Origin of the sequence: Nocardia sp. NPDC051750 (genome assembly GCF_044453135.1) — a bacterium.
Lineage (GTDB): Bacteria > Actinomycetota > Actinomycetes > Mycobacteriales > Mycobacteriaceae > Nocardia.
The window spans coordinates 1-114,934 of record NZ_JBITCK010000008.1 but is presented as its reverse complement, the minus strand read 5'-3'; the positions used below and the strand labels follow the sequence as shown (position 1 = coordinate 114,934).

Annotated in this window: 111 protein-coding genes, 1 rRNA gene and 1 pseudogene (1 of these 113 cut by a window edge); 38 read left to right on the top strand and 75 right to left on the bottom strand. The window is 67.3% G+C overall.

Annotated features, from left to right (window positions below; all coding sequences use genetic code 11):
• The 6 genes from ACIA75_RS31525 to ACIA75_RS31500 form a co-directional block, all read right to left on the bottom strand.
• A protein-coding gene (locus ACIA75_RS31525; RefSeq protein ID WP_397110582.1) for an SCO2523 family variant P-loop protein crosses the window boundary here: on the bottom strand, positions 1–929 show its 5' portion. 22 nt of this gene lie to the left of the window's left edge; the window shows 929 of its 951 coding nt (coding positions 1–929); it begins with the start codon at positions 927–929; the stop codon falls past the left edge of the window.
• A gap of 4 nt (positions 930–933) precedes the next feature.
• Positions 934–2,778, bottom strand: coding sequence for an SCO2524 family protein (locus ACIA75_RS31520; protein WP_397110580.1), 1,845 nt, complete (start codon positions 2,776–2,778; stop codon positions 934–936).
• 161 nt (positions 2,779–2,939) lie between these two features.
• Positions 2,940–3,986 carry a CaiB/BaiF CoA transferase family protein gene (locus ACIA75_RS31515; protein ID WP_397110578.1) on the bottom strand — a complete coding sequence of 349 codons (1,047 nt, stop codon included), beginning with the start codon at positions 3,984–3,986 and terminating at the stop codon, positions 2,940–2,942.
• A gap of 46 nt (positions 3,987–4,032) precedes the next feature.
• The gene (locus ACIA75_RS31510) at positions 4,033–4,989 is read right to left on the bottom strand and encodes a TIGR03564 family F420-dependent LLM class oxidoreductase (RefSeq protein ID WP_397110576.1); all 957 of its coding nucleotides are present in this window, start codon (positions 4,987–4,989) and stop codon (positions 4,033–4,035) included.
• 90 nt (positions 4,990–5,079) lie between these two features.
• Positions 5,080–5,481: a cobalamin B12-binding domain-containing protein gene (locus ACIA75_RS31505; RefSeq protein WP_397110574.1), complete on the bottom strand. Its 402-nt coding sequence runs from the start codon at positions 5,479–5,481 to the stop codon at positions 5,080–5,082.
• Positions 5,481–7,058 carry a methylmalonyl-CoA mutase family protein gene (locus ACIA75_RS31500; protein ID WP_397110572.1) on the bottom strand — a complete coding sequence of 526 codons (1,578 nt, stop codon included), beginning with the start codon at positions 7,056–7,058 and terminating at the stop codon, positions 5,481–5,483. The genes ACIA75_RS31505 and ACIA75_RS31500 overlap by 1 nt, the downstream gene beginning before the upstream one ends.
• Before the next feature lie 75 nt (positions 7,059–7,133).
• Here ACIA75_RS31500 and ACIA75_RS31495 point away from each other — a divergent pair, with 75 nt between their 5' ends.
• Entirely contained in the window at positions 7,134–7,964 is an 831-nt protein-coding gene (locus ACIA75_RS31495; RefSeq protein WP_397110570.1) for an SDR family oxidoreductase, read from the top strand.
• 28 nt (positions 7,965–7,992) lie between these two features.
• Here ACIA75_RS31495 and ACIA75_RS31490 read toward each other — a convergent pair whose 3' ends face one another.
• The gene (locus ACIA75_RS31490) at positions 7,993–8,826 is read right to left on the bottom strand and encodes a class I SAM-dependent methyltransferase (RefSeq protein WP_397110568.1); all 834 of its coding nucleotides are present in this window, start codon (positions 8,824–8,826) and stop codon (positions 7,993–7,995) included.
• A gap of 87 nt (positions 8,827–8,913) precedes the next feature.
• Here ACIA75_RS31490 and ACIA75_RS31485 point away from each other — a divergent pair, with 87 nt between their 5' ends.
• A complete protein-coding gene (locus ACIA75_RS31485) occupies positions 8,914–9,492 on the top strand; it encodes a TetR/AcrR family transcriptional regulator (protein ID WP_397110566.1) in 579 nt (192 codons plus the stop codon).
• 14 nt (positions 9,493–9,506) lie between these two features.
• Here ACIA75_RS31485 and ACIA75_RS31480 read toward each other — a convergent pair whose 3' ends face one another.
• Complete coding sequence (locus ACIA75_RS31480; protein ID WP_397111099.1) at positions 9,507–9,713, bottom strand: zinc-ribbon domain-containing protein; 207 nt, start codon at positions 9,711–9,713, stop codon at positions 9,507–9,509.
• A gap of 67 nt (positions 9,714–9,780) precedes the next feature.
• Between ACIA75_RS31480 and ACIA75_RS31475 the strand changes: the two genes are divergently transcribed.
• Both ACIA75_RS31475 and ACIA75_RS31470 read left to right on the top strand, forming a co-directional pair.
• Positions 9,781–10,248: a hypothetical protein gene (locus ACIA75_RS31475; protein ID WP_397110564.1), complete on the top strand. Its 468-nt coding sequence runs from the start codon at positions 9,781–9,783 to the stop codon at positions 10,246–10,248.
• Positions 10,245–10,622, top strand: coding sequence for a hypothetical protein (locus ACIA75_RS31470; RefSeq protein WP_397110562.1), 378 nt, complete (start codon positions 10,245–10,247; stop codon positions 10,620–10,622). Before ACIA75_RS31475 ends, ACIA75_RS31470 begins: the two co-directional genes overlap by 4 nt.
• Before the next feature lie 91 nt (positions 10,623–10,713).
• Here ACIA75_RS31470 and ACIA75_RS31465 read toward each other — a convergent pair whose 3' ends face one another.
• The 14 genes from ACIA75_RS31465 to ACIA75_RS31400 all read right to left on the bottom strand — a co-directional run bounded on the left by ACIA75_RS31465 (position 10,714) and on the right by ACIA75_RS31400 (position 26,179).
• Positions 10,714–11,913 (bottom strand): cytochrome P450, encoded by a 1,200-nt coding sequence (locus ACIA75_RS31465; protein WP_397110560.1) that lies wholly within the window; start codon positions 11,911–11,913, stop codon positions 10,714–10,716.
• A 37-nt stretch (positions 11,914–11,950) separates the two neighbouring features.
• A complete protein-coding gene (locus ACIA75_RS31460; RefSeq protein ID WP_397111098.1) occupies positions 11,951–13,132 on the bottom strand; it encodes a cytochrome P450 in 1,182 nt (393 codons plus the stop codon).
• A 68-nt stretch (positions 13,133–13,200) separates the two neighbouring features.
• Positions 13,201–13,398: a ferredoxin gene (locus ACIA75_RS31455; protein WP_397110558.1), complete on the bottom strand. Its 198-nt coding sequence runs from the start codon at positions 13,396–13,398 to the stop codon at positions 13,201–13,203.
• 43 nt (positions 13,399–13,441) lie between these two features.
• Positions 13,442–14,281 (bottom strand): SDR family NAD(P)-dependent oxidoreductase, encoded by an 840-nt coding sequence (locus tag ACIA75_RS31450; RefSeq protein ID WP_397110556.1) that lies wholly within the window; start codon positions 14,279–14,281, stop codon positions 13,442–13,444.
• Between the two features lie 57 nt (positions 14,282–14,338).
• Complete coding sequence (locus ACIA75_RS31445) at positions 14,339–15,217, bottom strand: alpha/beta fold hydrolase (protein ID WP_397110554.1); 879 nt, start codon at positions 15,215–15,217, stop codon at positions 14,339–14,341.
• A 128-nt stretch (positions 15,218–15,345) separates the two neighbouring features.
• Positions 15,346–15,939, bottom strand: a complete 594-nt coding sequence (locus ACIA75_RS31440; RefSeq protein WP_397110552.1) for an NADPH-dependent FMN reductase — start codon at positions 15,937–15,939, stop codon at positions 15,346–15,348.
• Between the two features lie 28 nt (positions 15,940–15,967).
• Positions 15,968–16,957: a cyclase family protein gene (locus ACIA75_RS31435; protein WP_397110550.1), complete on the bottom strand. Its 990-nt coding sequence runs from the start codon at positions 16,955–16,957 to the stop codon at positions 15,968–15,970.
• 22 nt (positions 16,958–16,979) lie between these two features.
• Complete coding sequence (locus ACIA75_RS31430) at positions 16,980–17,858, bottom strand: coniferyl-alcohol dehydrogenase (RefSeq protein ID WP_397111097.1); 879 nt, start codon at positions 17,856–17,858, stop codon at positions 16,980–16,982.
• A gap of 36 nt (positions 17,859–17,894) precedes the next feature.
• A complete protein-coding gene (locus ACIA75_RS31425) occupies positions 17,895–19,196 on the bottom strand; it encodes an LLM class flavin-dependent oxidoreductase (protein WP_397110548.1) in 1,302 nt (433 codons plus the stop codon).
• On the bottom strand, positions 19,193–20,971 hold the full coding sequence (locus ACIA75_RS31420) for an FAD-binding protein (RefSeq protein WP_397110546.1): 1,779 nt from the start codon (positions 20,969–20,971) through the stop codon (positions 19,193–19,195). Before ACIA75_RS31420 ends, ACIA75_RS31425 begins: the two co-directional genes overlap by 4 nt.
• Positions 20,972–21,937, bottom strand: coding sequence for a 3-carboxyethylcatechol 2,3-dioxygenase (locus tag ACIA75_RS31415; protein ID WP_397110544.1), 966 nt, complete (start codon positions 21,935–21,937; stop codon positions 20,972–20,974).
• The gene (locus ACIA75_RS31410; RefSeq protein ID WP_397110542.1) at positions 21,894–23,564 is read right to left on the bottom strand and encodes a bifunctional 3-(3-hydroxy-phenyl)propionate/3-hydroxycinnamic acid hydroxylase; all 1,671 of its coding nucleotides are present in this window, start codon (positions 23,562–23,564) and stop codon (positions 21,894–21,896) included. The genes ACIA75_RS31415 and ACIA75_RS31410 overlap by 44 nt, the downstream gene beginning before the upstream one ends.
• Before the next feature lies 1 nt (position 23,565).
• Positions 23,566–24,429: an alpha/beta fold hydrolase gene (locus tag ACIA75_RS31405; RefSeq protein WP_397110540.1), complete on the bottom strand. Its 864-nt coding sequence runs from the start codon at positions 24,427–24,429 to the stop codon at positions 23,566–23,568.
• Positions 24,430–24,526: 97 nt separating this feature from the next.
• On the bottom strand, positions 24,527–26,179 hold the full coding sequence (locus ACIA75_RS31400) for an FAD-dependent oxidoreductase (protein ID WP_397110538.1): 1,653 nt from the start codon (positions 26,177–26,179) through the stop codon (positions 24,527–24,529).
• Positions 26,180–27,061: 882 nt separating this feature from the next.
• Between ACIA75_RS31400 and ACIA75_RS31395 the strand changes: the two genes are divergently transcribed.
• The 6 genes from ACIA75_RS31395 to ACIA75_RS31370 all read left to right on the top strand — a co-directional run bounded on the left by ACIA75_RS31395 (position 27,062) and on the right by ACIA75_RS31370 (position 33,521).
• A complete protein-coding gene (locus tag ACIA75_RS31395; RefSeq protein WP_397110536.1) occupies positions 27,062–27,922 on the top strand; it encodes a mycofactocin-coupled SDR family oxidoreductase in 861 nt (286 codons plus the stop codon).
• 172 nt (positions 27,923–28,094) lie between these two features.
• Positions 28,095–29,459 (top strand): cytochrome P450, encoded by a 1,365-nt coding sequence (locus ACIA75_RS31390; RefSeq protein ID WP_397110534.1) that lies wholly within the window; start codon positions 28,095–28,097, stop codon positions 29,457–29,459.
• Between the two features lie 63 nt (positions 29,460–29,522).
• Complete coding sequence (locus ACIA75_RS31385) at positions 29,523–30,614, top strand: amidohydrolase family protein (protein WP_397110532.1); 1,092 nt, start codon at positions 29,523–29,525, stop codon at positions 30,612–30,614.
• A 165-nt stretch (positions 30,615–30,779) separates the two neighbouring features.
• Positions 30,780–31,925, top strand: coding sequence for an amidohydrolase family protein (locus ACIA75_RS31380; protein ID WP_397110530.1), 1,146 nt, complete (start codon positions 30,780–30,782; stop codon positions 31,923–31,925).
• A 266-nt stretch (positions 31,926–32,191) separates the two neighbouring features.
• The gene (locus tag ACIA75_RS31375) at positions 32,192–32,557 is read left to right on the top strand and encodes a Rieske 2Fe-2S domain-containing protein (protein ID WP_280426292.1); all 366 of its coding nucleotides are present in this window, start codon (positions 32,192–32,194) and stop codon (positions 32,555–32,557) included.
• A gap of 94 nt (positions 32,558–32,651) precedes the next feature.
• Positions 32,652–33,521, top strand: a complete 870-nt coding sequence (locus ACIA75_RS31370; RefSeq protein ID WP_397110528.1) for an alpha/beta fold hydrolase — start codon at positions 32,652–32,654, stop codon at positions 33,519–33,521.
• Between the two features lie 17 nt (positions 33,522–33,538).
• Here the strand turns inward: ACIA75_RS31370 and ACIA75_RS31365 are convergent, their stop codons facing one another.
• On the bottom strand, positions 33,539–34,012 hold the full coding sequence (locus ACIA75_RS31365; RefSeq protein WP_397110526.1) for a hypothetical protein: 474 nt from the start codon (positions 34,010–34,012) through the stop codon (positions 33,539–33,541).
• Positions 34,013–34,268: 256 nt separating this feature from the next.
• On the opposite strand from ACIA75_RS31365, the gene ACIA75_RS31360 reads away from it, so the two are divergent.
• The 7 genes and pseudogenes from ACIA75_RS31360 to ACIA75_RS31330 all read left to right on the top strand — a co-directional run bounded on the left by ACIA75_RS31360 (position 34,269) and on the right by ACIA75_RS31330 (position 42,054).
• On the top strand, positions 34,269–35,597 hold the full coding sequence (locus ACIA75_RS31360; protein ID WP_397110524.1) for an NADH-ubiquinone oxidoreductase-F iron-sulfur binding region domain-containing protein: 1,329 nt from the start codon (positions 34,269–34,271) through the stop codon (positions 35,595–35,597).
• Positions 35,594–35,848 carry a ferredoxin gene (locus tag ACIA75_RS31355; RefSeq protein WP_397110522.1) on the top strand — a complete coding sequence of 85 codons (255 nt, stop codon included), beginning with the start codon at positions 35,594–35,596 and terminating at the stop codon, positions 35,846–35,848. Before ACIA75_RS31360 ends, ACIA75_RS31355 begins: the two co-directional genes overlap by 4 nt.
• Before the next feature lie 356 nt (positions 35,849–36,204).
• The gene (locus ACIA75_RS31350) at positions 36,205–37,023 is read left to right on the top strand and encodes an FHA domain-containing protein (protein WP_397110520.1); all 819 of its coding nucleotides are present in this window, start codon (positions 36,205–36,207) and stop codon (positions 37,021–37,023) included.
• The gene (locus ACIA75_RS31345) at positions 37,020–38,504 is read left to right on the top strand and encodes a protein kinase (protein WP_397110518.1); all 1,485 of its coding nucleotides are present in this window, start codon (positions 37,020–37,022) and stop codon (positions 38,502–38,504) included. The genes ACIA75_RS31350 and ACIA75_RS31345 overlap by 4 nt, the downstream gene beginning before the upstream one ends.
• A gap of 236 nt (positions 38,505–38,740) precedes the next feature.
• The gene (locus tag ACIA75_RS31340; protein WP_397110516.1) at positions 38,741–40,306 is read left to right on the top strand and encodes a serine/threonine-protein kinase; all 1,566 of its coding nucleotides are present in this window, start codon (positions 38,741–38,743) and stop codon (positions 40,304–40,306) included.
• Between the two features lie 9 nt (positions 40,307–40,315).
• On the top strand, positions 40,316–41,008 hold the full coding sequence (locus tag ACIA75_RS31335) for a hypothetical protein (RefSeq protein WP_397110515.1): 693 nt from the start codon (positions 40,316–40,318) through the stop codon (positions 41,006–41,008).
• Between the two features lie 462 nt (positions 41,009–41,470).
• Positions 41,471–42,054 (top strand): annotated as a pseudogene (locus tag ACIA75_RS31330) (serine/threonine-protein kinase).
• Between the two features lie 401 nt (positions 42,055–42,455).
• On the opposite strand, the gene ACIA75_RS31325 reads toward ACIA75_RS31330, so the two are convergent.
• Positions 42,456–42,620: a hypothetical protein gene (locus ACIA75_RS31325; protein ID WP_397110513.1), complete on the bottom strand. Its 165-nt coding sequence runs from the start codon at positions 42,618–42,620 to the stop codon at positions 42,456–42,458.
• A gap of 298 nt (positions 42,621–42,918) precedes the next feature.
• Here ACIA75_RS31325 and ACIA75_RS31320 point away from each other — a divergent pair, with 298 nt between their 5' ends.
• The gene (locus tag ACIA75_RS31320; RefSeq protein ID WP_397110511.1) at positions 42,919–44,193 is read left to right on the top strand and encodes a helix-turn-helix domain-containing protein; all 1,275 of its coding nucleotides are present in this window, start codon (positions 42,919–42,921) and stop codon (positions 44,191–44,193) included.
• On the opposite strand, the gene ACIA75_RS31315 is transcribed toward ACIA75_RS31320, so the two are convergent.
• From ACIA75_RS31315 to ACIA75_RS31285, 7 genes are all read right to left on the bottom strand, one after another.
• Positions 44,131–44,856: a GNAT family N-acetyltransferase gene (locus ACIA75_RS31315; RefSeq protein WP_397111096.1), complete on the bottom strand. Its 726-nt coding sequence runs from the start codon at positions 44,854–44,856 to the stop codon at positions 44,131–44,133. The two genes, ACIA75_RS31320 and ACIA75_RS31315, sit on opposite strands and share 63 nt — an antisense overlap.
• Positions 44,857–45,033: 177 nt before the next feature.
• Entirely contained in the window at positions 45,034–45,285 is a 252-nt protein-coding gene (locus tag ACIA75_RS31310) for a hypothetical protein (protein ID WP_397110509.1), read from the bottom strand.
• Positions 45,255–45,764 (bottom strand): twin-arginine translocation pathway signal, encoded by a 510-nt coding sequence (locus tag ACIA75_RS31305; protein ID WP_397110507.1) that lies wholly within the window; start codon positions 45,762–45,764, stop codon positions 45,255–45,257. The genes ACIA75_RS31310 and ACIA75_RS31305 overlap by 31 nt, the downstream gene beginning before the upstream one ends.
• Positions 45,761–46,753, bottom strand: coding sequence for a hypothetical protein (locus ACIA75_RS31300; protein ID WP_397110505.1), 993 nt, complete (start codon positions 46,751–46,753; stop codon positions 45,761–45,763). The genes ACIA75_RS31305 and ACIA75_RS31300 overlap by 4 nt, the downstream gene beginning before the upstream one ends.
• 22 nt (positions 46,754–46,775) lie before the next feature.
• The gene (locus ACIA75_RS31295; protein WP_397110503.1) at positions 46,776–47,081 is read right to left on the bottom strand and encodes a hypothetical protein; all 306 of its coding nucleotides are present in this window, start codon (positions 47,079–47,081) and stop codon (positions 46,776–46,778) included.
• A 27-nt stretch (positions 47,082–47,108) separates the two neighbouring features.
• The gene (locus tag ACIA75_RS31290) at positions 47,109–48,611 is read right to left on the bottom strand and encodes a class I adenylate-forming enzyme family protein (protein WP_397110501.1); all 1,503 of its coding nucleotides are present in this window, start codon (positions 48,609–48,611) and stop codon (positions 47,109–47,111) included.
• A 135-nt stretch (positions 48,612–48,746) separates the two neighbouring features.
• A complete protein-coding gene (locus tag ACIA75_RS31285; RefSeq protein ID WP_397110499.1) occupies positions 48,747–49,406 on the bottom strand; it encodes a TetR/AcrR family transcriptional regulator in 660 nt (219 codons plus the stop codon).
• Between the two features lie 129 nt (positions 49,407–49,535).
• Here ACIA75_RS31285 and ACIA75_RS31280 point away from each other — a divergent pair, with 129 nt between their 5' ends.
• Positions 49,536–50,711, top strand: a complete 1,176-nt coding sequence (locus ACIA75_RS31280; RefSeq protein WP_397110494.1) for an acyl-CoA dehydrogenase family protein — start codon at positions 49,536–49,538, stop codon at positions 50,709–50,711.
• A 106-nt stretch (positions 50,712–50,817) separates the two neighbouring features.
• Here ACIA75_RS31280 and ACIA75_RS31275 read toward each other — a convergent pair whose 3' ends face one another.
• From ACIA75_RS31275 to ACIA75_RS31230, 10 genes are all read right to left on the bottom strand, one after another.
• Complete coding sequence (locus ACIA75_RS31275) at positions 50,818–52,266, bottom strand: MCE family protein (RefSeq protein ID WP_397111095.1); 1,449 nt, start codon at positions 52,264–52,266, stop codon at positions 50,818–50,820.
• A gap of 2 nt (positions 52,267–52,268) precedes the next feature.
• Positions 52,269–53,540, bottom strand: coding sequence for an MCE family protein (locus ACIA75_RS31270; protein WP_397110492.1), 1,272 nt, complete (start codon positions 53,538–53,540; stop codon positions 52,269–52,271).
• A gap of 4 nt (positions 53,541–53,544) precedes the next feature.
• Positions 53,545–54,795: an MCE family protein gene (locus tag ACIA75_RS31265; protein WP_397110490.1), complete on the bottom strand. Its 1,251-nt coding sequence runs from the start codon at positions 54,793–54,795 to the stop codon at positions 53,545–53,547.
• Complete coding sequence (locus tag ACIA75_RS31260) at positions 54,792–55,823, bottom strand: MCE family protein (protein ID WP_397110488.1); 1,032 nt, start codon at positions 55,821–55,823, stop codon at positions 54,792–54,794. The genes ACIA75_RS31265 and ACIA75_RS31260 overlap by 4 nt, the downstream gene beginning before the upstream one ends.
• 1 nt (position 55,824) lies before the next feature.
• On the bottom strand, positions 55,825–56,841 hold the full coding sequence (locus tag ACIA75_RS31255; RefSeq protein WP_397110486.1) for an MCE family protein: 1,017 nt from the start codon (positions 56,839–56,841) through the stop codon (positions 55,825–55,827).
• A complete protein-coding gene (locus tag ACIA75_RS31250; protein WP_397110484.1) occupies positions 56,838–58,112 on the bottom strand; it encodes an MCE family protein in 1,275 nt (424 codons plus the stop codon). The genes ACIA75_RS31255 and ACIA75_RS31250 overlap by 4 nt, the downstream gene beginning before the upstream one ends.
• Before the next feature lie 11 nt (positions 58,113–58,123).
• Positions 58,124–58,981 (bottom strand): MlaE family ABC transporter permease, encoded by an 858-nt coding sequence (locus ACIA75_RS31245; protein WP_397110482.1) that lies wholly within the window; start codon positions 58,979–58,981, stop codon positions 58,124–58,126.
• Between the two features lie 13 nt (positions 58,982–58,994).
• Entirely contained in the window at positions 58,995–59,789 is a 795-nt protein-coding gene (locus ACIA75_RS31240) for an MlaE family ABC transporter permease (protein WP_397110480.1), read from the bottom strand.
• A gap of 768 nt (positions 59,790–60,557) precedes the next feature.
• Entirely contained in the window at positions 60,558–61,064 is a 507-nt protein-coding gene (locus ACIA75_RS31235; RefSeq protein ID WP_397110478.1) for a hypothetical protein, read from the bottom strand.
• Positions 61,064–61,666, bottom strand: coding sequence for a TetR/AcrR family transcriptional regulator (locus ACIA75_RS31230; protein ID WP_397110476.1), 603 nt, complete (start codon positions 61,664–61,666; stop codon positions 61,064–61,066). The genes ACIA75_RS31235 and ACIA75_RS31230 overlap by 1 nt, the downstream gene beginning before the upstream one ends.
• A gap of 433 nt (positions 61,667–62,099) precedes the next feature.
• On the opposite strand from ACIA75_RS31230, the gene ACIA75_RS31225 reads away from it, so the two are divergent.
• The 7 genes from ACIA75_RS31225 (at position 62,100) to ACIA75_RS31195 (ending at position 70,715) form a co-directional block, all read left to right on the top strand.
• A complete protein-coding gene (locus ACIA75_RS31225) occupies positions 62,100–63,269 on the top strand; it encodes an amidohydrolase family protein (RefSeq protein WP_397110474.1) in 1,170 nt (389 codons plus the stop codon).
• A gap of 31 nt (positions 63,270–63,300) precedes the next feature.
• Positions 63,301–64,536 carry a M24 family metallopeptidase gene (locus tag ACIA75_RS31220; RefSeq protein WP_397110472.1) on the top strand — a complete coding sequence of 412 codons (1,236 nt, stop codon included), beginning with the start codon at positions 63,301–63,303 and terminating at the stop codon, positions 64,534–64,536.
• Positions 64,526–65,650, top strand: a complete 1,125-nt coding sequence (locus tag ACIA75_RS31215) for a M24 family metallopeptidase (protein WP_397110470.1) — start codon at positions 64,526–64,528, stop codon at positions 65,648–65,650. The genes ACIA75_RS31220 and ACIA75_RS31215 overlap by 11 nt, the downstream gene beginning before the upstream one ends.
• Before the next feature lie 36 nt (positions 65,651–65,686).
• On the top strand, positions 65,687–66,676 hold the full coding sequence (locus ACIA75_RS31210; protein ID WP_397110468.1) for an enoyl-CoA hydratase/isomerase family protein: 990 nt from the start codon (positions 65,687–65,689) through the stop codon (positions 66,674–66,676).
• A gap of 264 nt (positions 66,677–66,940) precedes the next feature.
• Positions 66,941–69,562, top strand: coding sequence for a CoA transferase (locus tag ACIA75_RS31205; RefSeq protein ID WP_397110466.1), 2,622 nt, complete (start codon positions 66,941–66,943; stop codon positions 69,560–69,562).
• Positions 69,563–69,609: 47 nt separating this feature from the next.
• Positions 69,610–70,245, top strand: coding sequence for a DJ-1/PfpI family protein (locus tag ACIA75_RS31200; RefSeq protein WP_397110464.1), 636 nt, complete (start codon positions 69,610–69,612; stop codon positions 70,243–70,245).
• 14 nt (positions 70,246–70,259) lie between these two features.
• Positions 70,260–70,715 (top strand): MarR family winged helix-turn-helix transcriptional regulator, encoded by a 456-nt coding sequence (locus ACIA75_RS31195; protein WP_397110462.1) that lies wholly within the window; start codon positions 70,260–70,262, stop codon positions 70,713–70,715.
• Between the two features lie 17 nt (positions 70,716–70,732).
• On the opposite strand, the gene ACIA75_RS31190 is transcribed toward ACIA75_RS31195, so the two are convergent.
• Positions 70,733–71,488, bottom strand: a complete 756-nt coding sequence (locus ACIA75_RS31190) for an SDR family oxidoreductase (RefSeq protein ID WP_397110460.1) — start codon at positions 71,486–71,488, stop codon at positions 70,733–70,735.
• Positions 71,489–71,901: 413 nt separating this feature from the next.
• Positions 71,902–72,501, bottom strand: coding sequence for a hypothetical protein (locus ACIA75_RS31185; protein ID WP_397110458.1), 600 nt, complete (start codon positions 72,499–72,501; stop codon positions 71,902–71,904).
• Positions 72,502–74,873: 2,372 nt separating this feature from the next.
• On the opposite strand from ACIA75_RS31185, the gene ACIA75_RS31180 reads away from it, so the two are divergent.
• Together ACIA75_RS31180 and ACIA75_RS31175 are read left to right on the top strand one after the other, a co-directional pair.
• Positions 74,874–76,604, top strand: a complete 1,731-nt coding sequence (locus ACIA75_RS31180) for a sodium:solute symporter family protein (RefSeq protein ID WP_397110456.1) — start codon at positions 74,874–74,876, stop codon at positions 76,602–76,604.
• Between the two features lie 10 nt (positions 76,605–76,614).
• Entirely contained in the window at positions 76,615–76,866 is a 252-nt protein-coding gene (locus tag ACIA75_RS31175) for a hypothetical protein (protein ID WP_397110454.1), read from the top strand.
• A 234-nt stretch (positions 76,867–77,100) separates the two neighbouring features.
• Here ACIA75_RS31175 and ACIA75_RS31170 read toward each other — a convergent pair whose 3' ends face one another.
• The 6 genes from ACIA75_RS31170 to ACIA75_RS31145 all read right to left on the bottom strand — a co-directional run bounded on the left by ACIA75_RS31170 (position 77,101) and on the right by ACIA75_RS31145 (position 82,507).
• Positions 77,101–77,601, bottom strand: coding sequence for a L,D-transpeptidase (locus tag ACIA75_RS31170; RefSeq protein ID WP_397110452.1), 501 nt, complete (start codon positions 77,599–77,601; stop codon positions 77,101–77,103).
• A gap of 177 nt (positions 77,602–77,778) precedes the next feature.
• Positions 77,779–79,077, bottom strand: coding sequence for a hypothetical protein (locus tag ACIA75_RS31165; RefSeq protein ID WP_397110450.1), 1,299 nt, complete (start codon positions 79,075–79,077; stop codon positions 77,779–77,781).
• Positions 79,074–79,298, bottom strand: a complete 225-nt coding sequence (locus tag ACIA75_RS31160; RefSeq protein WP_397110448.1) for a hypothetical protein — start codon at positions 79,296–79,298, stop codon at positions 79,074–79,076. Before ACIA75_RS31160 ends, ACIA75_RS31165 begins: the two co-directional genes overlap by 4 nt.
• 239 nt (positions 79,299–79,537) lie before the next feature.
• Positions 79,538–80,509: an alpha/beta hydrolase gene (locus tag ACIA75_RS31155; protein WP_397110446.1), complete on the bottom strand. Its 972-nt coding sequence runs from the start codon at positions 80,507–80,509 to the stop codon at positions 79,538–79,540.
• Positions 80,487–81,167 (bottom strand): TetR/AcrR family transcriptional regulator, encoded by a 681-nt coding sequence (locus ACIA75_RS31150; RefSeq protein ID WP_397110444.1) that lies wholly within the window; start codon positions 81,165–81,167, stop codon positions 80,487–80,489. Before ACIA75_RS31150 ends, ACIA75_RS31155 begins: the two co-directional genes overlap by 23 nt.
• Positions 81,164–82,507: a flavin-containing monooxygenase gene (locus ACIA75_RS31145; protein ID WP_397110442.1), complete on the bottom strand. Its 1,344-nt coding sequence runs from the start codon at positions 82,505–82,507 to the stop codon at positions 81,164–81,166. The genes ACIA75_RS31150 and ACIA75_RS31145 overlap by 4 nt, the downstream gene beginning before the upstream one ends.
• A 172-nt stretch (positions 82,508–82,679) precedes the next feature.
• Between ACIA75_RS31145 and ACIA75_RS31140 the strand changes: the two genes are divergently transcribed.
• Complete coding sequence (locus ACIA75_RS31140; protein ID WP_397110440.1) at positions 82,680–83,720, top strand: NAD(P)-dependent alcohol dehydrogenase; 1,041 nt, start codon at positions 82,680–82,682, stop codon at positions 83,718–83,720.
• A 6-nt stretch (positions 83,721–83,726) separates the two neighbouring features.
• On the opposite strand, the gene ACIA75_RS31135 is transcribed toward ACIA75_RS31140, so the two are convergent.
• Complete coding sequence (locus ACIA75_RS31135; RefSeq protein ID WP_397110438.1) at positions 83,727–84,209, bottom strand: nuclear transport factor 2 family protein; 483 nt, start codon at positions 84,207–84,209, stop codon at positions 83,727–83,729.
• A 210-nt stretch (positions 84,210–84,419) separates the two neighbouring features.
• Between ACIA75_RS31135 and ACIA75_RS31130 the strand changes: the two genes are divergently transcribed.
• Entirely contained in the window at positions 84,420–84,959 is a 540-nt protein-coding gene (locus ACIA75_RS31130; RefSeq protein WP_397110436.1) for a DUF664 domain-containing protein, read from the top strand.
• A 5-nt stretch (positions 84,960–84,964) separates the two neighbouring features.
• Here ACIA75_RS31130 and ACIA75_RS31125 read toward each other — a convergent pair whose 3' ends face one another.
• The 3 genes from ACIA75_RS31125 to ACIA75_RS31115 form a co-directional block, all read right to left on the bottom strand.
• Complete coding sequence (locus ACIA75_RS31125; RefSeq protein WP_397110434.1) at positions 84,965–85,780, bottom strand: RNA polymerase sigma factor SigF; 816 nt, start codon at positions 85,778–85,780, stop codon at positions 84,965–84,967.
• On the bottom strand, positions 85,770–86,213 hold the full coding sequence (locus ACIA75_RS31120; RefSeq protein WP_397110432.1) for an anti-sigma factor: 444 nt from the start codon (positions 86,211–86,213) through the stop codon (positions 85,770–85,772). The genes ACIA75_RS31125 and ACIA75_RS31120 overlap by 11 nt, the downstream gene beginning before the upstream one ends.
• Positions 86,214–86,562: 349 nt before the next feature.
• Positions 86,563–86,970, bottom strand: coding sequence for an STAS domain-containing protein (locus ACIA75_RS31115; protein WP_397110430.1), 408 nt, complete (start codon positions 86,968–86,970; stop codon positions 86,563–86,565).
• Positions 86,971–87,303: 333 nt separating this feature from the next.
• On the opposite strand from ACIA75_RS31115, the gene ACIA75_RS31110 reads away from it, so the two are divergent.
• The 6 genes from ACIA75_RS31110 (at position 87,304) to ACIA75_RS31085 (ending at position 90,901) form a co-directional block, all read left to right on the top strand.
• Positions 87,304–88,314 carry an iron-containing redox enzyme family protein gene (locus ACIA75_RS31110; RefSeq protein ID WP_397110428.1) on the top strand — a complete coding sequence of 337 codons (1,011 nt, stop codon included), beginning with the start codon at positions 87,304–87,306 and terminating at the stop codon, positions 88,312–88,314.
• A 5-nt stretch (positions 88,315–88,319) separates the two neighbouring features.
• The gene (locus ACIA75_RS31105; RefSeq protein WP_397111094.1) at positions 88,320–88,970 is read left to right on the top strand and encodes a HemK2/MTQ2 family protein methyltransferase; all 651 of its coding nucleotides are present in this window, start codon (positions 88,320–88,322) and stop codon (positions 88,968–88,970) included.
• Positions 88,951–89,184 carry a CDGSH iron-sulfur domain-containing protein gene (locus ACIA75_RS31100; RefSeq protein WP_397110426.1) on the top strand — a complete coding sequence of 78 codons (234 nt, stop codon included), beginning with the start codon at positions 88,951–88,953 and terminating at the stop codon, positions 89,182–89,184. Before ACIA75_RS31105 ends, ACIA75_RS31100 begins: the two co-directional genes overlap by 20 nt.
• Before the next feature lie 73 nt (positions 89,185–89,257).
• Positions 89,258–89,842, top strand: coding sequence for a nucleotidyltransferase family protein (locus ACIA75_RS31095; protein ID WP_397110424.1), 585 nt, complete (start codon positions 89,258–89,260; stop codon positions 89,840–89,842).
• Complete coding sequence (locus ACIA75_RS31090; RefSeq protein ID WP_397110422.1) at positions 89,843–90,121, top strand: BON domain-containing protein; 279 nt, start codon at positions 89,843–89,845, stop codon at positions 90,119–90,121.
• A 24-nt stretch (positions 90,122–90,145) separates the two neighbouring features.
• Positions 90,146–90,901, top strand: coding sequence for a metallophosphoesterase (locus ACIA75_RS31085; RefSeq protein WP_397110420.1), 756 nt, complete (start codon positions 90,146–90,148; stop codon positions 90,899–90,901).
• 102 nt (positions 90,902–91,003) lie between these two features.
• Here the strand turns inward: ACIA75_RS31085 and ACIA75_RS31080 are convergent, their stop codons facing one another.
• From ACIA75_RS31080 to steA, 15 genes are all read right to left on the bottom strand, one after another.
• On the bottom strand, positions 91,004–91,282 hold the full coding sequence (locus ACIA75_RS31080; protein WP_397110418.1) for a CsbD family protein: 279 nt from the start codon (positions 91,280–91,282) through the stop codon (positions 91,004–91,006).
• A gap of 119 nt (positions 91,283–91,401) precedes the next feature.
• On the bottom strand, positions 91,402–91,827 hold the full coding sequence (locus ACIA75_RS31075) for a nuclear transport factor 2 family protein (protein WP_397110416.1): 426 nt from the start codon (positions 91,825–91,827) through the stop codon (positions 91,402–91,404).
• Between the two features lie 80 nt (positions 91,828–91,907).
• Positions 91,908–92,426 carry a DUF1992 domain-containing protein gene (locus tag ACIA75_RS31070; protein ID WP_397110414.1) on the bottom strand — a complete coding sequence of 173 codons (519 nt, stop codon included), beginning with the start codon at positions 92,424–92,426 and terminating at the stop codon, positions 91,908–91,910.
• Between the two features lie 107 nt (positions 92,427–92,533).
• The gene (locus ACIA75_RS31065) at positions 92,534–93,919 is read right to left on the bottom strand and encodes a hypothetical protein (protein WP_397110412.1); all 1,386 of its coding nucleotides are present in this window, start codon (positions 93,917–93,919) and stop codon (positions 92,534–92,536) included.
• A 123-nt stretch (positions 93,920–94,042) separates the two neighbouring features.
• A complete protein-coding gene (locus ACIA75_RS31060; RefSeq protein ID WP_397110410.1) occupies positions 94,043–95,185 on the bottom strand; it encodes an RNA-guided endonuclease InsQ/TnpB family protein in 1,143 nt (380 codons plus the stop codon).
• Positions 95,186–95,694: 509 nt separating this feature from the next.
• Entirely contained in the window at positions 95,695–97,122 is a 1,428-nt protein-coding gene (gene der, locus ACIA75_RS31055; protein ID WP_397110408.1) for a ribosome biogenesis GTPase Der, read from the bottom strand.
• A complete protein-coding gene (gene cmk, locus ACIA75_RS31050; protein ID WP_397111093.1) occupies positions 97,119–97,817 on the bottom strand; it encodes a (d)CMP kinase in 699 nt (232 codons plus the stop codon). The genes der and cmk overlap by 4 nt, the downstream gene beginning before the upstream one ends.
• An 80-nt stretch (positions 97,818–97,897) precedes the next feature.
• Entirely contained in the window at positions 97,898–99,100 is a 1,203-nt protein-coding gene (locus tag ACIA75_RS31045) for a pseudouridine synthase (RefSeq protein ID WP_397110406.1), read from the bottom strand.
• A 228-nt stretch (positions 99,101–99,328) separates the two neighbouring features.
• On the bottom strand, positions 99,329–100,009 hold the full coding sequence (gene scpB, locus ACIA75_RS31040) for an SMC-Scp complex subunit ScpB (RefSeq protein WP_397111092.1): 681 nt from the start codon (positions 100,007–100,009) through the stop codon (positions 99,329–99,331).
• A 71-nt stretch (positions 100,010–100,080) separates the two neighbouring features.
• The gene (locus tag ACIA75_RS31035) at positions 100,081–100,971 is read right to left on the bottom strand and encodes a segregation and condensation protein A (RefSeq protein WP_397110404.1); all 891 of its coding nucleotides are present in this window, start codon (positions 100,969–100,971) and stop codon (positions 100,081–100,083) included.
• A complete protein-coding gene (locus ACIA75_RS31030; protein WP_397110402.1) occupies positions 100,968–101,906 on the bottom strand; it encodes a ParA family protein in 939 nt (312 codons plus the stop codon). Before ACIA75_RS31030 ends, ACIA75_RS31035 begins: the two co-directional genes overlap by 4 nt.
• A 173-nt stretch (positions 101,907–102,079) precedes the next feature.
• Complete coding sequence (locus ACIA75_RS31025) at positions 102,080–103,027, bottom strand: site-specific tyrosine recombinase XerD (RefSeq protein ID WP_397110400.1); 948 nt, start codon at positions 103,025–103,027, stop codon at positions 102,080–102,082.
• Positions 103,028–103,040: 13 nt separating this feature from the next.
• Positions 103,041–103,697 carry an NUDIX domain-containing protein gene (locus ACIA75_RS31020; protein WP_397110398.1) on the bottom strand — a complete coding sequence of 219 codons (657 nt, stop codon included), beginning with the start codon at positions 103,695–103,697 and terminating at the stop codon, positions 103,041–103,043.
• Positions 103,694–105,421: a CTP synthase gene (locus tag ACIA75_RS31015; protein WP_397110396.1), complete on the bottom strand. Its 1,728-nt coding sequence runs from the start codon at positions 105,419–105,421 to the stop codon at positions 103,694–103,696. The genes ACIA75_RS31020 and ACIA75_RS31015 overlap by 4 nt, the downstream gene beginning before the upstream one ends.
• A gap of 305 nt (positions 105,422–105,726) precedes the next feature.
• Entirely contained in the window at positions 105,727–106,938 is a 1,212-nt protein-coding gene (steA, locus tag ACIA75_RS31010) for a putative cytokinetic ring protein SteA (protein WP_397110394.1), read from the bottom strand.
• A gap of 172 nt (positions 106,939–107,110) precedes the next feature.
• On the opposite strand from steA, the gene ACIA75_RS31005 reads away from it, so the two are divergent.
• The gene (locus tag ACIA75_RS31005; protein WP_397110392.1) at positions 107,111–107,530 is read left to right on the top strand and encodes an SRPBCC family protein; all 420 of its coding nucleotides are present in this window, start codon (positions 107,111–107,113) and stop codon (positions 107,528–107,530) included.
• A gap of 218 nt (positions 107,531–107,748) precedes the next feature.
• On the opposite strand, the gene recN is transcribed toward ACIA75_RS31005, so the two are convergent.
• The 5 genes from recN to ACIA75_RS30980 are packed head-to-tail and all read right to left on the bottom strand — an operon-like array spanning position 107,749 to position 112,493.
• Complete coding sequence (gene recN / locus ACIA75_RS31000) at positions 107,749–109,521, bottom strand: DNA repair protein RecN (RefSeq protein WP_397110390.1); 1,773 nt, start codon at positions 109,519–109,521, stop codon at positions 107,749–107,751.
• A complete protein-coding gene (locus ACIA75_RS30995; protein WP_397110388.1) occupies positions 109,499–110,473 on the bottom strand; it encodes an NAD kinase in 975 nt (324 codons plus the stop codon). The genes recN and ACIA75_RS30995 overlap by 23 nt, the downstream gene beginning before the upstream one ends.
• Positions 110,470–111,291: a TlyA family RNA methyltransferase gene (locus ACIA75_RS30990; protein ID WP_397110386.1), complete on the bottom strand. Its 822-nt coding sequence runs from the start codon at positions 111,289–111,291 to the stop codon at positions 110,470–110,472. The genes ACIA75_RS30995 and ACIA75_RS30990 overlap by 4 nt, the downstream gene beginning before the upstream one ends.
• Before the next feature lies 1 nt (position 111,292).
• Positions 111,293–111,577, bottom strand: a complete 285-nt coding sequence (locus ACIA75_RS30985) for a hypothetical protein (protein ID WP_397110384.1) — start codon at positions 111,575–111,577, stop codon at positions 111,293–111,295.
• Positions 111,578–111,590: 13 nt separating this feature from the next.
• Complete coding sequence (locus ACIA75_RS30980; protein WP_397110382.1) at positions 111,591–112,493, bottom strand: HAD-IIA family hydrolase; 903 nt, start codon at positions 112,491–112,493, stop codon at positions 111,591–111,593.
• 240 nt (positions 112,494–112,733) lie between these two features.
• On the opposite strand from ACIA75_RS30980, the gene ACIA75_RS30975 reads away from it, so the two are divergent.
• Entirely contained in the window at positions 112,734–113,222 is a 489-nt protein-coding gene (locus tag ACIA75_RS30975; protein ID WP_397110380.1) for a GyrI-like domain-containing protein, read from the top strand.
• A 55-nt stretch (positions 113,223–113,277) separates the two neighbouring features.
• Here the strand turns inward: ACIA75_RS30975 and ACIA75_RS30970 are convergent, their stop codons facing one another.
• Both ACIA75_RS30970 and rrf read right to left on the bottom strand, forming a co-directional pair.
• Positions 113,278–114,711 carry a hypothetical protein gene (locus ACIA75_RS30970; protein ID WP_397110378.1) on the bottom strand — a complete coding sequence of 478 codons (1,434 nt, stop codon included), beginning with the start codon at positions 114,709–114,711 and terminating at the stop codon, positions 113,278–113,280.
• 137 nt (positions 114,712–114,848) lie between these two features.
• A 5S ribosomal RNA gene (rrf, locus tag ACIA75_RS30965) occupies positions 114,849–114,934 on the bottom strand; the annotation flags it as partial.

The window sequence follows — 114,934 nt, the reverse complement described above, 5'->3', positions numbered from 1 at the left end:
CGCGGGTCGAGCAACCGATCACCGAGATGGTCGAAAGCCTCGACGGTCGAGCGATTGGCGATCTGCTTCTGCACGTCGACGTCGAGGATCAATTGCTCCCGCCACTGCAGCATCGGCTCGACCGGAATCGTACCGAGCAGGGAACTCGCACCGATCTGCAACTCACCGGCGAGTTCGTTCAGGATCCGATCCTGCCGGTGTAACCATGCGGCCTGCGGGGCCGCTCCCCCGCGGATTCGATCGACCTGGGGCACCGCGGTCCGCACGAAGCGGATATTGCTCAGCAGTTCGTCGCGATCGTGCCCGGCACGTTCCCCGCATTCGAGTAGTCCGTGGGGACCGTAGACGAGACCGCTCGCGGCATAGATGTGCTGGCGTGTCCACCGATGGAATACCAGCCAGCGCGCGGTCCGCGCGGCCAGCACCCCCTGCGCGGTGGCGTTCAACACGATGTCCAGGGCGATGGATCGACCCGCACTGAGATCGACGATCGACAGATCGAATTCCTTGTCCACCGTATGCAGCAGCCGGACGCATCGTTCGACCAGCTCCGGGTCCCAGCGCCGATCGAACTCACCCCCGCCCTGATCGCCGGGAAACAGCACCAGCTGCCCGCCTCGGCCACGCCTGCGACGAACATCCTCACGGTCGGTCCGATCGCGGACGTTGATGCGGGCCGGTGCGCCTCCCGTTCCCAGCAGGTACGCGTGCAGCCCGACGCCCTGGCCGGCACCGGTGCTCCGATCGACTTCGGGCGCGACTCCGCGCTCGTAGCCGCCGAGCTCGAACAGGGCACCCGCGGTGGGTGACCCGAAATCGAAGTCGAGATAGGCAACCCGCTTGCCCCGGGAAGACAACCGATACCCGAGATTGCAGCTCGTCACCGAGCGCCCGGTGCCCCCCTTGTCGGATGTCGCGAAGACGATCATGGGATCACATATTCCTCGTGGCGTCTCGACGTCCCGCGGCGAGCTCGTCGAGTTCGCGCAGTGCGTCGAGCGTGTGCACGAAGGCGGTCGCCGCGTCCTCCCGGATCAGCCGCCGGGCCTCGTCGATATGGCGTTCGACGCCATACAGCGCCTCCCGGTTGTCGGAGTAGTCGTCGATCCTGACTCCGAGCATCTCCTGGTCGAAACGGTGTTCGGCGGTATTGAGCATGATCCGCGCCATCGACTGCAGATCGGGCCAGTTCGGTGGCGGCTCGCGGTAGGTGCGGTCCGCGGCGACGAAACACTCGATCATGCGCTCGGTCATGTACCACGACGGCCGTGTCTCGGCACTCTCCTGATGGCCGGCGAACGCCCCGGCGGGATCGTCCCACAGGCCGACCGCACCTTCGCGCAGAATACGAGCACTGAGATGGTCCATGGTTGCCTTCGACAGCTCCATGAGCTTGTCCCGCGCAGCGACGTTGTTCGACAGGCGGGCCGCCTGCATCGTCCGCTTGAGCAGTACCGCCGCGAAGTCCGATACCTGCCACTGCAGCGGCGGGCCGCTGTCCACTTCCTCGGTGCCTCGCAGGGCGAGCAGGACACCGGGCTGATGCAACTGCACCGCCGGATCGCCGCGCATCGGACGCCGGATGATCCGGCCCCGGCCCGCCAGCTCGTCGAAAATCGCGACGGCCCTTGTCAAATCGTCATCGGACGCGGTCCGGGCGACGAGATCCTGGATCAGCACGGCGGAAACGATGAGACTGTAGTAGTCGGACTGCTCACCGTCGGAGGTCTCCCACGGAATGTCCTCCAGCGGCCAGCGACCGTCACCGAACCGGGCCACGTTCGACCAGTAGCGCTGGGTCAACTCCCAGCGGGTGCGCAGCGCCTGCGCCAGCCGGTGCTGGGTTTCGTCGAGCAGGCCCAATTCACCGGCACGCGGGGAGACCAGGTCGTTGATGCCGTCGAGTGCCACCACGGTGAAATAAAGATAAGGCCGTGACTCGGCCACCCCGGGAGCATCCGCGATCGGCGCGGTCACGAAATCGACGGGTGAGGCGTCGTCCGCGATTCCCCACGTCCAGCCGCACTCGAAGAGCAGGGAATCGTCTTCGAGTTCTTCGACCGCCTTGTCCTGCCCGAGCGCGATATCGCTGCGCAGGCGGGCCCGGACCCGCGCGAGGCCGGTCCGGATACCGGCGAGCACTGTCCGCTCGGTGTCTCCGGACTGGTTCAGCATGCGCAGGACGGCCTGCCCCTCGGGCGAGGCCGGGCGGAAGGTGTTGACGACGAAGCTACGGACGAGACCGGTCATGGCGGCGGTGAGCCTGTCACTGAGACGGGCCGACAACTCTTCGATCTGCACGGTGGAAGCCCCCGGCCGGACCCGGGCCCGGTAGTCGCGCAGGAACCGCAGGCCGGCCATACACAGGGTCAGCGACATCGAATAGGAGTCGACGATATCGAGCCGCTGCTGCACCTCGGTCGGTGGCCGGTCCTCGCTCGAGCGCAGATAGCTGCCCCCGGCGAAGATCGGCTGCCCGTCCGCCGCCGAATTGTTATCGAGATAGGACGCCAGCAGCGATACCACGAAAGCACCGATACGTGTTGTGCCGCCGATGGGTTCGAGGACGGCTTGCACATCCTTCTCGATACGGTCCGGATCGTGCAGGGCGAACACGTCGATTTCGGTCGCGGGGTACAGCAGGCAGAGCAACTGCTCGGAGTCGCTGATCGAGTTGACCGAGCGAATCCCGCCCCACTGCCACTGCTCGCCGTCCCAGCAGGCGTCGATCATCGCCTTCCAGATTCCCAGAATCTGTTCTCTCGGTTGGATCCTCATCCGCCGGCGTCCTCACACCCCTCGTAGCGGTCCACCGGGCTCCCGGTCGCGTGATGCCGACCCGGCCGGCGATTGTGGGCAAAAGATAGCACGCCGAATTCCATCGTATGCCTTGACATCAGCGGATGGTCCGGCTTTCCCGCCTGACGGGTCCGGCTGGGCTATTCCCCGAAGCGGCCGTGTTCGCCGAGGCGGGGTGGCGGGCGATAGTCGGGGGTCCAGCCGGATACCCGTATCGGTGAGGCGACGAGGCGGTGCTCACCCGCCCGGACAACCATTTCGGGGGTCGCGTCGAGAGCTTCGGGCAGGGTACGGACCGCGGCAGCGGGGACCCCGAGGGCCCGGAGGCGCGCCTCCCAGGATGCGGCGGTGTCGCCGGCCAGGGCCGCGGTCACCAGGGCCAGGACTTCGTCACGGTGGGCGGCCCGGTCGGCCATGGCTTCGAAACCGTTGAGACCCGCCTCCTTTGCGAAGGATTTCCAGAAACCGTCGTGGGTGACGAAAAGGGCCAGGTAGCCCTCGGCGGTCGGGAACAGCTGGGCGGGAACGTAAAACGAGTGGGCGCCGTGCGGGCGGCGTTGTGGCTCGATGCCGTTGTCGAGGTAGGCGGCGGCGTGGTAATTCAGCTGAGAGAGCATGACGTCGCGCAGGGATACGTCGATCTGGCCGCCCTTGCCGGAGACGATCTGGGCGAGCAGGCCGAGGGCGGCGGTGAGGCCGGTGGAATTGTCGGCCGAGGAGTAGCCGGGCAGCGTGGGCGGACCGGCCGGATCGCCGGTGAGGGCGGCAATGCCGGTGGATGCCTGGACCACGTAGTCGAACGCGGGGTCATCACCGTTGTCCAGGCCGAAGCCGGTGAGGGCGACGCAGACGATGCGCTCGTTGTGGTGACGCAGCGCCTCGTACGTAAGGCCCAGTTTCCGGATCGCCGAGGGTTTCAGGTTCACCAGCAGGGCATGGGATTCGGCGGCCAGCTCCCCCAGCTGCCGCTGTCCGGCCGCCGAGGCCAGGTCCAGGCAGATACTGCGCTTTCCGCGGTTGAGGCTCGCGAAATAGGAGTCGCTGACATTGCGGGAGATATCCCCGGCCGCCGGTTCGAGTTTGGTGACCTCGGCGCCGAGGTCGGCGAGCATCATGGTGGCGTAGGGGCCGGCCAGCATGGTGCCCACCTCGAGCACCCGGATACCCGCCAACGGCCCCCTATTCATAGACGCTCCTTCGGCGCCGGTTCCTGCGGTCCGCGGCGGTATTGCCTCATCGGAGATCCTTGGCGATCTGCGCGATCATCTCGCGAGTACGCCGCTTCGAGGCGATCAGTTCGTCGCGGTTGTCGCCGATCGGGAGCAGGCGGATGGAGAGGTCGGTGGCGCCCGCCTCCGCGTAGCGGCGCAGCCCGGCGGCGATCGCTTCCTCGTCGCCGGCGATGCAGATATCGCCGATATCCTTGGCATCGCCCTTTTCCAGGAGCCGCTTGTAGTTCGGCGAGACCTCGGCTTCGGCGAGGATGCGGTTGGCGCGCTCCCGGGCGGTGTCGACCTCGCCGGCGGCACACAGGCAGATGGGCAGCCCGGCCACGATGCGCGGGGCGGCGCGACCCGCATCCGCGGCGGCCTTGGCGATCCGGGGAACCACATGATCGGCGATGGCGCGTTCGTCGGCCATCCACAGAATGGTGCCGTCGGTGTGCTCACCGGCGATGCGCAGCATGACCGGGCCGAGTGCCGCGATCAGCACCGGCAGCGGAGCCACCGGACCGAGGTCCAGCTGGTTGTTCACGGTGAAGCTGCCGTTCGAAACCTGCACCGTCCCCGGGCCGTTCAACGCCGGGTTCAGCACCTCGAGATAGTCGCGGGAGTAGGCGGCGGGCTTCTCGTAGGGAAGTCCGAGCATGTCCTGCACGATCCAGTGATGCGACGGCCCCACCCCCAGAGCGAGCCGCCCGCCGGCCACCGCATGCGCCGAGAGCGCCTGCCGGGCGAGGGCGATCGGATGCTGCGCCTGCAGCGGCACCACCGCGGTCCCGAGTTCGATCCGTTCCGTCACCGAACCGAGCAGCGCGATCGTCACCAGCGCGTCGAAATCCGTCGGGATCTGCGGAATCCACGCGGTGTCCATACCGGCCGATTCGGCCCATTTGATGTCGTCGACCATCCGGGCGGCTTTGCGCGCGGTATCGCCGCGCTCGGGCCCGATCATCACACCGATACGCACGATTCCTCCACTCTCACAAACGATTCAGAGGGAGCCGCCGCCCACCGTTTCGGCGGCGGCTCCGGACCCGGGCGCGGGGCGCCCGGGAGATCAGGACGGGGCCGGGGTCCCGGTGAGTTCCCGCATCGCGGTGACCAGCACATCGAGCGCGGTACCGGTCGGGAAAACGGCGGCCGCGCCCACCGACTGCAATTTCTCGATATCGCCCTGCGGGATGGTGCCGCCGACCACAACCGCGATATCGCCGGCGTCGGCCGCACGCAGAGCGTCGACCACCCGTTTCGTCAACGCGACGTGCGCACCGGACAGGATGCTCAACCCGACCACGGCCACATCCTCCTGCACCGCGATCGAGACGATATCCTCGATACGCTGCCGGATTCCGGTGTAGACGACCTCGAATCCGGCGTCGCGCAAGGTGCGGGCGACGATCTTCGCACCCCGGTCATGGCCGTCCAGACCGGGTTTCGCGACCAATACGCGCGCGGTCATCAGAACACCACCGGCTGCTGGAATTCGCCCCAGACCGATTTGAGGGCGGCGGTCATCTCGCCCACCGTGCAGTAGGCGTTGGCACAGTCGATCAGACGATGCATGAGGTTGTCGTCTCCTTCCGCACCCCGCGACAATGCGGCCAGGGTGTCGCGTACAGCGGCGGAATCCCGTTCGGCTTTCACCTTGGCCAGCCGTTTCAGCTGGGTTTCCCGGCCCTCGGCGTCCAGTTCGTAGGTGGAGATCTCCGGTGCGGGTTCGTCGGAGACGAACTTGTTCACCCCGACGACCGGTTTGACGCCGGATTCGATCTCCTGGTGCAACTTGTAGGCTTCGTCGGCGATCAGGCCCTGCAGATATCCGTCTTCGATCGCCCGGACCATCCCGCCCCGGTTCTCCAGGTCGGTCATGATCTCCTTGATGGCCTCTTCGGTCTTGTCCGTGAGCGCCTCGACGAAATACGAACCGCCCAGTGGATCGGCCACCCGGGTGACCCCGGTTTCGTAGGCGAGGATCTGCTGGGTGCGCAGCGCCATGGTCGCCGATTCCTCGCTGGGCAGCGCGAACGGTTCGTCCCAGGCCGCGGTGAACATCGACTGCACCCCGCCGAGCACCGCCGCCATCGCCTCGTAGGCGATGCGGACGAGATTGTTCTGCGCCTGCGGGGCGTAGAGCGAGGCACCACCGGCCACACAGCCGAACCGGAACATCGACGCCTTGTCGGTGGTCGCGCCGTAACGTTCGCGCACGATAGTCGCCCAGCGGCGGCGACCGGCCCGGTATTTGGCGATCTCCTCGAAGAAATCGCCGTGGGTGTAGAAGAAGAACGAGATCTGCGGCGCGAACTGCTCGATACTCATCCGGCCGCGTTCGACGACGGTATCGCAGTAGGTGACACCGTCGGCGAGGGTGAAGGCCATCTCCTGGACCGCGGTCGCCCCGGCATCACGGAAATGCGCGCCCGCCACCGATATCGCGTTGAACCGCGGCACCTCGGCGGCGCAGAACTCGATGGTGTCGGCGATCAAGCGCAGGGAGGGCTGCGGCGGCCAGATCCAGGTGCCGCGGGAGGCGTACTCCTTGAGGATGTCGTTCTGGATGGTGCCGGTGAGCTTCTCCCGGGGCACGCCCTTCTTCTCCGCCGCCGCCACATAGAACGCGAGCAGGATCGCGGCCGTGCCGTTGATGGTGAAGCTCGTGCTGATCTTGTCCAGCGGGATGCCGTCGAAGAGGATCTCGGCGTCGGCGAGGGTGTCGACCGCGACACCGACCCGACCGACCTCCTCCCCCACTTCGGGGTCATCGGAGTCGTAGCCGCATTGGGTCGGCAGGTCCAGGGCGACCGATAAGCCGGTGCCCCCCTGGTCCAGTAGGTAGCGGTAGCGCCGGTTGGACTCTTCGGCGGTGCCGAAGCCGGAATACTGCCGGAAGGTCCACAGCCGTCCCCGGTAACCGGTGGCGTAGTTGCCCCGGGTGAACGGAAACGCGCCGGGCGCGGGCGGTTCGGTAGCCCGGTCGGCCGGCCCGTAGACCGGTTCGAGCGGGATACCCGAGGAGGTATGGACTGCATCGTTCATCGTTGAATACGATACTTGCAGAAAATGAGAATGCCAATACCGGTTCGCGCGAACGCATAATCGACCAGGAGTGACATGACCACCGACCAGCAGAACTTCACCGACCGAACCCTGGTGGTATCCGGTGCCAGCCGCGGCATCGGCCTGGCCATCGCCCTGTCCGCCGCCCGCCGCGGCGCGAATGTGGTGGTCCTGGCCAAGACGGCGGAACCGCATCCGAAGCTGCCGGGCACGGTGCACACCGCGGTCGCGGAGATCGAGGCGGCCGGCGGCAAGGCCGCGGCGGTCGTCGGCGATGTCCGGGAGGAAGCCGACGTGGCACGGGTCGTGGAGACCGCGCTGGAGCGCTTCGGCCGCATCGACTACTGCGTGAACAACGCCAGCGCCATCGCCACCGACCCCACCGAGAAACTCTCCGCGAAGAAGTTCGACCTGATGCAGCAGATCAATTTGCGCGGCACTTTCCTGCTGACCCGAGCCTGCCTACCGCACCTGCGCCAGGCGCCGAACCCGCACATTCTCACGATCGCCCCACCCCTGAACACCAGTCCCCGCTGGCTGGGCGCCCACCCCTCCTACACGCTCTCGAAATATGGGATGACCCTGCTGACCCTCGGCTGGGCAGCCGAATACGCCGACGCCGGAATCGCCGCGAACTGCCTGTGGCCGCAGACCTACATCGCCACCTCCGCCGTCGCGAATCTGCCCGACGGCACGGAACTCCTGGAGTCCTCCCGCAGCCCGCGGATCATGGGCGACGCCGCGGCGGACATCTTGTCGCGCGAAGCCAAGTACAACACCGGCAACACCTATATCGACGCCACGGCGCTCATCGAATCAGGCCGCACCGACCTGTCGGAATACGGCGGCGGCGCCAACCCGATCCCGGATATGTTCTTGGATTAGTCCACCGGACGGGCCGGCGGGTACATCGCTATACCTTCCGGGCAGCAACGGCGAAATTCAACGGGATCCGCGGCGCCGTGTCCGGAAGTGTCCATCCCTCGCGGCATTCGACGAGGTCGGGGAAGGCGCGCCAATCCATGTAGGGCAATTCGTGGACTGCTTCGATCCGCAGGCCGGCGCGCAGCAGCGAACCGATGATTTCTCCCAGGTCGTGCCGCCACTCGTGCACCGTGGCCTGGGTGATCTGCCCGGCCGAATCCTCGGTGTAGCTACCCGAATCGGTGTAGGTCCGGCTGCCGCTGCCACTGAGATAGTCGTCGGTGATCTCCCACGGCTCGAAGTCCATCGCGCCCAGGATCGGATGGTCGTCGCGGATCATGAACACACCGCCGGGCGCGAGAAGGTCGTGGATCGACCGAGCCCAGTCGGCGAGTTCGGGCAGCCACACGATGGTGCCGGCGCTCGTGACGACGAGGTCGAACTGCCGGTCGATCAGTGCGGACGCGAACCGCGCGTCACCCTCGACCCAGGTGATCTCGCGGCCGTCGGCCCGGGCGATCCGGTCGGCATGACGCAGGGAGTTGGGTGACAAGTCGAGACCGTGCACATCGACCGCGCCGAGACGAGCCCAGGACAGGGTGTCGGTGCCGATATGACATTGCAGATGCAGCAGCGATCGGCCGGCTACCCCGGTTTCCGGCAGGTGCGCAGACAACTCCGCGAGGTCGTTGCGCACCACCGACGAGACGGCCTCGGGGTCGGCCAGGAAGGTGTCTACGTCGTACATCAGGGACCGCCGGTGCACATCGGCCCGTTCGTCCCAGTTCGCACGGTTGGCGGCAATGGCGTCGGCCTCGTTCACAACGGGTCCTCCTCGGTCGGATCTCGTGCGCCAGCTTTTGTATCACGCATGTGATGTAAAAACGAAGCGGTTTTCTAGACTGTGCCCGTGCCGATCCGGGTAGATGCCGATGCGCGACGACGCCATATCGTCGATTCAGCCCTGCGACTCGTCGTGGCCGGCGGCGTCGCTGCCGCGACTTTCCGCAGGGTGGCCGCCGAGGCGCGATTGAACATCGGGTCGGTGCGCCACTATTTCACCGACCACGAAGCTCTGGTCGTCGCCGTGGCGACCGAGGTCGGCGACCGGATGGGCCGGCGTCTCACCCGCCATCCGGCACCGGCCGCGGGAAACCGCCCCGCGGCGAAACGTCACTTGCTGCGCGTACTCGAAGAATTGGTCCCCTTGGACGATGAGCGGCATCGAGAAGCGGTGATCCTCGTGGAGGTCATCGCGGCCGCGCGGATCAATCCCGCGTTCGAACCGGTCGTCCGGCAGATGGGTGCGGACCTGCGCCGGGTCCTCGTCGACACGCTGACCGCCACCGGAACTCCCGCCCCCGAACACCAAGCCGCACACCTGGCCGCGCTCATCTCGGGCCTCTCACTCGATGCCGTCACCCCACACGGTGCAATCGACGGGGCCACGATTCGCGCGGTACTGGAACAGCACGTGGCGACGCTCTGACCCACCGGCACTGCTCAGAATTCGACCGCCGCGCCGCAGATACCGCAGATCTCGAGCTGCCGGCGCTTCCAGCGTGCGACCGGAACGAAGAACAGCGTGAACTGCTTGAACTCCCGCACCCGCAGCCACTGCGTCGTGTTGTGACAGCGCGCGCAGGTCCGGGTTGCCCCGGGGCCGAGGTTCTGCCGCTTGGTTCCGAAACCGAAGATGAAGAACACCAGCCCAGCGTAGAGCGCGGGGATAGCTCAGCAGTACTGAACTAATTCAGCACAGTGCTACACTAGATCGATGAGCGCGATGAAGAGCCTGCCGTTCAGCGAGTTGGTGCGGAAGCAGACATCGGTTTTCCCGCTGCTCGCCGACGCCGATGTGCTCCTGGAGCGCAGAGATGCCGAGAATGTCGTCCTGATGCGCGATGAGCGGTATCGCGCTATGGACGGTGCGCTGCAACTTGCCGCCCGGTCGCTCGGCTTGGTAGCGAAAGCGAACCGCCAGTTGGCCGAGGACGTACTCGCCGAAGAACTACCTTGGCTACGTTGGCTACCGTCCGAGCACCGACCCGAAGCGATCGGAGAACTGCTGGATGATCTGCTCGCCGGAGCGGATACCGGGCATTACCTTCCGTTCCTGAGGGACCTGATCGCGTGGAAGCACACCGCCGAGATCTATACAGACCCGGCGCTGGTAGCGCAGCTGAGCGGTCCATTCGACACCACTGATTTCGTGGAGGTCGATCGCCCGGGCAGACGCAAATGATCCGGCACAAGCGAGGCGACGAAATTCCTCGCCCCAAACCGTGGCGGGTGCTCCTGCACAACACAGAGTCCGCGCGTGGGTGGTCCGAACTGGAGCGGCAGGCGGTCGATGCCCTGGATCGCGCATGGGTCGCCATTACGTCAGAACCGCGAAGCGTCCAGAACCCGGGCCGTCAGCACCGGCTCAAAGCCACCCTGAGCGCGGTGAAGATCGGCGGTACCGAACTGGAGCAGTGGCAGTACGAAGTCACGAGCGGAGCACGGATCTGGTACGCGATCGACGACCAGCGCCGAACATTATGGGTGACCAAGGCCGAAACCGGCCATCCCGGGATAACAGATCGTGGTAAAGGCGGCGGCCGCCGAATGCGATAACGCCACTCCCCGCTTCGACAAATAAATGCTCCGTGGTCGGAACGGAGGCGGGGCGCAGTGGTCGGCCACAGCGCTCCGCCTTCGCTTCCGCTCAGAAGGATGCCGGCATGCTTTCCCAGCCGCGGACTGTCGAGGTCGGGGAGAGTTTGGCCTGCGACAGGTCGACCTCCCATTCGGGGAAGCGTTTCAGGATTTCTTCCAGGGCGACCCGGCCCTCCAGCCTGGCCAGGGCCGAACCCATGCAGAAGTGGGTGCCGACACTGAACGCCAGGTGGGGTTTGCTTTCGCGGTGGATATCGAAAACGTCGCCGTCGGGGGCGAATTGGCGGTGGTCGCGGTTGGCGGCGCCGATGAGCAGCATCATGGCGCTGCCCTCGGGGACTGTCTGGCCGTGGTATTCGATATCGCGGGTGACGTAGCGGGCCACGTGCGGGGCCGGGGGTTCGAAACGCAACAACTCTTCGATGGCCGCGGGGATCAGGGACGGGTTCTCGGCCAGTTCTCGGCGCTGGTCGGGGTGTTCGGCGAGGACCTTTCCGGCCCAGCCGATCAGCCGGGTGGTGGTCTCGTTGCCGGCACCGGAGACGACGTTGATATAGGTGAGGATTTCGTCGCGGGAAAGATGGCGCAGGGTGCCGGTCTCGTCTTCGAATTCGACATTCAGCAGCTCGGAGATGATGTCGTCGGAGGGGTGTTCGGTGCGCCAGTCGACGTACTTTTCGAAAAGTTCGCCGCTGACCATGCCCTCCGTGGACGCCTTCATCGGCTTGCCCTCTTCGGTACGCATCTGCTCATTGGCGAAATCGCGGACCGCTTCCTGATCCTCTTCCGGAATACCGAGCAGCATGCCGATGGTGCGCATGGGCATCTGGGCGCCGAGGTCGGCGATGAAATCGATGCGACCGGTGCCGATCAGCGGGTCCAGGCTCTGGCAGCAGAATTCGCGGATCTTGTCCTCGAGCGCCTTGATCTTGCGCGGGGTGAACATCCGGGACAGCAGTTTGCGGTGCATGGTGTGGATCGGCGGATCCTCGAAAATGAGGACGCCCGGCGGGATCTCGATATTCGCCTTGATCAGTTCGATGATCGCGCCGCGGGCCGAGCTGAAGGTGTCCTTGTCGATCAGCGCGGCATTGACGTCGGCGAACCGGCTCAGCGCATAGAAATCGTGGGTTTCGTTGTAGTACAGCGGTTTTTCCTCGCGGATCCGCTTGAACATGGGGTACGGGCCGGCATTCAGCTCGACATCGTAGGGGTCGTAGTAGACATCAGCGGGCGCAGTGGTGGTCACGGCTGGTGTTTCCTCTCGGCGCAGTTGTTTCGGCGGATCACCACGTCACCGGCAGGCGGTACAGACCGTAAGCCAGTTTGTCGTGTTTGAATTCGACCTCGTCCAGCGGAATAGCGAGCCGCATGGTCGGGATACGCTGCAGCAGGGTCTTGAAAACGATCTGCAGTTCCACCCGGGCGAGCTGCTGGCCCACGCATTGATGCGGGCCGAAACCGAAACCGACATGCAGCCGGGCGGGACGGGTGAGATCCAGTGTGTCCCCGCCCGGGAACTGGTTCGGGTCCCAATTCGCGGGTGCGAGGTCGATGATCACGCCCTCGCCGGCCTTGATGGTGTGTCCGCCGATCTCGATATCGTCGAGGGCGACCCGGCGCTGCCCGTTCTGAATGATGCTCAGAAACCGCAGCAGTTCCTCGACCGCGTTCGCGACCACCTTCGGGTCGTCGGTATCGCGCAGCAGGGCCAGCTGGTCCGGGTTCTCCAGGAGCGCGAGGGTGCCGAGCGAGATCATATTGGCGCTGGTCTCGTGGCCGGCGATGAGCACGCCGGTGCCGATCTGCGCGGCTTCCTTCATGGAGATCTCACCGGCGGTGACCCGTTCGGCGAGTTCGGTGACCATATCCTCGGCCGGATTCTCCATTTTGGATTTGATCAGGTCGATCAGATATCGCGCCAGACCCACTCGCCCCTTCGCCGATTCCTCTGCGGTCGCAAACCGGGACACACCGGTCGTGGCATGCTGCTGGAAGAACTCGTGGTCTTCATAGGGCACGCCCAGCATTTCGCTGATCACCAGCGAGGGCACCGGCAGGGCGAGCGCTTCGACGAGATCCGCGGGCTGCGGGCCGGCGAGGATGGCGTCGATATGGTCGTCGGTGATCTGCTGGATCGCCGGTCGCAGTGCGTCGACCCGTTTCACCGTGAACGGTTTGGTCATCATCCGGCGGAAGCGGCTGTGTTCCTCGCCGTCGGTATTGAACACCGAGCGGGCCCGGTGATTCACCATCTCGAGCATGCCCTCGTTCCAGTGCGGGAAACCGGGCTGGTGATCGTCGGTGCTGATCCGCGGGTCGGACATGAGCGATTTGAGTTCGGCGTACCCGGTGACCAGCCACGGGGTACTCCCGTCCCAGATCCGGACGCGGGCCAGCGGGCGTTCGGTCACCAGCCCGAGCACCTCGGGCGGCGGCGCGAACGGGCAGCCGGCGGCCCGCTCCATCGGATACTCCAGGATCTCTCCGGCGTCGGATGCGGCGTGGGTATCGGACCCAGACGTATTCGTCACTGTCACTCCTCGTGGACGTGAATGGCCATGGCGGGGCATACGGCGGCTGCTTCGCGGACGTCGTCGGCGAGATCGTCCGGGGGGTTCTCGTCCAGCAGGATGACGATGCCGTCCTCCTCACGCTGGTCGAACACCGCGTCGGCCGCCATCACGCAGTGCCCGGCGGCAATGCATTTCCCTTGTTCGACAGTCACTTTCATGACATTCTCTCTCTTGGGTGAAGGGGTCGGGGGTCGGGGCCGCTCATGATTTTGCGGCGGCGGAACCGTCGGCCGCCTCGGTGCTGCGTCGCATAAGCGGTTTGCCGGCGGTTGTGCCGCCGTCCACGGCCAGTACGGTGCCGGTCAGATAGCGGGACCGCTCACCGGCGAAGTACACGGCGGCTTCGGCGACATCCTCGGGCGTGCCCTCGCGCGGAAGCGGGCGATCGCGGTTCATCATCTCGCGCATGGCCCGGGTCATCCGCTCGGCTTTCTCCGGCGACATGGTGCTGGAGGCCTTGGCGAGCAGGTCGGTGGGGATATTGCCGGGGGCGATACAGTTCACCCGGATGTCGTGCTGGGCCAGTTCGATCGCCGCGGATTTGGTGAAATGGATGACGGCGGCCTTGGAGGCACGGTAGGTCATCACCCCGCCGCCGGCCTGCACACCGCCCACCGACGACAGGTTGATGATCGAACCGCCGCCGTTCTCGGTCATATGCCGCGCGGCGAGCCTGGTTCCGGTCATGACACCGAGGACGTTCACCGACATCACCCGGTGGAAGTCGGCGAAATCGTCGTCCAGGATGCTTTTGTGCATGGTCCCGGAGATACCGGCGTTGTTGCATATGATGTGCAGTCCGCCGAACCGCTCCACGGCAAGGTCCACGAGCTGGGCGATCTGTTCGGGTTCCCCGACATCGGTCCTGCGGAACAGGGCGCCTTCCCCGCAGCGATCCGCCAGTGCCTGCCCGGCTTCCACATCGATATCACCGACGACCACCCGGGCGCCTTCCGCAACGAACCGTTCGACCATGGCGCTGCCCAGTCCGGACGCGCCGCCGGTGATCACCGCGACCTTGCCCGCCAACTCGTTGCCCATGCGCTGCTCTTCCTCTCGTAACGACATACCCTGTGCCGGTCCCGGCGCGGCGGCGGCTCAACCGCTGTGTGCGTACTCCGCGGCCGATCCGGTGCGGGACTGCTCGTCCAGGAATTCCAGGAGCAGCGCGTTCACCGCCTCCGGGCGTTCCAGCTGCGGGCAGTGCCCGGCGTCCTCGATCACCGCCGACCGGGCATCCGGTATCCGGGCGGCGACCTCGGCGGCCCAGCCGCTCGGCAGAAGTTTGTCGGCGCCGCCCTCGACCACCAGGGTCGGCACCCGGATACGTTCGAACGGCCGGTCCCCCGGACCGGCCGGCGCCTCGGCCCCGGGCCGCCGGAACCGCGCGGACGCGATCGCCTCCCAGGCGCCGGGAGCGGTCGCCGACTCGAAACGGCGCCGCACATAGTCCTCGTCGGCGGGATGGGCCGGCGAGGCGAACAGGGCGGTGACGATCGCCCGCATGGCGGGCAGGGTGGCGTCGAAATCGTAGAGGGCACGCATATGTTCGTTGGCCTGGATCTGGCCGCCACCGCAGATGGTCACCATGGCGCGCACCGGCAGCCGCGGTTTCTCGGCGGTGGTGTCGGCGAGGAGGTTCACCGCACCCATCGAATTACCGACGAAATACGCCGACTCGATTCCGAGCACGGCACAGAACCGGGCGATATGCCGGATACGCATACCCCGGCCGTCGGTGAAATCGACAACCTTCGCGGAATCGCCGAAGCCGAGCATATCCGGGGCGATGACGTGATATCGCCGCGCGAGCGCGGCAATAGTGTGTTCCCAGCCGATTTCGGCGCTCGCACCGAATTCCCCGCCGTGCAGCAGGACGACCGGTTCGCCCGCGCCTGCCTCGAGGAAATGGGTGTGCAAACCGTCGACCTGGATCGTCCGATGCTCGAACCCACTCATGCCGTGCCGATCGGGCATGACCGAGGGCCCTCCGTGGTTACGCTCCGCTGCCGCCTCCGGGCCTGACTCGCTCATGCTCTGCCTATTGGGCATGACCGAGGGCCCTCCGTGGTTACGCTCCGCTGCCGCCTCCGGGCCTGACTCGCTCATGCTCTGCCGATCGGTTTGGCACTGGTGAGTACCTGCACGGCCAGCAGCTCGAGCTGACCCTGCACGCCGGTGTCGATCAGGGCTCCGCCTTCGTCCCAGATCTTGTCCGCCGAGTTGATCGCGACCCCGATCGGGGTGGGCCAGGCGCGCAGCGCGTGCCCGATCCCGCGCAGCTGCCCCAGTGTCCCGACCGCGGCCTGCCAGCCGTAGGCGCAGGTGATACAGCCCCAGGGCTTGTTGTCCAGGTAGACCGTGGGATCGGTGCGCATATCCTCGACATAGTCGAGCGCGTTCTTCACCAGCCCGGAGATCGCACCGTGATAGCCGGGCGAGCCGACGATCACCGCGTCGGCGGCACGCAGCGCTTCCACCAGCGCCACGGCCTGCGGGGTGCGAGCCGGATCGTGCGGGTTGTACATCGGCAGATTGATATCAGCGCCGCTGAACAGCGCGGTCCGCCCACCGCGCCGCTCGACCTCGTCCAGGCAGTGCCGCAGCGCCCGCTCGGTCGAGGAGTTCGCGCGCAGCGTTCCACCGAGGCCGACAACGAACGGCTGTGTCTCCGTATCGAGTTCGGTGCGATCTACCATTGTGCTTCCCACAGTCATGACCGGTCTCCTATTTGATGGCGATCGGGTTGATCGGCGAGCCCACGGCGCCGACAATGCGCAGCGGCGGGGCGATGAGCTGGAATTCGTAGACGCCGTCGGCGGCGCAATCGGCGGCCAGGGCGGTGAAATCCCAGTATTCGCCGAGCATCAGCCCCATATCGCGCAGGCACAGCATATGCATCGGCAGGAAGGTGCCCTCGACCCCCGACACGGGATTCTCGACCATGAGGTTATCGGCGGCAACGGCCGCGATCTCGTGATCGTGCAGCCATTTCGCGCAGGTCCAGTCCAGACCCGCATACGGTTCGGAGCCGTCACCGGCCTCGAGGAAACGGTTCCACCAGCCGGTGCGGACCAGCACGATATCGCCGGATTCGATGCTCACACCCTGGCGCTTCGCGCATTCGTCGAGTTCGTCGCCGGTGATCGGCTCCCCGACCTCGAGGAAGGTTTCCGCGCCACGATATTTCACCAGGTCCAGCAGGACCCCGCGGCTGGTGACGCCCTTGCTGTCCACCTTTTCGATACCGCAGTGGAAGGCGCCCATACTGGTCACCGAATCGGCCGGGAAACCGTTGTAGAGCTTGTCCCCGTAATAGACATGGGAGAATGCGTCCCACTGTGTGGCAGCCTGCAACGGCATGATGATCATATCGTCGTTGAACCGGAACGGGTTGTCGGCGAAGAATCCGGCCAGTTCGCCGGCCACCGAATTCTGCAGCCATTTCGGGCCGTACTCGGTCAGGGTTTCGGCGTCACCGCCGTCGACGGTCATCACATGGGTGGGATTGGCGCGGAATTTGAATGCGCCCTGCGGCCCGTTGGAGCTGAAGTCGATGCCGAGCGGGAACACCTTTCCGTGCCGGACCAGTCCGGCCGCGGCGGCGACCTTCTGCGGGGTGATGAAGTTCAGCGTGCCGAGTTCGTCGTCGGCGCCCCAGCGGCCCCAGTTACGCACGGTGTCACCGAGTCTGTAGAAATCGGTCAGAGTTGCCACGTTGTCTGTTCCTTCCAGCTGCTTATTCCCGCTCGCCCGGGATCGCCCCGGCGGATTCGGGCGAACCCGCCTCGGTGGGCTGCGCCGGGGGCGGTCCGGCCAGTTCGTCGGCCAGACGCGCGGCGAGGTTCCCGCCGTCGACCCACAGCACTTGACCGGTGATGTATCCGGCGGCGCGGCTGCCCAGGAACAGCAGTGCGGACGCCTGTTCGACGGGGTCGGCGGACCGGCCCAGCGGTTTGGGGATCCCGTCGAGGTAGTCCTGGCCGTATGCCGAACGCAGCTGGTCCAGGATGGGGGTTTCGGTGACGCCGGGTCCGGTGCAGTTCATCCGGATACCGCGGCGCGCGAGCTCCACCGATTTGCGGACGGTGTAGAGGATGATCGCCTCTTTGGACAGCCGGTAACCGCCGTCCGCGATGGCTTCGGGATGCGCGGTGCACCAGGCGATTCCCTCCTCCATCGAGGTGGTATCCAGGAACCCGTTGACCGCCCAGCGGTTCTCCAGGTATCCGGAAGCGGCCAGCGAGGAGACGCTGACCACCGCCGAACCCGGTTCCATATGCGGGACGAGCGCTTCGGTGACGTGCCGCATCCCGAGGAAATTGATGGTGGCGACGCGCAGCGGGTCGCCGATGCCCGAGGAGACACCGGCGATATTGAACAGGGCGTCCACCTCGGTCCCGACCAAGCGCGCGGCCCGGTCGATGGACGACGGATCTGCCTGATCCATCTCGTAGAACTCGTCGAGTTCGGTGCCGGGACGGAGCCGGTCGAGACCGACGATCTCGGCGCCCAGATCCCGCAACTGCGTCACCAGGCAGGCGCCGATACCGGAGGCACAACCGGTCACCACCACCCGTTTACCGTCGAAACGCCACCGCTGGTCGATCGAGTCCACCTCGGGCACCACGCTCTCCTCTCCCGCTGCTGTCGCTCAGCTCTGCTGTTCCTTCAGTGCCTGCGCGGCTTTCACCCGGCCTTCGTTGATCTCGGCCATGGCCTCAGGGATCTCGCTGGCGGTGAACTTGCCGCCGCGGCCGGTGGGCAGACCACCGATCGAATAGTTCTCGTCGAATTCGGGTACCGCCCAGGGCCGGCGCCGCGCTTCGGCCTTCTCCAGGACCGGTTCGAGCCGCTTGGCTTTAGCGGCGCGCGCGACCTCATCGCGTTCGATGAATTCCGGCAGGATCTCCTTGCCCATGATCTCGATGGATTCCATGGTTCCTTCATGGCTGCGCGGGTTCAGCAGCAGGATGATCTCGTCGACCCCGCTCTCCTCGTAGCCGCGCAGGAATTCGCGCACCGTCTCCGGGCCGCCGATGGCGCCGCGGCCGGGACCGTAGGCAAGAGTGTCGTCTTCCTTCACCGCGTCCAGGTAGCTGTCCCACACGCCGGTGCGGCCGGGGGTGTGCATACCGGTCATGTAGTAGTGCATGATCCCGAACGAGAAGAACCCGCCGCCCACGCCGAGCCGCTTGACCGCTTCCTCGTCGGTCTTGGCGACCATCATCGACAGGTCTCCGCCGATGGCCAGGATATTCGGGTTCATCTGCGGTACCGAAGGCGCGGCGGCGTTCTCGAATTCCTCGTAGTAGCCGCGGACGCGCTCACCGAGCGCCTCCGGGCCGGTGTAGGCGAAACTCAGTGCGCCGATACCCTTCTGGGCCGCCATCTGCACCGACGACGGCCGGGTACAGGCCACCCACAGCGGGGGGTGCGGGGTCTGCCGCGGCTTCGGGATGACATTGCGGGGCGGCATGGCGATGTGCTCACCTTTGAACCCGCTGAACGGGGTCTCGGTCATCGCGCGGACGGTGACCTCGAGGGCTTCCTCCCACTGGGCACGCTTGTCTGCGGGGTCGATACCGAACCCGCCGAGCTCGGCCACCGACGACGATTCACCGGTACCGAATTCCACCCGGCCGCCGGACAGATGGTCGAGGGTCGCCACCCGTTCCGCGGCGCGGGCGGGATGGTTGATACCGGGCGGCAGATGCATGACACCGAAACCGAGCCGGATGTTCTTCGTGCGCTGACTGGCCGCGGCCAGGAACATCTCGGGCGCGGTGGCGTGGCAGTACTCCTCGAGGAAATGGTGTTCGGTGAGCCAGACGGTGGAGAAACCGGCTTTATCCGCAGCTTCTACCTCGGTCAGCCCGTCCTGGAACATCTCGAATTCGTCGTCGTCGCTCCATGGACGCGGCAGGGCGAACTCGTAGAAGAGGGATATTTTCATCGATTACCTCCGTTGGTTTCGATCGTCACGTTCTCTCCTTCGGCCACGGCCGCCCTGCCGCCGGTGTCCCCGGCGCGACCGGCACAGTGCTCGGCGGCGATGTATCCGAAGGTCATGGCCGGCCCGATGGTGGCGCCGGCACCGGCGTAGCTGCGGCCCATCACCGCGGCCGAGGCGTTGCCGACGGCGTACAGGCCGTCGATCGCCGACCCGTCGCCGCGCAGCACCCGGGCGTGCTCGTCGGTGCGCAGACCGCCCGAGGTGCCGAGATCGCCGAGGACGATGCGGAACGCGTAGTAGGGCGGTTTCCCGATCGGATACAGGTTCGGGTTGGGCAGGGTCGGATCGCCGTAGTAGTTGTCGTAGACGCTGTCGCCGCGCTGGAAATCGTCGTCGTGCCCGGCCTCGGCCAGTTCGTTGAAACGGGCGGCCGTCGCCGCGAGCGCGTCCGCGGGGACGTCGATCTGCGCGGCCAGTTCGGACCAGCTCTGTGCCGTTTTCACGACTCCGGATTCGAGCCAGGCCTGCACCATCTTGTAACCGGTGGGCACGGGCGCGAACGGCACCTTCGGGATGGGCAGATGCCCGCCGATCACGTACCGGTGCCAGGAGCGATGGTCGGTGACCAGCCAGCACGGGATATGGGTCACCCCGCTGCGCTGGCCCTCGATCATGGCGTGCCCGAAATCCATATAGGGCGCGGCCTCGTTGATGAACCGTTTCCCGGCACCGTTCACGATGAACTGGGCAGGCATCATCCGCTCGTTGAGCATGAACTGCATCCGGCCGTCCGGCCACTGGATGGCCGGGAACCACCATGCCTCGTTCATCAGGTCGGTGGCGGCGCCGGCTTCCTGTCCGGCCCGGATACCGTCGCCCGTGGCCACCGGATTGCCGAAGCTCCAGTCCTGGTCGACCTCCGGCAGTTCCTCTTTGCGCCAGGTCATATCGTGGTCGAAGCCGCCGGTCGCCAGGATCACGCCGCGGCGGGCCCGGATCCGCACCGGTTTCCCGTCCCGGAGCACCACCGCTCCGGTGACCGTGCCGTCGCTGCCGGTGATCAGGGAGGTCAGTGGCGTGCTCAGCCAGAGCGGGATCTCGCGTTCCTTCATGGCCAGGCGCAGCCGGGCGATCAGGGATTGGCCGATGGTGACGATCCGGTCGCCGAACACATGGGCCCGCACCATCCGCCAGATCAGCTTCAGCATCATGATCTTGCCGCCCCAGTTCTGCCGGACCTGATAGAACAGCCGCAGATCCTTGGGACCCAGCCAGATACCTTTCGGCGCCAGCGCGAGCGGTGTGAGTAGCTTGTCTTCCTCGTCGCCGAGGGCCCGCAGGTCGATGGGCGGCACGTTGATCGTGCTGCCCTGCGGCGAACCGCCCTCGAGTTCCGGGTAGTAGTCGGCGTAGCCGGGTTTCCACACGAATTCCAGCCAGCGGCTGCGGTCCTCGAGGAACGCCATCATCTCGGGCGACTTCTCGACATAGGCCCGCAGGCGCTCGTCGCTGACCAGGCCGTCGGTGATGGTGCGCAGATAGCCGATCACCGCCTCGGGGTCGAGTGAGAACCCGTCGCGCTGCTGGGAGGGCGCGTTCGGCACCCAGATACCGCCGCCGGACAGTGCCGTCGACCCGCCGTAGGCGTCGGCCTTTTCCACCACCAGGGTGTCCAGGCCCAGGGCCTCGGCTCGCAGCGCGGCACTCATCCCGCCGCCACCGGAGCCGACGACCAGCAGATCGACGGTTTCGTCGAAATCCGTCTCGGTATTCACTCATCGCCTCCTGTCGTCGTACGTCTCATCGGCGGGCCGGGCGGTGCGCACGGCGAAACCGGCGATGAGCTCGGGAGCCGGCCGGTAGTAGCGCACACCGGTGCGATACGACCCCTGCGCGGCGAGCGCCGAGAACGCGGCCACCCAGGTGCGCACCTCGTGCGCGGAATTGCCGGCGGTACGGGTGATCTCGTCGTTGTCCCAGTCGTCCACGGCGGCCAGCCCACCGGTATCGACCAGGTCCAGGAACGCCCGGTCCCAGTCCGGATTGAGCGGTTGCAGGGCGCTGTCACCGGCGGCGAAATCACGGGCCGCGTCGATCACCGCGTTCTGCCGGGCCTGCCGCTGTTCGGTCGTCATGGGACGGCCGCGCACGATCCGATCCAGCACCGGTTCGGGGGCGGTGGCCCGCCGCGGCACCGGCGGGTCGTGGGACAGCCCACCCGACCCGATCACCAGTACCCGTTTCCCGAGCGTCGCGAGGTGCCGGCCAACGGCGGTACCCAGCGCCCGCACCCGGCGCAACGGACCGAGTGGGGTGGCCACGGAGTTCACGAAGATCGGAATCACCGGGCGGGCGGTGGCATCGCCGAACAATCGCTGGAGCGGCTGCACGGTGCCGTGGTCGACCTCCATCTCCGCGGAGGTCGCGATATCGATCCCGGCGTCGAGCAGCGCTTCGGCCAGTCGCTGCGCCTGGTCCTCGGGCACGTTCAGCGGACCGGCGTAGGTGCCGTAGTCGCCGATCCCGGTGGCGGCGGTACCCAGGCAGAACGGCGGCATGAGCTTGTAGAAGAAACCGTTGTAGTGGTCCGGGGAGAACAGAACCACCAGTTCGGGATCGAATTCGCGCACGAAATCCCGGGCCCGGTCGAGCGCGCCGCCGACCTCGTCGAGAAGATCGGGCCCTGGCCCGGGGAGTTCAAGAAGTGGGCTGTGCGAGACGCAGCATACGGCCAGCGGCATCGGTACCTCCCGGGGTCAGGGTGAGCGTGTTACGCAGTGCCGCACCGAGTTCGGGGGCATGCTGGGCGATACAGGCACCGGCGACGAACCGGTCCGGACGCAGGAACAGCACGGAATCGAGCTGGCCGTCGAACCATTTCTTGAGCGCACCGGTGTGATCGCCGACCACCAGCACATCGGGGTCATCGTGACCGTTCCAGTACAGCTGCGTGGCGGGCCGAGCCTCCACGAAACGCGCACCCAATTCTTTCCAGCGCGCGAACTCATCGTCCCCCAATACTTTTCGGGGTTGATTGTTCCAGCACAGCACGGCGAACCACGGCCCGAGCGTCTCGTCCAGCAGCACATCGGGCTGGGTCCGGGTCGCGACCCGCGGCTGGATGAACAGCGTGCCGACGGCGGAATTCGGCGACCGCGACCAGCCGTGCACGACAGCGCCGCGGTCATAGCGCGGCATCGGCTTGAACCGCATACCCAGCACATACCGTTTCAACGGCGGCACCGCGGCCAGGGCGCGCACCGCCACATCACGCACTGCGGCAACCCGCTGATTCGTCGGCGAGATGACCCGGCCGACCATGGTCGACAGATCGATCATCGCGCGCGCGTGTTTGCGCCGCTCGTGGTCGTAGCTGTCGAGCAGCTCGTCGCCGGCCAGCCCGGTGGCCACGGCCGCGAGCTTCCAGCCCAGGTTCGCCGCGTCACGGATTCCGCTGTTGTATCCCTGCCCCTGCCAGACCGGCATGAGGTGGGCGGCGTCGCCGGCCAGCAGCAACCGGCCCTTCCGGAACTGTCCGGCGATCCGCGAATGGTGGGTGTAGACCCGCCGCCGGATCACATCCAGTCGTTCCGGATGCGGGACGAAAGTTTCGAGCAGCCGTGCCAGGAATTCCGGTGTCTCGGCTTCTTCGTCGGATTCGCCCGGATGCAGCAGGAATTCGAACCGCCGGATACCGTGCGCCAGCGAGATGGATACATTCGGCCGCGCCGGATCCGCGCCGACCTCGACATTCGGATGTCCGAGCGGATCTCCGTCGATATCGACCACCAGCCAGCGGGTCGACGACGTGGTGCCCTCGAAGCTCACGCCCATCGTGTGCCGGGTGGCGCTGCGCCCGCCGTCGCTGCCCACCACATAACGGGCGCGGACCACGTCTGTCCCGTCCGGGGTCTCCAGCCGCACCCGGACCTCGTCACCGCTGTCGACGCAGTCGTTCATCGCCGTACCCCAGCGGATCTCGACACTGTCGAAACGCTCCAGCCCGCGCAACAGTTCGGCGTCGACCAGCGGCTGGATGAAACCGCTGCGTTTGGGCCAGCCGAACTGCTGGTCGGTGGGGGCGATCTCGGCCAGCAGCCGCCGGTTACCGTCCACGAACCGCATGATCTGGTTCGGGTTGGTATGCGGCAGGATGTGTTCGACCAGCCCGGTCGACTGCAGGGTGCGCAGTGATTCGTCGTCGAGACCGACGCCGCGCGGATAGTCGATGAGGCCGGGGCGCTCCTCCACCAGCAGGGTGCGAACCCCGTAGCGGCCCAGCATATTCGCGATGGTCAGGCCGACCGGGCCCGCTCCGACGACCACGACGTCGAACAGCTCGGGGGCGCTGCCGTTTCCGGTATCCATCTCAACCACCCAGCAGGAATTCGAGGTGCAGGGCGTTGAACGCCGCCGGCGCCTCGTATTGCGGCCAGTGCCCGCAGTCGGGAAGCACTTCGAACCGGGCGCCGGGAATCATGGACGCGATCCGTTTGCCCTCGGTGACATCGGCGGTCGGGTCGTCGCTGGTCCAGACGACCAGCGTCGGCGCGGTGATCGCACCGTACTCCCGCGAGCCCAGCAGGTTGCGGGCCCGGATCTCCGGATCCTGCAACGCCATGATGTCGCGCATGGCGTCGGCGAATCCGGGCTGCCGGTAGATCCGCTGCCGGCTGGCGACGATATCGTCGTAATCCTTGGATTTATCGGCCATCAGCCATTTGATCCGCGCCTGCACCGTGTCCCAGGTGGGGTCGGCGGCCGCGGCCATCGACAGGGTCACGATCCGCGCCATGACCTCGGGGTCGGCCTGGGAACCGCCCGCGGTGTTGAGGACCAGCCGGTCCACCCGGCCGGGGTGGTCGCAGGCGGCGCGGGCGGCGACCCAGCCGCCCAGCGATTCCCCGCTGATATGCGCGCGGACGGCGCCGATCGTGTCCAGGAACGAGATCAGATGCGACACATAGTGTTCGATCTCGAGCGGATGTCCCGGCTTATCGGTGTACCCGTGCCCGAGCATATCGATCGACCAGGTCGAGAAATGCTCGGCATGCGCCGCCAGGTTCCGGATATAGGCTTCGGCATGGCCGCCGGACCCGTGCAGGAACACCAGCACCGGCTTCTCCGGGTCACCGGCGTGCAGGTAACGCGTACGCACCCCCGCCACATCCAGATACCCCTGGCTGAACGCGACACCCTGCAGGTCGCACCACACGCTCTCGTATTCCGACACTGCTACCTTCCGCTCTGTCCATTCGTTCGCGCCCACAGCCCGCGCACCTGTGGCCCGCGCACCCGCGCCTGGGAAACCGCCGGCCGCGTGGGCCGGCTCAGCACTTCACCGATTCGCCTGTCGCGGCGTTGTATCCGGCCCGGAAGCCGAAGACCATGCCGGGACCGATCGTTCCGCCGGCACCGCCGTAGGCCCGGCCGGTCACCCCGGCCATCGCATTGCCGACCGCGTACAGTCCCGGGATCACCGCACCGCTGATATGCCGGACCCGGGCATCGCTGTCCGTCCGCGGGCCACCCTTGGTCCCCATCGCGCCCACTGTCACCGGAACGGCGTAGTACGGGCCGGTATCGACGGGGCCCAGGGTGCGGCCGGCGACCGTCTCCGCATCGGGGTCGCCCCAGTAGCCGTCGTATTCACTGGCGCCGCGACCGAAGTCGGGATCGGCGCCGGCCGTGACGGCGCGGTTCCACTCGGCGACGGTTCGCTGCAGCCCTGCGGGGTCGATACCGGTCTTGGCCCCGAGTTCGGCGAGATCGGCGGATTCGCAGAACCAGTCCGGCGCGGGGCCGCCCGGTTCCACGCCCAGGAATCCGTACCGGCGCAGATGTTCGGCGTCGAACACCATCCAGCCGGGATTGTTGACGTACCCGCCACGCGGATCGAGGTAGTGGAAGGCCCCCGCCATCGAGTTGTATTCGGCGGCCTCGTTGACGAAACGTTTCCCGGCCCGGTTCACGATGATGCTGCGCGGGCGGGTGCGTTCCAGCCGGACACTGCGGCTGCGCTGACGGCCGTCGATGGTGTCGCCCGGCAGTTGCACCACCGGAACCCACCATGCCTCCCCCATATTGCCGAGGTCGGCACCGTGGGCCATGGCCATCCGCAGGCCGTCACCGGTGTTGTTCGGCGGGGAGACCGGGCCGGTCATCGGCCCGCGCAGGAATGCCTTGACCAGTCCGGCGTCCCATTCGAAACCGCCGGTGGCCAGCACCACCCCGCGCCGCGCCCGGACCGCGATCTCCTGTCCGTCGATCGCGATACGCGCCCCGGTGACCGCCCCGTTCTCGGTGATCAGCTCGATCCCCCGCGCGCCGGTGCGCGGCGTGATCCCGGCGGCGAGTACCCCCTCGAGCAGTCCGGCAACCAAGGCCTGACCGGCGACACACACATCCGCGGTGGCGTCCCCCAGGACCGCTCGCAGCCGGGCCCGGGTCTCGGCGTCGAAGCCGACATTGCTCCAGTCCAGCGGGAAGGTGGTGATCCGGTCGCGCCATTCGCCGAGCCGGGCCAGATCGTAGGCGGCCGGCCCGATGGACCGGCCGCCGGCGGGCCGGCCACCGGGAAGTTCGGGTTTGTAGTCGGGGAACCCCTCGGCCACGTCGAATTGCACACCGCTGTGCTGTTCGACGTAGTCCAGCATCCGGGCGCCGGTCCGGACGAACACCTCGACCAGTTCGTCGTCCATCGAGTCCAGGGACTGCGCGCCGAGGTAGGCCAGTGCATCCTCGACCGACAGTTCCCGGTCGGCCCGGGAATGCGCGGGGATCCAGGCCAGTCCGCCGGAGACCGCGCTGGTTCCGCCGACGGTGGGCGCCTTCTCGAACACTTCGACCGCGGCACCTTCGACCTTGGCGACAAGGGCCGCGGTGAGGCCGGCGGCGCCGGTGCCCAGGACTACAACGTCGGTTTCGATGTCCCAGGTGTTCGTCGGATCGGGTTCGGCAGCCGGCGGCTGATGCGATGGCACTGCGCAGTCCTTTCGGCGAGCACGGGAGTTGAGGGCGCCGCCCGGCGGGCTGCCGTGGGGTCCACGGACCGGAGCAGTACGCGCGGAACGCTAATCTCCCTTTGCGAGAATACTATTCTCGCAGGATGGATGCCGCAACACCTGGCGAATCAAATGTTTCCGGGCCATGCCGCCGAAGGCCCCCGCGAAGGCTGTGGCCTCGAAGAACCGCTCCCGCAACTTCTGCCGCGCCACCCCGGCCACTCGGAGAAAAGCGCATCTTTCGCGGGTAGGCGGCCCGCACCCGGTGCCGAGTCGCAGCATCGCACTCACCGCCCCACCGAAACACCTGTCCGGCAGCGCGATCACCACCACCCGGTCGCCTGCGACATCAAGCAGAACATCCCCGACTTCCCGGGCCGCCACGTTCTCACCCCTTTTCGGCCGCCGGAGTTGCCGACCCAGCCGACCGGGTCACTCCAGCACTACACACCGCGCTGACACCGAAGGCCGGTGGAAATACAATTCTCGTAATAGGCGAGTGGCAATTTCACGGATGGCAGTTCAGGAGCCTGCGCCATATCGCGAGGTACAGCAGCGAAACTGTCCCGCACATCAGGTTTGATAAGGCCGACCAGGGTTCTGCCGAAACCTTGCCGCCGACCCCCCAGGTAGAGTACCGTTCTCGTATGCGAAAACGCAGTTCTTTTCGCATACGAGAACAGCCGTATGTCCGCAGCCGGTACCCGGCGGTGCTGGGTCTCCGCCGGTGACACAGCATCGGGTCCGCAGCCGGATCGACGCGTGGTATTCGCCGCGCACCCTGTCCCGTGCCGCTCGCCGCTCCCGGCGGGCCGGCACATCGGACAGGTCACTCTCGAAAACAGATCGAAAGGGAATGCTGTGGGACGTGTTGAGGGCAAAGTCGCATTCATCACGGGCGCCGCGCGCGGTCAGGGCCGTAGCCACGCGGTACGACTGGCAGAGGAAGGCGCCGATATCATCGCCGTCGACATCTGCGAGAACATGTCGACCATCGGATACCCGCTGGCCACGCCCGAAGACCTCGAAGAAACCGTGCGCCTGGTCGAGAAGACCGGCCGCCGCATCGTCGCGACCAAAGCCGACGTCCGCGACGCCGTCGGTCTGAAAGCGGCGCTGGATGCCGGCGTCGCGGAGTTCGGCAAGCTCGATATCGTGATCGCCCAGGCCGGCGTCGCCGGGATGAAGGGCCAGCCGGATATCCAGGCGTGGACCGATGTCATCAACACCAACCTGGTCGGCACCATCAACGCCATCCAGGTCGCGCTCCCGCATCTCGGTGAGGGCGCGTCCATCGTGGCGACCGGCTCGACGGCGGCGATGGTGGACGTCAGCAAGATGGACAACCCGGGTTCGGATCTCGGCGGTATGGCCTACGTGCACTCCAAGCGCGCGCTGTCCTACTACATCTTCGATATCGCCCGGCACCTCGCGCCCCGGGGTATCCGCGCCAACGCGGTCCACCCGACCAACTGCAACACCGACATGCTGCAGAGCGAGCCCATGTACCGGTCCTTCCGGCCTGATCTGGAGAACCCGGGCCGCGCCGACGCGGAACCTGCCTTCTACGTCCAGCAGGCGATGAAGACCCCGTGGATCGAGCCGGTCGATATCTCCAATGCCATCCTGTATCTCGTCTCCGAGGAAGCTCGCTACGTCACCGGTATGCAAATGCGGGTCGACGGCGGCGGCTACCTGAAGTGGTACGACCACAAGCTCTGACCCACCCGGCCACGCCGGCGCAGGCGGCGCGCGTATATCGCAGGCGATCGAGACGCGCGCCGCCGCCCGGTGGCGAGTCGGCACCCCCCGACGACTCCCGGAGCGGCGCAGAGTTCCGGGCCCCCGGCGAAGGTTCGCCGCACCCCAGTGACCAGCAGAGGGACAACAGACCGTGACTTCTACGGATAACGACCAGCGCAAGCAGAATCGGTACCACTTCGATCGGCACACGCCCGAATACCGCGAGCAGTTCACCGAGATCACGCATGAGATGCACGCGAAATGCCCGGTGGCGTGGACCGATACCTACGACGGGCACTGGGTCGCCTCCAGCGGTAACGCGGTCTTCGAACTCGCCCGCTGCCCCGAGGTATCCGTCGACCACGACATCCACAACGAACGCCGCGGCTATGTGGGTATCTCCATCCCCACCCCGCGCCGCGCCGCCATGGTGCGCGGCGGAATGCTGGAGATGGACGAGCCGGAGCATCGCACCTACCGCTCCGTGCTCAACCCGTACCTGTCCCCCGCCGCGGTGAAACGCTGGCAGCCGTTCATCGACGAGATCGTGCGGGCCAGCCTGGACGAGAAGATCGAATCGGGCCGCATCGACTTCGTCGACGACCTGGCCAATATCGTCCCGGCGGTGCTGACCCTGGCCATGCTGGGCATTCCGCTGAAGAAATGGTCGGTGTACAGCGATCCGGTGCACGCCTCGGTCTACACACCGGAGGATTCGCCCGACGCCGCGCGCGTCGCCGAAATGCACCGGACCATGGGCATCGATATTCTGACCAGCCTCAACGAGGCGAAAACCGATCCGCGTCCGGGCCTGATCAAGGCGCTCACCGAACTGCGTATCGACGGCGAACCCGCGCCCGATATGGAACTGCTCGGCATGATCGGCCTGCTCATCGGCGGCGGTTTCGACACCACGACCGCGCTCACCGCGCATTCGCTGGAGTGGCTGGCGGAAAATCCCGAGCAGCGCGCGGAACTGAGCCGGGACCGGGACGAACTGCTCGACCCCGCCACCGAGGAATTCCTGCGCTACTTCACGCCCGCGCCGGGTGACGGCCGCACCATGGCCGACGACTGCACCTATCAGGGCACCGAATTCAAAGAGGGCGACCGCCTGTGGCTGTCCTGGGCGATGGCCAACCGCGACCAGACCATCTTCCCGGATGCGGACGATATCGTCCTGGACCGCAAGGGCAACCGGCACTTCAGTTTCGGGCTGGGCGTGCACCGGTGCATCGGGTCCAATGTGGCTCGCACGGTCTTCAAGTCCATGCTGCTGGCCGTGCTCGACCGGATGCCCGACTACACGTGCGATCCCGCCGGCACCGTCCACTACGACACCATCGGTGTCATCCAGGGGATGCGTAACCTGCCGGCCACCTTCACCCCCGGCAAACGCCTGGGCCCGGGACTGGACGAAACGCTGGATCACCTGCAGCGGATCTGCGACGAACAGGGCCTTGCCGCCCCGGTGACCGAGCGGCCCGATGCCGCAGTGATCGACTTCCAGTACTGACCCGCGGTACCGGCCGATACCGCGGGGTTCGGCCGGTACCCCTTTTTCCGACGAGGTACCGCGATGAAGGACCTGCCCGACGGCACCCGCACTCCGGTGATCGATACCAGCGTGCACATCTTCTTCCGCTCCAACGACGATATGCGTTCATTCCTGAACGAACCGTTCAAGAGTCGCGGAATCCCCGACGCCGAAATGGACTGGTACGGCGCGCCCGGCGGCGAATACGTCAAGGGCGCGCGGGGACCGCATCGCGGCTACCCGGGTTCGGATCCGGACTTCGTCGGACAGCAGTTGTTCACCGAACGCGGCGTGGATGTGGCCGTCCTGCACCCGATGACCCGCGGGATCCTGCCCGACCGGCATCTCACCACCGCCGTCCTGTCGGCGCACAACGACATGATGGTGTCGCGCTGGCTCGACAGCGGCACATACCGGGACAAGTTCCGGGGCACGCTGCGGGTCAACCCGGAGGACATCAGCGGCGCGCTGCGCGAAATCGACCGACTGGGTGACCATCCGCGGATCGTCCAGCTCGGGATCCCGCTGCAATCGCGCGAACTGTACGGCAAACCGCAATTCTGGCCCCTGTGGGAGGCCGCCGCCGCGGCGAATCTGCCGGTGGCGACCCATATCGAAACCGGGGAGAGCGTCGGCTACCCGCCCACTCCGTCCGGCCACCCGCGGACCTATGAGCAGTATTACGGGTTCATGGGGCTGAACTACATCTACCACTTGATGAACATGATCGCCGAGGGCGTTTTCGAGCGGTATCCGGACCTGAAATTCGTCTGGGGCGACGGCGGCGCCGATCTGCTCACGCCGTTCACCTGGCGGATGGACACCTTCGGCCGCCCACACCTGGAGCAGACCCCCTGGGCGCCCCGGATGCCCAGCGACTACCTGCCCGGACATGTGTATTTCGTGCACGCCACGATCGACGGCCCCGGCGACGCCCCGTTCGCGGCGGACTGGCTCGACTTCACCGGCAAGGACGACATGGTGATGTTCGGATCCAGCTATCCGCACTGGCACAGCGGCGATATCGACACGCTGCCCGCCGCCCTGACCGCCGGGCAGCGCGAAAAACTCTGCTGGCGAAATGCCGCGCGTCTGTACAGCATCGATATAGACGCCGTCACCGCGGTCGGCTGATGCCGATGCTGCGGTCGGATCTTTCCGCGATGGTGCGATACCTCCGCCTCCGCTACGGCCTCCGCCGACCGTATGCAGCCCCTACGAAGGAGGGATGCTGATGCGATACCTCCGCGTTCGCTACGGCCTCCGCCGACCATATGCAGCCCCTATGAAGGAGGCGTTATGACAGCTGCACAGGAACAGGCGCGAGTTCCGTCTACGGAACTGGTGCCGGTACGCGTCGTCGATTCCGATGTGCACCCGGTCCCCCGGCGGGGGGATCTGGTGGAGCACATACCGGAGCCGTGGCGCAGTTCGTTCTTTCTCAGTCATCGTGTGGGCGACACCATCGTCTACGACGCGCCCGACTACGCGCATTCGAAGGCCATGCGGGTCGACACGTTCCCGGCGAACGGTGAATTCCCCGGTAGCGACCCGGATATGGCATTCCGCCAGCTCATCATGGACGCCGGCTCCGATATCGTGATCCTCGAGCCGACGGTGAAGGCGACCCGGATCCCCGAGGCCACCGCCGCGATGGCGACGGGGGTCAACGGATGGCTGGACGCGCAGTGGCTGGACCCGCACAACAACTGGCACCAGCGCTGGCGCGGTTCGATCTGTGTGGCGATCGACGATCCGCAGGCCGCGGTCGCCGAGATCGAGCACTGGGCGGGTCACCCCTACATGGCACAGATCCTGATCAAGGCCGAACCCCGCCCGTCCTGGGGTGACCGGTCCTACGACCCGATCTGGGCCGCCGCGGTGAAGCACAACCTGCCGGTGAGCTGCCACCTGAGCCGCGGCGCTTACGAGACCATGCCCATGCCGCCGGTCGGTTTCCCCAGCTACAACCACGATTTCATGGTCACCTACTCGCTGCTCGCGGCGAACCAGATCATGAGTCTGATCTTCGACGGGGTCTTCGACCGGTTCCCGGCGCTGCGCATCGTCTTCGTGGAACATGCCTTCACCTGGATCCTGCCGCTGATGTGGCGGATGGATGCCATCTACGCGGCCCGCGGATCGTTCCTGTCGATCCAGCGCAAGCCGTCGGAGTACGTCAAGGAACACATCAAGTTCACCACCCAGCCGCTGGACTACCCGGAGGACAAAACGGAGCTCACCCGGGCGTTCGAATGGATGGAGGCGGACAAGATCCTGCTCTACTCCTCGGACTATCCGCACTGGACCTTCGACGACCCGCGCTGGCTGGTGAAGCACCTGCCGCCCGCCGCCCGCGAGAAGGTGATGTTCCGCAACGGTATCGAGACCTACCACCTGCCCGAAACCGTTCCGGCGCTGCCCGGACAGATGCGGGTGCACTGATGGCGGGCGGTAACGAATCTCCGGTGCGGTCGCCGGACTCGGACTCGTCGGCGACGCCGGACAGTGCCGGCGCAGCAGCGGCGGCACCCGACGCCCATTCGGCAGGGGCGCCGCCGGCGGCAGCACAGTCGACCGGTCCATCGACGCCCACCGGTGTAACCCCGTCGACCGCACAACCCGGTAGCGCCGCGACGGATTCCGGCGACCGGCCCGGCAGCCCGGCGGTACAGCCCGGTGGCCAGGCGGCGGGCGGTTCCCGCCCCCGCCTGGCGCAGGGCCGGGAGCATATCGTCGCCACCGTCGACGAGATTCCGCCCGGTTCGTCGAAAGTGGTACCGATCGGACGGCACGGCGTGGGTGTATACAACGTCAACGGCACGTTCTACGCCATCGCCAACTACTGCCCGCACGAGGGCGGCCCACTGTGTGCGGGCCGTGCGCGTGGGCGCACCGTGGTCGACGAATCGGTGCCCGGCGATTCGGTGATGGTGCGGGACAACGAGTTCATCTATTGCCCGTGGCACCAGTGGGGGTTCGAACTCGCCACCGGGACCACCGCGGTGAAACCCGAATGGAGTATCCGCACCTACCCGGTCCGGGTGGTCGGCGACGACGTACTGGTCACCGCCTGACCGGACAGCAACAGATCCCGGCCGGCCGCTTCCACGGACGGCCGCGGGAGTATCCGCCCCGGGCGGATCCCCGAAACCCCTTCAGGAGTGTGCTATGCCCGCGGTAACTGTCAACGGCGGCAAGGTCGTCTACGAGATACTCGGTGACTCCGGTGATCTCATCGTGCTGACGCCCGGCGGCCGCTACAGCAAGGACATCCCCGGACTCCGTCCGCTGGCCGAGGCCCTGGTCGCCGGCGGATACCGGGTACTGCTGTGGGATCGGCCCAACTGCGGCGCCTCCGATGTGCAGTTCTACGGGCAGACCGAATCGCATATGCGCGCCGAAACCCTGCACGCACTGCTGACGGAGCTGGACACGGGCCCGGTGATCCTGGCCGGGGGTTCCGGCGGCGCGCGCGATTCGATGCTCACCACAATGCTGTACCCGGAACTGGTCACCGATCTCGTGCTGTGGAATATCGTGGGCGGCGTCTACGGCACCTTCAACCTCGGCGCCTACTACGTCCTGCCAAGCCTGCAGACGGTGCGCGCCCTCGGTACGGCGGGCCTGCTGCGCATGAAGGAATGGCAGGAGCTGATCGCGGCGAATCCGGACAACGAACAGCGGCTGCGGGCTCTGGACAGCGACGAATTCGTGAAACTCTCGCTGCGCTGGCTCAATGCCTATGTACCGAAACCGGGTCAGACGATCCCCGGGGTGGACGACGAGATGTTCGAAAGGATCCAGGTCCCCACCCTGATCATTCGCGGTGGCGCCAAGGATATGGACCATCCCAAACGCACGTCACTCGAGGTGCACTGCCTGATCGACGGTTCGACGCTGATCGATCCCCCGTGGCCGGAGGATGCCTGGGAACGCGCGATGGAAGACCGCGCACAGGGCCGGGTGAAGCAGTACAACATGTTCGACACCTGGGTGCTGGCGGCCCCGGAGATCCTGAAGTTCCTGGGCGACAGATGATTTCCGGCCCCGCGATATCACATTGTGCTGATCCGGACCTCGCAATTGGTCGAGGCCTCCAGCGCGGTGTGGATCCGGCTCTCCGGGACCCGCTCGAGGTCGGATTCGCGCAGGCGCACCTGCAGAATGTCATAACCGTCGGTTCCCGGCACCCGGGTGATCTCCCCGGTGAGGCCGAAACCGGCCAGCACCCCGTACGCGTCGGCGTCGGTACCGCGACTGACGTAGGTAACCACACCCGGAACCGGTTGGGTGCCGAACACCCGGGCACAGACCGCGACCACCCGAGCTGTATCCGCCGCGGCGTCCGCGGTATCGAGCAGCACCTGCACCTCACGCCGGGACCGCGGGGCGGCACCGAGATCTTTTTCCAGGACTTCACCGCCGGTGACGGCGAGCGCGGCGGCCAGAGCCGCCATACCGCGGGCCAGCGATTCGCCGGTGAGCTCACCGGCGGGATCGATATTCACCCGCAACACCGCAGTTCGCATGCGAACGAGCCTAACCGGCGCGGCCCGGCGCAACCCACCCCTGAACCGCACACGACCTCAGCGAACGCGCAGGCGCACCCAAGGCCCCAGCCGGCGGACTGCGCTACCGGTCGGCGCGCACAGCGGCAAACACGCGGATACCCCCGACCACACCGGCCGGTGGGCGGACCGTCCACCCGTCGACCCGTACGGCCGCGGCGAAGCGGAGGTACGCCCGATACGAGCGGCCCGGTGCCGCGCCCACTCAGGAGGCACGATGCAGCACATCTTCTCGTCGGCCGGGGGCCTGGCGGTGGTCCCGTACCCCGGTAGCGAGCCGCGCTTGCTACGGCTCGGCGGCGGCGTCGAGACCGCGTACGAATACCGGGACAGCGGCGGCTACCGCCCCATCGGTTCGGTAGCCGCGCTGGCCGACGCGGTCGAACGCAGCGGGTTACGCGGGCGCGGCGGAGCCGGATTCCCGTTCGCGGTGAAGGTGAGCAGTGTGCGCGCCGGCGGCCGGGCGGGTACGGGAGTACCGGCCGGCTGGACCGAGACAGTCGTCGTGGCCAACGGCGAGGAGGGTGAGCCGGCCTCCTTCAAGGACCGCTGGCTGCTGCGCAACCGCCCGCATCTGGTACTCGACGGATTGCGGCTGGCGGCCGCGCTGGTCGATGCCCGGCGCGGATATGTCTACGTATCCGATCCCGAATGCGAACGGTCGGTGACAGCGGCACTCGACGAGCTCGGAGGCGCGGTACCCGGCGGACCCGCACTCGCCGTCGTCCGGGTCGAACCCGGGTATGTCGCCGGCGAGGAGACCGCGGCGGTACAGGCGATCAACGGCGGCCGGGCCGTACCCACCGACAAACCGCCGCGCCCGTACGAAGCGGGCGTGGCCGGGTTACCGACCCTGGTCAGCAATGTGGAAACCCTGGCCAACCTGCCGTTCCTGGACCGGTGGGGTGCCGACGCCTACCGCGCCGCGGGCACGGCGCTCTCCCCCGGAACGTTCCTGTCCACAGTGACCGCCGCCGGCCGGCCGCCCACGCTGTACGAACTGCCGCACGGCCTGCCGGTCGCCGATCTGCTCGCCCTGCACGGTGTCCCGGCCGATTCGGTACGCGGCGCTCTGATCGGCGGATACTTCACCGGCCTGCTCGACCGGACCATCCTCGACCTCACCCTCGACCACGAAACCCTGCGCCGCGCCGGCGCCGGCCTGGGCTGCGGCGCGATCGCCCTCCTCACCGAGGAATGCCCGGTAGCGGTCGCTGCGGCGGTCCTGAACTATTTCGACCGGGAGAACGCCGGCCAGTGCGGGTCCTGCTTCAACGGCACCGCCGCCATGGCCGCGGCCACCACCGCACTGGCCGAGGGCCGCGCAGACGACGACGATCTGCAACGCCTGCAGCGCTGGTCCACGGTCCTGCGTGGCCGCGGCGCCTGTGGCACCCTCGACGCCGCCTGCAATACCGCGGCGAGCCTGCTGGACCGCTTCCCGCAGGAGGTCGCGGCCCATCTCGACAACCATTGCCCGGACTGCGCGACCGGAACCTCTACCGACCGGGCCCCCTACCAAGTGGTCACGGAGGCCCTGCTGTGAAGATCAAATTGGACCGCACACTCTGCGACGGGTTCGGTATCTGCGCCAAACACGCCCCCGCACACTTCCCCCTCGACGACTGGGGTTACGCCTCGCTCGCCGACGACCCCGTTATCGCCCCCACAGACGAGGACGCCGTCACCCGCGCACTCCTCGACTGCCCCGTCCACGCCATCACCAGACTTCCCGAACAGAATAATCCCGCGTCCGGCTCCGTATCGGCGGCGGCGCCGAGCGATCCCCGGGCATAGCGGAGGGCGATCTCCGCCGCTCGCAGCCAAGTCCGCGGCGTCAGCGGACCGACTCCCGAACATTCCTACGAAGATTCCGGAAACCTCTCGTGCGACGCATCGGCCCGGGACAGCGTCGAACAGCCGTCTTTCGGCTCAGCGCCGACAGTCCGATCCGGTTACGCTATCGGCGATCCAACTGCGGGGTGAGGAGCGCTCGACGGGCGGGGTGTGGTGTATCGGTGAGCTGCTTCAGCCGGAAGCGGTACATCTGTGTCCGAAGGCAGATACTCCCGACGTTCGATGTCCGGTTCGGGGCCCCTCCCGAACCAGCGTCGGTACCTTGCGAGGGTCTGATCCGACGGGAAGGAAGCGTGGTGGAGATCGACGGTTTCGTGCCGCAGATATTGCCGAGTTCTATGCGGAGCCTGGCCAGCGGGGTGCCACCTGCTCCACCCGGCACTATTTTCGCGCTGGGGTCCGAACGCGGGTACGCCTTTCCCCCGGGACGTTACACGGTGCGCTTCGGCAGGTCCCGCGATAACGTCCACGTGCCGGTCGGGGTGAACGACTCGCGAATCAGCCGGAAACACGGCGTGCTCGAATGCGACGGTAACCAGTGGAGCGTCCGCAACGACAGTCAGCTACCCATCCAGCTGCCGGGCGAGCGGCTGCTGTTGACCGGGCAGGAGGCTGTTGTCGAACCCGGCTACACACCGATGTTCATCGGCGCTCGGAAACATCAACGGCACCTGCTGGAGATTCATGTGGTCACTGCGCGCACCTGCGATCCCGGCGACCAGCAACACAGCCAGACCAAGCCGCCCGATGTGTATCCGCTGAGCTTCAACGAGCAACTGGTACTCACCGCACTCGCGCAACGGTATCTGCGCCAGGAGCGCTACCCTCAGCCCCTGTCGTGGAACCAGGTAGCCGACGATTTGAACAGGTCGCCGGACGAAAGACTGTGGACACCGAAGACCGTGTCCCATATCGTCGCGACTGTCCGTGAGCGGCTGTCCACCGGTCCCGACCCCATTACCGGAATCCGGATCGAGGACGGAATCGGCGAGCCGGTAGGCAACACACTGAACCACAACCTCATTCAAGCCCTGCTGCGATCGTCGACGCTGGTGCCGGCGAACCTGCGGATGCTCGGCAACACCATCGACGACGACCAGGATCAGGTGTGGTGACCGGCACCCTGCCACCATCCGGTTCGCCGATACACGAAACGCAAGCCGCTGCCACACCCACAGATATCGGCCGCTTCGACCCGGGCCCCGGCGTTCCGGCGTCGGCCGGCGTGACGCTGACAGTGCGCCGCGGCCGTCTCGCACCCGCCGTGTACGAGTTCCATGAACGCGCCAGCTGCATTGTCGGCCGCGCCACCGGGTGCTCACCGCAGCTGCCGAACGATGAGCACCACCGCACCGTCTCCCGGCATCACTGCCTCCTCGATATCAACCCGCCGCAGGCCCGTATCCGGGACTTCGGCAGTCTCAACGGCACATTCGTCAACGGCGAAAAGATCGGTCAACGACTACCGCATCAATCCCCCGCGGAAGGCGCAGCGTTACCCCTGCCCGAACACGATCTCCGCGACGGCGACGAGATCTGCTTGGGCGACACCGTATTCGCCGTGCATATCCAACTTCCCCCCGACCACCCGACCGAATCCGTCGTTCTGTGTGCACAATGCCATCACCAACTGGATCTCCTGCCGGACCGGGCGGCCAGCGCCCAGCTCTGTCCCGAATGCGCCGCACGCGGCGGTCTCGCCCGGAATCCGGTGGATCTGGCCGGCATCGGGCATCGCGACCTCGAGGCGATCAGCGGCTACTTCCTGCTGCGCGAGCTGGGCAGCGGCGGAATGGGCGCGGTCTACCTAGCGGAGAACAACGAAACCGGACGCCAGGTCGCCCTGAAAGTGCTGCTCCCGCAGGCGTCGGCGAATCCGGACGCCCGAGCCCGGTTCCTGCGCGAGGCCGATCTGTGCGCAACCCTTCGGCATCGGAATATCGTCTCGATCCACGACACCGGATTCGCCGACGGCGTCTTCTATTTCACCACCGAGTACTGCCCCGGCGGCAGCCTCGACAAACTCCTGCTGCGCCGAGGCGGAACCCTCGCCACCCCCGACGCACTCCGATTGATATGCCACGCGCTGCAGGGCCTGGCGCACGCCCACCACCGCGGCCTCGTCCACCGCGACCTGAGCCCGCACAACCTCCTACTCAGCGGCACCGACGCCGCCCCCCTCGCCAAAATCGGCGACTTCGGCCTGGCCAAAGCTTTCGACCAGGCCGGGCTCGGCGGCCTGACCCGCACCGGCACCATAGCGGGCAAGCCCGGCCACATCCCCCGACAGCAGGTCCTCGACTTCCGCGGCGCCACCCCCGCCGTCGACCTCTGGGCGATCACCTCCTGCCTGTACCTGGCCCTGACCGGCAGCTATCCCCGAGAATTCCCGCCCGGCAAAGACCCCTGGCTCATGATTCTGGAAACAGACCCCGTCCCCATACGCCGGCGAGCGCCCCACATTCCGCCCGCCCTCGCCGACGTCATCGATCGAGCACTGGCCGAGGGCACCACCCCGAGCCCATACTCCACCGCGCAACATCTGCACCGGGCACTTCACCACGCATATCCCGGCGGCAAGTGCGATGAGCGGTAGGCTCCGCAGCCGCACCCCGCCTGCGGACGAATCGAATCGTCCCGCCTTGTGGCGACCGCAGCGGGTGCCGATCGGTGCGCTCGAAGGAGTCCGCGGTCGCCGATCAGGTCTCGAATGTCGCTGACAGTCCGTGTGTATTAGCTTGGGCGGCAGGGAATGCCGTGTTCTGCTTCGGGTCGTGGGTACCAGGCCCTGACTGGTGAGGAGTAAAGGGCTTGTCGCTGCGGGAGGGCGAGGTGTTCGCCGGCTACACCATCGAGCGAAGACTCGGGGGCGGAGGCATGGGCGTGGTGTATCTGGCCCACCACCCTCGGCTTCCGCTCCATATCGCATTGAAGGTGCTCAACGACTCCCTCGCCGGCAACTCTGACGCGCGGAAGGCCTTCGAGACGGAGGCCGAGCTTGCCGCCGGATTGGATCATCCGAACATAGTTGCCATATACGACCGCAGTGAGCCCGGAGATCCGGTGTTGTGGATAGCCGGCCGCTTCATCGCGGGCGGGGATGTAGCAGCCCTGCTCGAAGCCGAGCCCGGTGGCGTCGATCCGGATCGTGCTGTCCGGTTGATCGTCGGAGCTGCCCACGCCCTGGACTTCGCCCACAACCGCAACGTTCTCCATCGGGATGTGAAGCCGGCCAACCTGCTCCTCGCAAACGACCCCGTTCATGGTGAACACGTCCTGCTGACCGATTTCGGGATAGCGCGGGCTCTTGACGGCACTCTCACCAATTCCTCGGTAGCCGCTTCGCCACCGTACGTGGCGCCGGAGCGTTTCGACCCCGAGCAGCAGACCGGTCCCCGAGCAGATCAGTACTCCCTGGGCTGCACCTTCTATCACCTGCTGACCGGACAGTACCCGTATCCGTCGGAGGATTGGATGGCCATGGCGCTAGCGCACCGCGTCCAACCCGTCCCGGATCCTCGCGCCCTCCGGCCCGATCTGCCGGTCGCACTCACCACGGTCGTCGCGACAGTCCTGGCCAAGGATCCAGCAGATCGCTACCCGAGCTGTATCGACTTCGCATATGCCGCCGCCCAGGCTCTGCATCACCCCGGACCCGCCGATCGCTCCGCCGGCCGCGCCGACTTCGCTGGTGGCACTTTTCAGGGAATGCATCCCGAGCCCGTCGCCGGCCCCAGGCCGGAACATCTACCCCCCACCTCTTCCGCATGGCCATCGGCGGGAGTCGTCGCAACATTGATCGCCGCGGTGGTGATAGGGATCGTGACAATCGTGCTGATCACCGTCCTTGTGCCCGGCGGTGAAGCAGCAGACGACACGCCTTCGGCCTCCGCAGCGGGTACCACCGAGACGCCTGTCGAACCGTCGAAGCCGCCAGCGGAAATACTCAAAGCCGGCGTAGGCGACTGTGTATTCGGCTCCGGACCCCACGATGAGGAATGGATACTGGCAAAATGCACCCTGGCCACGTTCACCGTGCTGGAACGAGTTGCCGGCGGTACCGATATCGGCGACTGTTCCTCGCCTGAAGCGGAACTCGACTGGGCACACCCGATCCCCGGCTCCGACGTCCTGTTGTGCTTACGACTGCAATACCTCGGAGCGTATGACGTGGTCGGCCATGCCGAAGTCGGTAGTTGTCTGACCGTTGTCGGTTCTGGAGAGAATACATCGATTCAGAGTTCCAGCTGCGATAACTCCCGCGTTCTCAAGGTGACCAGCCGCATCGAGAGATATGGCGTAGCGGAAACCTACTGCCAGGCCGAAGAGACCTCGACCAGCTGGAAGAGTAACGCCTTCCCTGATATTGCCTTCACCGTCTGTTTAGGCCCACCCTGAGGAGCGCAAATGATGACCGGACCGACTCTGCCACCTACGGGCTCGTCATGGCCCCCTATTCCGCAACGTCCCTCCCCGCCACCCCCGAAGAAGCACACCAATACCCTGTGGCTGCTCGGCGGATTGGGCACCGTGATCGTCATCGTCGTAGCCGCCGTCGCGATCATCATCACCAGGTCCGATACCGGTGTCACCGATCCCGCTGCTCGCGCCATCAATTCCGATACCGGCACCACACCGGAGGCGCCGCACTACACGGCATCTGAGGATGTTTGCGAAAGGACAGACATATCAAAGGTACCGTCGGAATTTCACATGCCAGAACTCGAAGGGGGCATGGTCAGCCAGACCGAGGGGCAATGTCGGGTTCAGGGCGATCCGGATCCCTTTGGCAAAAGTTTCATTTTGTCATATTTCGTCATATCGGAAACAAATGAGGAAGCCGAGAGCGAGTATCTAGATATTATCGACACGGAGTCCGGCGAAGAAACTCCCGAATCATTCACAGGAGACTGGGACGAGGCAGAAATAGTATTTCGCAACGAAACCAACCCGACAATAGTTGTTCGCGACGCAAATTTGGTTTTCAAGTTTGTAATTTTCGGTCCCATGGTAGTCGAGACCAGCATCGAGGATGGGAGAAAGGCAGCGACCGAGCTGGCCGAAGCTTTCATAGTCGCTGCCTCGGAGTCGACACCATAGCTGCTTCTTTCCCGATTATGTGGCTGTACCCGAACCGGCCTGATCAAGCCCCAGGTGAGCCGACCGGCTGAGATCCGGGCGCCCGGTACCGTCAGATTTCTGCTGATGAACACGGTATCTCGGTGCGCGCGAGCGGAAGCTACGCGTTGATTCTGCTGAGCCCCTGATGGTTCGGGTCGAGTGATCGAGAGGAACGGAGGCTGCGGGTGGTTCTGGCCGCAGGAGACGTATTTGCTGGATTCGAGATCGAGAAGGTCCTCGGCACCGGTGGGATTGGCGCGGTCTATCTGGTGCGCAATTTACGGTTGCAGCGCCGGATGGCATTGAAGGTGCTGCACGATTCCCTCACTGCCGACCCACGCGCCGAGCAGCGTTCGTGCGCGAGGCCGAACTGGCTGCGCCCCTGGACCACCCGAATATCGTCGCCGTCCATGACCACAGCGGCACCGAGGACGCCCCGTCGTGGCTGTCGATGCGCTATGTCCCCGGCAGCGCGATATCGGTGCGCTGCTGGCCTCAGCCCCACAAGGTCTGGAACCGGCAACGGTGGTCGACCTGATCGCCGACGCGGCGGCCGCCTTGGATTTCGCGCACGACCAAGGGGTACTGCACCGCGACGTGAAACCGGCTAATCTGCTGCTGGAGCCGGACTACCGCGGCGGACAGCGGGCGCTGCTCACCGACTTCGGTATCGCCGCACCCTCGACGCCACAGAAACCCTGTCCACGGTAGCCGCAACCCTTGCCTACGCCGCACCTGAACGCTTCGGCGGGGAGGTCGACCACCGCGCGGATATCTACTCACTGGGCTGCACCCTGTTCCACCTACTCACCGGTCGCCACCCCCATCCCGCCGCCGGGCACGCTGAGGTGATCGGCGCGCATCTGGCCGCGCCCATCCCCGAGCCCAGTCGCCTGAGACCCACCCTGACTCCCGCGATCGACGCCGTCATCACCACCGCGCTGGCCAAGGAACCGAGCGACCGCTTCGAGCGGTGCACCGATCTGGCCTCCGCCGTCCGCACCGCTCTGCCCCCGCAGCGGTAGCCCACAAAACCGTTCGCGCCACCCCGCCGAGCGAGGGGACGACACCGACCGGTAACGCGACTGTCCACAGCGGCAACACCACCACACGCAGCTCCGTACGCGAGATACCACACGAGTCCGTTCCGACCGACGGACAGGCACCACATGATCAGCTCTTCACCGCCGATATTTCGCCACCGGCATCGGCTTCCATGCGAGCACCCGGAGCCCCGGACCTGCGCTGGCTCATTTCGTTGGTGCGTGAGCTCAGGACCTGAGTGCCGGCAGTCACTGGTCTCGGGGTCGATCTCAGCTGACAGTGCCGGGGTGCGTTCGAGTGAGGCGGCATCGGCGTCTACCGCTCCGACCCGAACGATGTCATTGTCGATGTGCCGCTACCGACTGCGACGGCCCGGTGCGGGCTACCGCATCTCCTGCCAGCCGCAGGGCATTCCGCAGGTGGTGTGCGTTTCGGAATCGGTCGTACCGTCGGCGAAGGTCCGCACGGTGACGGACGCTTCGGCGGTGTAGCCGCAGCGCGGGCAGACCGAGAAGTAATCGAGTACCGGATGCACCGTGACGAGCACCGGGGCCTCGCGGCGGAGGCGAGGTGGGCGCTCGCCGGCCGCGCCGTTTCTCAGATTGGACGACCCGCGCCGATCCTGGCGGCGTCGAATTGACGATCGGCTCGCGGGCGCTGGCATCGGCTGCGGGTATGACAGTCTGCTCCAGGTTCTGTTGAGGCAAAGGGCAACCAGGCGCCTCCCCGAATTGCAGCCCAGATCGCTTCCAGCCTGGCCGTGTTGTTGCGTTCGAACGACACACCGAACCCTTGCTGAGCCCGTACGCTGGCGCGTATTACAGGTGAGGGGAGGAAACCGAGAGATGACGATCGTTACGTGGACCGGTCTGGAGGTTGCCGCGCTGCGTGCAGCGTTGCGGGACACTCAGGTTCAGTTCGCCGACCGGATCGGTTGTTCGCTCGAGGCGGTCGGCAAATGGGAGCGCAGAGGTGCCGACATCACCCTGGGGGCGAAGTATTCCGAGTGCATGGACACCACCCGCAGAAGGCTCGACGACGAGCAGCGGACGCGCTTCGAGGCCGCGCGACAAGATCGGGCCGCCGCTCTCCGGATCAGCTGGGGCGCAATATCTCCGGGGCGGAACGTCGATGGTCACACAGAGTCCACCGAACACTCGGCCCCCATTGTTGGTGTGGGTCCCATCACTGACCCTGTGGTGTCGGTAGACGTCGACAACGATTACGTTGACACACTTCGCAGCCGCATCCGTCAACTTGTCGATCTCGACGCCACTTTCGGGGGTGACCAATCGTCGGAGTTCGCGCTGCAACTGTTCAGATCGGTACACCGGAAGTTGGGGACCGTACGTTGCGACCCGAGGATCGAGCGCGAGCTGTACGCAGCGGCCGGCGAGATCGGCGAGGTCACGGGATGGTTGCTCTACGACGCGGGCGAACACGAACTCGTGCGCCGGGTGAACAACGAAGCACTCCACCTGTCCCGTATGGCGGGCGATCGGAGCATGGAGCTGCTGACCTTGCAGAACATGTCCATGCACGCTGGTTCCCTCGGTCGCCCGGTGGAAGCCTTGCGAATCGCCCGCATGGTGTTGGAAACAAATAGGCTCTCTCCCCGGCTGGAAGCGTTGTTCCGCATCCGCGAAGCCCGTGCTTTGGCGCAGGCGGGCGACGATACCTCAGCCAAACGTTCATTCCGCCGAGCCCGTTCCCTCTACCTCGACGGCACCCGCGACGGCGACCCGGCATGGGCCTGGTGGATCGATGACCGGGAATTGGCCTGGCACGAAGCCGTAATCCACAGCGACTGCGCCGACTGGAGCAAGGCGGCGGATACCTTCTCTGCCTCTGTCGAGTTCACCCCTCACCGCGAGATCCGTTCCCGCTACCATCACCTCGCCGCACTGTTCAACGCGGAAATCCGCGCGCATGCGTGGCACGATGCGGCCGGCACGATCCGACGTGTGGTGCCCCTGATCGATGAGATTCGCTCTACCCGCACCGCCACCATCCTTCTGGAAGCTGTCGGCTACCTCGACACTGTCGAACCCGCTCACTCAATTCGCGACGAGACCAGGCAGCTCCGGGACGTCCTGGCCGGGGCTGGATACGGGCGGTAGGAAGATGGCACCACGAGAAAACAGCGGGCAGCTAGTAGGCTCCCTCCGCGAATCCCGTGCCATGCTCGTCCCATGGAACGGTGTACATGAGGTGCTCGAACTCGATGAACGCTTGGCTACCGATGGCTTCGCAACAGGCAGTCCCAGAACGTAGAAGTCCAACGAGTCGATGTTCGCGCCTTTCGGGAAAACGCGCCGCCCGACGGGCTTCACATGTGGCTGCCCGATCAGAGAGTGGACCCCGACTGTCCCGGGCATTACTGAGTAGGCGACTCGGTGCTCCGGGCGGTCGGATAGTAGGCGATATACCAAAGCCCGCCCGATCCCCGCGCGCCGTCGGCCCGGATGCACGGCCAACCCGGAGAGTGCAAACGTGCGCCCAGCCCATTCCTCAACGAGCTCCGGCGTCAGAAGGTCCCCACGAACATCGCGCCACCATGACCGGCCGGGGGTCAGGGGATATCCGTATGCAGCACCGATCAGACCCGAGCTATCTTGCGCCACCGCAAGAGTGCCGACCGAGAGCAGCCCCGCCAGTCCCTCGCGGTGCCGCGACTTTTCAGAAGCTGTCCACCGGTGAGGAGGTGCCGAGAATGCGAGGTCGTATAGATCAGCCACCAGCTCGACGAACTTCGAAGCGGACGCTGTTTCCACGATATCCATGTGCACATCTTCGGGATATTGCACCTACCAGAGCTTACTCGGTCAAGGCACACCGAGAACTACATGGCCAGATCGACGAACGCGATGCCGCGTCCACTGGCCCCGAAGGGATCCGGACTTGATCGTCAACCGACCGGCGGATTCTTCACCGCGGACGGCCCGGTGCCCTGGTGACGGCTACCGCGTTTCCTGCCAGCCGCACGGCATTCCGCAGGTGATGTGCGTTTCGGAATCGGTCGCACCGTCGGCGAAGGTCCGCACGGTCTTCGATGCTTCAGCGGCATAGCCGCAGCGTGGACAGACCGAGAAATAGTCGAGCACCGGATACACCGTGACGAGCACCGGCGCCTCGCGGCGAATGCCGGGCGGGTGCTCGCCGCGGGCGGCACCACCGGTTGTCAGACGGGATCGAACGACGAGATCAGCCATGAGTCTTCTACCTTCGACAGCGACACACGCACGCTACTGGCGGCCATTGCCGGGTCCGGTTTCTCCGCGCTGGTGGTGGTCTGGTTGATGAACAGCAGCGCGACCGCCGAATCGGGGTGCGATTCGGCCACGGCCGAGCGCACGATCGTCGCGGAAGTCTTCACCGACTTCTCCTTCGCGGCGGGCGCGATCACCTTTTCGGTGAATTGGGTGTAGTAGTTGAGGAAATCGCCGGTCATCCGCGATTTCGCGGCCGCGAAATCCTGGTCCAGGGTTTCGGGGGAATACGACAGCAGGGCCACGGTGCCCTCGGTGGCGGCGGAGAGGATTTCGTTCTTCGCCGCGTCACCCCGGGAATCCGGCCGGTACTGGAAGACCAGCAGCGAGGCGGCCACGGCCACCGCGACCACGGCCAGCAGGGTGAGCAGGACGGGTTCCGGGGAGCGGCGGACCGACTGGAAGAAACTGGGGATGGTCACGGGACGAACTCCACTTTCGACATCTTCAATTCCGAACCTTCCCGGGTGACGGTGACGCTCAGCCGCCACACCCGTGGTTCCTGCTGTGCTCCGGCGGTATTGGTGACCCGGGAGACGGCCGAGACGAGCACCACCGCCGATTCGTCGGTCATGGATTCGACCGCGGCCGCGGTGATCTCGCCCTGGGTCGCGACCTTGGACTGTTCGACGACCTTGGTGAAGTCCTCCGACCGGGTCTGGAAATCGGTGCGGAAGGCGCCGGTGGAATGGTCCAGCACCCGTTTCACATCGTCGGCGGCCTTTCCGGAGTCCAGCGTGGTGAGTGCGACGACGCCCTCCCGGGCGGCATTCAGGAATTCGTCTTCCCGTGCCTGATCCGCGGTGATCTGCTGGTGATTCCAGATCGAATACCCACCGGCCACGAGAGAGAGGAGTACCACCACCACGACCAGGGCCCGGCCGAGAGTCCGGCCGCCCGGACGGCGCACGCGCGGCGGCTTCACCCGGCGGAGGGTCGCGGTGAACCCGCGGGCGGGCTTTTCGGCACCCTCCTCGAGCGCGTTCGTCGAGCCGGTGTCCTTCGCAAGAGCGACTTTCGAGGTGGTGTCATCCGAATCCTCGCCCTTGGACAGCGATACGGCGGCGGTGCCCTCGGCACCGGAGTCCGCCGCCTCCGTGGCGGTATCGCCGGTCACAGCAGAACGTTCGCTGTTCTCGGCGGCGACCGCCGCCGCATCCGGCGATTCGGTATCGGCCGCCGCGGAAGAGCCCTCGGACGCGGCACCGGCCTTTTCCGCCGCCGCGTCGGCGCCCGAGCCGGGGTTCTCCCCCGCACCGCCGGCCTCGCGGCGCAGTTTCGCGGCCCGGGCCCGAGCCCGCGCCGCCGTCGCGGAAGCCTGCGCGGCCAGCGCGTCGGCTTCCGCCGCGGCTGCTTCCGCATCGGCTTCCTCGGCCGCCAGGATCAGCGGGTCGGTGGCGGTACGGGGCATCTATCCCACCTCGATCACTCGTCTAGTCGCTTGCGGGGAGCGGCTTTGCTTCCTTGATGGTCAACGGTGTGCTCCCCACGCTCAGCGTGCCGGCACCCGCCTTGGTCACCAGAACTTCGGCGCCCTGGTCGTCGACATAGCGTTTCCCGATCAGATTCCCGTCGGAGAAACCGTCCTGCGGGCTACCGGCCGTAGCCGCGGCACCGCCGTCGATGGGCACCATCGGCACACCGCCGGCCCGCAGGTCGTCCAGGCTGTCGGCGGCCCGCACAATGATGACCTCGGTATTACACACCTGACTCCGTAGCCGGGTACCGGTTTTGACCATGATTTTTCTTCCTTTCGGGAGCGGCGGTTACGCGCCGGCGGTTTCGCGGGTCAGTTCGGCGACCAGTTCACGGCGCAGCACCTTCCCGGTCGGGGTGGCGGGCAGTTCCGGGCGGAACACCACCCGGTCCGGGGTCCGGGAACCGCGCAGCCCGCTGCGGACGTAGGCGCGCAAGTCCTCGGGATCCGGGGTCGAGCCGGGTTCGGCGGGTACGACGACCGCGACGATGATCTGTCCCCATTCGGCGTCCTCCACGCCCACCACCGCGCAATCGTGCACGGCGGGGTGTTCGACGAGTACGTCTTCGATCTCGGCCGGGGCGATGTTCTCGCCCCCGCGGATAATGGTGTCGTCGCTGCGGCCGTGGATGAACAGATAGCCGTCGGCATCGAGTACCGCGAGGTCCTTGGTCGGGAACCAGCCTTCGGCGTCCAGCACGGAGCCGATCCCGGTGTAGCGCCCGGATACCTGCGGGCCCCGGACGAACAGTTCTCCGGTCACGCCGGCGGGCAGGACAGCGCCGCTCTCGTCGCGGATCTGCACCTCGATCCCGGGGACCGGCTGCCCGACCGACCCGAGTCGCCGGGACACCTTCTCGTCTTCGGAGGCCAGCGCGGCGCGGTGGTCGTCGGGGCCGAGCACGGCGATGGTGGAGCTGGTTTCGGTGAGCCCGTAGGCGTTGACGAAACCGACCTCGGGCAACAGTTCCAGTGCGGCCCGGACCAGCGGCAGTGCCACTTTCGAACCGCCGTAGGCCAGGGTGCGCAGCGTGGGCAGCCGGGACTCGGCGGTTTTCAACCCGCTGACGATCCGGTCCAGCATGGTCGGGACCACCGTCGCGGTGGTGACCTGCTCGGTCTCGACCAGCCGGATCCATTCGCCCGGGTCGAAACTGCGCAGGTAGACCATCTTGCGGCCGGCGTAGAGGTTCGACAGCGCGGCGCTCACTCCGGCCACATGGTAGGGCGGCACACAGATCAGCGAGACATCGTCGTCCGCGGCGGACGCGAATTCCACCGTGCCGGTGATATAGCTGACCAGGTTGTTGTGCGAGAGCTCGACCGCTTTGGGCTGTGAGGTCGTTCCCGAGGTGAACAGGACGACCGCGGGCGAATCCGGATCGGGTTCCACACCGGCCGGTTCGGCCCGGCGGGCCCGGTCCGGAAACTGCGCCGAATCCCAGAGCAGCTCGGCGGTACCGGCCACCGCGTCGGCGTAGGCGTCGTCGTGGATCACGAGGGGAGCGTCCAGCCGGTGTATCAGTTCGGCGAGTTTGTCGGCGCTGAGGCGGTAGTTCAACGGTGTGAACGGCACTCCGGCCCGGGCCGAGGCGAAGATCAGCAGCGGCAGGAGCGCTCCGCCGGTACCCACGTACGCGACACTGCGGGCACCCGAGGCGGTGATCGCCCCCGCGCCACCGTGGGCAAGGGTGTCCAACTCCGCACCGGTCCACCGCGATTCGCCGGATACGACGGCCACCCGGTCCGGGTTGCTCGACGCCGCCATATCCAGCAGTAGCGAAATGCTCATCGAAGAAGCTCCTGAACGCCGAGCGCCGCGATCCAGCGCCCGGCCGGTGGTGATATCGATATTCTCGAAAACCGAGAATAGCATATCCGCTGGCCTGCGGCCCCGGACCGGCCAACCGGCCGGCCGCTCCCCGACTCAACCACGCGCGGGCCCGCTCAGGGCGCCGAATGCACACAGATTCCACACCTCGGCCGCGGTGATCGGATGCGCGCCGTCTTCGGGCCGGGCACTCTGCGCCACGAACATCACCGTCTGCAGGGTCATGGCGGCCATCCGGCGCGGCCGCGCCCCCGCATGCAGATATCCGGCAGCATCGGCGGCGCCCACGAGATCGGCGAGCAGTTCGAACAGCGACGCGTGCGCGACCTGGATCTCGATCGGGTCCGACATCAGCAACTGGGGCGCGAACTCGGTGAACAGCGGGCGGTGCGCCCCCGGATCGGGCCGGCTGAACTCGAACAGCAACTCCACCGCGATACGCAACTTGTCCAGCGGATCGGCATCGTTACCGGTGGCCTCGCGAATCTGCCCGGCCACCTTGGCGATCGCCTCCTCGTAGAGGGCGAGGAGCAATTCGTGTTTACCGTCGAAGAGCAGATAGAAGCTGCGCAGCGACTGGCCCGCCTGGTCGACCACCTCATGCATGGTGAAATCGGTACTGCCCCGCTCGGTGATCAGCACCCGCGCCGCATCCAGGAAACGATGCACCTGCTCGCTGCCGAAGAGTTCGGTAGTTCGCACCGACCGTGCATCGATCCGCTGCTGCAGGGTCAGCCCACTGCCGACACTCCGCATGGCTGTACCTCCCATCACTGTGTCCACCGGGCGCGAACCCCGTTGTCCGGCCCGGTCACACCGCCCACGGAAACTAGAATATCCCGATGAGAGAATGATATTCTCATACTCGGCCAAAGGAGGTACACAGTGCAGCTGACTTTCGACGAGGACGTGGAGCAGTTCCGCGCCGAGTTCATCGCGTTCCTCGACGAGCATCTGCCGCCTGAAGCGGTCGCCACCGATCGACCGCGTTCGAGCTCACACGTGCCCGCATGGTCACGCGCCTGGCAGAGCACCCAGTTCGACCACGGCTGGCTGGTCCCCGGATATCCGCCCGAGTTCGGCGGCCGCAACGCGACCGTCCTGCAGCAGTATGTGCACCGCGAGGAACTCGGCGCCCGCAAGATCTACGAAAGCTGTAACCCGCAGGGGCAGAGCATTATCGCCGCCTCGCTGATCACTTTCGGCACGCCTGAGCAACAGCAGCGCTGGGCGGTCCCGATTCTGCGCGGTGAGATGCCCGCGGCGCTCGGGATGAGTGAGCCGGGAGCCGGTTCGGACCTGGCCGGGTTGCGCACCCGCGCCGTCCGCGACGGCGACCATTTCGTGGTCAACGGGCAGAAGGTGTGGACCTCCGGCGCGCACGACTCCGATGTCATCCTCACCTTCGTCCGCACCGACCCCGACGCCCCCAAGCACAAGGGCATTTCGGTGCTGCTGATCCCCACCGACACTCCCGGCGTCCGCCGCCGCCCCTTCGCCTCGGCCTGCGCCGCGGACGATCTGGACTTCAACGAGGTGTTCTTCGAAGACGCCCGGGTGCCGGCGGAGAACCTGGTCGGCGAGCTGAACCAGGGCTGGACGGTGGCCACCGGCTCCCTCGGCCACGAACGCACCCTGCTGTGGATGAGCTTCGCCCAGCGCCTGCGCATACTGGTACAGGACTTCGTACCGCGCACCGAACTCGACGCCGATCATTTCGCCACCGCGGTCATGGATCTGCAGGCACTCGAGCTGCTGGGGTCGGCGGCCCTGGCCAAGGAAGCGCGCGGCGAAACGGATGTCGCCGCGCTGTCGGTCCTGAAACTGCTGGGGTCCGAGAGCGTACAACGCGGCCTGGAAGCCGCGCTGGACGCCGCCGGGGCGGAGGGTCTCGAACATCCCGCTGTCACTTCCCGGCACAGCCTGCTCAATCTCGAGGATCACGCGCCGAGCTGGTTCGAACGGTATCTGCGCAGCTTCTCCGGCACCATCGCGGGCGGGACCTCCGAGATCCAGCGCAATATCATCGCCCAGCGCGTCCTCGGCCTGCCGCGGAGCTGACCGCGACAGAGCAGAATCTCTGCTCCCACCCTCGGTGCGTTTGTGCCGCGCGCGTTGCACCACGCTTCCCGCCCCGGGCAGCGGAATTCCGCCCGGGTGCGGGACGTCAGTGCGGAAGCATTTCCTCCCAGCTGCCGTGACTGTCGGCCACCAGGTCCGTCTGGCGGTAGAGCTGACCGTCGGGTGCCAAGTACTCACCGGTGCTCGGGTCGTATTGGGCGTAGGCGACCGCCGGGGCGGCGGCCGGGGCCGGAGTTGTCGCGGCGGCCGGCGCGTTTCCGGGCGGCGGAGCGAAACGTGAATCCGGCGGGATCCCTTGCTCCTCGAGTTCGGGGTCACGCGGGTACGGTCCGACCACCGGCTGCTCCGGCGCTACCGGCACGAAATCCTGATCGCTGTTGCAGATGGCGGCTGTCGGCGCGCGTTTGGCGGGATCGTTGGCGCAGGGGATGTTGCGGGCACCGCGCACCGCGACCGGATGATCCTGCGGCAGTTTGCAATACAGGTTGTCCGGGGTGTCGATCGTGGTGGTGTCCTGCGGGGATCGCCACTCCGAGGGCGGCAGGAAGCCGAGGGTGCAGGCCGGCGGATCGGAGACACCGCTGACCCGGAAGTCACCGATGCCCAGCCCGGACGCGTTCTTGGTCGGCTGGACCGCTTGCACCAGCGAGACCACCGGCGGCAGCAGGACCAGCAGTTGTTCCAGGCCCGCGTTGTAGGTGACCGCGAGCTGCCCCACCGAGGTCAGGTTGGACAGCAGCACGGGCAGCGTCAGATCCACCGAGTCCAGCAGTGCGGATACTTCCTCGGCGAAACCCGGCCCGGAATGCAGCACGGTGCGGATCTGCGGATCGTTGGCCACCAGCTGACCCGTCACATCCGCGGTGGCACGGGTCCAGATGCGGATCGCGTCGGCCGTCTGCACCTGGGTGTCGAGCAGCGGTTGTGCATCCTGGACCAGGGTCCGGGTGGCATCGCCCGCGCCGTTCATATCGGCGGTCAGTTTCTCGGCCGAGGTGAGCAGCGAATCCAGGTCGTAGCTCGCGCCGTTGACTCCGGCGAACATCTCGTCGAGCAGGCGTTTCAGATCGTCCTTGGGGATGGTATCTACCAGGGCGCTCAGTTTGTCGAGCATCGGGCCCACCGGTTGCGGCACCGCGGTATCGCGGCGTTCGACGACGGCACCGTCGTACAGATACGGCGGGGAATCGGTGCGCGGCAGCAGATCCACGTACTGTTCACCCACCGCCGAGACGCTGCGCACCTCGGCGGTCAGGTCCGTGGGAATTTGATAGGAGCCGTCGATGGCCAGCGTCGCCCGGACACCGTCACCGGTGAGCTCGACGCCGGTCACCTTGCCGACCCGGATGCCGCGGTAGGTCACATTGCCGAAGCGATAGAGGCCACCGGCCTCCGGAAGATCCACGGTGACGCCGATGGTGCCGATACCGGCGAGGGTCGGCAGTTTCATGTACATCACCGACATCACGACCAGCCCGATCACCGACAGGATACTGAAGATGATCAGCTGGGCACGGACGAAACGGGACAGCAGCATCAGCCGCCTCCAATCCCGGGAATCTGGGGAAGCTGGATCTCCGGCAGCGGGAACGGCAGACCGGGAATGGGGGCGGGTGCCGGAGGGGGCGCCGGGGCCGGAACGGGTGCGGGCGGCGGCGCCGGGGCCGGGGCGGGGGCCGCGACCGGGGGCGGGGTCACCCCGAACCCGAGTGGATCCTTGGTCTGTTCGGCATAGCCCGGATCACCGACGGCCGCCTGGATCACGGCGGTCGGATCGCCCCACGGTGTGCCCAGCAGCAGTTCGCGACGCAGTCGGGGGATGGTGAGGTCGACGGTGGCGAACAGGTTGATGAAATCGCCGCGCACACCGTTGTCGACCAGGTACTGCCCGTAGGGGAACACCGTCGCGAACTGGAGCGCCGAGTTGATATCCGGCCCCACATCGGCCAGCGCCTTCAGCGTGGGTTCCAGATTGCGCAGGTTCGCGAGCAGATCGTCGTGCACGGTCGTCAGGACCCCGTTGGTGGTGTCGCTGAAGGTGCGCAGCCGATCCAGCGCGGTGACCAGATCGGGACGTTCGGCGATGAGTACATCCAGCGCGGGCGGAACCTTCTGCAGCGCTTCGGTGAGCACATCGCGCTGAGCCGCGAAAGTGCCACCCAAGCGGTTCAGGTTGTCGATGGTGGCGATGATATCGGCGCGCTGCCCGTCGAGCGTGCCCATGAAGACATCGAGACGGTCCAGCAGTGCGCGGATATTCGTCTCGCGACCCTCGAAGGCCGCGCTGAGACTGCCGACGATATCGCCGATCTGCCCGAGACCACCTCCGTTGACCACCACCGACAACGACGCCAGCGTCTGTTCCGTCGACGGATAGGTCCCGGTCTCGTCCAGTCCGATACGCGCGCCGGGCTCGAGCTGCCCCTGCGGCGGTTGCCCGGGTGGAGGATCGAGCGCCAGATGCATCGACCCCAGCAGACTGGTCTGGCCGACATGGGCATGGGCATTGGCCGGCACGACCTGGCCCGGCTGGATGGACACTTCCACCAGCGCGTGCCAATTCTCTACTTTGATATCGCCGATACTGCCGACCACGACATTGTCGATCAGCACCGGCGAATTCGGGGTCAGCGTGCCGACATCGGCCATCTCCACGTACAGCAGGGTGGCATCGGCCCCGCGGCCGGTGGCACCCGGCAGCGGCAGGGAATTGACCCCGTCCCAAGTACAGCCGGTGGCCGTGAGCAGGACACACGCACAGCCCAGGACGACTCTGCGGAACTTCGTCCGATAACCCGGTTTCGACATCTGGTCACCGCCCGCCGGGGAAGAGGATATCCGCCAGCGAAGGCACCGGTGGTGCCGGTGCGGGCGCCGGTGGTGGAGCCGGGGCCGCGGCCGGCGGAACGAGATCGGGTTCGCTGTAGATGATGTTCTTCGGATCGGCCGAAGGTCCGAGACCGGGATTCACCGGTACCGGCAGATAGTTGAAGTTGAGCAGCCCGAGAACCGGACCGAGGTAGTCGCGGCATTTACGCGCCGCCTCCTCGGCCCCGATGTTCTCCACGCTGGCGATACCACCGCAGACGAACTCGATCGGGTTGGAGAAGTTGTTCAGCACGAAAACCCCTGCCTCGGTGCCGGTATCAGGGTTGTAGATGTTGTAGAAGTTGGCCAGGCTGGTCGGGAAGATATGCAGCAGCTCCTCGAGTTCGCCGCGGTTGTCGACGAGGTTCTGCGTCACATCGGCCAACCGGCCCACCTGCTCGCTCGCCTTGTCCCGGTTCTCCGAGACGAACCGCTGGACCTCACCGACCGCGATGGACAGATTGGACAGTGCCGCGTCGAGATCGGAGCGACTGTCGGACAGCACACTGGTCAGGGTCGCCAGCCGGTTCTCGAACTGCACGATCTGCACATTGCTGTCGCGCAGCGCCGTGACGAAGACCTGCAGGTTCTGGATGGTGGCCGCGATATCGCCGCTCCCGTCGGCCAGGATCCGCCCGACCCCCGACAGCTGGGCCAGCACCTCCCGCAGTTTGCCGCCGTTGCCCGCGAGGGCGTTGGCAGCACTGTCGATGAACCGCCCGGCCGGGCCGGAGCTCTGATCTCCGTCGGGCCCCAGTTCGGTGGCCAGCCGGGTCAGCTGCGTCTTGATCTGGTCCCATTCGACCGGGATCGCGGTGCGTTCCAGTGGGATCACCGCGCCGTCGGCCATGGTCGGGCCGTCCCCGCGGTAGGCCGGGGTGAGCTGGACATAGCGCGAGTCCACCAGGCTCTGGGCGACGATCACCGCACCCGCGTCGGCCGGGATATCCACACCCCGGTCGACGTGCAATGTCATCTCGACGGTGGCGCCCCGGGGCTCGATACCGGCGATGGTGCCGACCTTCACCCCGGACACCCGGACATCGTCGCCGGGGTAGATCGCCGTGGCGGTGGTGAAGATCGCGCGGACGGTGGCCGGCGCGAACAGCGTGCGGTTCACCACGACGAAGGCGGCGGCCAGCACCGCCAGAGCCAGGGCGCCGGCCGCCAGCCGGATGATCAGTTTCCGCGTCATCGTGGCGCCCCCGGTTGCGGTACAGGTGGTGGTGGGACCGCGCCGGCGAACGCTGCGTCGACGAACGGCCGGATCCATTGGGCCGGAATCAGGTTGGCGACATAGGCGTTGTAGAACGGGCCGCCGGACACCGCTTCACCTTGGGTGAGTGCGGTTTTCGCCAGACCCGGGATCGCCTTGGCGATATTGTCCCGGTTGCGCTGCAGCACGTCGGCCACCGAGTTCAGCCGGTCCAGCGCCGGGCCCAGTTCGGCCTCGTTGTCGGCGACCAGCTGGGTGAGCTGGTCGGCGACGGCCGCCGTATTGGCCAGCAGGGTCGCGATCGCCTGCCGGCGCTCGTCGAGCACCCCGACCAGCGTATTGGCATTGAGCAGCATGGTGTTCAACTGGCCGCTGCGATCCGCGAGGATCTTGGTGACCTCCTGCGACGCGGTGAGCAGATCACCGAGCGCCGCATTGCGGCTGTTGATGGACTTCGACAGTTCGGACAAGCCGTCGAAGGCCGGACCCAGTTGCGGCGCGATCGAATCGAGCGTGGACGACAACATATCCAGCGAGCTGTTCAGCGAATCGGTGTTCATCGCGGCGGTCGTGCTCGTCAGGTCGCCGAGCGCATCGGTCAGCGAATACGGCGAGGAGGTGCGTTCGACCGGAATGGTTTCCATGGGGCGCAGCCGCTCGTCGCCGTGCGAGACCAGCGTCATGATCCGCTTGCCCAGCAGTGAACCCGTTTTGATCTGTGCGGTAGTGGACGCGCCGAGCGACACCCTGTCGCCGGCGGTGAACACCACCCGCGCCTGGCCGAGCTCGAGTCCGACGTCGGTCACGGTGCCGACCTTCACCCCGGAGACGATCACCTCGTCACCGGCCTCCAGGCCACCGGCCTCCTCGAACACCGCCTGGTACCGGACGGTCGTACCCCAGGCGATCGCCTGTTGCGACTGCAGCCCCAGCGAGATGACGCAGAGGATGAGCACGATCCCGACCAGGCCGTGCCGCAGTAGATGTTTTCCGCGGTATCGAAGCATCTCAGGGAGCGCACCTTCCGTCGGTCTGTACGGCGGCCGGGATCTCCACGACCTGCCCGGACAGATCGTTGACCCGCAGGGTCAAATCGCACAGGTAGTACTGGATGAAATTGCCGTAGGCGCCGGTGCGCACCAGCTTCCGGAAGTTCTCCGGAGCCTTCTGCAACGCGGTATCGAGCGTGTCTCGGTCATTGTCGATATTCGCCGCCAGGGCGTTGACCTGGTCGATCGTGCCCGCCAGGGGCGCGCGGCCCTGCGACAGCAGATCCGCCACCGTCGCCGTCCCGGCTTCCAGGGAATCGATCGCGGACGCGATCGGATCACGATCGTTGCCGAGCTGGGTGATGAGTTGTTCGAGCCGGTCCACCAGGCCCGAGAACTGCCCGCCCTCGGCCGCGAGGGTGCTCATCACGGTGTTCAGGTTGTCGATCAACTGCTCGACGATCTCGTTCTTGTCGGCCAGCGCGGCCGAGAACGACGCGGTCCGGCCGAGAATGGAGTTCACGGTGCCCTCTTTGCCCTGCACGATTTCCAGCAGCGACCAGGTGAGCGCGTTGACGTCGCGGGCGTTGAGACCTTGGATCACCGGTTTCAGTCCACCGAGCAGCAGGTCCAGATCCAGTGCCCCGGTGGTGTTCTCGATCGGCAACTGCCCCCCGGCCGGAAGTTCGTTCCCGGGCCGGTCGGTGAGCTCGAGATAGCGATCGCCGACGAGGTTCAGATACCGCACCGCGACCTCGGTTCCGGAGGTGAGGGACAGCGAACGGTCGGCGTCGAATTCCACCCGCACCCGGTGATCGTCCTGGAGCTCGACCCCGCGGACCGAACCCACCACGACCCCCGCGACCCGCACCGTATCCCCGGTGCTCAACCCGGACGAATCGGCGAACACCGCCGAGTACTCGGTGGTCGAACCGCTGCGGTACTCGCCGAATACGAGGATCAGGCAGGCCGACAGCACCACCATCACCGCGGCGAAGACACCGAACTTCAGCAGCGGGGTGTTGCGATTGCTCATCGCGGCGCGTCCTTCCCTGCGGCGGCCGGCCCGAACAGCGCCTGGGCCAGCGAGGCCGTATTCAGTGTCAACCCGGGCCGGAACGGTCCGGCCTGCGGATTGGCACCGACATCGGCGACCACGAACGGCGGGAAGTCCTCATATCCCACCGGCAGCATCGAGCATTGCGGGCCGCCGGAGGCCGCCACCTTCGGGAGATGGTCCGGGTAGCGGTACGGTTCCACACCCCACAGGAAGTTGGCCGACAACCCGATACCCGGAACCTGCACCGGTGTCACCGACGACAGATATCCGAGGCCGTCGAGGGCGCAGGTCAGCGCGGTGTGATAGCGGTTTGTCAGGTCGGTGGTGGGTACCAGCGCGTCCATGCTGCTCACCAGGCCGGGGCCGGTGTCGCCGACCACCCGGTTTCCGGTGTCGGCCAGCCCGATGAGGCTCATCAACAGCACATCGAGTTGCTGTTGCTCCTCCACCACGGTCCGGCTGATCTTCGTCGCGTTGCCCACGGTTTCCAGCAGGGCGGGCGCCGCGTCCGCATACGTTCCGGTGACCTGCGGTGCCATCGCGAGATCGGCCTGCAGTGCCGGGAGCCCGGGTTCGACCTTCGCCAGGAACGATTCCAGGTCCACCATCATCTGGCCCACCCGGTCGCCCCGCCCGCGCATCGCGTTGGCGAGCGCGCCCAGGGTCTCGTTGAGCTTCTCCGGCTGGATCTGTCCCAGCACCTGGGTGAGCTGTTCGAACACCGTATTGATCTCGACCGTCACATGTTCGGCTTCGAACACCTGCCCCGGCTCGAGGTGGCCCCCTGATGGCTCCTCGGGCGGTACCAGCTGGATGTACTTCGCGCCGAACACCGTGGTGGAGGCGATATCCACAGTGAGGTCCCGGGGAATCCGGGTGAGATTGCCACGGTCGATGGCCAGTTCGATCTCCGCGGTCCCGTCGGCGCGCTCGACAATCGAATCCACCGCGCCCACGGTGACGCCGCGCAGTTTCACCTCGGCGTCGGGGTACATCACCAGCCCGGCCCGCGGCGCGTGCACGGTGACCGCGACGGTATCGGCGAATCCGCCCTGGAACAGGGTCACCGCCAGCACCACGATCGCCGTCCCCGCCGCGATCGCCGCGAAGCCCGCCGCCGGCCGGCCCGCGGCGGCGGCCAGCAGCCGGAGCCGGTCGCGCCGGCGCCGGCGCCGGCGTCCGGGCGCCGGGTGCGGCCGGTCCGGTGGACGGTCCGCCGCGGCGCGATAGTGCGTTTCGTTTCCCACCAGCGCCATCCCTACCCCGACAACTCGAAGTTTCCGTTGGACCCGTACACCGCCAGCGATACCAGCAACGTCACCGAAACCACGGCGATCAGCGAGGTCCGTACCGCATTGCCCACGGCCGTGCCCACTCCCGACGGCCCGCCGGCGGCGAAGAACCCGAAGTAGGTGTGGATCAACAGGATCGTGATCGCCATGAGTATTGCCTGCAGGAACGACCAGAGCAGATCGATCGGGTTCAGGAAGGTCGCGAAATAGTGGTCGTACAGTCCCGAGGACTGGCCCAGGATCACCACCGTGGTGAACCGGCTCGCGAGGAACGAGGCGATCACCGCGATCGCGTAGAGCGGGGTGATCGCGATCATCCCGGCCACGATCCGGGTGCCGACCAGATAGGAGATCGGTTCGATCGCAATGGATTCCAGTGCGTCGATCTCCTCGTTGATCCGCATCGCGCCCAGTTGCGCGGTCACGCCGGCGCCGAAGGTGGCGGCCAGGCCGATACCCGCCACCACGGGCGCGGAGATCCGCACATTGATGAAGGCGGACAGGAAGCCGGTGAGCGCCTCGATCCCGATATCGCCGAGCGAGCTGTAGCCCTGCACCGCGAGGGTGCCGCCGGTGGCCAGCGTAAGGAAACTGACGATCACCACCGTTCCGCCGAAGGCCGCCAATGTGCCTGCGCCCATACTGATCTCCGCGATCAGCCGGATCGTCTCGCGTTTGTACCGCCAGGCCGCCATCGGCGCGAACGCCAGCGCCTTCACATAGAAGATCGCATGGTCGCCGACCCGGCCGAGTACATCCACCGGTTTACGCAGCCGGCGGATCACCGCCGGATACCGGGCGCTGAGAACCTCAGAGGCTGTCATCGGATACCTCCCCTCACCCGGTCGTCAACTGGATACCGATCGCCGTGACCATCACATTGATGACGAACAGCGACATGAACGCATAGACCACGGTCTCGTTGACCGCGTTACCCACTGCTTTGGCACCACCGGTGACGATCAGCCCGCGGTAGCAGGCGACGATCCCGGCCACCAGGCCGAACAGCAGAGCTTTCACCGACGAGATGATCACCTCGTTGATACCGGTGAGCAGGGTGATCCCGGCGACGAACGCGCCCGGATTGACGTCCTGCACGTACACCGAGAACACATAGCCGCCGAGCACCCCGATGATGCAGACCAGGTTGTTCAGCAGCAGCGCGACCAATCCGGAGGCCAGCATGCGCGGGGTGACCAGCCGCTGTACCGGGTCGATCCCGAGAACCTCCATGGCCGCGATCTCCTCGCGGATCGTGCGAGATCCCAGATCCGCGCACATCGCGGTGGCTCCGGAGCCGGCCACGATCAGCACCGTGACCATCGGGCCGACCTGGGTCACCGCGCCGAATGCCGCACCGGCACCGGAGAGATCAGCGGCACCCAATTCGCGCAGCAGGATGTTCAGGGTGAAGCTCACCAGCACGGTGAACGGGATGGCCACCAGCAGTGTGGGAACCAGGGAGACCCGGACGATGAACCACGACTGCTCGAGGAATTCGCGGGTCTGGAAGGGTCGGCGGAAGGCGAATTTCACCGCGTCCGCGGTCATCGCGAACAGGCCACCGATCGTTTGCAGGGGTCCGTCGAATCGGTCTTTGACCTGTATCCAATACGGGGTGCGGGTGGTCATCCGCGCCTCGCGGCGTCGGACGCGGTTGCCGCCGTGCCGATCGGGCGGTCCCCCGGGAGACCCGGAACCCGCCCGGGCAAGGAGGAATTCGGCATCGAAGTGCTCCTGTCGAACGATCGACGGCTCGGCGGACTGCGCCGGCGCGACGCGATCCACCGAGACGGGCGGCTCGCAGGCGAGCCGCGGCGTGATCAGCAGAACCGGCCGACGGCTGCGGATCCACGATCCGAAGGCTGTACCGTCCCAGCCGGCCTGCAGTCACCTATCTCGGTACGGAAATGTCATTCTCGATTTCCAATAGGATGGCATCCGCATTGGGAGAATTCAATACTTGCGGGCAAGTTTTCAGGAACCCCCCGCAAGAACCGCAAGTCCCGCGCCGACCGGCGGCCGAAACACCCTGCGAACAGGCATGTTTGCTCGCACACCCCCTGTTCGGAACCCAGAACTGCAGGATGGACAAGCCGGTAGAATTGTGAAATTCAACGTTTCAAATTTGCCCGAGACTCGGGCCGGGACAGTGAATTCGCACGAATGCGAAGCGAACCCCAAAAAAGTGCGCTCGGATAAATCCGCAGAAAAGCCGCAGCGGGTCCGGAAATCCCGGCGGCAGCCCCGGCCGGACAGTCCGGATATCGAGTGATCCGCATGCCCCACGCGACACTGTCCGGGTCAGCCCGTCACCTACCGACCCGGCCGGTCGCCGTCTACATCCGCCACACAAGGGCGTTCTCGCACCCCTCTACAACCCCCTACCCCCACCTCACATCAGACTGCCGGAACGAGGTCCGCGCACACCGGAACGTACTCCGTGGCGCCACTGCGGAATATCTCGCTCGGCGTCACGGCGGCCGGCGAGAGTCCCGCGGCCACCATGGCCTGCGCCTTGAACGCCCGCGCGGCGTAGCTGAGCCGGTGCAGCACCGGATCGACACCGTGATCCTGACCGGCCGGCCAGCCCTCACCCCAGACGACGACCTCGATTCCGCGGTGTTCCAGCGCCCGCAGTACACCCTTGCGGGCACGCCCGTCCCTGCTACAGACGTCGGCGTTCACCGCCAGCGCCTGCGGCAGCCGGCCCGGGACCTCGGTCGCCAGCACGGAGTCGAGCTCGCGGACCTCGGCGCCGAGGATCTTCAGCGGGCGGATATCGGACGGCTGCGCCAGCAGTACCGTCACCTCCCACCCGGCCACCGATCGATCGAACAACCACCCGCCGGCGAACTGGACCGCATCGGTCACGGTTGCCGCCACTACATCGAGCCGGTACCTCATCACATCTCCTTCGCCGCCAAGTCGCGGGCCAGCGACTCGGTGTAACCGTTGAATACGTCGGCCAGCGGGATCGAACGATCGAGCAGCCACGAGATCTCCATTCCGTTCAAGAAGGCGACGATTTCGACCGCGCGCATCCGCGGGTCGATATCGCGCTGGTACCGGCCGCTGTCCTGGCCTCGCCGAATCGCCTGGGTGACGAGTTCGACCGCCGTGCGCCACCGATCGAGCATCCGATCGTGCAGTGGCGCCTCGGGCGTCAGGTTCTCGACGAGCAGGACGACGAAGGTGCCGACCAACTCCGGAGAACGTTCCATACGGGTGACCACTTTGCGGATCTCGACGATCAGATCTCCGCCGATATCCGCGTCTCGCAGGTCCTCGGCATCGCGGGCGTCCAGGACGGCGTGCAGCAGCTGCTCTTTCGACGAGAAATGATGCAGCAGCCCCGCGGAAGTCACTCCGGCCTCTCCGGCGATCTGCGCGAGCGTGGTGCTGCGCCAGCCGTTGCGGGTGAGGAGACGCTGCGCGACGGCGAGAATGCGCTGCCTCCGATCCTCCCCCTTGGCGAGGAGTGAGGCATAAGGACGAGGAGCTGTCATGGTCCGAACCCCGATCTAACAAACCTAGTGAACACACAGTAGGTTGGTTTCGATCCTGTGACAAGGGTTACAGAGAAGTTGCTCCCACGCTGGGGCCCCACCTGCGGCCCAGGGGTGGCGCGGACCGCGAATCCACCGCCGAAACGCTTCCGTTTCCTGACCAGAAAACCCAGTTGAAAATAGCATTCTCACGCCTTCAACCGCGAGGGAACAGGGAAAACGCGCCAACCTGTAGAACGCCACTCTCCTATTGTGATAATGTCGTTTTCAGCTTGGCGGGTCACCCACCCGACACCTGGCCGCCCACTCCGCCCAGCGGGCGGCGGGTATGTCATATCGGATCGCTATAACACCGTGAAGGCAACCCGGCAGCCCAGGGGTGACGACCGCCGACGGCAAATTCGCGAATCAAACGATCCATTGGAGGGTCACGATGCCGACTTCGCCCAGCAGTGCTCCGCTCTATCCTCCGCAGGGCTTCGGCCCGCCGAAGGATCGCCGCGGCCACGCCGAGGGCACCCTCGGACTCCCGGCCGGCACCGAGGTCTTCTCCGCCGACAACCACATCTCGCTCGCGGACGACATCTTCTACGAACGCTTCCCGGAGGAGCTCCGGGACAAGGCACCCCGGGTGTGGTACGAGGAGGGGGCCTACCAGATCGGGCGCAAGGGAAAGTCGTTCCTGCCGGGTGACTTCAGTCGCGTGCTGATGCAGTACGACCCCCTGGACGGGTCCGGCAGCACCAACCTCGAGGCCCGCCTGGCGGATCTGCGCGCCGACGGCATCGACAAAGAACTGGCCTTCCCCAATTCACTGCTGGCCCTGCTGTTCTACCCGGACAAGGCCGTCCGCGAACGCTGCTTCCGCATCTACAACGAGTACATCGCCGAGGTGCAGGAACGTTCCGGTGGCAGCTTGTACGGCGTCGGGCTGATCAACTGGTGGGATGCCGAGGGTGCCCGCCGGACACTGGCCGAACTGAAAGCGCTGGGGCTCAAGACTTTCCTGCTGCCCCTGTCGGCGGGCAAGGACGACGACGGCGCTGTCATCGACTACGGCAGCACCTCGATGATCGGCGTCTGGGACGCCATCGAGGAATCCGGTGTCCCGGTATCGCACCATATCGGCGAATCACCGCTGTCGGCCCCGTGCGAAGTGAACAGCGTCGTGGTCGGGATGATGCACAATGTCGCCCCGTTCCGGGAGTTGTTCTCCAAGTACATCTTCAGCGGCATCATCGACCGCCATCCCGGCCTGCAGATCGGCTGGTTCGAGGGCGGGATCAACTGGGTCGCCGCGGCGCTGCAGGACGCCGAGCATATGAACGCGTCCTACCGGCATATGTACAACCGTCCGCTGGACCACGAGGTGCGCCACTACTGGGAGAACCATATGCGGGCCTCGTTCATGGTGGACCCGCTGGGCCTGGCCGTCATCGACCGGATCGGCGTCGACCGGGTGATGTGGTCGTCGGACTATCCGCACAACGAGAGCACCTTCGGCTACTCCGAGAAATCCCTGGCCGGTGTCGTCGAGGCGGTCGGACCCGAGCAGGCCGCCCGCATCGTCAGCGGAAACATCAAGGAATTCCTGGGGGTATAGGCCCGCGCCACGCCGAAAAGGACCACGTTCAATGACCGCATTCACCGCCGCGACGACCGCGGCGATCGATATACCCGACCTCCCGGACCGCGCGCGGATGCGCCGGGAGACCGGGGCTCGCCTGCGTTCGGCCATGGCCGAACGCGGGGTCGACGCGGCGATCCTGCTGCTGAACAACAATGTCGTCTACGCGACCGGGGCGAATTGGCCGCTGGGTGACGCCGGGCTCGCCCATGTCGAACGGCCGGTGGCGGTGGTCACCGTGGACGACGAATGGCCCCATCTGTTCCTGCCGTTCCGCGCCGGTGCCGCGGCCGAAACCGAGCTGCCCGCCGACCACCTGCATCCGCCGGTGTACCTCGAATTCGACGAGGGCGTCGCGGATTTCGGACGGATACTCGCCGGACTCGTCCGGCCCGGCGCCACGATCGCGGTGGACGAATTCACCGGAGCCATGCTGCGCGCGCGGGACCGGCTCTTCCCGGGCGGTCGGCCCGTGGACGCGGCCACCGTGATCGGACCCGCAAAGCTGATCAAAACCCCCGACGAGCTGTCCTGTATCCGCAAGGCGTGCCGGATCACCGAGGAAGCGGTCGTCGACGTCCAGGCCTCGCTGGCACCCGGCCGGCGCCAGATCGATCTGTCCGCGGGTTTCGTGCGGCGGGCGTTCGAGCTCGGCGCCACCGCGAATATGCTCGACGCCATCTGGCAGGTCATGCCGGACAGCAAAGCCGATGGGGTGTGGACCACCCACGGCGATCTCGCGCTGCCCCTGCTCACCACCGAGCGGGAACTGAAGGCCGGCGATGTGCTGTGGACCGATGTCAGCATCACCTACAACGGCTACTGCTCGGATTTCGGCCGCACCTGGATCGTCGGACAGGATCCGACCCCGCGCCAGCAGGCGCAGTACCAGCAGTGGCGCCATATCCTGCAGGCGGTTCTCGCGCAGATCCGCCCCGGCGCCACCGCTTCCCAGCTCGCCCAGGCGGCGACCGAAGCGGCCGGCGGGCGCCGGCCCTGGCTCCCGCATTTCTACATCTCGCACGGAATCGGCGTGAGCGCCGCCGAAATGCCGATGATCGGCACCGATCTCGGCGCCGAATTCGACGACAATTTCGTGCTCCGACCCGGCATGGTGCTGGTCCTCGAACCCGTGGTGTGGGAGGACGGCACCGGCGGCTATCGCAGTGAGGAGATCGTGGTGGTAACCGACGGAGGCTGGATGCCTCTCACCGACTACACCTATGCCCCCTATGGCGACTGAGATCCTGCCGGACGATCGCGCGCTGCGGGTTGGGCGCCGCGACCGTGTGCTGGCACAGATGCAAACCCATGATCTCGATGTGCTCATCGCCGGACGACAGGCCAACGCCCGCTATCTGTCGGGCGCCCCCCAGCTGTGGGTGGCCGGGACCCGGCCGTTCGGCCCGGTCGCGCTGCTGTTCCGGCAGACCGGCTCGGTGCACCTGCACAGCACCTGGGACGAGGGAATCCCCGAGGACATCCCGCACGCGAACCTGTACGAAACCATGTGGGACCCCCGCAACCTCATGGCGGTACTGCGCGATATCGACGGCGCCGCAACCGCCCGCCGCGTGGGTACCGATGCCCTGTCACCGGCCTTCGCCCAGCTGCTACCCTTCGCGTTCCCCAACGCGGAGATCGTCGACGGCGAACTCGCGTTCCGGGCGGCGCGGCGGATCAAGCTCGCGGCGGAGATCGACATGATGCGCGCCGGGCTGCGCGTCGCCGAGCACGGCCTCGCCGCCGCGCTGGCCCGGCTCGCTCCCGGTGTCACCGAACAGGCGCTGGCGGGCGCACTGCTGGAAGCCTGCGCGGCCGGCGGGGTGAGCACACCCGCCACCCAGGACGCGGCGTGGGTGACCGCCCGCAACCATCCGTGGCAGCGGGCGACCGACGACCGCCGGGTCCAGGAAGGCGATCTGGTCGCCTTCTCTTCCGGTGTTCTCGGTGACGGGTATATCGGTGAGGTCGGACGGACGTGGCCGGTCGGACCGGCGACCCGGGCAATCGACAATCTGTACGGGCGCTGGAATCGACTGTGGGAGAGCCTGTTACGGGCCTGCCGCCCCGGCGCTCCGGCATCCGGGTTGCTCGATGCCTACCTGGACGTGGGTGAGCCCCTGCCCGCGATGCCGGTCGCCCGCGGGCTCGGCATGGGTTTCGACCCACCGGTCGTGGCACCGGCGCTGCGCGCCACCGCCGAGGCCGAACCACTCGAACCCGGCATGGTCCTGGCGGTCACCGGTTATGTCTGGGCCGAGGGTGTCGGCGCCGTGTTCACCCGTGACGCGGTGCTCATCGGCGACGACGGACCCAAGGTGCTGACCACCAGCCCGTACTGGGAGAAGCCGTGACCGGCACCCGAGGCGAGAACGAAGGGAAGGACGCGGATGTCCGACGATAACGGTGCCGGAACGAACTCCGCCCCCGACCGGCCCAGCGCCGAGGAGATCATCCGCTATGCGAAGGATCCCGCGACCCGGATCGCGACCATCACCTTCGACCGCCCGGATCAACTCAACGCCCCGACCATGGCCGCGCGGCTGCGCTACGGCGATCTGATCCACCGGGCCAGTATCGACGACGACGTCAAGGTGCTGGTGATCCGCGGCGCGGGCGACGATTTCGGGTCCGGTGCCGATCTCGGCGAGTTCATGGCCGTGCAGAACGACCCGGATCAGGGCCCGCGGCTCAGCGAGTACAAGATCGGCCCGGAAGACGACGTCACATACCCGCCGAAGCAATCCTTCCGGCACGGCGCCTCCATCAGCCAGTGGTACGCCAACGCCCAGGCCGGGTGCCGCAGCCTGCAGGAGTTCAAGAAGATCAGCATCGTCGAGGTGAAGGGCTACTGCTACGGCTGGCACTTCTACCAGGCCGCCGACGCCGATCTGGTGATCTCCTCCGACGACGCGCTCTTCGGCCACCCGTCGTTCCGCTACTACGGCTGGGGTCCGCGCATGTGGACCTGGGCGCAGACCATGGGGTTGCGCAAGTTCCAGGAAATGGTGTTCACCGGCCGCGCGTTCTCCGCGGCGGAAATGGCCGACTGCAACTTCCTCAACAGTGTCGTACCGCGCGCAGACCTGGAAGCCGAAACCGATAAATACGCGCTGGCCTGTGCCCGTAACCGTCCGACGGACACGGTGTTCATGCAGAAGGTTTTCTTCGAGATCATGAAACAGCAGCAGGGCGAGTACATGGGCAGCCTGCTCAGCGGATTCTTCGAATCCATGGGCGGCCATATCCACGCCGACGACAACGATCTGATGCTGGACAACGCCTTCGACGGCGGCCTGAACAACTCGGTCAAGGACAACGACAGCCGCTTCCCGCCGGAGTTCCGGCTCAGCAAATCCGGTCGCCGGAAACCGGAATAGCGGACCCCACCGGCTCGCCTCTGCCGGCGGGCCACAGCCGATGCCGCACCCGCAGCACGATCCGGGTGCGGCATCCGGTTCATCCGGTGTTTCCGCGGCGAACCGCTGTGCTGGATCGGGGCAGCCCGGCCGGGATGCGTCCAATCGCCTGGCTACGTGCCGCGTAAATGCTTGCTGGACAAGTACTTTCCCGGTGGGCGGACCACCGGACACCGGCCGGAGTACCGCGGGCCCGAGGGTTCGCACGGAGGAATCGAGAGGGATATGACAGCGAATCGCACCTCAGCACGGGGTGGTTCCGCCGGGTCGTCCCGGCCGGGGCCGACCGGCGGCGGGCCGCTGTCGGGATATGTCGTCATCGATCTGACGAGCGGCATCGCCGGGGCCTACTGCACCAAACACCTCGCCGACGCGGGCGCCCGGGTCATCGCTGCCGAGCCACCGCGGGGCGCTGCGCTGCGGCGCCGGTCGGTATCCGGCGCGATTCCCGACCCCGGCGCCGGCCCGACCCTCCGCTCCGATACCGACGCGAACGTCCGCCCAGATGCCGACGCGGGGCCCCGCTCCGCTAGCGACGCGGACGTCCGGACCGATGCCGGCACGAGCCTCCGACCCGGTGCCGACGGCGCGCTGTTCCAGTTCCTCGCCGGCGGAAAGCACAGTGTGGTGGTCGATTCGACGCATCCGAACGACCGGGCGCTGCTGGAAAATCTGTTGTCCGGCGCCGACGCGGTGATCTGGTCACCGGGATCCGCACCGGCCGAGGACCCACTGTTCGCACCCGTTGCGATTCGCGAAAGACATTCGCACCTGGTTGTCACCGCCATCACGCCGTTCGGCCTGGACGGCCCGTGGGCCGGGCGACCGGCCACCGAATTCACCCTGCAGGCCTGGTCGGGCGGTGTCGTCGGGCTGGGCCGCGGCGCACCGGAGCGGGCGCCGATCCATATCGGTGGCGATGTCGGCGAATGGTTCGCCGGGGCCCACGCGGCCGCCGCCACTCTCACCGCCCGGCAGCGAGCACTCCGCACCGGAACCGGTGAACTCGTCGATCTCTCGATGCTGGAAACCCAGATCCTGGGGCTGTCCTACTATCCGGTGTCGTTCTACGACACCGTGAACCGGCCCTTCCGCACCCAGCGCCGGCTGAGCCGGCCCGGCGTCGCCACCGCCGCCGACGGGCTCATCGCGGTCGGCTGCGGTACCGCCCAGCAGTGGTTCGATCTGTGCGTGATGGTCGGACATCCGGAATGGATCGACGAGGACCCCACCCCCGCCATCACCGAACGCACCAACGAGAAGGCCGCCGAGATCGCCGCCTGGTTCGCCGGTCACAAGGTCGACGAGATCCGCGAGCTCGCCACGGCGTTCCGGATTCCCAACAGTCCGGTGGCGAGCGGCGCCGACGTCACCGGACTCGATCAGCACCGCGCCCGGGATTTCTTCACCGTGAACCCCCGGGACGGTTTCGTCCAGCCGGGCCCGCCGTTTCGGAGCACCCCGGCCGTGCTGCACTCCCCCGAACCGGCCCCGGTCCTGGGCGAGCACACGGACCACTACCGAACCGCACCGATCGGGAAACCGGGTTCCGGCACTGCCGAGGACCGGCCCGCCGCACCGGACCCGGCCGGCGATTCCGCGAATCCGCTCCCGTTCGAGGGCCTTCGGGTGCTGGATATGACCACGTTCTGGGCCGGTCCGTCATGCACCCATTACCTGGCGATGCAGGGCGCCGAGGTGATCCATGTGGAATCGGCCCAGCGCCCCGACGGCACCCGGCTCATCGCGGGTGTCCCGATCGACGAGGACCAGTGGTGGGAGAAGTCCGGGATCTTCTCCGGCCTGAACACCAACAAGCGCGGGATCACGGTCGACTTCCGCACGGAAGCGGGCCGGGAGGTGCTGCGCCGGCTCGTCGCCTCCTGCGATGTGCTCGTGGAGAACTACACCCCGCGGGTGGTCGAGCAGATCGGCCTGGACTACGACACCGTGCGGACCCTGCGACCCGACGCGATCATGGTCCGGATGCCCGGATTCGGTCTCGACGGTCCGTGGCGGGACAACCCGGCGTTCGCCTATGTCATCGAGGACGCGTCCGGACTGACCTGGCGCACCGGCTATCCCGACGAGAACCCGGTCGAGCCCTACAGCCTCGGCGACCCCAATGCGGGGGTGCACGCGCTGGTCGCCCTGCTGCTCGCCCTGGAACATCGCCGGCGGACCGGCGAGGGCATGCTGGTCGAAGCGGCCATGGTCGACGCCGCCCTGAACATCACCGCCGAGCAGGTCATCGAGTACTCGGCGTACGGGAGGCTGCTGGAACGGGCGGGTAACCGGGGGCCACACGCGGCGCCGCAGAACCTGTACCGCGCCGCCGGGGTCGACGAGTTCGGCCGGCCCGACAACTGGATCGCCCTCGCCGTCGCCACCGATGAACAGTGGGAAGCGCTCGTCGAGGTCCTGGGCCGGCCCGCCTGGGCGACCGGACCCCGGCTCCGCACCGCCGCGGGCCGGCACGCGCGGCACGACGAGATCGACGAACATCTGGCCGCCTGGTTCGCCGAACGTACGGCCGGCGCGATCGTGGCCCTCCTGTGGGAGGCCGGGATCCCGGTGGCCGAGGTCCGGCAACCGCACCGGCAGACCGAGATCCCCCAGCTCGCTCATCGCCACTTCTTCGAACCGGTCGAGCATCCGGTCAACCCCACCGCACGCCACAGCACGGTTCCGGCGCGCTTCTCCGCCGGCCCCGCGCGCTATCACCGCACCCACGCACCACTGCTGGGCCAGGACAATGCCACGGTCCTGGCGCAACTCGGGTACTCGGCGAGCGAAATCGAAACCCTCGAACGGGACAAAGTCATCGGTGGCACCCCGGGTTCGTAATCCACGAACCAATTGACAACCTTCTGTCATATTGACAGGATATTGTCATGATTTCGAGAATCGTTCACGTGGCCGTCTACGACACCCTCGCGGACTGGGAGGTCGGCGCGGCCACCGCGCACATCAACAACAGCAACTGGCACCGCGAACCCGGCGCCTACCGCATCCGCACGGTCGCCGCCGATACCGGGCCGGTCACCACGATGGGCGGGATGCGGATCCTGCCCGACCTCACCCTGGCCGACCTGTCACCCGCCGACAGCGCCATGCTCATCCTGCCCGGCGCCGACGGCTGGGAACGGGGCGAGCTGGACGCCTTCACAGACAAGGCTCGGGAATTCGCCGCCGCCGCGGTGCCGGTCGCCGCCATCTGCGGGGCCACCTTCGGTCTCGCCCGGGCCGGACTCCTCGACGACCGGCGGCATACCAGCAATGTCGCCGAATACCTGGCCGCCAGCGGTTACGCGGGCGGTCGCCACTACACCAGCGAACCGGCCGTCACCGACCGAGGCGTGATCACCGCCAATTCCACGGCCCCGTTCGAATTCGCCCGCGAAGTGCTGGCGGCACTGGATATCTACGAACCCGAGGTACTCGACGGCTGGTACCGGCTGTTCGGAAAAGGCGATCCGGACGGTTACGCGGTACTGGCGCGGTACGAGGCCCGGCAGGCCACGGTCTGAACCGGATTCGCTCGATGGACAACTCCGAACAGCAGCTGTTCAGTACGGCCGCCATCACCTCGTTCCGGCTCAACGGCCAGTTCCTGGCCGTCGCCGAGCAGCTGGCCGGCCCCGCCGGGCTTACCGCCGCGTGGTGGCAGGTGCTGGGCGCCGTCCTGCGCGAACCGCTGCCGGTGGCCGGTATCGCCCGGTCCATGGGCGTCACCCGGCAGAGCGTGCAGCGCATCGCCGACCTCCTGGTGACCCGCGGCCTCGCCGAGTATCGGCCGAATCCGGCGCACCGCCGCGCCAAACTGGTAGCCGTCACCGAGGAGGGGCAGGCAGCCGTGTCCCGGATCGGCCCGCGGCACGCCGAATTCGCGGCCCGGCTCACCGCCGAATTGGGGCACGCCCGCCTGACCGAGATCGTCGCCGCGCTCACCGAACTATCGGCCGCCGTCGACTCCCTCGGCGCCGGTGACGACGACTGATCCGGCCCGCGGACCGATCACATACCGGCGATCCGGCGCACGATCGGCAGCGGCAGCACTTTCATCGCATAACCGAACGGGACCCACGGCCAGGCCGGGCAGTAGGCCTTGAACCGGCGCTTCTCGATCGCCGACACCATGGACCGGACCCCGGTCGGGGTGTCGACGAGAAATTTGGGCGGATGGGCGGCCTTGTCGTTCATCTCCGAGGCGATATAGCCCGGGAAGATGATCGAGACATCGACGCCCGGGACGCGTTCGGCCGCGAGACCTTCGGCCATGGCCGCCACCCCGGCCTTACTCGCACCGTAACTGGTCATGGTCTTCGGCATTCCGCGCAGCGCGGAAATGGAGGAGATCACCACCAGATGTCCGCCGCCCTGGGCCCGGAAGATCTTCATCGCGGCTTCCATCTGCGCCATCGCCCCCAGGAAATTGGTGGTCGCCGTCTCCCGGTTGGGCCGGTCGCCGCCCTTGCCGAAGGGCACGCCCTTCCCCAGGCCGGCATTGACGATCACCCGGTCCAGCCGGCCGAGATCGGCGGCGAACTCGTCGAAAACCTTCGGGACGGCATCGAAATCGGTGACATCCAGGGCCGCGGTCCGCACCCGCACCCCCGGATACGCCGCGGCGAGCTCCCCGGTGAGTTCGTCGAGCCGCTCGGTGCGGCGGGCACACAGGGCCAGGTCGTAGCCGAGCGCGGCGAACTGGCGGGCCATTTCGGCGCCCAGTCCCGAGCTCGCGCCGGTGATGAGGATCGAACCAGTTCCCACGGTGCTGAATCTCCTGTGGTCGGCCGCACCGAAACGATGCGGCGGTGATCGGCGAGTGCCCCGAGCTTATCCATACCGCAGGCAGCTGCCCCCAGTTCACCGGACACGGTTCGAGCAAGTGTGCCCCGCACCTCGCCGCACCGATCCGGATCGTGCTCGGCGCCGACAGCGCCTCGGCCGGAGAACTGTGCGCCCGCGCCGCCGTGGCATTCGGCGCGGCGCCGGGTGAGGAGGCGGTGGTCTTCCCGGGCGGGCACACCGGCTTCTCGGCGAACCGGTCACCGAGATCTCCACCGGTATGTCGCCGGCACTGATCGTGCTGATCCTGCGAATTCGGGATGACCGGCGAGCCCGAGGCCTTCGCCACCGTCCTGCGCGACATACTCGACCCGCACGGAGTAACGGAGCACCCGTCAGCGGGCAGCCCGGATCGAAGGCGGTGGCGGGGCAACGAACGGGCCGATTGCTTCCTGGACCTGCTGATGTGACAACCGGCTGTGCCGGCGACCGGGTAACCCGTCCTCCGGCGCTCCGGTGGCCGCCCGGCACCGATCCGGTTCCGTGACCGCCGGGTCCGTGGCGAACCGATCACCGGCGATCTCGATCGCCGCCAGCCGGTTCCCGGTCCGGGCCTCGTAGACGGTGAGCCGGTACACCATGGCGAACAGGTTCAACGTCCGGCCCACCGGCTGCCCCGGGACGGGCGGGTACTGGCAGGTACGCACCAGTTCCCCGAGACGTACCTCCGAAACACACGCGACCAGTTGCACTGTCGCGGCATCGACGGGGTGCCACACCGCCGACGGCCCGAACGTGGTGGCCTCCGCCAGGCCACCGGCCAGATAGACGGGGCTGGGTCCCCCAGCCGTATAGGGTGCGGCGACCGTGGTTCCGCTCCCACCGCTGCACAGCGCCGAGTACTCCGCGACGTCGAACCGCGCGAAACCGGAGGCCGCGAAAACGGTGCCGGCCACTGCCGCGAGCGCCGCAGCCGCCACCGCAATCGCGACCACGTACCGTGCGCCCCCGTCGCGCCCACCAGTGACAGGCCGTTCCCCTGGCGGATGCGCCCTGGTCTCCCCCGGCCTACGTGTCCCACCGGCCCCTGCCCCCGGGGCAGCGGAACGGCGTCGTACCCGCCCGAAGCCCGGCCGGATCCGGGACAAACCACGCCGGGCGCCTGCCGGGATTCCGAGCGGCCCCCGTCGTCCGGGCCCGGCGGGCCGGGCTATGGGCAGAGCCGATGAATCGTTCCCCCCGACAGCCGCATTCGCTGCCGTCCCGACAGGTTCGCGCTCGTCACCCGAGGGCGCCGTCCGGGGCTCTCGCTCCGGCTCTGTGTCACCATCGCTTGCCGGTGGCTCTGCGCGCCGGACATCTCGGCCGCCCGGCGCCGCGACCGAATCCGCCGCCGCACCCGGCGGCCCGGCAGCCACAGCCGATGATGGATCAGGAACCGCGGCCACCCCGCCGGATACCGAGGCTGCTCCGCTGTGGTCGCCGACGGGTGTCCCGGCTGCGAGGTGAGCCGCCGGCTCGAGCCGGTTGTCAACCGGCGCACCGCCTGCGCCCCACGGTGCACTCCCCCCGGGCGTTCCGGGACGCGGCCCGATCGCCACTTCCTCATCCTGCGCCGATTCCGCCGCGTTCGGGCGCCTGTCATCCGCCGCGATCAGACCGTGTTCCTGCGCACCGGAATCCGCTGGCCCCGCATGTTGCGCGAGTTCGACAACTTGCTCCGCAAGGGCCCGTGGGCGCGGCAAGCCCGTTACGGATACACGGCCGGGCATCGGGAATTCGTTCCGCCCGGACATCTCTGCCGCCGACTCCTCCTGCACACCGGGATTCGCGGGGGGCTGCGCAGATGCTGCGGACCGCTCCACCGGATCGACTCGCCGCACGACCGCGTCCCTATCCGCAGCCCCGGGACCGTTCGCCGGTGCGACCGGACCGCTCTCTCCCCGAGCAGGGACTATGGGCGGCTGCTCAACGGGCGAGCCAGCGAGGTCGCCGCTGTTCGGTTGCGCTGCCGCTGGTTCCGCCCACAGCGGACCGGGACCGCCGACAGGCGCCACCGGTGATGCGGCCGAGTCGGAGCCGGCTGCGAGGCCGCCCTGCTCGACCGGCCGGTTCGTCGACACGCGCGGGGCCGATTCGACCGGAGAGCCGGAGCCTCCGTCGTTCCGTTGCCTCAGAGGGCGGCCGGATCCGCCGATGCGCGGAAAGCCTGTCTTCCTGACCCATCCGATCCTTCCCGGCGCGGCCGGGCGATCCGCCTCCGGAGCGGTGGCCACCTCGACCTCGGAGATCACGAACCCCTCGTCCGCCAGGTCGCCCTGATCCGGAGTGAGCCGGGAAACCTCGAGCGCCTCGAAAGCCCGCGCGATATCGGCGGCGCGCCAGCGCATCCCCCCGGCAGGCTGTCGCTCGAAGTAGTCCGTCAGGCTTGCCGACTGCCCGATGCGGATCAGAATCGTTTCCTCGCCTACCTCGTGCGCAGGCGGTGTCCAGGTGATCCGGGAGCCGGTTTTGGGGATCAGTACCACCAGCACGTCGATCTGTTCGGACAATCCGTGCCGGCGCAGGATCGCGGCCAGTTCGCTCCGTTGTTTACGCGCCCGCAGCAGCGGATTCGCCGCGGCCGGGCCCGTGCGTAGATCGGCGGCGCGATCGCCGATCAGCCAGCGACCGGCCGGCGGGGTGTCGAGCACACCGTGCTGGACCGATCCGAAATCCGCCAGTACCACCAGTGTGCAGGCGTACGGGGTCCAGACCAGGAGGTCGGTCACCGTGGCGGACCGGTGGCGCGATCGCGGTAGCGGGCAGCCGAGAAGGGCAAGGCCGCCGATACGTCCGGATCCCGGACCCCAGTCGCCGATCAGCCGGAGCACGAAGCGTTGTACGCCGGCCGATTCGGCATTCTGCACGCGTACAATCACGGCGACCCCTACTTCGGAAATCACGAAACCCGCGCACACCACAGAGGCACCAGGGTTACTATCGTAATACCCTGGTGCACAACGTGTTTGGATGCGCCGTCGTCCATGGTAGCAATCGTCGGCACGGCGCACGAGAGCCTGCGCCCGCGCGCTTGCATACGCATTTGTGCATATCACCCAGCCACGCGTGACCTCCGTTCGGGCGTACGCCCACCGCACCCGCGCCACTCGTACCCGCCCCCGCGCGGCCGATTTCGGTCCGGTACCGCGGCCCCTCCACTTCGTGCCCGACGGACACGCCCGGCTTTGATCAACACGGCCCCAGCCGTCACCGCACGCGGTACGTTTTATGTACCAGAGCCGATCTGGTAGTGCGGCCGGCCATCGGTGGTGCCGATGCGGCGAGCTGTGCGCGGTTGCCCGTGGCCGCTTCGAGGAGAACGTTTATGCCGCAGTTCGAAGTATCCCAGGAGGTCGTTTCCACTCTCGCGGAAGGTGAGGTGCTGCGACTCGACGCCCAAGCGGTCGACTACGCGATAGTCGCCCTCTATTTCGTTTTCGTCCTCGGTATCGGCCTGCTGGCCCGCCAGCGCGTGTCGTCGAGTATGGACTTCTTCCTGTCCGGCCGGTCGCTTCCGGCCTGGGTCACCGGCCTGGCCTTCATCTCCGCCAATCTGGGCGCGGTCGAGATCATGGGGATGTCCGCCAACGGGGCGGAGTACGGATTCCCGGCCTTCCACTACTTCTGGATCGGCGCGGTACCGGCCATGCTCTTCCTGGGCGTGGTGATGATGCCGTTCTACTACGGCTCGAAGGTACGCAGTGTGCCGGAGTTCATGCGGCGGCGCTTCGGCACCGGCGCGCATCTGGTGAACGCGCTCAGTTTTGCTGTGGCCCAGGTGCTCATCGCCGGGGTGAACCTGTATCTGCTCGGCACCATCCTCAATGTCCTGCTGGGCTGGCCGCTGTGGGTCGCGGTGATCGCGGCGGCGGTGATCGTGCTGTCCTACATCACCCTCGGCGGCCTGTCCGCGGCGATCTACAACGAGGTCCTGCAGTTCTTCGTCATCGTCGCCGCCCTGCTCCCGCTGACGCTGATCGGCCTGCACCGGGTCGGCGGGTGGTCGGGGTTGCAGGATCGGGTGGCCGCCTCGCCCGGCGGCCCCGAACAGCTGGATTCGTGGCCCGGTAATGCCCTGTCCGGGTTCGCCAACGATTTCCTGTCCATCATGGGAATCGTCTTCGGCCTCGGGTTCGTCCTCTCCTTCGGCTACTGGACCACGAACTTCGTGGAGGTGCAGCGGGCGCTGGCAACACATTCCATCTCCGCCGCGCGGCGCACCCCGATCATCGGCGCGTACCCGAAGATCTTCATTCCGCTGATCGTGATCATCCCCGGCATGATCAGCGCGGTCCTGGTGCCGCAGATGGCCGACTACAAAGCGGCGGTCACCGCGAACCCCGATGTCGAAAGCGATACCACCTACAACCAGGCGCTGCTGTACCTGATGAAGGAAGTGCTCCCCAACGGCCTGCTGGGCGTCGGGCTCGCCGGGCTGCTGGCGGCGTTCATGGCCGGTATGGCCGCCAATGTCTCGGCCTTCAACACGGTGTTCAGTATCGACCTGTGGCAGCAGTATGTGGTCAAGGACAAGCCGGACTCGTACTACCTGCGGATCGGCCGGCTGGCCACCGTGGGCGCGACGGTCGCCGCGATTTTCACCGCGTTCATCGCGGGCGGGTTCAGCAACATCATGGACTACCTGCAGACGCTGTTCAGCTTCTTCAACGCGCCGCTGTTCGCGACCTTCATCCTGGGCATGTTCTGGAAACGGATGACCCCGACCGCCGGCTGGACCGGTCTGGTGTCCGGTACCGCGATCGCCGTCGCCATCTTCCTCTTGAACGAGACGGGCGTGTTCTCCCTGTCCGGTCAGGGAGTCAGCTTCGTCGCGGCCGGTGCGGCCTTCGTGGTGGATATCCTGGTCAGTGTGGCCGTCACCCTGGTTACCGCACCGAAACCCGCCGCCGAACTCGTCGGCCTGGTGTATTCGGAGACGCCGCGCGAACTGCGCACCGACCCGGAAGCCGCCACCCTGCCCTGGTATCAGCGCCCGGTGCTGCTGGCGGGTATCGCGCTGGTACTCGTGATCGTCCTCAATATCGCGACCGGATAGGACTACGACCGTGCTCTTCGATATCCGCACCATCGTCGGCGGCCTACTGGGCCTCTACGGCATTGTCCTGGTGATCACCGGTCTGGTTCACGACACGGCCGCCGAGGAAGTCAAAACCGGCGGGATCAATGTGAACCTGTGGGCGGGCCTGGGCATGGTCGTGGTGTCCGCCGCCTTCCTGGCGTGGGCACGTCTGCGACCGGTGGCCGTCGACCGTCCCGATCCGGGAGCCGAAATCGAGCCCATCACAGGCCAGGACTGACCCCACCGCCGACGCCGTCCGGGCAGCACGAATCCGCCCGGCGGTCCCGGCAACAGGTCAGATCGTTCGGAGCCCCGTCAGTCCGGCAGGCCGAGGGCGAAGCCGATGGCGATGAGCAGGCAACTGACGATAGAAACAGCCACGATGATCCACATCAGGCAAGCGTACGAAACCGGCGCTACCCGCCGGAGACCGGGTCGGATACCGGCGCCCCGGAGGCAGCAGGACCTCGGGTCAGGGCACGACCTCGACGATATCGCCGGGGTTCAGGTAGTGATAGACCGCGACGGCGCCCGGCTCGGTCAACCGGATACAGCCGTGCGACTCGGCTTCCACCGGCCCGATATGGAAGGCGATATCGTTGTTGAAGAACACCGCGTAGTGCATCGGAGCGTGATGCATGGTGCTCCAGTGGTACGGACGTTTGAAGTCCACATCGAACACACCGGGCGGGGTTTCGTAACCGTCCATCCCGTGCGACATCGGTGTCGGCCCGTAGACGACCCGGCCGTTGTCCATCAGCCAGACCTCGTTCGTCGACAGGCGCAGGCAGGCCCGCGCCGCTGTCGAGCACGGGGCCTGCCCCGGGATGATCGCCGGCACCCCGGGAACGTTGGGCCCGTTGGGCCACAGGGGTTCGGCGAGGGCGGGCGCCGCCGGCGCCAGGGCCGCCGCCGCGACTCCGGTGAGCACAGCCATCCGGCGTACCCGTTGAAGAAACTGTCCTTTGCTCATCTCGCACCGACCTCTTCTCTCGATCCGCCGCCAGTCCGACGGCGGGGCCAGCAAATCCAGAGCTAAGATCAGAGAACTCTTCGACGGTACTGAAGTTCCACGAAACGTGGGCCGCATTCATCCCCGACGCGCCGAATCGGACACGAAAATCCGGGGTGGAATACGGCCCACTAACGATCAGGCCACACTCCAGCTATCGGAGGCGGCGCCGCGCCGCCGGATACGTCGCCGGCGCTGGTAGAACACCTCCTCCACCGAAACATTGGGGACCTCCTCGACGATCCCGGTGAGCCGGGCATCCAACTCCAGTTCCGCGATCCGCCGATGCAGCCCGGCGCGCCGCTCCGCCGGAAGCTGCGCCCACACCACTCCGATCCGCCGCTGAGCGGAGATATCGGCCACCGCGAGCAACCGCAGCAACGGGGGCCAGAGATCATCCGCATTGGCCACGGAAGGCAGTTCTGCTATCCGATCGACCGGCATCCGCGCCACCAGCCCCACCACGAAACGCTGCACCTCGTGATGCGTGTTCCCGGCCAGTACCAGCAGGCCTTTCCACGGACCGGGATCGAATGCCACGATCAGCGATTCGACGATCGCCGTCAGCGCGGCGGTATTGGCGAAAATCGGATTCATCGCCATCTGCCGCACAGCCGGGGCGTTCAGTTTCGATACGAAGGCCATCAGCTCCGGCGCCGCACCCTTCTGGATGACGTGCGCCGCCAGCTTTCCCAGCATTTCAGGGGTCGTGCGAGCTATCAGCACATCACCGACGTCGGCCACCACATCGTCCTCGGCGCGCGACAGCAGCGAGATCGCGGCCTCCTGTAGTTCCGGCGAACCGGCCACCACCGTATCCATCATGCGCGGGATCCGTTGTGAGGCGCCGTGCAGCAACTGCCGCAGAATTCTGCTGATCGCGGGCGAGGAGTAGGCGTAGGCAGCAGAGAACAGGACACCTTCGTCGTCGAATGTCCCGGTTTCGAACGCTTCGACCAGTCTCGGTGAGGCGTACTCGAGAAAAGGTCCGGCCGTGATGTGGTCCCGGCGGCGCAAAACTTCGTTCAGAATCGCCACCAGAGGTTCGGACGCCATGATGTCGCCCAGCTCGCCGAGGGCCTTGGGGTCCACATACGGCGCGCAGGACGCGGCGTACTCCGCCTTCAACATGGTGAGCGTTTCGGCGGCCGCGTCCGGATAGTCGACGCCGACCGCGCCCGCCGCGCGCCCGGTCATCATCGGGGGCACGATCCGCTGCACCAGCGGCAGCGAGACGGTGAGCGGAATGATGGGGATCAGTCGCCCGATCCGTTTGAACATTTCACCGTGGTACTCGTAGATCCGGCCCGATATCCGCTTCTCCAGCTCGTGCAGGTGCAGGGGACCGAGCCGTTCGAGATAGGCGATCCGTTCGACCGAGACATGCAGTGTGCGCGCCAGCAGAATCATCTGCGCACGGGTTACCAGATCACTCATCCTTCGAGTAGTCCCCCGAACATGATCCGGCGGGTGATGGCCTTGAACGGCGGTGGGAAGAACCGGATCATCCCGTTGACAGCCTCGATGAGTAGTTCCTTCTCCATTTTCTGGGTATCCCGGAACAGTCCGAGCAGATCCTCCACCTCCTCGTCGGAAAGCATTTCCGAGGCGGCGGTGGGTCCGTTCAGCTCACGGACGAGTTCAGTTCTGGCACTCATTCTGCTCCTGCGTCTCTCTCAGTGGCCTACCGCAGCGCGGATCCCGCACCCGGCACCAGGTAGTACCCGGATGACGATATGCCGAATCCCCGTGACCGTAAGGGCATTCACATCCGGCGTTACCTGCCTGCAATTTGGCGTATCTCACACCGCGGTGGCATTCGTGACGCTACCGCAGAGCCGGTTCCGGCGCCGCGCCGCCGTAACGGCGGAGCCTCGGAGCGCACGCGGAAGTACGTCTAGCCGAGCGCGTCGAGATGACGGCGCAGGAACATCACCTGATGCCGCACGGCCGCCTCGAAGTACGGGTTGCCCGGCCAGACACCGAAATGGTCGCAGGGATAGTGCCGGACCTCGGCCCGCGCCGCGAAGGCCGCCTTCGCCGCGGCGTCCGGGGGCGCCCCGCGATCGAAATCGGCGATCTGCACCAGGACCGGCAGGCGCAACCCGGCCGCGGCGCGCGCCGGACGGTAGCCCGCCAGCTGCGGCAGCACACCCGCATCGATCTCGTTACGCCAGGTCGGACCGGCCAGCGCGCAGTAGGACTCGTAGTAACCGTCCAGCGCCAGCGCCGCGACTTCGCCGGGCCGCCCCACCAGCGGGATGAGGCCCGGCCCACCGGTCACGGCGTCCAACCGGCGCCGCACCGAGGCATACGCGCCCCGCAGGGTGGCCGCGGCACCGCCGGACCGTACGGCCAGTGCCGCCGCCGCGCGGCCGTCCACCAGCGGGGTCACCGAGACGAGCGCGGCAAGCGCCGTACTCGCGGTGGCCGCTTTCTCCGGCGTGGCGCGGGCGGCCGCGGCCGCGGCGAATACGTGCCCCCCGGACAGCGAGACTCCCCACAGCACCACGCGGCGCGGGTCGGCTCCCGGCAGTTCCGCGGCCGCGGCGATCGCTGCCCGGTAGTCGGCGACCTGGTCCGCCATCCGGACGCGCTGCCGGGGGCTACCCCCGCTGGCGCCGAAGTGCCGGAAGTCGAAGGCGAGCACATCGATTCCCGCCGCGGCATAGGCCCGCGCGAACGGTTCGAGCCCGGAATCCTTGGTACCGCCGAAACCGTGCGCCATCACCGCGATCGGACGACCGTCCGGCCCCTCCAGGTCGGCGCTGCCGGCCGGAAAGTACCAGGCGTGGCAGCGTTCTTCGCCCGAACGGAAGGTGAGTTCGGCGGGGTCGGCGGCGGGTTCAGGGGTGTGCTGCAGGGTCATGGTGGTTCCTCGCGATGGTGGTGTCGGCGGGCCTCGGCCCGGGTTCGCGGCCGTAGATCGACCGCAGCCAGACGGTGACCACCGACTCGATATAGCTTTCCCGGTCGAGTTCCGCACCGAGGGTGAGGCGCTCGAGCAGTCGTTCGTTGAGCAGCAGCAGCACATCGGCCAGCGTGGACGCGTCACCGCCGGCGGGTGCGCGTCCGGTCCGGCGCTCGTCCTCGATCATGGCCGCGATCGACGGGATGAACGCCTGGCGTTCGGACTCCCAGATATCGCGCACGGCCGGCGATGCGCTGCGTGCCTCCAGAACGGCGCGGTAGAGGTGCCGGTGACGGTCCCAGAAATCCACGAGCCCGCGGATCGTCCGTTCGATACGCCCGGCCGGTTCGCCGGAGCCGACGAGAATATCGTTGACCGCGAACACTTCCTCGTAGATGTCCTCCAGGGCGGCCCCGACCGCGCCGGCCTTGTTCTCGAAGTAGAAATAGAAGGCCGAACGGGTCAGCCCGGCCCGCCGGGAGATCTCGGCGATATTGACGGCCTCGAGCCGGCCGTCGTTATCGCGCAGCAGTTCGTCCAGCGCCACCAGCAGCGCGCTGCGGCGCTGGTCACCGCGCTGCGGAGTGCGCCGGTCGGTGCGTGAACGCGCCGTCATCCGGCGCGTCCCGCCGGGAGCGCACCGACCGCGCGCGCCCGGCGCAGCCCGGCAGGCATCTCGGCGAGCCGCAGATCGCGCTCGTAGACGAAATAGTCCAGCTGCTGGGTGTGCCGCGGCCGGTCCACCACATGCCCGGTGAACCGGCGCTGATCCGCCTCGATGACTGTGCGCATCGTCGCCTCCGACGGCAGGCGGTAGTACCCCGCCGCGTAGGCGGCGACCAGCCGGGCCTGGCATTCCACAAACGGGAACAGGGTGGGAAACGGCTGTGCGAACCCGACGAACGCCAGGTTGTCCACACCGGGTTTGAAAATGCGTTTGTACAGCGCGATCCGGTTGTCCGGCGCGCTGATGAATTCCGGATCGAAGAACGGGAAGGTGATGTTGTAGCCCGTGCAGTAGATGATGACGTCGAAATCCTTGTGCGAGCCGTCCGTGAAATGCACGGTCGCGCCGTCCAGCCGGCTCACGTCGGGTTTGGCCACCACATCGCCGGAACCCAGCCGCAGCGGCAGTTCCACCGACTGGGTGGGATGGGCCTCGAAGAACTTGTGGTTCGGTGCGGGCAGACCGTATTTCTCCGGATCGCCCGAGATGTACGGCGTGAAGGTCTGGACGAGCTTGCGCTGCCACGACAGTGGGACATAGGGGACGGTGCGGAAGTAGCGGTCGGCCGGGGTGCCCGCGAAGTACTTCGGGACCACCCAGGCGCTCGACCGGGTGGACAGCCAGACCTCGTTGTCCATCGCCCGGGACGACAGTTCGACGGTGATATCCGCGGCACTGTTCCCGATCCCGACGATCAGGATGCGTTTCCCGTACAGATCCAGCGGGGTGCGCGGATCGATATAGGAGTGGGAGTGGATGGACTGCCCGCTGAACTCTCCCGGGAAGTCCGGCAGCCGGGGGTCCCAGTGGTGGCCGTTGCCGACGACCAGTAGGTCGAAGTGGCGGTTCTCGCCGCTTTCGGTCTCGATATCCCAGCCGCCGTCCACCGGACGGGCGTGGCGGACACCGTTGCCGAATTCGATGGCCCGTTTCAGGTCGAATGCGGCGGCGTAGCCCTCGAGGTACTCCTTGATCAGGCTGTGGTGCGGAAAGTCGGGGTAACTGTCCGGCATCGGATAGTCCCGGAAGGACAGCTGATATTTCGACGTATCGATATGCAGGGACCGATACGCGCTGGAGTGCCCGTTCGGGTTACCGAACGCCCAGTTTCCGCCGATCCGGTCCGAGGCTTCGAAACACGTGTAATCAATCCCGTAGTCGCCCAGCATTTTTCCGGTCGTCAGACCGCTGATACCGGCCCCGATGACCGCGACGGTGGGTTTCGGCATACGACCTCCTGCGCATTCCGCCGATCGACGGATCCGGCTCGGCAGTGATGCCGGTCACATGCACACTAAGGGCGCGACTTGACAGGTGTCAAGAAAAATCAACTCTTGTCAGCACTCCGCCCGCGCCCTAGCTTTGTGAGGCACGTCATACAGTCGGATCGGGAGGAAACCCATGCGCGCCCTGCAACTCACCGAGCCCGGCCGGCTGGAGATACGTGAAGTCCCCATACCCGAGCCCGGCCCGGGCGAACTGCTGCTCCGCGTCGGCGCATCGGGTATCTGCCACTCCGATCTGCACGTGCTGCACCTGCCGTTCAAGGTGCGCGACGAACCACTGACCCTCGGACACGAAATAGCGGGAACGATCGCCGCGCTCGGCGACCAGGTCCAGGGGCGTACGACCGGAGAACGCGGAGTGGTCTATCTGTGCTGGTCGTGCGGGATCTGCCCCGAATGCGCGAGCGGTAACGAGAACGTCTGCCGCGCCGCCGGCCGGGTGGCCATGCCCCCCTGCCCCGGCCTCGGACCCGACGGCGGTATGGCGGAATACGTCGCGGTACCGGCGAATTCGTTCGTACCGATCGGCGATATGGATTTCGTCGCCGCGGCACCGCTGGCCGATGCCGCCCTCACCAGCTATCACGCCATCCGCGGCGCCCGCGACCAGCTGTACCCCGGTTCGACGGCCGTGGTGATCGGCGCCGGGGGCCTCGGCCATGTGGGTATCCAGATCCTGCGCGCACTCACCGCGACCCGGGTCGTCGCGGTGGACACCGATACCGCCAAGCTGGAACTCGCCACCGAATGCGGCGCCCACGAGGTGTTGCCGGCCGGCGAGGACACCGCGGCCCGGATCCTCGAGATGACCGGCGGCCGCGGGGCGGAAGCGGTCTTCGATTTCGTCGGGGTGGATGCCACCGCCCAGCTCTCGGTACGCGCCGTCGGACCCAACGGCGCGTACCGGATGATCGGGCTGGGCGACGGCAACCCGGAGATCACCGCCGGTCCCGCGGGCGGGCCGGGTTTACCGTGGGGCGCAACGGTGCGCAAATCCTACGGCGGTACGAAACGCGATCTCATCGACAGCATCGCACTGGCCCGCGCGGGCCGGATCGCCGCCCGCACCGAGCAGTTCGCCCTGGCGGACGGCGCCCACGCCTACGAACTGCTGGAGCAGGGCCGAATCCGCGGCCGTGCGGTCCTGGTGCCCTGAGCGGTCTCAGTGCCCGCCGGCGGGCGCCCACATATTACTGATCAACTTATGGCTGGGGGTATCGGCCAGCGACTGTGAGGACTCGTAGATCCGGACGTAGGAGGTGGCGGAGATCCGCCAGACTCCGTCGTCGCCGCGGCGATAACGATCCGTGTAGTACCCGGCGCCCCGGATCAGCACACCGAAATCGGTGGCGATGACCGTATCCTCGAACAACCAGCTGCCGGTGGCTGTATCACCCTCGACGACGATCTCCGGATGGTTGGCGACGTGGGTGGTCACGACGCCCGGACCCATGTTCTTGCGCATGAACTCGACCACGGCGGCGCGGCCGTCGAGCGTGAGCGCGCTACCCATCACGTGGGTGCCGTAGCGGGCTTCGATCTCGGGGTCGAGAGTGGCGGCGAAATCGTCCCACTGTTTGAGGTCCAGCGTGCGGAAGTACCGGTATTTGAGACCGCGGATGAGTTCGAGTGCCTGCAGATCCATGCTGTCACCTTGGCACGAGCCACCCGCCGCGGCAAGAACACGTTCTACTTTTCCCGTTCGGACCTACGGCCCGTCCTACGGAGCACCGGACTTCCGGGCGGTTTGCCGGACACCCGGTGGTGGTATTGCGACACCAGGCGCACCGTGACCCCACGACACGGAGGCCACGACCGTCGCTGCAGGCATACACAACGAGCTACGGAGACAGTCATGAACAGTGTCGAGATCCTCACCGATGCCTTCGACCGGATCCGGGAGGTCGTGCACGAATCCGTCGACGGGCTCGATGAGGACGCCCTGAACTCGCGGGTCGACCCGGCCGCCAACACCATTTCCTGGCTGGTCTGGCACCTCACCCGGGTCCAGGACGAGCACCTCGCCGAACTCGCCGGCACCGACTCCTTCTGGACCGGTCGCGGATGGTACGAACGGTTCGATCTACCGATCGACCGGCAGGCCACCGGCTACGGGGATACCCCCGCCGACGTCGCCAGGGTGCGCGCCCCGGCGGAAGTGCTGACCGGTTACTACGACGCCGTCCACGCACATACCGTGCGATTCGTCGCCGGCTTGACCGACAAGGATCTCGCGACGGTGGTCGACGAGAACTGGGACCCGCCCGTGACGATGGCGGTTCGGCTGGTCAGTGTGATCTCCGACGATCTCCAGCATGCGGGACAGGCCGCCTTCCTGCGCGGTGTCTTCACCCGCTCGCCCAGCACGGCCGCCGCCACGGCGGCCCGGGCGTGACCCGGTCAGTCGCGTAATGCTTCCTCCCGCAACCACCCCAGGGTCCGCGACAGTATCCGCGAGATATGCATTTGCGAGACCCCGAGCTGTTCGGCGATCTGGGACTGCGTCCGGGATTCGAAGAAACGCATCCGCAAGACCTGGCGCTCTCGGTCGGAGAGCTCACCGATCAAGGGTTCGACCGCCAGATAATCCTCCAGCCAGCCGTACGACGATTCCTCGGTGCCCAGCGATTCCACCAGCGGTGGTGTGGTGGAATCGCTGTCCTCACCGCCGGGCGCGTCGAGTGAGGATGTCTGATAGGCATTTCCGGCGATCAGCGCCTGGGTGACCTCCACCAGATCGATGCCGAGTTCCTCGGCGATCTCGCGGGCTCGCGGTACCCGGCCCAGCCGCTGGGACAGGATTTCGATCGTGGGGCCCAGGCTGAGCTGGGTTTCCTTGACACGCCGCGGGACACGCACCGACCAGGTGTTGTCCCGGAAGTGCCGGCGCACCTCCCCCATGATCGTGGGCACTGCGAACGACAGAAACGACGAACCCCGCGCGACGTCGAAGCGTTCCACCGCGTTCAGCAAGCCCAGCCGCGCCACCTGCAGCAGATCGTCATAGGCCTCGCCCCGGCCGGAGAACTTCCGGGCGATGTGCTCGGCCAGCGGTAAGCAGCGGTCCAGGATCTCCGCACGCAGTGCCGCCCGTTCGGCCGCGGCCTCGGGCAGTGCGGCCATTTCGCTGAACAACGGCTCGATATTGTCGTAGCTGTCGGTGCCACGATGGCGGCGTGAGGGTCCTGGATCCACCCGCGCTGCCTCATGCGCCATCGGCGCCTCCTCGGAACCAGCTGAATTCGACATCGGTCGGGTATCCACCGCTCGCCACGTCGTAGGGGTGCTGCACGACGCTCACCCCGCGGGTCAGCGTCCGCACGATATGCCAGCCGAACCCCTCCTGATCGAGAAGCCCGTCGGCCGCCGCAGTCGAGGCTACGCGCACTGTCATGCGGTGCTCGTCGTAATCGAAGTCGCAGCTCAATGACGTATTCGCAACGGCGGTCGTGATGAGCGATGTGGCCACCTCGTCGAGAGCCAACCGGATATCGGTCACCTCGTCCAAGCCGAAGTCCGCGATCAGCGATACCGTCTCGGCCAGCGCGCGCAGCATCACCAACTGCTCGTACTGCGCCGGGACGCGCACGCCGACTGTTCTCGTGTCCCGTGCTGTCGTATCCACAGAGTCGGAGACGCTGTCCACCATCCGCACCACCACCTCGATCCTGCGGCCCACCGAAATGGGCCGGGGGCGCCCCCGGGCCGTCCTGGCCTCGGCCCGGGGGCGACACCGCGGCTGTCTGTCCTCGGCCTGATTGTCACATGCGCAGGTACCCCGCCTCCGCGCGACGAAACCGGGACCCCGGCCATTCCTGCGCATCGCCGCGGCTACCCACGGCCGCGCACACCGGCCACCGCGCAGGATCCGACCAGGCGAGCGTTCGTGCCGGGCGATCTCGCGGCGAAATCGCTCTCGCCCCGCGTCACCGGCGAATCGGCCGGATACGACGAGACCACCGCCGGTCGACACCGGCGGTGGTCTCGTCGACTCTGCCTCAGGTGATCAGCGAAGCACGCAGGGTCGGGTAGAACCGGAACCGGTGGCGCACCCCGGTGATCGCCAGGACACGCTCGATATCCTTCCGGCCACTGACCAGCCGCAACTCGACCCCCGAACGCCATGCGTCGCTTTTGGCTTCGGCCAGCGCCGCCGCAGCACGGATGCACAGGAACGTCGTGGCGCGCAGATCCAGCACGACCACGCCGCAGCCGGCGCTGTGGCAACCGGCGAGGAGGGCACGGAAATCGTCGAGTCCGACCGCGTCGAGTTCGCCCTCGACCCGGGCAACGAGGCAGTCGGGGTTGTCGGGGCTGCGCCGCGACCACATCCGACCGGCCCACGTGGCGCGCGGATCGCTTCTCCGGTGTTGGTCGACCTGGTACAGAGTGGTGGTTACCGACATATCAATCCCATCCGTCGCGGTTCGGGATTTCCGGTTGGCTACGCGTTCGGGACCGGTAACCGGAGAGCTCACCGCCCCTCCGGTACGCCCCACTGCCGGCATACGCCGCACCGGGTTCGGCTGCGTGTTTCAACCTGTGCCCCATTCTGGCACGACTCGTTCCCCCTGTACACCGCGCCGCCGATCCTCCGTGGTCTCCCACGTTTACCTCGCGCGAGCGCGGCTATTGCGGGGACAACGGAGCCGCACCCGGCCGGGTGCGGGGGCCGACGAAGGCGACGGTCAGTGGCCGGATATCCGCGCGGACGACGCGGTCACACGAAAGGTGAATCCATGGTCGAAACACTCGCCGCCACGGGGGCTGTCTCCCGGGGAACGCGCCTGCCGACGCCCCGCGGGATGCTGTCCGCCGATGTGATCACCCTGCTTCCGGCCGAACCCGGCAGCCCGGTTCCCCCGCCACCACCGGATCTCGACCCGTTCGGGGAGGATTTCCAGCTGACCCTGCACACCTGCTACGAACTCCACTACCAGGGGTTCCGCGGTGTCGACCCGGAATGGGAATGGGACAGCGGCCTCCTCGGGCTGCGCCGGCAGCTGGAACGCCGGTTCGAGGACGCATTACGCGCCGAGGTGCCCGGCGGTCACAATGTGACCGCCGAACTGGACCGGCTGCTCACCGCTCCCGCGGACGGCGGGATCGCGCGCCGGCTCCGCGACGAGGGCACCTGGTGGCAGGCGTGCGAGTATTTCGTCCAGCGTTCGATCTATCACCTCAAGGAAGCCGACCCCGTCGCCTGGGTGATCCCCCGGCTGCGCGGCCGGGCGAAAGCCGCGCTGGTGGCGGTCGAATTCGACGAATTCGGCGGCGGGGACGGCGATCGGATCCACGCCCGCCTCTACGCCGATCTGCTGCGCGGTGCCGGGCTCATCCCGGACTACCTGCACTACCTGGACATCGTGCCGGCCCCCATGCTGACCCTGGTCGACATGATGTCGTTGTTCGGGCTGCACCGGTCGCTGCGCGGCGCCCTGGTGGGTCACTTCGCGGCGGTGGAGATCAGCTCCTCCCCTGCTTCACAACTCATGGTCGACGCCCTGCGCCGGTTCTCCGCGCATCCCGACTGCGTGCGGTTCTACGCCGAGCACGTCACCGCGGACGCCGTGCACGAACAGATCGTGCGTCGCGATGTCCTCGCCGATCTGCTCACCGCCGAACCCGAACTCGCCGAATCGGTGGTTTTCGGCATCCAGGCCACCGAACTGCTCGAAAACCGCTGCACCGAGGCCATGCTGCGCTGCTGGCAGACCGGTGACAGCTCGCTGCGGACCGAGGCCCGGTGAGCGCGATGCTGGTCCGGGCACCGGGGGTGTACCGGCCGCAACCCGATACCTGGCTGCTGGCCCGAGCGATGACCGAGGCGGCACTACCGGCGGGAACCCGGGTACTCGACGCCTGCACCGGGACGGGTGCGCTGGCCATCCATGCCGCGCGGTCCGGCGCGGCGTCGGTGACCGCGGTGGACCTGTCCCGGGCCGCCGTGGCCGCCGCCTGGCTCAACAGCCGGCTGTGCGGGGTGCGGCTGGAACTGTTGTGCGGGGATATCACCCGGGTGGTCGACGGCCGCACATTCGATGTGATCGTGGCCAATCCGCCGTATGTCCCGAGCGCGGGGCCGGTCCCGGGCGGCCGGGCCGCCCGGGCCTGGGACGCCGGCCGGCACGGACGGTCCGTGCTCGATCCACTGTGCGTCATGATGCCGCGGCTGCTCGCCACCGGCGGCACCGCCCTGATCGTGCACTCGACCCTGTCCGGGACCGCGACCAGCCTCGCCCAATTACGTGACGGCGGCCTGAAAGCGACGATCGTGGCACGCACGATGATCCCGTTCGGCCCGGTGCTGACCCGGCGCATCGGCTGGCTCCGGGACCGGGGCCTGATCCGGCCCGGACAGCGACACGAGGAGTTGGTGGTGATCCGTGCCGACCGGACACGATGACGAACCGGCCGGCCCCGCCGCACGACCCACCCGGATCGTGTTCACCGAAGACGGGCCGGCCCTGGTCGACGGCCCGGTGGAACTCGTCGGCGCGGACGGCGAGATCATCCACGCGGACCGGTTCGTTGTCGCGATCTGCCTGTGCAAGCGGTCGCGCACCTACCCGCTGTGCGATACCAGCCACCGCCGCCGGAGACGGTGCCGGGACACCTGACGGGGTGCCCGGCCCGAGACGGGCCCCAGGTCGTCCGCTGATTAGTCGTACGGCACGCGGGTAGCCGCCGAATATGGTTCCGACGGAGGAGCAGTTGCTGCACGCCTTGACCCGGGCCGCGAACGCCCTGACGCAGCAGGGCATACCTTTCGCCGTGGCGGGTGGTTGCGCCGTATACGCGCGCGGCGGCCCGCCCTCGGACCACGATGTCGACCTGTTCGTCAAACCCGCCGACAGCGCGCGGGCGCGCAGTGAACTGGCCCGGGCCGGCCTGCGGATAGCGGACGCGGCCGAGGACTGGCTGGCCAAGGCCTACGACGGGGACACCCTCATCGATATCATCCACCGGCCCAACAACCGGGAGGTCGACGACGCCCTCCTGAGCCGCGCCGAGATCATGCGGGTGGGGCCCACGGTCGCGCCTGTGGTGGACGGCACCGATCTGCTGGTGGACAAACTGCTGGTCTTCGACGCGCACCGGCTCGATCTCAGCCCGCTGCTGCGCATCTCCCGTGATCTGCGCGAACAGGTGGACTGGCCCGCGGTGCGCGCGCAGACCCAGCATTCGCCCTATGCGCGGGCCTTCCTCGGGCTGATCGACGATCTCGGTATCGCCGACACCACCGCACCGCCACACACTTCCGGAAAGGCGGAGTAGATGTCCGGTCACCCGAATTCCCCCCGGCAGCGGCCCCCGGAATATCTGGCCGCCGAACTCCATCGGGCGCTGGCCGAAGACCCGCGCACGGCCGAACAGGGTGTGCATGTGCGGATCCGCGGCGAGGTCGTGGTCCTCGCCGGCGAAGTCGGCACCGCACAGCGGCGGCGACTGCTGGAGGACGTGGTGCACGATATCGCCCCCGGGCTGCCGATCCACAACGATGTGCACGTCACCGCGACTGCCCGGCCGGGCGACAGCGAAGACCTCGGTGCCTGACACCGAGTGGAAGGAGTGGGGCAGATGCGGATCGCCGCTGTCGGAGATATCCACCTGGGAACCGATTCGCGCGGGCTGCTACGTCCGGCGTTACGCGAGCTGCCGGCGCTGGCCGATGTGCTGCTCCTGGCCGGTGACCTGACCCGGCACGGTACGCCGGCCGAAGCCGAGGTCGTCGCGCACGAATTCGCCGATGCGGGCGTACCGGTGGTCGCCGTGCTCGGCAATCACGACCATCACAGCGATGCCGCGGCCGAGATGACCGCCACCCTGGAATCATCGGGTATCACCGTGCTGGAAGGCAGCGCCACCACCGTCGAGATCGACGGCTCGACCCTCGGCGTCGCCGGCACCAAGGGGTTCGGTGGGGGATTCGCCGGAAAATGCGCGAGTGTTTTCGGGGAACGACTGATGCGTGAGTTCGCGGGTCACACCGTCGAGCTGGCGGCCGCGCTGGACAGTGCCCTGGCCGGGCTGGACACCGATATCACGATCGTGCTGACCCATTACGCCCCGATCAGCGACACATTGCACGGGGAACCCCGCGAGATCTACCCCTTCCTGGGGTCCTATCTGCTCGGTGAGCCCATCGACACCCACGGCGCCGACCTGGCCGTGCACGGACATGCGCACGCCGGCACCGAACGCGGCAGCACACCGGGCGGTATCCGGGTACGCAATGTCGCCCAGCCGGTGATCGGCAAGGCTTTCGCGATCTACGAACTGCAAGGCAGCAGCGACGGTGACCCGGCCCGCGATCGGGCGACCGCATCGGGCTGAGGCCGGCCTCCTGCCCTCCGCAAGAAACCGCGGCGACCTCCCGAGGAGGTCGCCGCGGTCGGCTTCCGGCCCGGCCGGCGTATGCGCTACCGGGCCGCGTGCTCAGACGTCACGTGGGGTCGGCGCCACCGTTTGCCCATGGCCCGGGTCCTGCTGGGCCCGCTGCCGCTGTTCGGCATCGGCGGCCTCCAGACGTTCGCGCTGCGCCTCGCTCTCCTTCTCGGCGGCAGCGCGCTGCGCCTCGCCCTTGTCCTGCTGGGCCTTGCCTTCGGTACGCAGCGAGTCGTTGTCGAGTACCGCTCCCGCGGCCTCCTTGACCTTGCCCTTCGCGCCCTCGACGACACCTTCGATGCCCTCGCGTGCGGTCTTGTGCTCGGCCACGATATCCACCTCCGAATCTCGGTTGCTCGGTCGGATATCGGCCGCGTACCCGGCCCTCCCGGGTTCAATCCGGTAATCGCGCACTGGCGGGGTGTCCTGGATCACCGCGCGGGGATCGTTCAGGAAAACGCGGCCTCGAGACCGTCGAACCACGCCGCATCCTCGACCAGCCGGGCGCTGCGCCAGCCCTCCGGTGTCCGTACGAGATCGTGGTTGTACCAGCCACCGCAGGTGAACTGTTTGCCCGGCGAGACGATCATCGGGTTGAAGAACATGGCACGCACCTTCGCGGTGTCCCCGTCCAGCGCGACCGCGATATTGGAGACGAAGTGCTGGGTTCGCGTGAACAACGCCAGTTGCTCGGTGAGCCGGGCGACAACGGTTTCCAGATCCCCGGCGGGCCCACCGGCCGTGGTGTAGTCGATCTGCGCGTCCGCGGTGAACACCGAGCGGTACAGCCCCCAGTCCTTGTCGTCGACGGCGGTGGCGTAGCGGGTGAGCAGATCGGTGATCTCGATCCGGTCGGCGAGAGTGCGTGCATCCATTCCCCCATACAACCGCACCGGTGCGGCGGCCCGGGCGCTATCGACTCAGCTGCCCCGGAGATCGCGGAGGCTCGACCGGCTCAACCGCCCCGCAGAATCCGGCGCCACCACGGCCGCCGGGGACCGGACTGCCGTGCGGGGGCGGGTTCGGAATGCCCGGTGGACGGTCGCTCACCGGGTGGCGCTGTCACACCGGCGGACGCCGCCCGCCAGCCGGCGACCACATCGTCGGCATCGACCGGGGCGATCGGCACCTGCGGGCCGGTCGGCGCCCGCATCCAGTCCACGATCCGGCGGTTGAGTGCGGCAACGGTCTCACGGACCTCGGCCTCGCTGGTCGCTCCACGCACCGATTCGGGCAGCCGTTCCACCTCGCGGCGCAGCAGCAGCGCGGGCGGCAGCAGCGCGTCCCCGCTCACGCCCTCCCGGCGCAGATAGTCGCGCAACCAGGCGTCCTCGTCGTGGTACAGGTTGCCGGCTCCCGGCAGCGGTTTACCCGCTCCCGGAAGGTTCTCGAACTCGCCCCGCTCGGTGGCCTCACGGATCTTGCGGTCGACCCAGGATTCGAAGTCGACCCCCGCGGGTTTGCGCTCGGACATCGTGCCTCCTCACCGTCGTTCTCCACGGTAATGCGTCACGTGGGCACACACGACGGCCCGGGCCGATCCGGACCGGGCGGCGGGGCACTATCCGTCGGGCCGGCCGGTCAGGCTCCGTTGGTCGACGCGCTGCGCGTCCGGCCGGACCGGGCCTTGCGCCGTTCGGCCTGCAGTTCGGCGAGTTCCTGCTCCAGGATATCGGCGACCCGGAACTGTCCCGTGTCATAGCCGTCGGAGGAGCGCACCACTTCCAGAAACTCGTCGGTCTCCTTGTCACCGGACAATTTGCCCTTGGCCGTCGACTCGGTCGGACCGCCTGCCGTGGCGCCGTTTCCGGCAGCGCCCGGTTTGCTCTGCGCGAGCTTCTTGGCGACCGGAAGCTTATCGGTGACCTCCGCGGTCCGGTGCTCCTTCGGAGCAGTGGATTTCGCGGTGGGTTCGTCGAACAGCGGGGAGTTCGTGGCCAGCTCGTCCAGCAGGGAACTCGTCCGGCCGATCAGGCCGGAGGTCACCTCGGCGAGATCGGCGGTGCGCTTCTTCGCGGACTCGGTGGTCTTGCCCTCCGCCCGGAACGCCGAGCCGCCGGTGGCGGCCGCCGAACCGGATTCCAGCGCCGCCGGTTTCGCCGCCGCGGTCTCGCCTGTCGGTAACGCCCGCGCTTCTCCGGAATTGGGATCGAGTTTCATGCTCACCCGCGGCAGGCTGCTGCGGATCTGCGCGGCCGGATCGGGCAGCACCCGAACCTGTTCGGTAGCGCGCAGGATCGCCATCCCGTACCGGGCACTGGCCGCGTCGTGGATGAGCAGTGCAACACCGATCATCACCGGCGCGACGGCGTGCACCCCGATGTTGTACCAATCACCTATGCGGAGATACGGATAGGTGTTGAGCCCGACAGTCAGTCCCAGCAGCGCGATTTCGGCGGCGGCCGTCTGCTTGCGATTGTTGATCACACCCCATTCGGCAACCTTGTTGGTGCCGATCATGATGATGATCAGGCAGACACTGATCATCGCTTCCAGCAGGTAGCTGAACCAGAACAGGGGATCGCTGGGACCGGTGGGCGCGATGTTCTGCTGGACGTTGACCGCCGACCACAGCATTCCCGCCCCGACCACACCGGCCAGCGCACGCAACGACCAGGACCGATGCCGGTACAGCGAGGCCAGTTTGGCGTGCGGGCTGGATTCCCGGCGTTGCGCGGCGATGGCTTTACGGGCGAGCAAGAGGTCGCGCATATCCGCCTTCTCGATCTGCTCGGTGGTCTGCCGGGCCCGGTCGTTCGCCGAGGCGACCGCCTGGATCTCCTTCCAGCGCTGCCCGCGCTCCTGTTCGCGGATACGCTCGGCGAGCTCACGTTCGGCGCGTAGCTCCGTTTCCGACAGCGCCTCGGTCAGCGCGGGATCGAACTGGTAGGCCAGTCGGCTGCGGGCATGTTCTACTCGCTGGGCCAGTTGCGTGACATCGTCCTCGATCGGCTGCTCGACAGTCATTACAGCTCCCGCCTCGGATGATTCGATCGCAGACAAGTATTGGCTTCCTCCATTGCCCGAAAGCGGTGGATTCTCTGCCTCACGGCAGAGTCTTCCTGTTTCATCGACGGTTGCCTTCCCGCATCAGCTGCGGGGCGGTCTCACACCATCTCCGCAGGCTTGCACGGCCAGCCCGGCCGCAAGAATGTTCTTCGCCGCATTCACATCCCGATCGTGGACCGCACCACACAGACACTCCCACTCGCGGGTGTGCAACAGTATCGAATCGTTGATCCGCCCGCACACCGAACACATTTTCGATGATGGATAGAACCGGTCGACCGCTATCACGGTGCGCCCAAACCAGGCGGCCTTGTACTCCAGCATCGACCGGAACCTCGACCAGGAGGCGTCCGAGATCGCTCGCGCCAGTTTTCTGTTGCGGATCATATTCCGCACACTCAGATCCTCGATGGCGATCACTTGGTTTTCGCGCACCAACCGAGTCGAGAGCTTGTGCAGATGATCCCGGCGCCGATCCGCAATCCGGGCATGAACACGAGCCACCCGCAACCGAGCCTTCGCCCGATTCGCGGAGCCCATTTCTTTCTTCGACAACACCCGCTGGGCCTTCACCAGCCGGGCACGGTCGCGCTTCTCGTGCCGGGGATTGGGAACCTTCTCTCCGGTTGAGAACGTGTACAGACTGGTAATCCCCGCATCCACGCCGAGCGCGTCCGGCGAGACCGGTAGCTCGGCAACCGTCTCTTCCACCAGGATCGAGATGTGGTAGCGGCCCGCCGTGTCTCGTGACACGGTGACCTGTGACGGGACAGCACCCCGTGGCAGCGACCGCGACCACCTTATGTCCAGCGGTTCCGATTGTTTCGCCAGTTTGATACGACCGTCCCGGTAGCTGAAGCAATTCCCGAAGTAGGTGGCCGAATCCTTCGACCTGCCCTTCTTCTTGAACCGCGGGTATCCGGTCTGTTTGCGCCAGAACTTGTCGAACGCGGCTTGTAGATGCCGCAGCGTTGCCTGCAAAGGGCCTTTCGACGGCTCGGTCAGCCATTCGGTCTCGGGGTCGCGTTTCCACGCGGTGAGCATCCTGTCCGAATCGGCATACGAGATACGGCGTAGTTCCTGAGTCCAGGCGCGGGAGCGTTCCGCGAGCGCACGGTTGTAGACGTAGCGGACGCAACCGAACGTGCGTGAGAGCTGTTCGGCTTGTTCGGGATTCGGGTAGAAGCGGTACCTGTAGGCACGCTTGACCACCCGCTTTTTCATGAGCGACATGGTAGCGCATCAGTGTGTCATGCACTGGATGCGCTCTCCCCACCCTGAGGGTCGAGGCCAGCACGCTACGTTTCCCGGTCACGCCCGGGTACGGTACCGGGAGTTGCCAGCCTACGCACAGTCGCGGTGGAAACAGCCCGGCTTCCGAGCGATTTCACGAGTTCCCTTTGTGGCGCCACGATTCCGCCGCCATTGCCGGTGAACACGACTCACTTCCGGAACCCAACTCTCGGACCCGCGCCGAACTCCGATTCGGACCCAACCATGCTGCCCGGCACGGCCGACCATCAGCGGAGGTGTGGCCGTCCCTCCCCCCGTGGCCCGCACCCGGCGACACCACACGCCGAACTCACCGCGCCGCATACAGGCGCCCGGCGCCGCAACAAGTGCTTTCAGCCCTCGAAGCGCCATGCAGCGAAGCCGCGAGTCTCGAGGGCTGAAAGCACGATCACACGTCCGCGACCGGGCCCCACCGCACCTTCGCAATCAGCGCCGACAATCTACTTCTTCGGGCGCTTCTCCCGGACCCGCACCGAGATCCGCACCGGCGACCCGTCGAACCCGAACTCCTCCCGCAGCCGCCGCTCCAGGAACCGCCGGTAGCCGGCCTCCAGGAACCCCGTGGTGAACAGCACGAAGGTCGGCGGGCGGGTGGTCGCCTGGGTGGCGAACAGCACCCGGGGCAGCCGGCCACCGCGCATGGGCGGCGGCGTCGCGGCGATCACCTCTTTCAGCCAGGTGTTCAACCGCCCGGTCGGGATCCGTTTATCCCAGGATTCGAGCGCGGTCTCCATGGCCGGGACCAGCTTCTGCACCGCGCGGCCTGTGTGCGCGGAGATATTGACCCGCTGCGCCCATGGCACCCGGATCAGATCGCGGTCCACCTCGCGGTCGAGTTGCAACCGGCGGTCCTCGTCCACCAGATCCCATTTGTTGAACGCCAGCACCAGCGCCCGCCCGGAATCGGCGACCAGGCTGATCACCCGCAGATCCTGTTCGGTGATCGGCTGTGAGGAGTCGATCAGCATGATCGCCACCTCGGAGGCCTCGAGCGCGGATTTGGTGCGCAGCGACGCATAGAACTCGGTGCCGGTGGCGTTGGAGACCTTGCGGCGCAGGCCCGCGGTGTCGACGAACCGCCACACCTTGCCGCCCAGTTCCACCAGCGAATCCACCGGGTCGACCGTAGTGCCGGCGATATCGTGCACCACCGACCGCTCGTCGCCGCTCAGCTTGTTCAACAGGCTCGACTTGCCGACGTTCGGTTTCCCGACGAGCGCCACCCGGCGCGGCCCGCCCGCACCGCCGGTGTCCTCGCGAGGCGTTTCGGGCAGCACTTCGAGCACATCGTCGAGCAGATCCCCGGTGCCGCGCCCGTGCGCCGCGGACACCATCCGCGGTTCACCGAGCCCCAGCGACCACAGCGCAGCCGCATCCGATTCGATCCGCTGATCGTCGACCTTGTTCGCGACCAGGATCACCGGCGTCTTCGCCCGGCGCAGCACCTTCACCGCCGCTTCGTCGGTGGCGGTCGCGCCGACCACCGCGTCCACGACCAGCAGGATGGCGTCGGCGGTGTGCATCGCCAGTTCGGCCTGACGGGCCACCGACTGCTGCAACCCCTTGGCGTCCGGTTCCCAGCCGCCCGTGTCCTGAACCCAGAAGCGGCGGCCGGACCAGGAGGCCTCGTAGGACACGCGGTCGCGCGTCACGCCGGGCACATCCTCGACCACCGCCTCCCGGCGCCCCAGAATCCGGTTGACCAGTGTCGATTTACCCACGTTCGGACGACCGACCACCGCCAGCGTGGGCATCGCCAACTGGTCGGCGATATCCGGATCGCCCGCGAGATCGGTGATCTCCCAGTCGGTTTCGTCACTCCATACGCCGTCTCCGGCGAGTACATCGCTCATCGTGTCCCCGCTCATCCGGCAGCTCCCCGGCGCCGTGCCGCATGCCGTTCGCGCGGCTGATCCAGCTGCCGGGCGACCTCGCGGTACAACTCTTCGATCGTTTCGTCCATCGTCAGCTCGCTGGTGTCGACCTGCACCGCATCCTCGGCGCGCCGCAGTGGCGATACTGCCCGGGTCGAATCGAGGCGATCGCGGCGCTGTACATCGGCGAGCACGCCGGCGTAGTCGTCACCGCGGCCCTCGGCGATATTCTGCTGATTGCGCCGATGCGCACGCGCCTGCGCGGACGCGGTCAGATAGATCTTGGCATCGGCGTCGGGCAGCACCGTGGTGCCGATATCCCGGCCCTCGACCACGACCCGGCCGGCGCTCACCGCGATCTCCCGCTGCAGCGCCACCAGCTGTTCACGAACCTCCGGCACCGCCGACACCGCCGACACCGCCGCCGTCACCGCGGGCCCGCGGATCTCGGCGCGCACATCGTCGCCGTCGAGTTCGATCAGCTCACGCTCCGGATCGGTGCCGATCCGCAACGGCATATCGGTGATCGCCGAATACACCGCGGCACTGTCGGCCGGGTCGATTCCGGCCCGCAGCACCTGCAAGGTCGCGACCCGGTACATGGCACCGGTATCGAGATACCGGGCCGACAGGCGCGCCGCCAGGCGCCGCGAGACACTGGATTTCCCGGTGCCTGAGGGTCCGTCCATCGCCACGACCAGCGACCGGGCGCCCGCCGGGTCCGCGATGAGCCCTACCGGAGCTTCCACGCCGTTCACAACGACCCCCTTCACAATGACACCGCCTCGTAGAGTTTGCCGATTTCGTCACGTCCGAGCACCCGCAGGGTGCCCGGCCGCTGATCGGCCAGGACCACCGGGCCGATATGTGTGCGGACCAGCCGGGTCACCGGGTGCCCGACCGCGTCCAGTAGGCGCCGCACGATATGTTTGCGCCCCTCGTGCAACACCACCTTCACCAGGGAGCGTCCCGCGTCGACCTCGAGGACCTGGAATTTGTCCACGGTGGCGGGGCCGTCCTCGAGTTCCACGCCGTCGCGCAGGATCTTCCCGATGGAACGGTGCACCTCGCCCTGCACGGTCGCGAGGTAGGTCTTCGACACGAGAAACGACGGATGCATCAGCCGATGGGCCAGATCGCCGTCGTTGGTGAGCAGCAGCAGTCCTTCGGTATCGGCGTCCAGCCGGCCGACATGGAACAGCCGCTGCCCCGCCGCCACCCGTTCGGCCACGATATCGCCGACACACGGGCGCCCCAGATCGTCGGACATAGTGGACTGCCAGCCCTTGGGTTTGTTCAGGGCCAGATGCACCAGTTCCTCGCGGACCACCACGCGGATCCCGTCCACCCGCACGACGGCGTTCTCCGGGTCGATGCGCAGGCCCTGTTCGCGCACGATGATGCCGTCCACCTCGACCCGGCCCCGGTCGATCATCTCCTCGGCGGCCCGGCGGGAGGCCACACCGGCCTTGGCCAAAACCTTCTGCAGACGTTCGCCCTCGCCCCAGGGCATCTTCTCGTGGCCGGGCTCGTCCGCATCCACATGCTGGCGGCGGGCCGGTTTGGCATTGTTCAGCTGCGGTGCGCCAACGGACCGAGTCTGGTTCTTGCGAGACGGGGCGCCGCTGCTCGGGCGCCCACCGGTCCGCGAACCGGTGCTGGAGCCTGCACGTCCGGTCGCTGCGGGACCGCTACGCCCCGTACCGGCCGAACCACTGCGCCCGGTACCGGCGAAACCACTCCGTCCCGCCCCCGCGGAACCGCTACGCCCCGAACCGGCGGTGGAATCACTCCGTCCCGCACCGGCGGAACCGCTACGCCCCGAACCAGCGGGACCACCACGACCCGCACCGGCGGCGGAACCGCCACGCCCGGCGCCCGCGGAGCCACCGCGTCCGGTGGCAGGGGCGCCGCCACGCCCTGTCGAGGGCGAGCCACCGCGACCCGCCTGCGGGCGGCCACCACGGCCCATCGGCGCGTCCGCGCTTCCGGCGCGCTGTACCTGTTCACTGCGCGCCCCGCGCTCGGTGCTGCGCGCCCCTCCGGCGCGCGCGGTACGGGGCGCCTCACTACCTCCGCGGCGGGCGTCCCCCGTCCCGCGGGGTGCGCCGCGCCCGCGACCGGCCCGGCTGGGCTGGTCGCTGCGTTGTCTACGGTCCGGTGTGCCATCTCGGCGAGCGGGTGTATTCACGATGTCCTGTCAATCCTCGGCGCCGAGATTCAGATCGTCCTCGGCGGGTTTGCGCAGCCTGGTGTAGCGGGGATCCGTTTCCAGACTGTCGTTGATCTCATCGATCAGGTCGACGCCCGGCAGTAGGGGCGCCAGCTCCGGCAGATCGCTCAGCGACGCCAGTCCGATCCGCTCCAGGAACAGTTCGGTGGTGCCGTACAGCGTGCCGTTGGTTTCCGGATCGGCGCCGGCCTCGGTGATCAGCCCCCTGGCCAGCAGGGTCCGCATCACACCGTCGACGTTGACACCGCGTACCGCGCTGACCCGAGCCCGGGTCACCGGTTGACGGTATGCCACCACCGCCAGCGTCTCCAGAGCCGCCCGGGTCAACTTCGACCGGGCGCCGTCGAGCAACATACGCTCCACATACGGTGCGTACTCGCTGCGAGTATAGAAGCGCCACCCGTCTCCGGCGAAACGCAGATCGATTCCACTGCGCCGCGACGACAGTTCTGCCGACATCTCCCGCAACGCCTGCTCGACCCGCCCAGCGGACTCGTCCAACGCCGATGCCAGCTGCTCTACCGGCGCCGGAGTGTCCACAACGAGCAGAATCGCCTCGAGCGCGGCCCGGAATTCGGCATCGTCCAGGGACTCGGGCGCGAATTCGGTCACAGTTTCGCTGACCGCCTCCGGACCTGATTCGGTCATGCTCTGTCCACCACGGACGACCGAAGGCCCTGCGTGGTCACGCTCCGCTACCGCCTCCGGGCCTGATTCGGTCATCCGTAGTCCTCCTCGATTGTTACCGGTGCGGCCGCACTGTCCTCTCCGATCCAGCGGACCGCGAGGGGGCCCAAGGGGTCGGGTTGGTCGAATTCGATCGACCGGCCCCGGTAGAGCTCGAGCAGGGCGAGGAACCGCGCCACGATCTGGATCGGGGCCGCGCAATCGGCCACCAGATCGGCGAAGGTGGTCCAGGTTCCCGCGCCCAGCGCCTGCAGGCGTGCCAGTACGAGAGTGGCCTGTTCGGCGACCGAGATCGCGTGCGCGTGCAGATGGTCCAGGCCCACCGTCGGTATCGGCCGGGGCCGGAACGCCGCCGCGGCGATCTCGGCGAACTCCGCCGCGTTCACCCCGAGGGTAACCTCCGGCAGCAGTCCGGCGAACCGTTCCTCCAAGCTCACCGCCCGCGGATACCGGCGCAACGCGGCGGCTTCCAGTTCCGCCAGCAATTCGGCGACCTGCTTGAACGCCCGGTATTGCAGCAACCTCGCGAACAGCAGATCCCGCGCCTCGAGCAGTTCCAGATCGTCGGGATCGGTCACCTCCCCCGACGGCAGCAGGCGCGCGGCCTTCAGATCCAGCAGGGTGGCGGCAACAACCAGGAACTCGGTGGTCTGATCCAGGATCTTGTCGGTGCGCAGCGAATTCCCAGGCTGCGCCAGACCGGCCGTGAGCGCCTTGGTGTAGGCGATGAATTCATCGGTGACCTGATGCAGCGCGACCTCGGTCACATCGAGCCGGCGCTGGGAGATCAGCTGCAACAGCAGATCGAACGGCCCCTCGAAATTGCTCAGCCGCAGATGGAAACCGGTCTTCTCCGGCGCCGCCCCCGCGGAATCGCCGGCTTCGCTGCTACTCGTCGGTGCGGGTCCAGGTGCCGCGCTCACCGACCGGACCGGTGGATGACTTCCCGTGCCATCGCGCGATACGCCTCGGCTCCGCTGGATTTCGGCGCCCAGGTGGTGATCGGCTCACCGGCGACGCTGGCGTCCGGGAACCGGACGGTCCGCGCGATCGCCGTGTCGTACACCAGGTCCCCGAACACCTCCACCACACGCGCCATCACCTGACGAGAATGCAACAGCCTGGCATCGAACATGGTGACCACGATGCCGTACAGGCTCAGCCGCGGGTTGAGCCGGTCCCGCACTTTCTCCACGGTGTCGTTGAGCAGCGCCAGCCCGCGGAGCGAGAAGTACTCGCATTCCATCGGGATGATCACGCCGTCGGAGCAGGCCAGCGCATTCACTGTGAGCAGCCCGAGCGACGGCTGGCAGTCGATGAGGATGTAGTCGTAGCGATCCCGGATCGGTTCCAGCGCCCGGCCCAGCGATTGTTCCCGGCCGACCTCGTTGACCAGCTGGATCTCCGCCGCGGACAGGTCGATATTGCTCGGCAGCAGATCCAGATTCTCGATCTTGGTCTGCATCAGGACGTCGTCGGCGCGGCCGGGCGCCCCGATCAGCAGATTGTGCACGGTCAGGTCGAGATCGTGGTGCGCCACCCCGAGCCCCGCCGACAACGCACCCTGCGGATCGAGATCGACCAGCAGTACCCGCCGGCCGTATTCGGCAAGGGCGGCACCCAGGTTGATGGTCGAGGTGGTCTTGCCGACCCCACCCTTCTGGTTGCACATCGCCACGATGAGCGCGTTGCCCGTCTGCGCGGGCGCCGGCGGATCCGGGACCGTACGCAGCGGCCGCCCGGTCGGGCCGAGCTCGGCGTTTGCCGGGACGGGTTCGGGACCCGCACCCCATACGGACGCGGCGCGCTCGTCGTTCTCGGCGCCCCTCGGCGGTTCTGCCGCTCCGACTGTCGTCACGATCCGCTGCTCCTTATACGTTCCTGCCCGTCGCCTCGTAAGCGTAACGAGGCCGATCAAGGCACGGTCTCGCTTTCGCCACGGTCCGGCTCCTACTAGACGCTACCGGTTGACAGCACTCGAGCGCCCAGTGTGGCCACGGCGTGTTCCTTTTGCGCACCAATACCACAACATCACCGCGCCCTGGGATGCGCGGTCGCCCAGACCTCTCGCAGTGTCCCGACCGTGACCAGCGTGTAGATCTGGGTGGTCGTCACCGACGCGTGACCCAGCAGTTCCTGCACCACCCGCACATCGGCGCCCCCGTCCAGCAGGTGGGTGGCGAACGAGTGCCGCAGCGTATGTGGAGAGACCGTGGCCGTGATGCCCGCGCGCTCCGCCGCGCGCTGCAGGACCTGCCAGGCGCTCTGCCGGGACAGGCGACCGGCGCGGACATTCAGGAACAGCGCGGCCGCGGCACCCGGGGTCCGGGCACCACTGTGCCCGTGGGCCGCCAGTGCGGGCCTACCGCGCACCAAGTACGCGTCCACGGCCGCCAGCGCCGGTCGTCCGACCGGAACGATCCGCTGTTTACCGCCCTTACCCCGCAGCACCACCGCGCGACCTTCGAGATCGAGGTCGTCGATATCGAGGCCGACTGTCTCCGAGATCCGCGCACCGGTCGAATACAGCAGTTCCAGCATGGCCCGATCCCGCAGTCCCCGGGCCCCGGCATCCCCTCCGGCCCCGGTGTCCGCGCCGACCGATTCCAGCAGCCGCAGCACCTGGTCCACCGGCAGCGCTTTGGGTAGCCGCTGCCCGACCATCGGTGGTTTCACCGCATGCGCGACATCGGCACTGATCAGTCCCTCCGCGGCGGCGAAGCGATGCAGCCCGCGCACCGCGATCAGCGCACGCGCCACCGAACCCGGCGCCAACGGCGGGTGCCGGGTATCTCCCGCACGCAGTGCGACGGCGAATTCGCCGATACCGACCGCGGTGACGGATTCCAGGTCCTTGATTCCGCGATCGTTCAGGAACTCCTGGTAGCGCCCCAGATCCCGGCGGTACGCCGACAGCGTGCTGCGCGCGGCACCGCGTTCCACCGCGAGATGGTCCAGGAAGACATCGGCCTCGCGCACCCCATACCCGCCCTCAGTCCGCGGTCCGTCGCGCCGCCTGGCGGCGCAGCAGCGCATCCGGTTGGCCCGGCCACGGTGCGTCGGCGGGACGCAACGGAAGGTCCGTGGCGTCGGCCGTACTCAGGGCCAGCAGCCCCGCGACCGCGGTAGCGTTCACGATCTCGCCCGCCAATGCCGCACGCACCGCGTCACCCAGCGGCATCCGGACCAGTTCGAGGTCGGCTTCCTCGTGCTCGGGCTCGGGCCGTTCGGTGTCGGTGAGCCCCCGCGCCAGATACACCCGCAGCGCCTCGTCGGTGAAACCCGGGGAGAGCGCCACATCGACGAGCACCGACCACTCCCTGGCGGCCAGCCCGGTTTCTTCGGCCAGTTCCCGGCGGGCCGCCGCGAGCGGATCCTCACCGGCGATGTCGATCAGTCCGGCCGGAAGTTCCAGCAACCGCTCCCCGAGCGGGTGCCGGTACTGGCGGATCAGCACGACCCGCCCCTCGTCGTCCACCGCGACCACCGCGACCGCGCCGTGGTGCTCGACCACCTCGCGTTCCGCCACCCGTCCGTCCGGCATCTCGACCTGGTCCAGCCGCAGCGCCACGATCGCGCCGCTGTAGACGACCCGGCTGTCGACGGTCCGGAACGCGTGGCTCCCGGGCACCGGATCCGTGCTGCTCATGAGACCTGCTCGGCAGCGCCGACCGTTTCCTGCTCACCGGGGATGTCCACGGGAAGCCGTTCGGCGAGCTTGTACCGCAGCGCGGCGGCGATCAATTCGGCGAACAGCGGATGCGGCCGGGTCGGGCGGCTCTTCAGTTCGGGATGGGCCTGGGTGCCGACGAAGAACGGGTGGACATCGGCCGGCAGTTCGACGAACTCCACCAGATGCCCGTCCGGCGAGGTGCCGCTGAACCGGAGCCCGCCGGCGGCGATCTTGTCGCGGTAGGCGTTGTTCACCTCGTACCGGTGCCGGTGACGCTCGGACACCTCGGTCGCACCGTAGGCCCGGGCCACCACAGACCCCTTCTCCAATACCGCCGGGTACGCGCCGAGGCGCATGGTGCCGCCCAGATCGGCTTCACCGGCGACGGCCTGCTCCTGATCGGCCATGGTGGAGATCACCGGGTGTTCGGTCTCCGGCTCGAATTCGGCGGAGTTGGCGTCGGCGAGTCCGACCGAACGCGCGGCTTCGATCACCATGCACTGCAGCCCGAGGCACAGCCCGAGCAGCGGCAGTTTGCGGTCGCGGGCGTACCGGATCGCACCGACCTTGCCCTCGATACCGCGGATCCCGAAACCGCCGGGGATCAGCACCGCGTCCACATCACGCAGGGCGGCCTGCGCATCGGCCGGGGTCTGGCAGTCGTCGGACTGTACCCAGCGTAATTTCACCTTCGCCCGGTGCGCGAAACCGCCGGCCCGCAGCGCCTCGGTGACCGACAGATACGCATCCGGCAGGTCCACATACTTCCCGACCAGCGCGACCTCCACCGTTTCCCGCGGCGCGTGGACCCGGTCGAGCAGATCACCCCAGACGGTCCAGTCGACATCGCGGAACGGCAGCCCGAGCTTGCGCACCACGTAGGCGTCCAGCCCTTCCCGGTGCAGGACCTTCGGAATGTCGTAGATCGACGGCGCGTCCGGTGTGGAAATGCACGCGTCGACCTCCACATCGCACATCAGCGCGATCTTGCTCTTCAGACCGGCCGATACCTCGCGATCACAGCGCAGGATCAGTGCGTCCGGCTGGATACCGATACTGCGCAGCGCCGCCACCGAATGCTGAGTGGGTTTGGTCTTGAGCTCACCGGAGGGCGCCAGGTACGGCACCAGCGATACGTGCAGGAAGAAGACATTGTCGCGGCCGACATCGTGCCGGATCTGCCGGGCGGCCTCGAGGAACGGCTGGGATTCGATATCCCCGACTGTCCCGCCGATCTCCGTGATCACCACATCCGGTTCGTGTCCCTGCAGGTCCGGGCCGCGCATTGCGAGCACGCGGGCCTTGATCTCGTCGGTGATGTGCGGGATCACCTGCACCGTATCGCCGAGGTATTCGCCCCGCCGTTCCTTGGCGATGACCGAGGAGTAGACCTGGCCGGTGGTGACGTTGGCGTCCCTGGTCAGATCGCGATCGAGAAACCGCTCGTAGTGCCCCACATCGAGGTCGGTCTCGGCGCCGTCCTCGGTCACGAACACTTCACCGTGCTGGAACGGGTTCATGGTGCCGGGATCGACGTTCAAGTAGGGGTCGAGCTTCTGCATGGTGACTCGTAGCCCCCGTGCGGTCAGCAACTGACCGAGACTGGAAGCGGTGAGACCCTTACCGAGCGAGGAGGCGACACCACCGCTCACGAAGATGTGTTTGGTGGACGTGCGCGCCTGAATCCGTGTATGACCCACGGGTCTTCACGGTAACACGAAACCTGCCCGGCAATCGACCGCCACTCCCGGTTAACCACCCGATCGCCGAACTCGGCCCGCTCGAGCGCACCGGACCAGCGGCGCCGCGCACTCACTTCTGCCTCGACGGCACCACCGGCCACTTCTTCCCCGGTCCGGTGGCACGGCCACTCTTCCCGGTCCGATCCGAACTGCGCCGCCGCGGGTGCTGAACAATTGCGCGAAGACAACAGCGAGGCCTCCGGACCGGAGCGGAGGCGGAGGTACGCACAACGCGCACGGCCGGAGCGGAGGCGGAGGTACGCCTATTCGGAGCGGCTCAGAACCTCCCGGCCCCAGAGTTCCGCGCGGTCCAGCATCTCCTGCGCCCCCGCCAGCATTTCACTGCCGTGCCCGACCGCCAGGATCGCCACGATCGCCGCTCCGAGCACCGCGAGGATCAGCAGCGCCGTGAGCACACCCGAGACGCGGCTCCGGTACAGCGTGGCCACCGCGCTCGCGTCCATGATCGATTCGCCGACCTTGAGCCTGGTCAGGAAGGTCGCCGGATTGCTGTCCCGGCGGCCGCGGTCGAAGAACTCCTCCAGGGAGGCGCTCGCGCCGGCCGTCACGATCAGCGCGGCACCGTGGTGATGGGCCAGTAGCAACGCCAGGTCGGCGGGCGTCCCGGAGCACGGGAAGGTCGTCGCGCCGAGGCCCAGCTCCTTGACCCGTTCCAGACCGTCGGCCCGGCCCTCCAGGTCCGCCGGAACGATCAGTTCGGCCCCGCAGGTCAGCGTTTTGGTTGTGAGATCGTCCGGATTTCCGACGATCAGATCGGGTCGATAACCGGTCCGGCGCAGCGCCTCCGCACCGGTACCCACACCGATCATGATCGGGCCGTATTCCCTGATGAACGGTTTGAGCTTCTTCAGGTCTTCGGCATGCCCCGGCCCCGCGCCGACCACCACCACCTGCCGCCCGGTCAGGTCCAGCTCCGGCCCGGGCACGCCGATACCATCCATGAGCAGCGACGATTCGGCCCGGATGAATTCCAGGGTGTCACCGGCGAACGATTCCAGGTGTTCGGCCAACCCGTTGCGGGCCTCGCGCATCCGCTCGGCGATCGCCTCCTCGTCCAATTCCAGGCATTCGACCAGCACTTCGGGTTCCTTGCGGGTGAACCGGCCGGAGTAGACGACACCACCGTCGATCCGCACCCGGGCGCCGTCCTTGATCCGGCCGAACGCATCCGAGCTCACCGTGTCCAGCAGCAGCACACCGCCGGCGACCAGCACCTCGGGTCCGACGTTCGGGTAGCGGCCGGAAATCGACGGCGACGTGTTCACCACCGCGGTCACTCCGGCCGCGATCAGCCGATCGGCGACGGCCTGGTCCAGGTCCATTTCGTCGAGGACAGCTATATCGCCTGGTCCCAGCCGCTCGACCAGACGCCGGGTATCGCGGTCGACCCGGGCGATCCCGGTCCGGCCGGGCAGTGTCTCGGAATTCTTCGACAGCAGCGCCAGCATTTTCATGCAGCGATGATGTCGGTAAACCCTCAACCTTTGCTGTAGACACGCCGCTGACCGGCCGTCATTCGGGCAATCGATCAGCTATCCGCGGGCGCGCCGCCGGGTCGGCGCCGTGCGGAGGCCGGCCGGCCGGCGCCGTATGCTGCCGGGCACAGCTATTCGAAGAGGAGTCTCCATGGCCAGCACCACCGTCGACACCGTGATCGCCGCCCCGCGCGCGACCGTGTACCGGCTGTTCGCCGACCGCGAGAGCATCAGCCCGTACCTCGCCGTGAACGTCACGCTCGTCAAACCGGGCCATACCGAACGCGAAGGCGTGGGCGCCCAGCACAAGATCGGCGTCGGGCCGGTCGGGGTGGTGGAGGAGATCACCGCGCTGGTCCCCAATGAGCGGATGGAATACAAGATCGTCAAGGGCGCTCCGGTGAAGAGCCATACCGGAGTGATCACCTTCGCCGACGCCGGCGAAGGCACCCGGGTCGTCTACACCATGACCTCCGAGCCGTCCCTGCCCGTGCCCGCCAAGGCGCTGGAGGTCGGACTCAAAGGCTTGATCAACCAGTTCATCGCCGCCGCGCGCAAAGCCGTTCGCTGACTCGCCGGCCCAACCCACCGGCTACCGCAGGCCGCGCTCGGTTCCTCGTGATGTGGCCTGCTCGGAGAGGCCCGACGACATGCCGCTGGGCCCCAGACGCTGGGTGACCGTGGGACCGGCCAGTGCAGCGGGTCCGGGGCCGTTCCGACGAGGCCGGGCTGTAGGTGGTGCCACGCCGACAGCCCGGCTTCCACCGGAGGCGCGCACGCGCGAGCGGATCAGCGGGCCGTCATCCGCTCGGCGCGCGCGATATTGAGCAGTTCCCAGGCGTGCGCGCGGCCGGTTTCGGTATCGTCCAGCCCGGCCAGCATCCGGGCCAGTTCCACGATCCGCTCGTCCTGGGTCAGCGCCCGGACCCCCGAATTCACCGCGCCCTCACCGTCGTCGGATTTGTTCACCACCAGATGCGTATCGGCGAACGCCGCGACCTGGGCCAGATGCGTCACCACGATCACCTGGTGGGTGCGCGCCAGCCGCGCCAGCCGCCGCCCGATCTCGACCGCGGCCCGGCCACCGACACCGGCGTCCACCTCGTCGAACACCATCGTCGCGCCGTGCTCGTTGCCAGCCAGCACAACTTCCAGCGCCAGCATCACCCGCGACAGCTCACCACCGGACGCGCTCTTGCTCAACGGCAGCGATTGCGCACCGGAATGCGCCGCCAACCGCAGCTCCACCTCGTCCACTCCGGCGGGCCCGGCATGGAGTTCGGTCCCGTCGATCAGCAGCGGTGCCGAATCCTGGGGTCCGGCCGGAACCGGACGGACCACCGCCTCCAGGCGCGCCTTCCCCATCGCCAGCCCGCTCAGTTCCTCACTCACCGCCGCGGCCAGTTCGCCCGCCGCGGCGGTCCGCGCCGCCGACAGTTTCACCGCCGTGGCCCGCACCCGATCGGCGCCCGCCTCCACATCGGCGGCCAGCGCCGCCAGTGTCTCCTCCGACACATCCAGCGATTCCAGCCGGCCCCGCGCCTCGTCCGCCCATGCGAGCACCCCGTCGATATCGGGTGCGTACTTGCGGGTGAGCGATTTCAACTCGGCCTGCCGCGTCAGCATGGAGTCCAGTGCCCCGGGGTCGGACGGCAGGTCCGCCAGGTAGCCGCTCAACTCGGTGGTCAGATCCACCACCACCGCGATCGCGTCGGCCAGGCGCGGCGACAGCGCCGCCAGGGCCGGATCCTCGGCCCCGTCGATCCGGGACCGCGCGACCCCCAGCGCATCCAGCGCCCCGGCATTCTCCCCCGGATCATCCTCCGGACCCGCCAGCGCCTCGTGGGCCGTGGCCGCCGCCTCCCGTAACGAGTCCAGATCGCTGAGCCGCCGGATCTCCGCGACCAGGCGCTCGTCCTCACCCGGTTCCGGCGCGACCGCGTCGATTTCGGCCAGCGACTGGGTGAGCCGTTCGGCTTCGGCTGCCATCTCGCGGCTGCGCGCGGTGCGTTCCAGCAGAGAGCTGCGTGCGTCCAGCCAGGCGCGACGGGATTCGGTGTATTCGCGCAGCAGCGGACCCACGGTCACGTCCGCGAACTGGTCCAGTGCACGCAATTGCTGTTCGGGCCGTTGCAACCGCAGTTGGTCGTTCTGGCCGTGCACCGTGAGCAGTGGCGCGGTGAAATCCGACAGCACCGACGCGGGAACACCACGACCGCCCAGATGTGCCCGCGACCGTCCGTCGCTGCCGACCGTGCGGATCGCGATCACGGTACCGTCGTCATCGGCTTCGGCGGCCGCCGCTTCCAGCACCTGCTCGGCTTCGCCGCGCGCGGTCGCATTCACCTCGTCGAGGGTGAACCGGCCTTCCACCACCGCCCGGTTCGCGCCGAGCCGCACCCGGCCGGCATCCGCGCGCGCCCCGCTCAACAGGTGCAGACTGGTGACCACCATCGTCTTGCCCGCACCGGTTTCACCGGTGAGCACCGTCAGCCCTTCGTGGAATTGCGCGGTGGCCGTGGAGATAACGCCCAGTCCGTCAATTCTTATCTCTGTCAGCACGTGTGCCCTCCGTTCGCCGCCGGCCCCGCCAACCCGTTACCGGCAGCTCGAACTTGCGCACCATCCGGTCCGCGAACGGCGCGGAATCCAGCCGCACCCACCGCACCGGCTCGGCACCCCGGACCGCTTCGACCCGGCCGCCCCGCGGCAGTGCGAGGGTGCGCCTGCCATCCAGGAAAACTATCGCATCGTGGCCGGTGGCAACGGATTCGACCGCGATCCGCGAATCCGGGCTGGTCACCAGGGGGCGAGCGAACAGGGCATGGGCGTTGCTCGGAATCACCAGCAGCGCTTCCAGTTCCGGCCACACCACCGGTCCACCGGCCGAGAAAGCGTACGCGGTGGAACCGGTAGGGGTCGCGACAAGAATCCCGTCGCATCCGTACGACGACACCGGCCGGCCGTCGACCTCGAGCACCACTTCGAGTATTCCCATCCGCGCGGCATTCTCGATACTGGCCTCGTTCAATGCCCAGCCGCGCTCGATGACCTCGTCGTCGAGCCGGACGCAGAGGTCGATGGTCATCCGATCCTCGACCCGGTAGTCCCGCCGCACCACCTGGGCGAGCGCCTCGTCCAGATTCTCGGCCTCGGCTTCGGTGAGGAACCCGATACGGCCCAGGTTGATCCCGAGGACCGGTACGGTGACGTGCCGGGCCAGCTCCGCGGCCCGCAGCAGCGTCCCGTCGCCGCCGAGCGCGAGCACCATCTCACAGCCCAGCGCCGCATCCGGCTCATGCGCCACCACCTGCACCGGGTAGCCACCGGATTCGGTGACCGGCTCGCAGTCGGCGTCGAAGCGGGTGCTGTATGCCTCGTCGGCGAGCACCCGCAGGCCGATTCCCGCCTCGGCACAGATTTTCGCGACCCGATGGGCCGTTTCGCTGATCTCGGCCCGGCCGGGATGCGATACCAGCAGTATTTCCCTGGGACGAGCGACATCCGGGGTCATTGTGGACCTTCCTCGACCGCCAGCCGCACCATCTCCGCTACCTCGCCGGCCGCGTCGCCGGCGGTGTCCTCCCGGCGCAGCCACAAGAAGTATTCGACATTCCCGGACGGGCCCGGCAAGGGGCTGGCCACCACACCCGATGTCCGCAACCCGAGTTCCGCCGCCGTCGCGGCCACCGCGCACACCGCGTCCGCCCGCAGCTGCGGATCACGGACCACACCCCCGGACCCGACACGATCCTTACCGACCTCGAACTGCGGTTTGACCATCGGCACCAGATCGGCGCCGGGCGCCGCGCAGGCCGCCAGGGCCGGCAGCACCAAACTCAGCGAGATGAACGAGAGATCGGCGACCACGGTGTCGACCGGTCCGCCGATATCGCCGGGTGTGAGTGAACGGACATTGGTCCGGTCGAGAACGCGCACCCGCTCATCGGTACGCAGCCGCCACACCAGCTGCCCGTAACCCACATCGGCGGCCACCACTTCCCGCGCCCCACGATCGAGCAGTACATCGGTGAATCCACCGGTGGACGCGCCGGCGTCCAGGCAGCGCCGTCCGGTGACGGTCAGCCCGCGGGGCTCGAAAGCCGCGAGCGCGCCCAGTAGTTTGTGCGCACCGCGCGATGCCCACACCACCTCGTCGACCTGCTCCTTGACGATCAGCGGTGTCCCCGCCTCCACCGCGGTCGCCGGTTTCACCGCGACGGCACCGTTGATCAGCACCCGCCCGGCGCCGATCAGTTCCACAGCATGGTCGCGTGACCGCGCCAACCCGCGGCGGACCAGTTCCGCGTCCACTCGCGCCCGCCTGGCCACCTCAGATCTTGTCCACCGTCGCCAGAGCCTGGACCAGCACCTCATGGGCTTGTTCCAGGATGTGCGCCCGGCGGGCCAGGTCGGTACCGGCAGTATCGTTCCCGGACGCGCCGCTGCCGACCGTACCGGTGGCGAGCTCGGCGAGCAGTTCACGGACCTCGGCGCGGATCCGTTCCGGATCGGCGGGCTCGCTGTGCCCGGGCGCTCCGGGAAGATGCTGACCGGGCAGCGGCACTCCGGGGCGGGGCGTGCCGGGGTTGTTCGGACGAGGGTTCGGGGTAGTCATCGTGGGGTCAACGCTATCGGATTTCCGAACGAGGCGCGCGAACCCGCAGGGCCCGGTCCGGATGTGCGAGTAGTTCACGGCGGATGGCGGCCGGTTCGCCGATACCGCCGTCGACCGGCGCATTGTTCAACGCGGCCAGGCTGCCGGCGATATAGGTCGGCCAGCGCTGCTCGGGGAGCCCGGCCAGTTCCTCCACCGTGCTGACGCCGGTGAGCACCAGCAGCGAATCCAGGGCCACGTTCTCCGCACCGTCGATATCGGTGTCGAGGCGGTCACCCACCACCAGCGCGGCCCGCGTCCCGGCGCTTGCCAGCGCATCTTCGAGCAGCGGCGGATAGGGCTTTCCCGCGACGGTGGGTTCGCGATCCGTTGCGGCGCGCAGCGCCGCAACCATCGCACCGTTGCCCGGGGCGAGACCGCGTTCGTTCGGCAAGGTCCGATCGGTGTTGGCTGCCACCCAGACCGCGCCCGCGCGCAGCGCGTAGGACGCTTCGGCCAGGTCCGGCCACGCGGTCTGCGGGGAATGCCCTTGCACCACCGCCGCCACCGACTCCGCCGCGCGCCGCACCGGTTGCAGCCCGGCGGCTTTCACCTCGGCCGCCAGATCGTCGGTGCCTACCACCAGGACCTCCGCCCCCCGCTCCACGCGTTCGGCCAGTAACCGCCCCGCGGCCTGCGCACTGGTCACCACGTCCGTTTCCCCGGCCGGATAGCCCAGCTCGGCGAGATGCGCGGCCACCGCTCCCGCGGCCCGGCTCGCATTGTTGGTGACATACACCAGCCGCTGTGTCCCCCCGGCCAGTTCCGCCGGCCCACCCTCGACAACCGCAGATCCGCGGTACAGGGTCCCGTCCAGATCCAGCAGCAGCGCCTCGTACCGATCTCGCAACCGTGGCGTTTCACTCGCTTCCCGCACACCCGGACCCTACGTCGTCCCCCACAACCAGCCGACACCCACTCCACACGGCCACACGGCCACACGGCCACACGGCCACACGGCCACACGGCCACACGGCCACACGGCCACACGGAGGCCTGCTCACCCAGCTGTTCAGGGTGAAACGATGATTCTGCACTGTGGACGGCGTCGTAGCTGTGGAGAAATATCCGTCCGCACCCGATTCGACCGCAAGTCACCCGACCTTGGAGGAAATACATGGCCGCCGAGCCCGTCGATCAGATCGCCGAACCGCAGCTGCTGGAAATCGCCGAATCGACCCTCGCGGTCGTCCACGGCCGGGTCTCCCCGGAAGAGATCCGGGATTTCTTCGACAGATCCTTCAGCCGCCTGGCAGCCGTGATCGCCGCGCAGGACGTTGTCATCACCGGCCCCGCACTGGCCCGCTACGGGACTGCTACGGAGGACGCGGAGGAGATCACGCTGGGTTTCCCGGTCGACCGGCATATCCGCCCCGAGGGTGAGGTCGTGGCCGGGCAGCTCCCGGCCGGCCGGATCGCTCGGCTCGTCCACCGGGGTTCCTTCGACGGCCTGGGCCAGAGCTGGAACCTGCTGCACTCCTGGATCACCGAGCAGGGTCTCACCCCGGGAACCGACCGCTGGGAGGTCTACGTGACCGAACCGAGCCCCGAGATGGACCCGGCCGATCTGCGCACGGAAATCAACTGGTCGGTCGCGACAGCGTGAGCTCGGCGTATTCACCCGGGGCCCGCGGCATCCCCGGGTGAGGCACAGAAGGTTATCAGGAGCCGCCGGTCAGCTCCGCCGCCCGCTCCTCCGCATCGGTCTCGCCGTCGAGATCAGCGGACGCGGCATTGAAGAACCAGGTCAGCCCTTCTTCGGTGCGGCCGGCGGCGACAAGCGCATCGGCATAGGCGTAGAAGAGCCGCGCCGGACCGGATCCGGTACGGGCCGGATCCAGATCCGGGGTCTGCAGGGTAACCACCGCTTGGTCGTATTGGCCCAGATCCATCCGCGCACCGGCGACCACGATCCGCAGTTCGATCGCCTCGTCCCCGGTCAGCGCCCGCCCCTCGTCGCTGCGCCCGATTTCGATGGCCCGCTCGGGCCTGCCCAGGCCGCGTTCGCAGTCGGCCATCACGGCGAGCAGCCCCGAGCCACCGGCCATCCGTCGCGCAGCGCGCAGTTCCGACAGTGCTTCAGCCCACTCGCCGGCGTGATAGGCGACCACACCCGCCGTTTCGCGGACCACGGCGATCCGTCCCGCACGTTGCCGAGCCGCCTGCGCATGGGCCAGCGCCAGCCGCGGCTCGTCGTCGAGTAACTGCGCCGCCATCACCAGATGCCGCGCCACGGTTTCCGCGTTGCCCTTGTCCAGGCTCAGCAGATCACGCCGGATTGCGGGATCGAGGTCGCCCGCTTGAATATCGTCGGGCAGATCGGGTTCGTCCGGACGCGGCGGGCGGCGATCCGCTCCCCGGGCAGCACCCTCACCGCCCCGGCGTCGCGGACCACCCGAATCGCCGGTCCTGCGGTACTCACCCGGACCGTTGTTGCCGACCGGTCCGGAAGTCCGATCCGCCCCACGCCCCGGTCGGTTCGGCCCACCGCGCTGCCCGAACCGCCGCTCACCGCTGTCCGGGCGCCGATCAGGCCGGTCGGTGGCATCCCGGTAGCTCCGGTCCCGACCGGTGCCCTCGCCTACGGGCCGGTTACCTCCACGGTGGTCACCGCGGTCCTGATAGCCGCGCTCGGGCTTGTCCGCACCGGGCCGCGTGTCCCGGCTGCTGCCGTATCCGCCGGACCGTTTGTCGTCGCGATCAGGCCGCGATCCGCCGGCCCGGAAACCGCTTCGATCATCGGGTCGACCGCCCCGGTTGTCCCGGCCCGTCGCGGGGCCGCCCCGTTCGGTCCGGTCCCGGTCACCTCGGTAGGCGCCGCGGCCGCTGTCTCCGCCGAACCGGCTGTCACCGGTGCCCGCCCGTCCCCGGTTGCCGGCGCGGGATTCACCGGAACGGTCTCCGCGCTGCCCACCGGTGCCGGCGTCGTCACGCCGGAAACCGCCACGGCCGGCGGCCCCGCGGGATCTACCGTCGGCAGGCTTCTCACCACCCGATCCGGGCTTACCGTCGCCGCCCGCGGACCGGCGGAACCCGTTATCCGACCCGGAAGAATTGCGCCGGAAGGGTTTCCGGTCATCGCTGTGTTCCGGCACGGCGGATCCCTCTCTCAAATGAAAACGACTGAATCGATCACGGCGAACTTCTGTTCAGCACAAGTTTACGGGCCACATCCCGATACAGAAACGACGATAGGGGACCCAGATTCTGGGTCCCCTATCGTGGAATTATGTTCCGGCGGTGTCCTACTCTCCCACACCCTGTCGAGTGCAGTACCATCGGCGCTGGCAGGCTTAGCTTCCGGGTTCGGAATGGGAC

Excerpts from the sequence above, each read along its gene's own strand:
- ACIA75_RS31520 (WP_397110580.1), bottom strand. The coding sequence starts at position 2,778 with ATGAGGATCCAACCGAGAGAACAGATTCTGGGAATCTGGAAGGCGATG.
- ACIA75_RS31515 (WP_397110578.1), bottom strand. The coding sequence starts at position 3,986 with ATGAATAGGGGGCCGTTGGCGGGTATCCGGGTGCTCGAGGTGGGCACC.
- ACIA75_RS31505 (WP_397110574.1), bottom strand. The coding sequence starts at position 5,481 with ATGACCGCGCGCGTATTGGTCGCGAAACCCGGTCTGGACGGCCATGAC.
- ACIA75_RS31500 (WP_397110572.1), bottom strand. The coding sequence starts at position 7,058 with ATGAACGATGCAGTCCATACCTCCTCGGGTATCCCGCTCGAACCGGTC.
- ACIA75_RS31495 (WP_397110570.1), top strand. The coding sequence starts at position 7,134 with ATGACCACCGACCAGCAGAACTTCACCGACCGAACCCTGGTGGTATCC.
- ACIA75_RS31475 (WP_397110564.1), top strand. The coding sequence starts at position 9,781 with ATGAGCGCGATGAAGAGCCTGCCGTTCAGCGAGTTGGTGCGGAAGCAG.
- ACIA75_RS31470 (WP_397110562.1), top strand. The coding sequence starts at position 10,245 with ATGATCCGGCACAAGCGAGGCGACGAAATTCCTCGCCCCAAACCGTGG.
- ACIA75_RS31460 (WP_397111098.1), bottom strand. The coding sequence starts at position 13,132 with ATGGAGCGGGCCGCCGGCTGCCCGTTCGCGCCGCCGCCCGAGGTGCTC.
- ACIA75_RS31455 (WP_397110558.1), bottom strand. The coding sequence starts at position 13,398 with ATGAAAGTGACTGTCGAACAAGGGAAATGCATTGCCGCCGGGCACTGC.
- ACIA75_RS31450 (WP_397110556.1), bottom strand. The coding sequence starts at position 14,281 with ATGGGCAACGAGTTGGCGGGCAAGGTCGCGGTGATCACCGGCGGCGCG.
- ACIA75_RS31445 (WP_397110554.1), bottom strand. The coding sequence starts at position 15,217 with ATGCCCGATCGGCACGGCATGAGTGGGTTCGAGCATCGGACGATCCAG.
- ACIA75_RS31440 (WP_397110552.1), bottom strand. The coding sequence starts at position 15,939 with ATGGTAGATCGCACCGAACTCGATACGGAGACACAGCCGTTCGTTGTC.
- ACIA75_RS31425 (WP_397110548.1), bottom strand. The coding sequence starts at position 19,196 with ATGAAAATATCCCTCTTCTACGAGTTCGCCCTGCCGCGTCCATGGAGC.
- ACIA75_RS31415 (WP_397110544.1), bottom strand. The coding sequence starts at position 21,937 with ATGCCGCTGGCCGTATGCTGCGTCTCGCACAGCCCACTTCTTGAACTC.
- ACIA75_RS31410 (WP_397110542.1), bottom strand. The coding sequence starts at position 23,564 with ATGGATACCGGAAACGGCAGCGCCCCCGAGCTGTTCGACGTCGTGGTC.
- ACIA75_RS31385 (WP_397110532.1), top strand. The coding sequence starts at position 29,523 with ATGAAGGACCTGCCCGACGGCACCCGCACTCCGGTGATCGATACCAGC.
- ACIA75_RS31380 (WP_397110530.1), top strand. The coding sequence starts at position 30,780 with ATGACAGCTGCACAGGAACAGGCGCGAGTTCCGTCTACGGAACTGGTG.
- ACIA75_RS31370 (WP_397110528.1), top strand. The coding sequence starts at position 32,652 with ATGCCCGCGGTAACTGTCAACGGCGGCAAGGTCGTCTACGAGATACTC.
- ACIA75_RS31365 (WP_397110526.1), bottom strand. The coding sequence starts at position 34,012 with ATGCGAACTGCGGTGTTGCGGGTGAATATCGATCCCGCCGGTGAGCTC.
- ACIA75_RS31360 (WP_397110524.1), top strand. The coding sequence starts at position 34,269 with ATGCAGCACATCTTCTCGTCGGCCGGGGGCCTGGCGGTGGTCCCGTAC.
- ACIA75_RS31335 (WP_397110515.1), top strand. The coding sequence starts at position 40,316 with ATGATGACCGGACCGACTCTGCCACCTACGGGCTCGTCATGGCCCCCT.
- ACIA75_RS31320 (WP_397110511.1), top strand. The coding sequence starts at position 42,919 with ATGACGATCGTTACGTGGACCGGTCTGGAGGTTGCCGCGCTGCGTGCA.
- ACIA75_RS31315 (WP_397111096.1), bottom strand. The coding sequence starts at position 44,856 with ATGGATATCGTGGAAACAGCGTCCGCTTCGAAGTTCGTCGAGCTGGTG.
- ACIA75_RS31310 (WP_397110509.1), bottom strand. The coding sequence starts at position 45,285 with ATGGCTGATCTCGTCGTTCGATCCCGTCTGACAACCGGTGGTGCCGCC.
- ACIA75_RS31300 (WP_397110505.1), bottom strand. The coding sequence starts at position 46,753 with ATGCCCCGTACCGCCACCGACCCGCTGATCCTGGCGGCCGAGGAAGCC.
- ACIA75_RS31295 (WP_397110503.1), bottom strand. The coding sequence starts at position 47,081 with ATGGTCAAAACCGGTACCCGGCTACGGAGTCAGGTGTGTAATACCGAG.
- ACIA75_RS31290 (WP_397110501.1), bottom strand. The coding sequence starts at position 48,611 with ATGAGCATTTCGCTACTGCTGGATATGGCGGCGTCGAGCAACCCGGAC.
- ACIA75_RS31285 (WP_397110499.1), bottom strand. The coding sequence starts at position 49,406 with ATGCGGAGTGTCGGCAGTGGGCTGACCCTGCAGCAGCGGATCGATGCA.
- ACIA75_RS31270 (WP_397110492.1), bottom strand. The coding sequence starts at position 53,540 with ATGTCGAAACCGGGTTATCGGACGAAGTTCCGCAGAGTCGTCCTGGGC.
- ACIA75_RS31265 (WP_397110490.1), bottom strand. The coding sequence starts at position 54,795 with ATGACGCGGAAACTGATCATCCGGCTGGCGGCCGGCGCCCTGGCTCTG.
- ACIA75_RS31260 (WP_397110488.1), bottom strand. The coding sequence starts at position 55,823 with ATGCTTCGATACCGCGGAAAACATCTACTGCGGCACGGCCTGGTCGGG.
- ACIA75_RS31255 (WP_397110486.1), bottom strand. The coding sequence starts at position 56,841 with ATGAGCAATCGCAACACCCCGCTGCTGAAGTTCGGTGTCTTCGCCGCG.
- ACIA75_RS31245 (WP_397110482.1), bottom strand. The coding sequence starts at position 58,981 with ATGACAGCCTCTGAGGTTCTCAGCGCCCGGTATCCGGCGGTGATCCGC.
- ACIA75_RS31240 (WP_397110480.1), bottom strand. The coding sequence starts at position 59,789 with ATGACCACCCGCACCCCGTATTGGATACAGGTCAAAGACCGATTCGAC.
- ACIA75_RS31235 (WP_397110478.1), bottom strand. The coding sequence starts at position 61,064 with ATGAGGTACCGGCTCGATGTAGTGGCGGCAACCGTGACCGATGCGGTC.
- ACIA75_RS31230 (WP_397110476.1), bottom strand. The coding sequence starts at position 61,666 with ATGACAGCTCCTCGTCCTTATGCCTCACTCCTCGCCAAGGGGGAGGAT.
- ACIA75_RS31225 (WP_397110474.1), top strand. The coding sequence starts at position 62,100 with ATGCCGACTTCGCCCAGCAGTGCTCCGCTCTATCCTCCGCAGGGCTTC.
- ACIA75_RS31220 (WP_397110472.1), top strand. The coding sequence starts at position 63,301 with ATGACCGCATTCACCGCCGCGACGACCGCGGCGATCGATATACCCGAC.
- ACIA75_RS31215 (WP_397110470.1), top strand. The coding sequence starts at position 64,526 with ATGGCGACTGAGATCCTGCCGGACGATCGCGCGCTGCGGGTTGGGCGC.
- ACIA75_RS31210 (WP_397110468.1), top strand. The coding sequence starts at position 65,687 with ATGTCCGACGATAACGGTGCCGGAACGAACTCCGCCCCCGACCGGCCC.
- ACIA75_RS31205 (WP_397110466.1), top strand. The coding sequence starts at position 66,941 with ATGACAGCGAATCGCACCTCAGCACGGGGTGGTTCCGCCGGGTCGTCC.
- ACIA75_RS31200 (WP_397110464.1), top strand. The coding sequence starts at position 69,610 with ATGATTTCGAGAATCGTTCACGTGGCCGTCTACGACACCCTCGCGGAC.
- ACIA75_RS31195 (WP_397110462.1), top strand. The coding sequence starts at position 70,260 with ATGGACAACTCCGAACAGCAGCTGTTCAGTACGGCCGCCATCACCTCG.
- ACIA75_RS31180 (WP_397110456.1), top strand. The coding sequence starts at position 74,874 with ATGCCGCAGTTCGAAGTATCCCAGGAGGTCGTTTCCACTCTCGCGGAA.
- ACIA75_RS31170 (WP_397110452.1), bottom strand. The coding sequence starts at position 77,601 with ATGAGCAAAGGACAGTTTCTTCAACGGGTACGCCGGATGGCTGTGCTC.
- ACIA75_RS31165 (WP_397110450.1), bottom strand. The coding sequence starts at position 79,077 with ATGAGTGATCTGGTAACCCGTGCGCAGATGATTCTGCTGGCGCGCACA.
- ACIA75_RS31160 (WP_397110448.1), bottom strand. The coding sequence starts at position 79,298 with ATGAGTGCCAGAACTGAACTCGTCCGTGAGCTGAACGGACCCACCGCC.
- ACIA75_RS31155 (WP_397110446.1), bottom strand. The coding sequence starts at position 80,509 with ATGACCCTGCAGCACACCCCTGAACCCGCCGCCGACCCCGCCGAACTC.
- ACIA75_RS31150 (WP_397110444.1), bottom strand. The coding sequence starts at position 81,167 with ATGACGGCGCGTTCACGCACCGACCGGCGCACTCCGCAGCGCGGTGAC.
- ACIA75_RS31145 (WP_397110442.1), bottom strand. The coding sequence starts at position 82,507 with ATGCCGAAACCCACCGTCGCGGTCATCGGGGCCGGTATCAGCGGTCTG.
- ACIA75_RS31140 (WP_397110440.1), top strand. The coding sequence starts at position 82,680 with ATGCGCGCCCTGCAACTCACCGAGCCCGGCCGGCTGGAGATACGTGAA.
- ACIA75_RS31135 (WP_397110438.1), bottom strand. The coding sequence starts at position 84,209 with ATGGATCTGCAGGCACTCGAACTCATCCGCGGTCTCAAATACCGGTAC.
- ACIA75_RS31130 (WP_397110436.1), top strand. The coding sequence starts at position 84,420 with ATGAACAGTGTCGAGATCCTCACCGATGCCTTCGACCGGATCCGGGAG.
- ACIA75_RS31125 (WP_397110434.1), bottom strand. The coding sequence starts at position 85,780 with ATGGCGCATGAGGCAGCGCGGGTGGATCCAGGACCCTCACGCCGCCAT.
- ACIA75_RS31120 (WP_397110432.1), bottom strand. The coding sequence starts at position 86,213 with ATGGTGGACAGCGTCTCCGACTCTGTGGATACGACAGCACGGGACACG.
- ACIA75_RS31115 (WP_397110430.1), bottom strand. The coding sequence starts at position 86,970 with ATGTCGGTAACCACCACTCTGTACCAGGTCGACCAACACCGGAGAAGC.
- ACIA75_RS31110 (WP_397110428.1), top strand. The coding sequence starts at position 87,304 with ATGGTCGAAACACTCGCCGCCACGGGGGCTGTCTCCCGGGGAACGCGC.
- ACIA75_RS31105 (WP_397111094.1), top strand. The coding sequence starts at position 88,320 with ATGCTGGTCCGGGCACCGGGGGTGTACCGGCCGCAACCCGATACCTGG.
- ACIA75_RS31095 (WP_397110424.1), top strand. The coding sequence starts at position 89,258 with ATGGTTCCGACGGAGGAGCAGTTGCTGCACGCCTTGACCCGGGCCGCG.
- ACIA75_RS31090 (WP_397110422.1), top strand. The coding sequence starts at position 89,843 with ATGTCCGGTCACCCGAATTCCCCCCGGCAGCGGCCCCCGGAATATCTG.
- ACIA75_RS31085 (WP_397110420.1), top strand. The coding sequence starts at position 90,146 with ATGCGGATCGCCGCTGTCGGAGATATCCACCTGGGAACCGATTCGCGC.
- ACIA75_RS31075 (WP_397110416.1), bottom strand. The coding sequence starts at position 91,827 with ATGGATGCACGCACTCTCGCCGACCGGATCGAGATCACCGATCTGCTC.
- ACIA75_RS31070 (WP_397110414.1), bottom strand. The coding sequence starts at position 92,426 with ATGTCCGAGCGCAAACCCGCGGGGGTCGACTTCGAATCCTGGGTCGAC.
- ACIA75_RS31065 (WP_397110412.1), bottom strand. The coding sequence starts at position 93,919 with ATGACTGTCGAGCAGCCGATCGAGGACGATGTCACGCAACTGGCCCAG.
- ACIA75_RS31060 (WP_397110410.1), bottom strand. The coding sequence starts at position 95,185 with ATGAAAAAGCGGGTGGTCAAGCGTGCCTACAGGTACCGCTTCTACCCG.
- der (WP_397110408.1), bottom strand. The coding sequence starts at position 97,122 with ATGAGCGGGGACACGATGAGCGATGTACTCGCCGGAGACGGCGTATGG.
- cmk (WP_397111093.1), bottom strand. The coding sequence starts at position 97,817 with ATGGACGGACCCTCAGGCACCGGGAAATCCAGTGTCTCGCGGCGCCTG.
- ACIA75_RS31045 (WP_397110406.1), bottom strand. The coding sequence starts at position 99,100 with ATGGGCCGTGGTGGCCGCCCGCAGGCGGGTCGCGGTGGCTCGCCCTCG.
- scpB (WP_397111092.1), bottom strand. The coding sequence starts at position 100,009 with ATGACCGAATCAGGTCCGGAGGCGGTCAGCGAAACTGTGACCGAATTC.
- ACIA75_RS31020 (WP_397110398.1), bottom strand. The coding sequence starts at position 103,697 with ATGAGCAGCACGGATCCGGTGCCCGGGAGCCACGCGTTCCGGACCGTC.
- steA (WP_397110394.1), bottom strand. The coding sequence starts at position 106,938 with ATGAAAATGCTGGCGCTGCTGTCGAAGAATTCCGAGACACTGCCCGGC.
- ACIA75_RS31005 (WP_397110392.1), top strand. The coding sequence starts at position 107,111 with ATGGCCAGCACCACCGTCGACACCGTGATCGCCGCCCCGCGCGCGACC.
- ACIA75_RS30995 (WP_397110388.1), bottom strand. The coding sequence starts at position 110,473 with ATGACCCCGGATGTCGCTCGTCCCAGGGAAATACTGCTGGTATCGCAT.
- ACIA75_RS30985 (WP_397110384.1), bottom strand. The coding sequence starts at position 111,577 with ATGACTACCCCGAACCCTCGTCCGAACAACCCCGGCACGCCCCGCCCC.
- ACIA75_RS30975 (WP_397110380.1), top strand. The coding sequence starts at position 112,734 with ATGGCCGCCGAGCCCGTCGATCAGATCGCCGAACCGCAGCTGCTGGAA.